This window comes from Pseudomonadales bacterium, from assembly GCA_024234615.1.
Classification (GTDB): domain Bacteria; phylum Pseudomonadota; class Gammaproteobacteria; order Pseudomonadales; family IMCC2047; genus JAJFKB01.
Genome location: JACKNY010000001.1, coordinates 1 through 115343, shown reverse-complemented (window position 1 = coordinate 115343; position 115343 = coordinate 1). Strand labels below are relative to the sequence as shown.

The 115343-nt window shown below is 49.0% G+C and carries 105 protein-coding genes and 1 pseudogene (1 of these 106 running past the window's edge); 55 read left to right on the top strand and 51 right to left on the bottom strand.

Going from position 1 to position 115343, the window contains the following annotated elements:
• From H6995_00530 to rfaP, 3 genes are all read left to right on the top strand, one after another.
• Positions 1 to 749: the 3' portion of a glycosyltransferase family 4 protein gene (locus H6995_00530; GenBank protein ID MCP5213481.1), read on the top strand. Its footprint begins 397 nt before the window's first position; 749 of the gene's 1146 nt are visible here — the last part of the coding sequence; its start codon lies off the left edge, out of view; its stop codon occupies positions 747 to 749.
• 22 nt (positions 750 to 771) lie between these two features.
• Complete coding sequence (locus H6995_00525; protein ID MCP5213480.1) at positions 772 to 2166, top strand: hypothetical protein; 1395 nt, start codon at positions 772 to 774, stop codon at positions 2164 to 2166.
• Between the two features lie 102 nt (positions 2167 to 2268).
• Complete coding sequence (rfaP, locus tag H6995_00520; GenBank protein MCP5213479.1) at positions 2269 to 3093, top strand: lipopolysaccharide core heptose(I) kinase RfaP; 825 nt, start codon at positions 2269 to 2271, stop codon at positions 3091 to 3093.
• Between the two features lie 14 nt (positions 3094 to 3107).
• Here the strand turns inward: rfaP and H6995_00515 are convergent, their stop codons facing one another.
• The 8 genes from H6995_00515 to tkt all read right to left on the bottom strand — a co-directional run bounded on the left by H6995_00515 (position 3108) and on the right by tkt (position 12290).
• Entirely contained in the window at positions 3108 to 3779 is a 672-nt protein-coding gene (locus tag H6995_00515) for a toluene tolerance protein (protein MCP5213478.1), read from the bottom strand.
• Between the two features lie 38 nt (positions 3780 to 3817).
• Positions 3818 to 4465, bottom strand: a complete 648-nt coding sequence (locus H6995_00510) for a class I SAM-dependent methyltransferase (GenBank protein MCP5213477.1) — start codon at positions 4463 to 4465, stop codon at positions 3818 to 3820.
• A gap of 143 nt (positions 4466 to 4608) precedes the next feature.
• Positions 4609 to 5610, bottom strand: coding sequence for an LLM class flavin-dependent oxidoreductase (locus tag H6995_00505; GenBank protein ID MCP5213476.1), 1002 nt, complete (start codon positions 5608 to 5610; stop codon positions 4609 to 4611).
• 334 nt (positions 5611 to 5944) lie between these two features.
• Positions 5945 to 6919: an alpha/beta hydrolase gene (locus H6995_00500; GenBank protein ID MCP5213475.1), complete on the bottom strand. Its 975-nt coding sequence runs from the start codon at positions 6917 to 6919 to the stop codon at positions 5945 to 5947.
• Positions 6912 to 7946, bottom strand: a complete 1035-nt coding sequence (locus H6995_00495; protein ID MCP5213474.1) for a fructose-bisphosphate aldolase class I — start codon at positions 7944 to 7946, stop codon at positions 6912 to 6914. The genes H6995_00500 and H6995_00495 overlap by 8 nt, the downstream gene beginning before the upstream one ends.
• 49 nt (positions 7947 to 7995) lie before the next feature.
• A complete protein-coding gene (locus tag H6995_00490) occupies positions 7996 to 9171 on the bottom strand; it encodes a phosphoglycerate kinase (GenBank protein MCP5213473.1) in 1176 nt (391 codons plus the stop codon).
• A gap of 23 nt (positions 9172 to 9194) precedes the next feature.
• Positions 9195 to 10217: a type I glyceraldehyde-3-phosphate dehydrogenase gene (gene gap, locus H6995_00485; GenBank protein MCP5213472.1), complete on the bottom strand. Its 1023-nt coding sequence runs from the start codon at positions 10215 to 10217 to the stop codon at positions 9195 to 9197.
• A 66-nt stretch (positions 10218 to 10283) separates the two neighbouring features.
• Positions 10284 to 12290 carry a transketolase gene (gene tkt, locus H6995_00480; protein MCP5213471.1) on the bottom strand — a complete coding sequence of 669 codons (2007 nt, stop codon included), beginning with the start codon at positions 12288 to 12290 and terminating at the stop codon, positions 10284 to 10286.
• A 210-nt stretch (positions 12291 to 12500) separates the two neighbouring features.
• On the opposite strand from tkt, the gene H6995_00475 reads away from it, so the two are divergent.
• From H6995_00475 to H6995_00450, 6 genes are read left to right on the top strand one after another with little or no spacing between them, the layout of a single operon-like run.
• Positions 12501 to 13523 carry a metalloregulator ArsR/SmtB family transcription factor gene (locus H6995_00475; GenBank protein ID MCP5213470.1) on the top strand — a complete coding sequence of 341 codons (1023 nt, stop codon included), beginning with the start codon at positions 12501 to 12503 and terminating at the stop codon, positions 13521 to 13523.
• A 16-nt stretch (positions 13524 to 13539) separates the two neighbouring features.
• Positions 13540 to 14694, top strand: coding sequence for a methionine adenosyltransferase (locus tag H6995_00470; GenBank protein ID MCP5213469.1), 1155 nt, complete (start codon positions 13540 to 13542; stop codon positions 14692 to 14694).
• Between the two features lie 57 nt (positions 14695 to 14751).
• Complete coding sequence (locus H6995_00465) at positions 14752 to 16146, top strand: adenosylhomocysteinase (GenBank protein MCP5213468.1); 1395 nt, start codon at positions 14752 to 14754, stop codon at positions 16144 to 16146.
• A gap of 24 nt (positions 16147 to 16170) precedes the next feature.
• Positions 16171 to 17010: a methylenetetrahydrofolate reductase [NAD(P)H] gene (gene metF / locus H6995_00460; GenBank protein MCP5213467.1), complete on the top strand. Its 840-nt coding sequence runs from the start codon at positions 16171 to 16173 to the stop codon at positions 17008 to 17010.
• 31 nt (positions 17011 to 17041) lie between these two features.
• Positions 17042 to 17770: a 16S rRNA (uracil(1498)-N(3))-methyltransferase gene (locus tag H6995_00455; protein ID MCP5213466.1), complete on the top strand. Its 729-nt coding sequence runs from the start codon at positions 17042 to 17044 to the stop codon at positions 17768 to 17770.
• A 26-nt stretch (positions 17771 to 17796) separates the two neighbouring features.
• On the top strand, positions 17797 to 18180 hold the full coding sequence (locus H6995_00450) for a GFA family protein (protein MCP5213465.1): 384 nt from the start codon (positions 17797 to 17799) through the stop codon (positions 18178 to 18180).
• Positions 18181 to 18228: 48 nt separating this feature from the next.
• Here the strand turns inward: H6995_00450 and H6995_00445 are convergent, their stop codons facing one another.
• The 6 genes from H6995_00445 to pilG form a co-directional block, all read right to left on the bottom strand.
• Entirely contained in the window at positions 18229 to 18684 is a 456-nt protein-coding gene (locus tag H6995_00445) for a chemotaxis protein CheW (GenBank protein MCP5213464.1), read from the bottom strand.
• Between the two features lie 39 nt (positions 18685 to 18723).
• Positions 18724 to 25107, bottom strand: coding sequence for an Hpt domain-containing protein (locus tag H6995_00440; GenBank protein ID MCP5213463.1), 6384 nt, complete (start codon positions 25105 to 25107; stop codon positions 18724 to 18726).
• A 132-nt stretch (positions 25108 to 25239) separates the two neighbouring features.
• On the bottom strand, positions 25240 to 27534 hold the full coding sequence (locus tag H6995_00435) for a type IV pili methyl-accepting chemotaxis transducer N-terminal domain-containing protein (GenBank protein MCP5213462.1): 2295 nt from the start codon (positions 27532 to 27534) through the stop codon (positions 25240 to 25242).
• Positions 27535 to 27609: 75 nt separating this feature from the next.
• Positions 27610 to 28152, bottom strand: a complete 543-nt coding sequence (locus H6995_00430) for a purine-binding chemotaxis protein CheW (protein MCP5213461.1) — start codon at positions 28150 to 28152, stop codon at positions 27610 to 27612.
• A 47-nt stretch (positions 28153 to 28199) separates the two neighbouring features.
• A complete protein-coding gene (gene pilH / locus H6995_00425) occupies positions 28200 to 28565 on the bottom strand; it encodes a twitching motility response regulator PilH (GenBank protein ID MCP5213460.1) in 366 nt (121 codons plus the stop codon).
• Between the two features lie 42 nt (positions 28566 to 28607).
• Complete coding sequence (gene pilG, locus H6995_00420; GenBank protein MCP5213459.1) at positions 28608 to 29012, bottom strand: twitching motility response regulator PilG; 405 nt, start codon at positions 29010 to 29012, stop codon at positions 28608 to 28610.
• A gap of 288 nt (positions 29013 to 29300) precedes the next feature.
• Here pilG and gshB point away from each other — a divergent pair, with 288 nt between their 5' ends.
• The 7 genes from gshB (at position 29301) to H6995_00385 (ending at position 35481) form a co-directional block, all read left to right on the top strand.
• Positions 29301 to 30254: a glutathione synthase gene (gshB, locus tag H6995_00415; GenBank protein MCP5213458.1), complete on the top strand. Its 954-nt coding sequence runs from the start codon at positions 29301 to 29303 to the stop codon at positions 30252 to 30254.
• 58 nt (positions 30255 to 30312) lie between these two features.
• Positions 30313 to 31224: an energy transducer TonB gene (locus H6995_00410; protein MCP5213457.1), complete on the top strand. Its 912-nt coding sequence runs from the start codon at positions 30313 to 30315 to the stop codon at positions 31222 to 31224.
• A 258-nt stretch (positions 31225 to 31482) separates the two neighbouring features.
• The gene (locus H6995_00405) at positions 31483 to 32052 is read left to right on the top strand and encodes a YqgE/AlgH family protein (GenBank protein MCP5213456.1); all 570 of its coding nucleotides are present in this window, start codon (positions 31483 to 31485) and stop codon (positions 32050 to 32052) included.
• Between the two features lie 32 nt (positions 32053 to 32084).
• On the top strand, positions 32085 to 32522 hold the full coding sequence (ruvX, locus tag H6995_00400) for a Holliday junction resolvase RuvX (protein MCP5213455.1): 438 nt from the start codon (positions 32085 to 32087) through the stop codon (positions 32520 to 32522).
• Between the two features lies 1 nt (position 32523).
• Entirely contained in the window at positions 32524 to 33051 is a 528-nt protein-coding gene (gene pyrR, locus H6995_00395; GenBank protein MCP5213454.1) for a bifunctional pyr operon transcriptional regulator/uracil phosphoribosyltransferase PyrR, read from the top strand.
• A gap of 103 nt (positions 33052 to 33154) precedes the next feature.
• Entirely contained in the window at positions 33155 to 34204 is a 1050-nt protein-coding gene (locus H6995_00390; GenBank protein MCP5213453.1) for an aspartate carbamoyltransferase catalytic subunit, read from the top strand.
• Entirely contained in the window at positions 34201 to 35481 is a 1281-nt protein-coding gene (locus tag H6995_00385) for a dihydroorotase (protein ID MCP5213452.1), read from the top strand. The genes H6995_00390 and H6995_00385 overlap by 4 nt, the downstream gene beginning before the upstream one ends.
• Here H6995_00385 and H6995_00380 read toward each other — a convergent pair.
• Positions 35472 to 36611, bottom strand: coding sequence for a PilT/PilU family type 4a pilus ATPase (locus H6995_00380; GenBank protein MCP5213451.1), 1140 nt, complete (start codon positions 36609 to 36611; stop codon positions 35472 to 35474). The genes H6995_00385 and H6995_00380 overlap by 10 nt on opposite strands.
• A gap of 52 nt (positions 36612 to 36663) precedes the next feature.
• Positions 36664 to 37704: a type IV pilus twitching motility protein PilT gene (locus H6995_00375; GenBank protein MCP5213450.1), complete on the bottom strand. Its 1041-nt coding sequence runs from the start codon at positions 37702 to 37704 to the stop codon at positions 36664 to 36666.
• A gap of 98 nt (positions 37705 to 37802) precedes the next feature.
• On the opposite strand from H6995_00375, the gene H6995_00370 reads away from it, so the two are divergent.
• The 8 genes from H6995_00370 to H6995_00335 all read left to right on the top strand — a co-directional run bounded on the left by H6995_00370 (position 37803) and on the right by H6995_00335 (position 44099).
• The gene (locus H6995_00370; protein ID MCP5213449.1) at positions 37803 to 38489 is read left to right on the top strand and encodes a YggS family pyridoxal phosphate-dependent enzyme; all 687 of its coding nucleotides are present in this window, start codon (positions 37803 to 37805) and stop codon (positions 38487 to 38489) included.
• Positions 38490 to 38498: 9 nt separating this feature from the next.
• Positions 38499 to 39329: a pyrroline-5-carboxylate reductase gene (locus H6995_00365; GenBank protein MCP5213448.1), complete on the top strand. Its 831-nt coding sequence runs from the start codon at positions 38499 to 38501 to the stop codon at positions 39327 to 39329.
• A 95-nt stretch (positions 39330 to 39424) separates the two neighbouring features.
• Positions 39425 to 40015 carry a YggT family protein gene (locus H6995_00360; protein ID MCP5213447.1) on the top strand — a complete coding sequence of 197 codons (591 nt, stop codon included), beginning with the start codon at positions 39425 to 39427 and terminating at the stop codon, positions 40013 to 40015.
• 69 nt (positions 40016 to 40084) lie between these two features.
• Positions 40085 to 41236, top strand: a complete 1152-nt coding sequence (locus H6995_00355) for a homoserine O-acetyltransferase (GenBank protein MCP5213446.1) — start codon at positions 40085 to 40087, stop codon at positions 41234 to 41236.
• Positions 41233 to 41841 (top strand): methionine biosynthesis protein MetW, encoded by a 609-nt coding sequence (gene metW / locus H6995_00350; GenBank protein MCP5213445.1) that lies wholly within the window; start codon positions 41233 to 41235, stop codon positions 41839 to 41841. Before H6995_00355 ends, metW begins: the two co-directional genes overlap by 4 nt.
• Position 41842: 1 nt before the next feature.
• On the top strand, positions 41843 to 42442 hold the full coding sequence (gene rdgB, locus H6995_00345) for an RdgB/HAM1 family non-canonical purine NTP pyrophosphatase (protein ID MCP5213444.1): 600 nt from the start codon (positions 41843 to 41845) through the stop codon (positions 42440 to 42442).
• Positions 42426 to 43574 carry a radical SAM family heme chaperone HemW gene (gene hemW / locus H6995_00340; GenBank protein MCP5213443.1) on the top strand — a complete coding sequence of 383 codons (1149 nt, stop codon included), beginning with the start codon at positions 42426 to 42428 and terminating at the stop codon, positions 43572 to 43574. Before rdgB ends, hemW begins: the two co-directional genes overlap by 17 nt.
• A 63-nt stretch (positions 43575 to 43637) precedes the next feature.
• Positions 43638 to 44099 carry a ferritin family protein gene (locus H6995_00335; protein ID MCP5213442.1) on the top strand — a complete coding sequence of 154 codons (462 nt, stop codon included), beginning with the start codon at positions 43638 to 43640 and terminating at the stop codon, positions 44097 to 44099.
• Between the two features lie 53 nt (positions 44100 to 44152).
• Here the strand turns inward: H6995_00335 and H6995_00330 are convergent, their stop codons facing one another.
• Together H6995_00330 and H6995_00325 are read right to left on the bottom strand one after the other, a co-directional pair.
• On the bottom strand, positions 44153 to 44740 hold the full coding sequence (locus H6995_00330; GenBank protein ID MCP5213441.1) for a UbiX family flavin prenyltransferase: 588 nt from the start codon (positions 44738 to 44740) through the stop codon (positions 44153 to 44155).
• 62 nt (positions 44741 to 44802) lie between these two features.
• Positions 44803 to 45294, bottom strand: a complete 492-nt coding sequence (locus H6995_00325) for an Lrp/AsnC family transcriptional regulator (GenBank protein ID MCP5213440.1) — start codon at positions 45292 to 45294, stop codon at positions 44803 to 44805.
• 276 nt (positions 45295 to 45570) lie between these two features.
• Here H6995_00325 and H6995_00320 point away from each other — a divergent pair, with 276 nt between their 5' ends.
• The 3 genes from H6995_00320 (at position 45571) to H6995_00310 (ending at position 49667) form a co-directional block, all read left to right on the top strand.
• Complete coding sequence (locus H6995_00320; GenBank protein MCP5213439.1) at positions 45571 to 47034, top strand: NAD-dependent succinate-semialdehyde dehydrogenase; 1464 nt, start codon at positions 45571 to 45573, stop codon at positions 47032 to 47034.
• Positions 47035 to 47073: 39 nt separating this feature from the next.
• Complete coding sequence (gene gabT, locus H6995_00315) at positions 47074 to 48357, top strand: 4-aminobutyrate--2-oxoglutarate transaminase (GenBank protein ID MCP5213438.1); 1284 nt, start codon at positions 47074 to 47076, stop codon at positions 48355 to 48357.
• Positions 48358 to 48464: 107 nt separating this feature from the next.
• Positions 48465 to 49667 carry a CoA transferase gene (locus H6995_00310; GenBank protein MCP5213437.1) on the top strand — a complete coding sequence of 401 codons (1203 nt, stop codon included), beginning with the start codon at positions 48465 to 48467 and terminating at the stop codon, positions 49665 to 49667.
• Between the two features lie 133 nt (positions 49668 to 49800).
• Here H6995_00310 and H6995_00305 read toward each other — a convergent pair whose 3' ends face one another.
• The 4 genes from H6995_00305 to H6995_00290 all read right to left on the bottom strand — a co-directional run bounded on the left by H6995_00305 (position 49801) and on the right by H6995_00290 (position 53205).
• Positions 49801 to 50697, bottom strand: coding sequence for an AEC family transporter (locus H6995_00305; GenBank protein MCP5213436.1), 897 nt, complete (start codon positions 50695 to 50697; stop codon positions 49801 to 49803).
• A gap of 36 nt (positions 50698 to 50733) precedes the next feature.
• Positions 50734 to 51132 carry a hypothetical protein gene (locus tag H6995_00300; GenBank protein ID MCP5213435.1) on the bottom strand — a complete coding sequence of 133 codons (399 nt, stop codon included), beginning with the start codon at positions 51130 to 51132 and terminating at the stop codon, positions 50734 to 50736.
• Positions 51133 to 51288: 156 nt separating this feature from the next.
• Entirely contained in the window at positions 51289 to 52500 is a 1212-nt protein-coding gene (locus tag H6995_00295) for a hypothetical protein (protein MCP5213434.1), read from the bottom strand.
• Positions 52501 to 52914: 414 nt separating this feature from the next.
• Positions 52915 to 53205, bottom strand: coding sequence for a hypothetical protein (locus H6995_00290; protein MCP5213433.1), 291 nt, complete (start codon positions 53203 to 53205; stop codon positions 52915 to 52917).
• 241 nt (positions 53206 to 53446) lie between these two features.
• On the opposite strand from H6995_00290, the gene pstS reads away from it, so the two are divergent.
• The 5 genes from pstS (at position 53447) to phoU (ending at position 60275) form a co-directional block, all read left to right on the top strand.
• The gene (gene pstS, locus H6995_00285) at positions 53447 to 54433 is read left to right on the top strand and encodes a phosphate ABC transporter substrate-binding protein PstS family protein (protein MCP5213432.1); all 987 of its coding nucleotides are present in this window, start codon (positions 53447 to 53449) and stop codon (positions 54431 to 54433) included.
• A 170-nt stretch (positions 54434 to 54603) separates the two neighbouring features.
• Entirely contained in the window at positions 54604 to 56898 is a 2295-nt protein-coding gene (locus H6995_00280; protein ID MCP5213431.1) for an ABC transporter permease subunit, read from the top strand.
• Between the two features lie 41 nt (positions 56899 to 56939).
• A complete protein-coding gene (gene pstA / locus H6995_00275; protein MCP5213430.1) occupies positions 56940 to 58604 on the top strand; it encodes a phosphate ABC transporter permease PstA in 1665 nt (554 codons plus the stop codon).
• A gap of 14 nt (positions 58605 to 58618) precedes the next feature.
• Entirely contained in the window at positions 58619 to 59476 is an 858-nt protein-coding gene (locus tag H6995_00270) for a phosphate ABC transporter ATP-binding protein (GenBank protein MCP5213429.1), read from the top strand.
• A 79-nt stretch (positions 59477 to 59555) separates the two neighbouring features.
• Positions 59556 to 60275, top strand: coding sequence for a phosphate signaling complex protein PhoU (gene phoU / locus H6995_00265; protein ID MCP5213428.1), 720 nt, complete (start codon positions 59556 to 59558; stop codon positions 60273 to 60275).
• 332 nt (positions 60276 to 60607) lie between these two features.
• On the opposite strand, the gene H6995_00260 is transcribed toward phoU, so the two are convergent.
• Genes H6995_00260 through H6995_00250 form a run of 3 tightly spaced genes read right to left on the bottom strand, consistent with a single transcriptional unit; the run spans position 60608 to position 65429 of the window.
• A complete protein-coding gene (locus H6995_00260; protein MCP5213427.1) occupies positions 60608 to 61528 on the bottom strand; it encodes a DUF4340 domain-containing protein in 921 nt (306 codons plus the stop codon).
• A 15-nt stretch (positions 61529 to 61543) separates the two neighbouring features.
• On the bottom strand, positions 61544 to 64459 hold the full coding sequence (locus tag H6995_00255) for a Gldg family protein (protein ID MCP5213426.1): 2916 nt from the start codon (positions 64457 to 64459) through the stop codon (positions 61544 to 61546).
• A complete protein-coding gene (locus H6995_00250) occupies positions 64449 to 65429 on the bottom strand; it encodes an ABC transporter ATP-binding protein (protein ID MCP5213425.1) in 981 nt (326 codons plus the stop codon). The genes H6995_00255 and H6995_00250 overlap by 11 nt, the downstream gene beginning before the upstream one ends.
• Before the next feature lie 409 nt (positions 65430 to 65838).
• Here H6995_00250 and H6995_00245 point away from each other — a divergent pair, with 409 nt between their 5' ends.
• The 3 genes from H6995_00245 (at position 65839) to H6995_00235 (ending at position 68373) form a co-directional block, all read left to right on the top strand.
• Positions 65839 to 66306, top strand: coding sequence for an Hsp20 family protein (locus H6995_00245; GenBank protein MCP5213424.1), 468 nt, complete (start codon positions 65839 to 65841; stop codon positions 66304 to 66306).
• A gap of 38 nt (positions 66307 to 66344) precedes the next feature.
• On the top strand, positions 66345 to 66926 hold the full coding sequence (locus tag H6995_00240) for an Hsp20/alpha crystallin family protein (protein ID MCP5213423.1): 582 nt from the start codon (positions 66345 to 66347) through the stop codon (positions 66924 to 66926).
• Positions 66927 to 67011: 85 nt separating this feature from the next.
• A complete protein-coding gene (locus H6995_00235) occupies positions 67012 to 68373 on the top strand; it encodes a Do family serine endopeptidase (GenBank protein MCP5213422.1) in 1362 nt (453 codons plus the stop codon).
• On the opposite strand, the gene H6995_00230 is transcribed toward H6995_00235, so the two are convergent.
• The 10 genes from H6995_00230 to H6995_00185 form a co-directional block, all read right to left on the bottom strand.
• Positions 68370 to 69008, bottom strand: a complete 639-nt coding sequence (locus tag H6995_00230; protein MCP5213421.1) for a hypothetical protein — start codon at positions 69006 to 69008, stop codon at positions 68370 to 68372. The genes H6995_00235 and H6995_00230 overlap by 4 nt on opposite strands.
• A gap of 106 nt (positions 69009 to 69114) precedes the next feature.
• Complete coding sequence (locus H6995_00225) at positions 69115 to 69900, bottom strand: FTR1 family protein (protein MCP5213420.1); 786 nt, start codon at positions 69898 to 69900, stop codon at positions 69115 to 69117.
• 28 nt (positions 69901 to 69928) lie between these two features.
• The gene (locus H6995_00220) at positions 69929 to 70276 is read right to left on the bottom strand and encodes a cupredoxin domain-containing protein (GenBank protein ID MCP5213419.1); all 348 of its coding nucleotides are present in this window, start codon (positions 70274 to 70276) and stop codon (positions 69929 to 69931) included.
• A complete protein-coding gene (locus tag H6995_00215) occupies positions 70263 to 71582 on the bottom strand; it encodes a two-component sensor histidine kinase (protein ID MCP5213418.1) in 1320 nt (439 codons plus the stop codon). Before H6995_00215 ends, H6995_00220 begins: the two co-directional genes overlap by 14 nt.
• A complete protein-coding gene (locus tag H6995_00210; GenBank protein MCP5213417.1) occupies positions 71579 to 72238 on the bottom strand; it encodes a response regulator in 660 nt (219 codons plus the stop codon). Before H6995_00210 ends, H6995_00215 begins: the two co-directional genes overlap by 4 nt.
• Positions 72239 to 72261: 23 nt before the next feature.
• Complete coding sequence (locus tag H6995_00205) at positions 72262 to 72924, bottom strand: hypothetical protein (protein ID MCP5213416.1); 663 nt, start codon at positions 72922 to 72924, stop codon at positions 72262 to 72264.
• Positions 72925 to 72949: 25 nt separating this feature from the next.
• Positions 72950 to 73738, bottom strand: coding sequence for an SDR family oxidoreductase (locus H6995_00200; GenBank protein MCP5213415.1), 789 nt, complete (start codon positions 73736 to 73738; stop codon positions 72950 to 72952).
• Between the two features lie 9 nt (positions 73739 to 73747).
• On the bottom strand, positions 73748 to 74419 hold the full coding sequence (locus tag H6995_00195) for an iron-containing redox enzyme family protein (protein MCP5213414.1): 672 nt from the start codon (positions 74417 to 74419) through the stop codon (positions 73748 to 73750).
• On the bottom strand, positions 74416 to 75918 hold the full coding sequence (locus H6995_00190; protein ID MCP5213413.1) for an AMP-binding protein: 1503 nt from the start codon (positions 75916 to 75918) through the stop codon (positions 74416 to 74418). Before H6995_00190 ends, H6995_00195 begins: the two co-directional genes overlap by 4 nt.
• On the bottom strand, positions 75893 to 76642 hold the full coding sequence (locus H6995_00185) for a thermostable hemolysin (GenBank protein MCP5213412.1): 750 nt from the start codon (positions 76640 to 76642) through the stop codon (positions 75893 to 75895). Before H6995_00185 ends, H6995_00190 begins: the two co-directional genes overlap by 26 nt.
• A gap of 139 nt (positions 76643 to 76781) precedes the next feature.
• On the opposite strand from H6995_00185, the gene H6995_00180 reads away from it, so the two are divergent.
• Positions 76782 to 76985 carry a hypothetical protein gene (locus H6995_00180; GenBank protein ID MCP5213411.1) on the top strand — a complete coding sequence of 68 codons (204 nt, stop codon included), beginning with the start codon at positions 76782 to 76784 and terminating at the stop codon, positions 76983 to 76985.
• Positions 76986 to 77089: 104 nt separating this feature from the next.
• On the opposite strand, the gene H6995_00175 is transcribed toward H6995_00180, so the two are convergent.
• The 3 genes from H6995_00175 to H6995_00165 are packed head-to-tail and all read right to left on the bottom strand — an operon-like array spanning position 77090 to position 80184.
• Positions 77090 to 78187, bottom strand: coding sequence for a polysaccharide deacetylase family protein (locus H6995_00175; GenBank protein MCP5213410.1), 1098 nt, complete (start codon positions 78185 to 78187; stop codon positions 77090 to 77092).
• On the bottom strand, positions 78171 to 78983 hold the full coding sequence (locus tag H6995_00170; protein ID MCP5213409.1) for a glucosaminidase domain-containing protein: 813 nt from the start codon (positions 78981 to 78983) through the stop codon (positions 78171 to 78173). The genes H6995_00175 and H6995_00170 overlap by 17 nt, the downstream gene beginning before the upstream one ends.
• Before the next feature lies 1 nt (position 78984).
• Complete coding sequence (locus tag H6995_00165; GenBank protein ID MCP5213408.1) at positions 78985 to 80184, bottom strand: lytic murein transglycosylase; 1200 nt, start codon at positions 80182 to 80184, stop codon at positions 78985 to 78987.
• A gap of 528 nt (positions 80185 to 80712) precedes the next feature.
• Between H6995_00165 and rlmKL the strand changes: the two genes are divergently transcribed.
• From rlmKL to sodB, 8 genes are all read left to right on the top strand, one after another.
• Complete coding sequence (gene rlmKL, locus H6995_00160) at positions 80713 to 82899, top strand: bifunctional 23S rRNA (guanine(2069)-N(7))-methyltransferase RlmK/23S rRNA (guanine(2445)-N(2))-methyltransferase RlmL (protein MCP5213407.1); 2187 nt, start codon at positions 80713 to 80715, stop codon at positions 82897 to 82899.
• A 49-nt stretch (positions 82900 to 82948) separates the two neighbouring features.
• Positions 82949 to 83365, top strand: coding sequence for an Rrf2 family transcriptional regulator (locus tag H6995_00155; protein ID MCP5213406.1), 417 nt, complete (start codon positions 82949 to 82951; stop codon positions 83363 to 83365).
• A 147-nt stretch (positions 83366 to 83512) separates the two neighbouring features.
• Positions 83513 to 84469 carry a multicopper oxidase domain-containing protein gene (locus H6995_00150; protein ID MCP5213405.1) on the top strand — a complete coding sequence of 319 codons (957 nt, stop codon included), beginning with the start codon at positions 83513 to 83515 and terminating at the stop codon, positions 84467 to 84469.
• Positions 84470 to 84484: 15 nt separating this feature from the next.
• Positions 84485 to 85207 (top strand): c-type cytochrome, encoded by a 723-nt coding sequence (locus H6995_00145; GenBank protein ID MCP5213404.1) that lies wholly within the window; start codon positions 84485 to 84487, stop codon positions 85205 to 85207.
• Entirely contained in the window at positions 85204 to 85578 is a 375-nt protein-coding gene (locus H6995_00140) for a cytochrome c (protein ID MCP5213403.1), read from the top strand. Before H6995_00145 ends, H6995_00140 begins: the two co-directional genes overlap by 4 nt.
• Positions 85578 to 86639, top strand: a complete 1062-nt coding sequence (locus H6995_00135) for a multicopper oxidase domain-containing protein (protein MCP5213402.1) — start codon at positions 85578 to 85580, stop codon at positions 86637 to 86639. The genes H6995_00140 and H6995_00135 overlap by 1 nt, the downstream gene beginning before the upstream one ends.
• Positions 86640 to 86698: 59 nt before the next feature.
• Entirely contained in the window at positions 86699 to 87709 is a 1011-nt protein-coding gene (locus H6995_00130) for a transporter (GenBank protein ID MCP5213401.1), read from the top strand.
• Between the two features lie 168 nt (positions 87710 to 87877).
• Complete coding sequence (sodB, locus tag H6995_00125; protein MCP5213400.1) at positions 87878 to 88462, top strand: superoxide dismutase [Fe]; 585 nt, start codon at positions 87878 to 87880, stop codon at positions 88460 to 88462.
• 91 nt (positions 88463 to 88553) lie between these two features.
• On the opposite strand, the gene H6995_00120 is transcribed toward sodB, so the two are convergent.
• The 4 genes from H6995_00120 to H6995_00105 all read right to left on the bottom strand — a co-directional run bounded on the left by H6995_00120 (position 88554) and on the right by H6995_00105 (position 94895).
• Positions 88554 to 89921 (bottom strand): MFS transporter, encoded by a 1368-nt coding sequence (locus H6995_00120; GenBank protein ID MCP5213399.1) that lies wholly within the window; start codon positions 89919 to 89921, stop codon positions 88554 to 88556.
• Between the two features lie 213 nt (positions 89922 to 90134).
• Entirely contained in the window at positions 90135 to 91892 is a 1758-nt protein-coding gene (locus H6995_00115; protein ID MCP5213398.1) for a thiamine pyrophosphate-requiring protein, read from the bottom strand.
• Positions 91892 to 92239 carry a RidA family protein gene (locus H6995_00110; GenBank protein MCP5213397.1) on the bottom strand — a complete coding sequence of 116 codons (348 nt, stop codon included), beginning with the start codon at positions 92237 to 92239 and terminating at the stop codon, positions 91892 to 91894. Before H6995_00110 ends, H6995_00115 begins: the two co-directional genes overlap by 1 nt.
• A 43-nt stretch (positions 92240 to 92282) precedes the next feature.
• Positions 92283 to 94895: a TonB-dependent receptor gene (locus tag H6995_00105; GenBank protein ID MCP5213396.1), complete on the bottom strand. Its 2613-nt coding sequence runs from the start codon at positions 94893 to 94895 to the stop codon at positions 92283 to 92285.
• A gap of 255 nt (positions 94896 to 95150) precedes the next feature.
• Between H6995_00105 and H6995_00100 the strand changes: the two genes are divergently transcribed.
• From H6995_00100 to H6995_00090, 3 genes are all read left to right on the top strand, one after another.
• Positions 95151 to 95717, top strand: coding sequence for an RNA polymerase sigma factor (locus tag H6995_00100; GenBank protein MCP5213395.1), 567 nt, complete (start codon positions 95151 to 95153; stop codon positions 95715 to 95717).
• A gap of 15 nt (positions 95718 to 95732) precedes the next feature.
• Complete coding sequence (locus H6995_00095; GenBank protein ID MCP5213394.1) at positions 95733 to 96803, top strand: FecR family protein; 1071 nt, start codon at positions 95733 to 95735, stop codon at positions 96801 to 96803.
• Positions 96804 to 97275: 472 nt separating this feature from the next.
• Positions 97276 to 98607: an MFS transporter gene (locus tag H6995_00090; GenBank protein ID MCP5213393.1), complete on the top strand. Its 1332-nt coding sequence runs from the start codon at positions 97276 to 97278 to the stop codon at positions 98605 to 98607.
• A gap of 143 nt (positions 98608 to 98750) precedes the next feature.
• Here the strand turns inward: H6995_00090 and H6995_00085 are convergent, their stop codons facing one another.
• The 3 genes from H6995_00085 to H6995_00075 all read right to left on the bottom strand — a co-directional run bounded on the left by H6995_00085 (position 98751) and on the right by H6995_00075 (position 104070).
• Entirely contained in the window at positions 98751 to 99680 is a 930-nt protein-coding gene (locus H6995_00085; protein ID MCP5213392.1) for an aldo/keto reductase, read from the bottom strand.
• A 113-nt stretch (positions 99681 to 99793) separates the two neighbouring features.
• Positions 99794 to 102946, bottom strand: coding sequence for an efflux RND transporter permease subunit (locus tag H6995_00080; protein MCP5213391.1), 3153 nt, complete (start codon positions 102944 to 102946; stop codon positions 99794 to 99796).
• 53 nt (positions 102947 to 102999) lie between these two features.
• Positions 103000 to 104070 carry an efflux RND transporter periplasmic adaptor subunit gene (locus H6995_00075; protein ID MCP5213390.1) on the bottom strand — a complete coding sequence of 357 codons (1071 nt, stop codon included), beginning with the start codon at positions 104068 to 104070 and terminating at the stop codon, positions 103000 to 103002.
• Between the two features lie 335 nt (positions 104071 to 104405).
• On the opposite strand from H6995_00075, the pseudogene H6995_00070 reads away from it, so the two are divergent.
• A pseudogene (locus H6995_00070) lies at positions 104406 to 104641 on the top strand (IS6 family transposase).
• A 263-nt stretch (positions 104642 to 104904) separates the two neighbouring features.
• On the opposite strand, the gene H6995_00065 reads toward H6995_00070, so the two are convergent.
• The 6 genes from H6995_00065 to H6995_00040 form a co-directional block, all read right to left on the bottom strand.
• Positions 104905 to 106143 carry a type II toxin-antitoxin system HipA family toxin gene (locus tag H6995_00065; GenBank protein ID MCP5213389.1) on the bottom strand — a complete coding sequence of 413 codons (1239 nt, stop codon included), beginning with the start codon at positions 106141 to 106143 and terminating at the stop codon, positions 104905 to 104907.
• A 36-nt stretch (positions 106144 to 106179) separates the two neighbouring features.
• On the bottom strand, positions 106180 to 106521 hold the full coding sequence (locus H6995_00060) for a helix-turn-helix domain-containing protein (protein MCP5213388.1): 342 nt from the start codon (positions 106519 to 106521) through the stop codon (positions 106180 to 106182).
• Positions 106522 to 106692: 171 nt separating this feature from the next.
• Positions 106693 to 107934, bottom strand: coding sequence for a tyrosine-type recombinase/integrase (locus H6995_00055; GenBank protein ID MCP5213387.1), 1242 nt, complete (start codon positions 107932 to 107934; stop codon positions 106693 to 106695).
• Positions 107895 to 108086, bottom strand: coding sequence for an excisionase (locus tag H6995_00050; protein MCP5213386.1), 192 nt, complete (start codon positions 108084 to 108086; stop codon positions 107895 to 107897). The genes H6995_00055 and H6995_00050 overlap by 40 nt, the downstream gene beginning before the upstream one ends.
• Positions 108087 to 108287: 201 nt before the next feature.
• Entirely contained in the window at positions 108288 to 108521 is a 234-nt protein-coding gene (locus H6995_00045; GenBank protein MCP5213385.1) for an AlpA family phage regulatory protein, read from the bottom strand.
• 27 nt (positions 108522 to 108548) lie between these two features.
• Positions 108549 to 109226 carry a LexA family transcriptional regulator gene (locus H6995_00040; GenBank protein MCP5213384.1) on the bottom strand — a complete coding sequence of 226 codons (678 nt, stop codon included), beginning with the start codon at positions 109224 to 109226 and terminating at the stop codon, positions 108549 to 108551.
• An 83-nt stretch (positions 109227 to 109309) separates the two neighbouring features.
• On the opposite strand from H6995_00040, the gene H6995_00035 reads away from it, so the two are divergent.
• The 7 genes from H6995_00035 to H6995_00005 all read left to right on the top strand — a co-directional run.
• A complete protein-coding gene (locus tag H6995_00035) occupies positions 109310 to 109612 on the top strand; it encodes a hypothetical protein (GenBank protein ID MCP5213383.1) in 303 nt (100 codons plus the stop codon).
• A complete protein-coding gene (locus H6995_00030; GenBank protein MCP5213382.1) occupies positions 109599 to 111059 on the top strand; it encodes a ParB N-terminal domain-containing protein in 1461 nt (486 codons plus the stop codon). Before H6995_00035 ends, H6995_00030 begins: the two co-directional genes overlap by 14 nt.
• Positions 111046 to 111648 carry a DUF2857 domain-containing protein gene (locus H6995_00025; GenBank protein ID MCP5213381.1) on the top strand — a complete coding sequence of 201 codons (603 nt, stop codon included), beginning with the start codon at positions 111046 to 111048 and terminating at the stop codon, positions 111646 to 111648. The genes H6995_00030 and H6995_00025 overlap by 14 nt, the downstream gene beginning before the upstream one ends.
• Positions 111638 to 112906 carry a helix-turn-helix domain-containing protein gene (locus tag H6995_00020; protein ID MCP5213380.1) on the top strand — a complete coding sequence of 423 codons (1269 nt, stop codon included), beginning with the start codon at positions 111638 to 111640 and terminating at the stop codon, positions 112904 to 112906. The genes H6995_00025 and H6995_00020 overlap by 11 nt, the downstream gene beginning before the upstream one ends.
• 190 nt (positions 112907 to 113096) lie before the next feature.
• The gene (locus tag H6995_00015; GenBank protein MCP5213379.1) at positions 113097 to 113837 is read left to right on the top strand and encodes a TIGR03761 family integrating conjugative element protein; all 741 of its coding nucleotides are present in this window, start codon (positions 113097 to 113099) and stop codon (positions 113835 to 113837) included.
• 5 nt (positions 113838 to 113842) lie between these two features.
• A complete protein-coding gene (locus H6995_00010) occupies positions 113843 to 114232 on the top strand; it encodes a hypothetical protein (protein ID MCP5213378.1) in 390 nt (129 codons plus the stop codon).
• 25 nt (positions 114233 to 114257) lie between these two features.
• On the top strand, positions 114258 to 115343 hold a 1086-nt coding region (locus H6995_00005; GenBank protein ID MCP5213377.1), incomplete at its 3' end, for a ParM/StbA family protein.

Below are 115343 nucleotides of genomic sequence, written 5' to 3'. Positions count from 1 at the left end.
AAAAGGGTCAGCAAACCGAAATACTCATGATTTCGAAACTTCAAATCCCCATTTATCAGAAGTTCTATCAAACCGAGTCAGAGCGATTTCACTTGCTGCCACCGGGAGTATCACGTGACCGAATAGCTCCCGACAACGCCGCACAGGAAAGGCAATCCTTCCGCTGTGAATTTGGCATTGAGCAGGATGAGTGGTTGTGGCTCATGGTTGGCTCGGGCTTCAAGACAAAAGGGGTAGACCGTTCATTGCGTGCGCTGCACAGCTTGCCAGCGCAATTACGGAAAAAAACAAAAATCTTTATCGTCGGTCAGGATAATCCTAACCCTTTCAAACGTCTCGCGGCAAAATTAAATATCACCGAAAATATCTGTTTTTTCCCCGGCCGAGATGATATCCCAAAATTTTTACTCGGTGCTGATATACTGGTACATCCTGCTTACCATGAAAATACCGGAACAATTTTACTTGAAGCTCTAGTTGCAGGACTCCCCGTAATAACTACCGATATTTGCGGCTATGCTCATTACATTAACCAGGCCAAAGCGGGCACTCTATTGTCTCACCCATTCAGTCAGTCAGAAATGAATCAAGAGGTGCTGCGGATGATGAACCGCACTCGACAGAATGAGCTTCATCAAAATGCGCTTAATTATGCCCGGGACGCCGACCTCTATAGCATGCCGCAAGCCGCAGCAGATATTATTGAAACACTGTGCCAAAACAAAAACCTAACAAGCGTTTCTGTATAAAACCCCTTGAGTCGCTCGACCTATGACAGAAAATATTATACTAAGGCGCTATGAGGCCCAGGATTTACTAACATCCGGTTTTGACCTACCCGTACCATGCCTGGTTGAAGGCATTTCCCCAAAACCGTTACGCTGTGAAAAGATACTACGTATGCTACCCGGCAAGCGGTTAGTGTTTCTCGCCGATGATTCGAGGGAAAAGTTAATTATTAAGTTAATGGGGCATGGCTCCTATGCCGTGAAACAGCATAATAGGGAAATCGAAGGCTCACAGGCGTTAACCGCTGCAGGATTAACGACACCAACGATAGTTGACCATGGTATTGATTTTACCCGGAAAATCAGTTTTGTTAGTTATCGCTATCTCGCTCAGGGTCTTAATCTTTCCGAGGTTTTTAAGCAGTCTGATAACAGTAAAAAAATAGTATTATTGGAGACTGTTTTTCAAATAATTGCACGTATGCACAATCACGGTATTTTCCAGCAGGATATCCATCTGGAAAATTTTATGCTGCAAAATGAAAAAATTTACACCTTGGACTGCGCCAGCATCGTCAAGCCCACTTCAAAAAAAATAATTAGTAGCGTGGCTATTACCAACCTAGGCTTGTTTGTCGCGCAACTATATCCCCATCTGGATCCAATAATAGAAAAATGCTTCGATCAATATCAGCGGGAAATCAATAATCTCAATTTTAGCTTCCAGCAAGTAAAACTAGCTGCGCTCAGAGCACGCACTAACAGAATGCGCCGCTACCGGAAGAAAGTATTTAAATCCACCAGCGCACATTGTTGTACAAGGAGTTGGCAGCGCTATCTGATTTGTCGGAGAGAAAATTATGATAGCGATATGAACAACTTTTTTAGAAATCCCGATGCAGCAATAAGCCAGGGCAAAACGCTCAAGGCGGGTAATAGCGCCACCGTTTCATTAGTTTCCATTGGGACTCAGAAATATGTCGTCAAACGTTACAATATAAAGGGAATCTGGCATAGCATAAAACGATTATTTCAGACCACACGTGCTTGGCGATCTTGGCGTTCCGCGCATATGCTGGCGCTACTGGATATAGAAACTCCACAGCCAGTTGCACTATTGGAATACCGTTTCGGCCCATTACGGCGCAAAGCGTACCTAGTCACCGAATATCTAGCGACAGAAACAGGTAGCTTTTTGAATGAGTTGATCAATAAAGGCTTAACCGAAGAGCAAGGGGAGAAACTTTTTGCGCCGCTGTTCAACAAGATGCAACATGCCAAGGTCAGCCACGGTGATTTTAAAGCTTCAAACTTTTTCATTAAAGATAATAGTATCTTGGTGATTGACCTTGACGCGATGAGGTTACATAAAACGAAGCGCTCTGCTGAGGCTGCCATTAGCAAAGACAAAGATCGTTTTCATCAAAACTGGAAATAGGATTTTCCTGGGACAACCAAGTGGCCGCAGGGCCGAACAAGCACAACCTATTGATAAATAAAATTATTTTAGCAAAACCATCTCCATAAAAGAGCATGCTCCATGACAGAATATTACCTGCGCGAAGACTTGGCTAGACACTGGGATCGTGATGATCCTTTTAAACATGCCATGGAGCTAGATGGAGAGCTATTTAGAGATATGCCTTCTCGGCGTACGCTACGGTTTTTCTGTAACAAACAGCCTTATTTTGCAAAAATCCATACCGGTGTAGGCTGGCGAGAAATTATTAAAAACCTATTGCAAGGTCGTATGCCTATACTCGACGCCAGCCCCGAGTGGCACGCCATTAAACGTCTGGAGGAAATTGGCGTGGAGACCATGACCATTGCTGGTTATGGTGTTCGACGGTGGAATCCGGCGCAGCGTGAATCTTTTCTAATCACGGAATCGCTTCAAAACACGGAAAGCCTGGAAGACTTTTGTCGAGAGTGGCAAACATCCCCTCCCACCTTTCCATTAAAAAACCACATGATCACAAAGGTAGCTTCTATTTCACGTCAGTTACACCAGAACGGTATTAATCACAGGGATTATTATATTTGCCACTTCCTGCTAGATTTGCAGCAAGGAAAGGAATCGCTGGAAAAGGATAAAATTAAACTTTTTCTAATTGATTTGCACCGCTCTCAAATAAGAAAAAAAGTACCAATTCGTTGGCTGATAAAGGATATCGGGAGCCTGTATTTTTCTGCTATGGATATTGGCCTAACACAGCGTGATATCTTCCGCTTTATAGAGATTTATTCTGGCCAGCCTTGGCGGCAGAGCTTAATACAAGATCGCCGCTTTTGGGAAAAAGTAACGGCGCGAGCAATTACGCTTTACGAAAAAATGCATCACCGCAAGCCGAAATTACTATTTTAAGCCCCGTGGGCTTGTCAGTATGAGTGGAGTTGGTCGTGTGCAGTACGGATTAATCTTTGCTGTTGCGACGCACTTAAACTCTGTGCGACGTTACAATAGCTTTGCCAATAGAGGGGTAAATTCACTTTACTATACATAGCATCCCGATCGGCCGGGTAACGACAGGTATGCTTGAAATTGCGGCACCGAAGTAACAAAGAAAGGGGTTTACGGTAACAACGCAGATCAGCAATATCGATTAATCCGAACTCGTTTTGCTGCGTTAAGATTATATTCCCGAAATGTATAGACCGGAAAAAAACGCCCAGCTCATGTAAGCGACCGATAAAGGCCCCAAATAAATGCACCACCTCTTCCGAAAATCCACCTTGAGCCTCCTGAATTTCACGTAATGAAGGCCCTTCGAGTGGCCTGTAGCAAACAGCCGTTCGTTGGATACTGGGTATTTTTAGCTCTTCAATTTCTGTTATTGTCGGAATCCCACATTTAGCGAGTGTCATCGCATTTCTGGCAAAACGTCTGGAGTAGGGAAGATAAAGGGCGGAAGAGATCAGCCTTTTACGCCTGAACAATTTCATTATTTTGCCAGAGGAAAGCGCTAATACCTTATCGCCATAGCCGTCGGCGGAAAGCACTTCTGCACCAGCCCGTAATTGCTGATATTGCTCACTGGTCAGCGATTTCATAACTGTTTTCTCGTTCCCTTTGATGGCAACAAAAGCGTTTAAGCTGCGGGTTTAGCTAAAATCATAAAGGAATGGGAAAAGTAGCTTTTGAAACGACTGGGCAAAGCCTTAAGCCAATCACTTTTCGGTTGAACCCAATAAATTTCATAGGGATTCAGACCGGACATACGGCACAGGTTACATAGTGTTATCGGGTCAAACCAGCAAGTATGCTCCTCATGCACCTGCGGCCGATTATAGCGCCAGATTTTCCATGCTTGTTTAGAATAAAACGGATTCGGTGTAGTAATGACTAGGGTGCCATTAGCAGCAAGATGTCTGCGCATATTTTCCAGAAACTGCCCCACGTTGGGAAGGTGTTCAATTATTTCACCGGCAACGATGGTGTCAAATTCCTCATCAAGATTCATCGTAACGACATCCGCTGCTTTTACATTAAATCCCTGAGATTTCAGCATCTCAATTCCTTCTTCATCAATATCAACGCCAAGACAATTAGCGTTAAGGTTGCACACCTGACGAAAAAGAAGGTTGGAGTGATGCCGCTCCAGCTGTAGTTCGGTAGCACGCCGACTGCGTCTTGACTCAACCACCCCCAGATCAAGCACTTTTCCAGCTTGTTGTACCAAGGGGGTAATTATTTCCATACGATCATTGATGGATTTAACAAAATTTAGATCACTCAAGCGTGCCGCCTTATTCACAGTTCTGTTGGAAGTCACTAGCCATATAAATCTAGTCATTATGTAGTGGCGAGATCATAACAGATAGGCGTAGACCTGTGCACTTACGCGGATCAAATTGTGCCATTTGCCTGCCAGCGCTAGGCTTACGACTTAAAGTGCGGCAGGACTTCTTTGCCCAACAGATCTAAAGCTTCATTAAAGTCAGGGCCTAGACAGTGCCCAAAGGCGACATGGGTAACACCTGCAGCGGCCATTGTTTCAATTTGTTGGATAACCTCTTCCGGCGTACCGGTCACAGAACACTTTGCTATCGACAGGTCGGAAACGTAGCTCGCCCCTTTTTTAAAATCACCCACCGCAGCGGCTTGGCGTACTTGATTGATTTCTTCTTCGGAAATACCCGCCACATCGGTCATTGGCCGTAGGTAGGGCAAATAGACCGCAAGCACTGCACGTGCTGTCTCTCGTGCCTTTTCTCGGTTGGCTGAAATGGAGCTGAGCGGTCCAGCAATAACCTCAATATCATCCGGGTTACGGCCACTGCGCTTCGCACCAATTTCAATATTTTCACGGATGATACGCACATAATCAGGGTTCCATAGACCATCTGACTTCACACCGGAGGCGATTTCACCGGCCAACTGACACATCTTAGGCCCCCAGGTGCCGATAAAAATAGGCACCTCTTTTCGATAGGGTTGAAAACGGAAAAATAATTCCTCGGTGCAAGTAAAAACCTCACCATGAAAAGCGGTATGATTCCCTTGCAAGAGTCGTCTAATAACCTGGATGGCTTCTCTGACCATGGTAATAGGTTTCTTCTGCTGTTCGATACCCAAAAACTCCCAGAAAGCGCCACGCGCGATGCCACAGACCGCTCGACCTTTGGTAAGCTCATCCAACTCGGCTAAATTTCCGGCATGATAACAGGGATGTACGATTTGTGGGGTGATAATGCCCGGACCAACTTTAATACTGTTGGTATGCTCACCAATCAATGTCAGTAATGGCCAGCTCGGTTTAAACATCAGGTCATCATAAACATGAACTTCATCAAAGCCGTAATTCTCAATACGCTGAGCCATACCAATATATTCGCGTATGGGATAACTGCCTTGCAGACCAATACTAAACTTAAGCGCCATAGCCAACCTCCTGGGTACGTTTAAATCAGTTCAAATTTAACAGCTGCTCGGTATCGGATATAGATATGAAAGCAAGAATCTTTGTTGTTGAATACGGAACAATAATGAGAAAGCCATGATTCAAACTGAACTCATGTGTTGCCATTAAGAACCGATAAAAGAAAGGGGCCTCAAGAGAGGCCCCGGCGGCCTTGAGTATTTCAACTCAAGGGAGGGTATGTTTCGGCTACCATTGTATTGCGCACGATACGCCCTGTGAAATGATCTTTTCCTCTATTAATAGGAGTTTTTAACGGTCATGGTTATAACAGACAATTATTCGCGACGTTATTTACTATTGCTTAAAATAAGTCTCTAACAGGTCAAATAACGGCTCCCGAAACTCATTAGATTCATTCACTAGATGATGTCTTGCCTGAGGCAAAAAATGTATTTTGGGTCGATTAAAATTTTTATCGATGACTCGCAGATTATATTGCCAGTCAATAGTTGTATCTTCACCGCCTTGAATAATAATCGGTGATAGGGGGGATGGTTTTACCCTTTCAAAAGTGGATGCCCAATCTATCAGAGCGGCTACCCAGGAAAGTGGTATGCGCTGGTATTGCAGCGGATCTTTATTGGTCAAAAAATCGATAAAGCCTGCATCGTGGGAACAAGGCATGATCTTGCGTTCCACACTTTTCACCCAATGTTTGGAGGCGGCATAAAGCCACAGCAGCTTTTTCCAACCCACCGGTCTGACTAAAGGTGCCAGAAGGAAAATATTTTTGAAGGGGTTGTTAATTTGATCAAATCGATGCGCCATCAGGTAAGCCATTGCGATGGCACCACCAGTACTCTGCCCCAGTAAATGCCAGGGCTCATCAAAATGCGATTGGCAAACCGTCACGTAATGGTGCAAAACCTCAACGTACTGCTGAAAATTATTGATCCCCGCAGGTTCACCAGTAGACAGCCCATGGCCCGGCAGATCATAGATAAGCACCGAATAATCCTGTTCCAGACAAAAACGTATTATGTGCTGAAACAGACCGGCGTGATCAAAATAACCATGCAGCAATAGCACAGTGCCTTTGGACAAACCGAGGCGCGGGCGAAAGTAATGCGTTGCTAGGCGAAAATCCGCTATTTGGCAATAACCAAAACCATGCATCAAATGAGAAAAATCTTTTTCAAAATGAATACCGTAATAACGACAGTATTCTTGCTCTATTTCGGATAGTGTGCCGGGATAATCAAAATCTATCGGCTTCCATTGTCGTTGAATACTATTTTTGTCCCAACGGAGTGATAGCCCTTTAGTCATGTGATGACACGTGTTCCATATCGGCACGGTAGTCGCCCAATTGTGCAGCGGCGGTTAATCGAGCACGATGATGCAGCGCCGCCTGAGCCTCATCCCAATTTTCCTGCTTCCCACTCCAGACATGCAGCGCCTCCTGCTGCAAAGCTCGTCCATAGGAATAGCTCAACAACCAGGGAGCAGGCTGTTGATTGATCGCATTCAAGTACGCATCTGAATCCGCCGGCGATAAACCGCCCGATAAAAAAGCGATCATCGGTACCGCTGCAGGCACCGTTCTACGCAATACTTTTAGGGTGAGCTCGGCCACCTGTTCCGGTGTAGTTTCAATACCGCTATCCTTACCTGGCACCACCATGTTCGGCTTCAGAATACAGTGCTCCAACACCACCCCTTGCCGGTGCAAGGCATGAAACAACGCTTGTATAGTCACTTCGGTCGCTTCAGCACAATTTTCAATACTATGGGTACCATTAATTAAAACTTCGGGCTCTACGATCGGCACAATACCCTGCTCTTGGCACAGCGCCGCATAACGCGCCAGCATTTCAGCATTAATATTGATGGCGCGACGGCTCGGCGTTCGACTACTGATGTGATAGACATTACGCCACTTGGCAAAACGCGCACCCAGTTTTTTGTATTCAGTCAAACGTTCTCGTAAACCATCCAGACCCTGAGTCACTTGTTCCCCTGGACAGTTGGCAAGGTCGGTCAAACCTTTATCAACCTTAATACCTGGGACTATCTGCTGGATAGCCGCCAGCTGCGGGATGGCGACATTGTTGACGCAAGCAGTTTGCGCCAGAGTTTCTTCGAACAGGATAACGCCACTGATAAAGTCACCCAGATGAGGGGTGGCAAGCAACAGGGAGCGGTAACGACAGCGGGCTTCTTCCGTTGATTCAACGCCGATATCGGCAAAACGTTTGGCGATGGTATTACTACTTTCATCGGCCGCTAGAATACCTTTACCCCGTACCGCCATTGCGGCAATAGTTTGCTGTAACTCCAGTGCAATTGACGTCATAGCTATCTCCCGGTCGCCCGTTAAACAGCCGCTGGCTGAAAATGGCGAATTATTGGTTTGCTGCGCGTTGTTCCAATATTGCCACAGCCGGAAGTATTTTGCCTTCAACATATTCCAAAAAGGCACCTCCACCGGTGGAGATATAGGAAATTTGCTCGGTAATGCCGTATTTATCAACTGCCGCCAGCGTATCACCGCCACCAGCTATCGAAAAAGCGGTGCTTGCGGCAATGGCCTCAGCAATAACTTGCGTACCCTGGCCAAATTGGTCGAACTCAAACACCCCCACCGGACCGTTCCAGATAATTGTTTTTGCCTCACGTAAAATACCAGCCAAAACCGCTGCTGAATTCGGGCCAATATCGAGAATCATCTCATCATCCGCCACATCCATCACCGCCTTGGTGACGGCAACCGCCGACTCGCTAAACTCCTTCGCCACCACCACATCCGTCGGTAAGGGAATTTCTGTTTGCTGCAGCAATGCTTTTGCATCATCGATCAAATCATGCTCGCACAAAGATTTGCCAACTGGAAAACCCGCCGCCGCTAAAAAGGTATTGGCGATGCCGCCGCCGACAATCAATTGATCAACTATTTTTGATAACGACTTCAGCACGGTCAGTTTGGTCGAGACTTTCGCCCCCCCGACAATAGCAACCACCGGCCGTGCTGGGTTGGCAAGTGCCTGCTTCAGCGCACTCAGCTCATTACTCAACAGTGGCCCCGCACAAGCGACAGGGGCAAATTTCGCGACACCGTGGGTGGATGCCTGCGCCCGATGGGCCGTACCGAAAGCATCCATTACAAAAACATCGCAGAGCTGTGCCATTTTTTTTGCCAATGTCTCGTCATCCGCCTTTTCCCCGGTATTAAAACGGACATTTTCCACCAGGACTAATTCACCTGACTGTACTTCGACCCCCTCCAACCAATCCCGCTCAAAACGTACCGGCCTAGCCAGCAGCTCTGCCAAATATTGTGCGATCGGCTGTAACGAAAACTCCTGTTGGTCCTGCCAGCTCACCCCTTCCTTTGGGCGACCGAGATGCGACATCACGATAACACCTGCCCCGGCTTTAAGTGCGAGCTTAATTGTTGGTAAAGCTGCGCGGATACGCGCGTCGCTGGTTACTTTCCCCTCTTTAACCGGCACATTAAGATCCTCTCGAATCAATACGCGCTTGCCGTTCAGATCAAGGTCAGTCATATTCAGTACAGTCATTTATTAATCCTGATTTCCTGAGATTATTTTTTTGTTAAATTTTTCAGCACACCGGCAACATCAAGCATACGATTCGCAAAACCCCACTCATTATCGAACCAAGCCATTACCTTGACCAGGCGATCACCGGTAACGCAGGTTTGTCCGCCATCAACAATGGATGAGCGCACATCATGATTAAAGTCACAGGATGCCAGCAACTCATCGGTATAGCCTAAAATACCAGCGAGTCCTCCTGTTGCTGCATTTTTAAGTAGTTGATTCACTTCCGCGACCGTGGTTGCCCTTTTCATTTGCACGGTCAAATCCATGATCGAAACATTCACCGTCGGTACCCGCATTGCCGAAGCAGTAAAACGCTTTTCAAATTCCGGCAGCACCCGCGCAATACCCTTTGCCAGCTGCGTTTCCACCGGGATAATGGATGCACTAGCACTGCGTGTGCGGCGTAAATCGGTATGATGATAAGCATCGATAACTGGCTGGTCATTCATCGCGGAATGAATAGTAGTGATGTGGCCTAATTCCACACCGATACCATCATCCAGACACTTAATCACTGGCACGATACAGTTAGTCGTGCAGGAAGCATTAGAAATAATCGTATCATCGGCAGTCAGACTTTGATGATTGATGCCGTAAACGATGGTGGCATCGACACAGGGTTCGGCAGGCTGGGAAAAGAGCACCCGTTTTGCGCCACAGCTCAAGTGTTGCTCGGCGGAAACACGATCGGTAAAGCTACCCGAACACTCCAGTACGAGATCAACTTTTTGCGCAGCCCAGGGTAAGTGATCGCGCTGTTTAAAATGCGTTACCGGTATACGGTCGCCGTTAATTACCAGCAGCTCTCCTTCGACACTAATGTCACCGGAAAAACGGCCATGAGTGGAGTCGTATTTGGTAAGATGCGCGATGGTTTCAATATCCGCCAGCTCATTAATGGCGACGATATCCATATCCTGCTTGTGGGCAGACTCATAGAGCGCACGCAACACACAGCGACCGATGCGGCCATAACCGTTAATCGCTAACCGATAGGACATAGTGCTCCCTGAAAATCAATGCCATCGACCAATGTGAACAGATTAGAACCTCTGCCTGACAGGCTGCTAGAGCAGTGCTTCCACTTGCTGCACGATATTATCCGTGGTGAAACCAAAATATTCCATTAATTGCTCACCGGGTGCCGACTCACCAAAGCTCTTCATGCCAATGATGCGCCCATTCAAGCCCGCATACTTATACCAATAATCCTGATGCGACGCTTCCACTACAACACGGGCCGCAATATTCGCAGGCAAGACAGATTCTCGATAGTTCTCATCCTGCGCATCAAACAAGTCTGTAGATGGCATTGATACCAACCTGACCTGTACGCCGCTCCTCTGTAAATCTTCTGTTGCCGCCATTGCTGTACCGATCTCTGAACCAGTGGCGATAATAATTGCTTGCGGCGCCTGTTCACTGTCCTTGAGGATATAACCACCGCGCTTTATATTCGCGAGCTGCTCGGCAGAGCGCGGCATCACTGGCAGGGATTGACGTGAAAAAATCAATGCGCTGGGGCCATCTTGACGTTCAATCGCAGATTGCCAGGCCACCGCTGATTCGACGGTATCACAGGGACGCCATACTGACATATTGGGAGTGCTGCGCAAAGAGGTCAGTTGTTCCACCGCTTGGTGAGTAGGACCGTCTTCACCCAGGCCAATCGAATCATGAGTGTAGACGAAGATACTACGCAGCTTCATTAAAGCCGCCATACGCACGGCATTGCGCGCATACTCCATAAACATCAAGAACGTGCCACCATAAGGAATAAAGCCGCCATGCAAAGCAATACCGTTCATAATGGCCGACATACCAAATTCACGCACACCATAATAAATATAATTACCGTCCGCCTGATTACGCGTTAGCGGTTGACTGCCACTCCAGTTAGTCAAATTGGATCCAGTAAGGTCAGCTGACCCTCCCAGTAACTCCGGCAATCCAGGCCCAAAGGCATTGAGGCAATTTTGCGAGGCCTTACGAGTAGCGATTTTTTCAGCTGCGCCCTGCGCTTTTTGAGCGTATTCTTCTGCAATTTGCGCAAAATCATTTGGTAACTCACCTTTAACGCGGCGCTCGAATTCCGCTGCTTTAACGGGGTGGGCCGAGCCATAAGCCGTAAACAGGGTTTGCCAGTCTGATTCCGCTACGGCACCGCGCTGCTTCGCATTCCAACCGCTATAAATAGCTTCAGGTATATCAAAGGGCGGATGTTGCCAGCCCAGATTTTCACGCGCTGCCTGCACCTCAGCCTCGCCCAAGGCGGCACCATGCACACTCTCTGTACCCTGTTTATTAGGCGCTCCAAACCCTATAATGGTCTGGCAGCAAATCAAGGTAGGCTGTTCTGTGTTGGCGCGCGCGGTTTTTAGTGCAGTCTTAATTTCTGCCGGATCATGGCCGTCTACATGAGCGATCACCTGCCAACCATAGGCTTCAAAGCGTTTTGCCGTATTATCGCTAAACCAACCCTGCACTTCGCCATCAATTGAGATGCCATTATCATCATAAAGCGCGATCAGTTTGCCCAAACCGAGCGTTCCGGCTAATGAGCACACTTCGTGGGAAATACCCTCCATCAAACAGCCATCACCTAAGAATACGTAAGTATGGTGATCGACAATGGGGAAGTTCGGCTCGTTAAATTGAGCCGCTAAGGTTCTCTCTGCTATGGCCATACCCACCGCATTGGCAATACCCTGCCCCAACGGCCCGGTGGTGGTTTCGACGCCGGGGGCATAACCATACTCCGGATGTCCTGGTGTTTTTGAGTGGAGCTGACGAAAATTCTTAAGATCATCGATACTGAGATCATAACCGGCCAAATGTAACAGGGAGTACAGCAACATGGAGCCGTGACCATTGGAGAGTACAAAGCGGTCACGGTTTGGCCACTGCGGATTCGTCGGATTGTGTACCAGGAAATCATTCCATAGCACTTCCGCAATATCAGCCATTCCCATTGGCGCCCCGGGATGCCCGGAGTTAGCTTGTTGGACTGCATCCATACTTAAAGCACGCACGGCATTGGCAAGTTGATTTCGCGGAACGGTCTGCGACGACATAGTTGAACCTCTTGGTTGCATCGAAACTTAGATTTTAAAAAGCCGCCTATTTTCACCTAACTGGCGCGAAGCATCAAATCTAACTTGGGGAAACTGCCCAATTAGTTGCTTAAATGCCAACTATTAAACAATTCCACCAAAAATATCTATATCAAAATATTTTGATATAGATTTGATTAATCCGACACTCAATGCTATAAAGGCACAGTTATGAATACTACCCTGGGCGACAGCTCGACAGAAACCGTACCCGCCAGCATGAGCGAGGCTTTCCTCGCGCGTGCCTGCAAGGCTGCAGCGGATGCGCTGCGGATAAAGATTCTGCGTGTGCTGCGCGCCGAATCTTTTGGCGTACTTGAGCTTTGCCATATACTCGATCTGGCCCAACCCAAGTTGAGCCATCACCTAAAAGTCTTAGCCAACGCCGGACTAGTCGCCACCCGGCGAGAGGGCAATTCAATCTTCTATCGGAGACCTTTGCTGGCGATAGAAAGTCCACTAACAGCGTTTAATCAGGCACTTTTCGCCAGTATTGACCAACTACCCTTGGATACGAAGATGGTTGAGCGCCTACACAAAATTCGCGAGGAACGCGCCCATTCTTCAGTTGAATTTTTTACTAAGAATGCAGCAAAGTTCAAAGAACATCAGGCATTAATTACCGAAAATTCTCAATATGTCGCCAACATTCGCGATCTAGTCAAATTAGCACAGTTACCAAGCAGTGCTACCGCTATTGAAATCGGTCCCGGCGAAGGCGACTATTTAATCGAACTGGCAATTCAGTTCGACCAAGTAATCGCTCTGGATAATTCCACCAGCATGTTGGCCATTGCGCAACAGAAAACCAATAAAGCTCACCTGAATAACATCGAGTTTATTCATGGCGAGCCGTTAGATGCCGTCAAACGCAATATTAAGGTGGATTTATTGGTTAGCAATATGGTGTTACATCATATTGCTTCACCAGCGGAATTTTTCCAACAGGGTAGCCAACTGTTAAAAGCTGGTGGCTATATACTGATTGCAGAGCTCTGCCCACATGACCAATCCTGGGTTAAAGACAGCTGCGGCGATATTTGGCTTGGCTTTGAACCTGAAGAACTTCAACACTGGGCTGAGGCAGCCGACCTCATCTCGAGGCAAAATCTATTTTTAGGGCTGCGCAATGGCTTCCAAGTGCAGCTCCACCTGTTCCAAAAAAGCTTAAATTCCAACCCTATCCATCATTAATCAACGAGTAATACCTATGAGCGATTATTCTATATTTACCTCGGAATCTGTTTCCGAAGGGCATCCCGACAAAATGGCGGACCAAATCTCCGACGCGGTTCTGGATTCTATTATTGCAGAAGACAAAGATGCCCGCGTTGCGGTTGAGACCATGGTCAAAACCGGCATGGCCATTATCGCAGGCGAAGTCCGCACTAATACCTATATCGACCTAGAAGACTTGGTACGAGAGGTCATTTTAGATATTGGCTATAACAGTTCCGATGTGGGTTTTGATGGTGCCTCCTGCGCCGTACTGAATGCCATCGGCAAGCAATCCAGCGATATCGCCATGGGTGTTGATGAGGGCGACAGCAAAGAACAGGGCGCTGGCGACCAGGGTTTAATGTTTGGTTATGCTACCAATGAAACAGCCGTATTGATGCCCGCACCTATCTACTATTCCCATCGCCTAGTGGAGCGCCAAGCTTATTTAAGAAAACGTAATGTGCTTACTTGGTTACGTCCCGATGCTAAAAGCCAGGTCACGCTGCGTTATGAAAATGGTAAGCCTGTGGCGGTGGATGCGGTAGTACTCTCAACCCAACATGATCCAGACGTTAGCCAGAAGGATATTCGTGAAGCGGTAATGGAGGAAATTATCCAGCACGTGCTTCCCGCAGAATGGCTGCATGCTGATACCAAGTACCATATCAACCCAACTGGCCAGTTTATTATTGGCGGGCCCGTTGGTGATTGCGGCTTGACCGGACGAAAAATCATTGTCGATACCTACGGTGGCATGGCACGCCATGGCGGCGGCGCATTCTCCGGCAAAGACCCCTCCAAGGTGGATCGCTCAGCCGCCTACGCCGGGCGTTATGTCGCCAAAAATATTGTTGCAGCAGGTTTGGCTGATCGTTGCGAAATCCAGGTCTCCTACGCCATTGGCGTCGCTGAGCCTACTTCCATCAGCATCAATACCTTCGGTACTGGTAAATTACCCGACGAGCAGATCGTCAATCTAATTTCCGAGCATTTCGATTTACGCCCAGCCGGACTCATTCAGATGCTCGACCTGAAACGCCCCATATACCGCGCAACTGCAGCTTATGGGCACTTTGGCCGCGAGGAAGAAAACTTTACCTGGGAAAAAACTGATAAAGCAGAAGCGCTAAAAGCAGCACTTTAATTAAATTGGCAGACCAACTGGCCAACCAAATAGGAATTTAAACTAGGAATTTAAACTATGTCCAGCACAGCAACCGCGCCCAACCAAACAGCCGACTATAAAGTCGCCGATATTAACTTAGCCAATTGGGGCCGCAAAGAAATTCAAATCGCCGAGAGTGAGATGCCCGCACTGATGGCGCTGCGCGAAAAATATCGTACAGAACAGCCACTCAAAGATGCCAAGATTATTGGCTGTATTCACATGACAATTCAAACGGCTGTACTCATCGAAACCTTGATCGACCTGGGCGCAGAGGTACGTTGGTCTTCCTGTAACATTTTCTCGACACAGGATCATGCTGCCGCCGCCATCGCTGCGCAAGGCATTCCAGTGTTTGCCTGGAAAGGCGAAACCGAGCCTGAATATGAATGGTGTATCGAACAAACCATTCTCAAGGATGGCCAACCTTGGGACGCCAACATGTTGCTAGATGACGGTGGTGATTTAACCGCTATCGTCCATGAGAAATATCCAGCAATGTTAGCCAAAATTCATGGTATCACCGAAGAAACCACCACCGGAGTGCACCGGCTCATCGAAATGTTAGAAAAAGGCACTCTTAAGGTGCCCGCCATCAACGTTAATGATTCGGTGACCAAATCTAAGAACGATAATAAATACGGCTGCCGTCACAGCTTAAATGATGCCATCAAACGTGCAACAGATCATTTACTGTCCGGCAAGAAAGCGCTGGTGGTTGGTTATGGCGATGTCGGCAAAGGTTCTGCACAATCGCTGCGCCAGGAAGGTATGATCGTTCGGGTGACTGAAATCGACCCCATTTGTGCGATGCAGGCCTGTATGGATGGCTTTGAGTTAGTGTCGCCCTATATCAATGGCGATAACGACGGCACACTGGACTGCATCAACAAAGACCTGCTGGGCGGTACCGACCTGATCGTCACCACCACTGGTAACGTCAACGTCTGCGATAAAAACATGTTACAAAATCTGAAGAATGGTGCCGTAGTCTGCAATATCGGCCACTTTGACCATGAAATCGACACCGCCTATATGCGCCAGAACTGGGAGTGGGAAGAGGTCAAACCCCAGGTTCATTTGATTCACCGTAACAAAGAGGCGGGTGATCATTTGATTCTGCTATCGGAAGGGCGCTTGGTCAATCTGGGCAATGCCACCGGACATCCTTCGCGCATTATGGACGGCTCCTTTGCCAACCAGGTGTTGGCGCAAATCCATTTATATCAGCAGGCTTACGCCAGCCAGGATAGCGCCACGCAAGCACAACAGTTACGCGTTGAAGTACTGCCAAAACAGTTGGACGAAGAAGTCGCACGCCATATGGTGGCTGGCTTCGATGGCGTCATTACCAAAATGACTCAAAAACAGTCTGACTATATTAGCGTGCCTATCGATGGCCCCTACAAAACCGACAGCTATCGTTACTAAACTAACGTCAAAGAGAAATGCGTCATGACTCAAAAAATCTATAGCTGCGAGTTTTTCCCGCCCAAAAGTGCCCAGGGCGATGAGAACCTCAAGCTGACCTGGGAAAAACTGAGTAGTAAGCACCCGGCGTTCTTTTCTGTGACCTATGGCGCCGGTGGTTCGACCCGTGACAAAACCTTTGCCACCGTCAAGCGCATCAAGGATGCAGGGCTCGATGTGGCCCCGCACCTTTCCTTTGGCGGCGATAACAAAGAAGCGGTGATCGATTTATTACAGCTTTATCGTGATATGGGGATTAACCGTCTGGTGGCACTCAGAGGCGACCTGCCATCCGGAATGGGTGGCAGCCATTTAGTCTACGCCAGCGAATTGGTAGCCTTTATTCGCAAACATACCGGCGAGCACTTTCATATCGAGGTAGCCGCCTATCCAGAAATCCACCCGCAGGCACAGAGCTACGATAAAGATATTTTTTATCTGAAGAAAAAATTTGATGCCGGGGCCAATAGCGCAATCACTCAGTATTTCTATAATGCCGATGCCTATTTTTACTTTATTGAACGCTGCCAGGCGGCAGGCATTAACAAATCCATTGTGCCTGGCATTATGCCCATCACTAACTTCAGCAATTTGGCACGCTTTTCAGATACCTGCGGTGCAGAAATTCCCCGCTGGATTCGTAAACGCCTGCAATCCTATGCCGATGATTCCGCCAGTATTTTATCTTTTGGCATTGATGTCGTCACAGAGCTGTGCGAAAAGCTATTGGCAGGAGGGGCGCCTGGATTACATTTTTATACGATGAACAAAGCCGAGCAGGTTCTGGCTTTATGGGAAAATCTGCGCTTAGATCAGGCAGATTAACTTCATTCTTTAACTCTGTCAGTTAAACGATATGCGCATCCCTAGAGTTTTCGTTGACCAAACTTTAATCAGCAACGCCCAGATACTGCTTGGCCCTGAAGCGAGTCACTATCTTACACGGGTACTAAGGCTTTCTATCGACGCCAAGATTAGAGTTTTTAACGGCCAAGGTGGAGAGTATGAGGCTAAAATCCTACATTCTGACCGTCAAGGGGTAAATATTAAGCTGCTCACTTTTAGCCCGCCGAATAACAGCTCCCCGCTTGCCATACATCTTGGTATTGCGATATCACGCGGGGAAAGGATGGATTTCGTCGTACAAAAAGCCACTGAGCTTGGAGTTGCCGCTATAACACCCTTATTCAGTGAGCGTTGCGAGGTTAAACTTAAGAACGACAGGTTGGAGAAAAAACTGACACACTGGCAGAAGGTTTCTGCTAGCGCCTGCGAGCAGACTGGATTAAACCTGTTGCCAAAAATTTATCCGCCCAGTTCTTTTTACGATTGGATTAATCTCGCGGATGCAGATTTGAAACTAATTTTACAGCCAGCAAGTGAAAATCCACTTGAAACGACCGTACGACCAGCTTCGATTATTTTGCTCATTGGCCCAGAAGGTGGGTTTAGTAACGCTGAAATAGCACAAGCAATAAACGCACAGTTCTGCCCGTTACAATTGGGACCCCGCGTGCTGCGCACTGAAACCGCCCCCCTTGCTGCGCTGAGCATACTTCAGTACCAGTGGGGAGATCTCGCTTAGCCCACTCGTCTATGTAAGGAACTCTTATGCTGTATACCGGAGGCTGCCACTGTGGCGCCATTAAGTTTGAAGTAAATGCGCCAGCACAAGTGGAGGTCGAAGACTGTAATTGTTCAATCTGTAGTAAATCGGGATTTCTACACCTAATTGTACCCAAATCTGAGTTTCGCTTATTACAGGGTGCAGAGCAGTTGCAAACTTATCAGTTTAATACCGGTATAGCGAAACACTATTTCTGCGCAATTTGCGGCATCAAACCCTTCTATATTCCACGCTCCAACCCCGATGGCGTCGATGTTAACCTTCGCTGTTTGGATCATCAACCAGAGCACGTTACCTTGATTGCCTTTGATGGCCAGAACTGGGAACAGAATGCTGCCCAGCTAGCGCATAAAAGCAAAGAAAAATAGGCACTCACTTCTTCGCTAGCGGGCATAGCATTTAAGACGAATGGGGTATTAGTGTACGGCGCTGGAAGAGATGAGCTGCTCTTCAAGATATTCCAGGTTAGGGATTCGGACCGCATTCTCTTTTACCGAAACAGCCATCAACTCAGAGTCACTGAGCGTCTCATTAATAACCGTAAGATCATGCTCATATACCTTCACTGACTTCGGCTTGTTCTGTAACAACAACCCCCAGAAAGGTAGTTGTTCGTGCGTACCAGAACCTTTAACAACCGCTATGCAGGCATGCTCCGAATGTTTCCTGAGACTGCCGCCAGACAGGGTTTCAAACGAAATTACAGGAATACGCAAATTACGCCAATGCTTACGTCCTAATAACCAACGCTGTTTACTCGATTCCACGATCAATCCTGCCATGGGCGTTATTTCCGCCACCAAGGTATCGGGCAACAACAGGCTGCGATCCTGTAGTGGAAATATCAAACCGGGTACCGAGCTGTCTGTCATGCTTATATCCTTTTTTGTTTTCAGCATTTAACTGTCAATTTAATCAGCCTGAGCCACTTCACGCCGCTCAAAATCTGTTAATTCGGCGATGGCGTCGAGCAACTCCGATTCTTGAAAGGGTTTACCCATAAAACGGTTAACCCCAATTTCTAAGGCCCGCTCACGGTGTTTATCGCCGGTACGCGAGGTAATCATGACGATAGGTACATCCTGCAAACGCTCATCATGACGCATCAGCGAGGCCAATTCAAAACCGTCCATACGCGGCATTTCAATATCCAAAAGCATAATATCCGGCAATATATCCTGCAACTTCGTCATTGCTTCTAACCCATCTTTGGCAATCACCACATCCATGCCATGGCGCTCTAGCAGTCGGGATGCCACTTTTCGCACCGTTACGGAGTCATCAACCACCATGACCTGCAGATTCTCGGATACTGGCGTCAAGGCAGCACCGACAACCGGCATATCTCTGACTTCAGCGGCCATTGATCGTATCATGGCTGCCATATCCAGAATCAATACAACTCGCCCATCACCCAAAATTGTTGCCCCTGACATACCGGGAATAACACCTAACTGCGGCCCAAGCGGTTTCACCACAATTTCTCGGCTGCCGCTGACACTGTCGACCTGAACTGCCGCGGTATGTTCGGCTGTACGAATCAGTACCACCGGCAAGGGCATTGCCTGGTTTTGTAATTGATAACTGTTACCATGTCCTAGATATTCACCTAGATATTTCAGGTCGTAGCGCTGACCGGCGTATTCAAAATCGGGGCCATCCGGACGATAATATTCTTCCAATTCATAGGGCGAAACTCGCACGACGCCTTCAATAGTACTTAATGGCAGTGCGTATACTTCCTCCCCAATTGTCACCATCAAAGCACGATTAATAGAAACCGCAAACGGCACACGCACAAGGAAGCAGGTTCCCTTGTTTTTGGTAGAGTTGATTTCGATTGATCCGCCCATGAGCTTAATTTCATTGCTCACGACATCCATACCAACACCGCGACCAGATATTTGTGTCACTTGTTTTGCTGTACTGAAACCTGCCTGCATAATGAACTGCAGAATCTGATGATCGCTCAGATTGGAGTCCGCCGTCATTAAACCTCGCTCAATCGCTTTGGCTTTTACTGAGTCAACATCAATGCCAGCGCCATCATCTCGCAAGGTTAGCAGTATATCGCCACCATCTCGCGATAACTCCAGGCTGACGCGGCCAATTTCGGGCTTCCCTGCGGCAACCCGCTGACTGGGTAACTCGACACCATGGTCGACCGCATTTCTGAGCATATGTTCTAACGGAGCAGTCATATGTTCAAGCAGCGAACGGTCCATTTCAGTATCAATATTCTTAATCTGTAATTCAACTTTCTTGTTCAGTTCACTACTAACCTGACGTACAACTCGTTGTAACCGTGGCGCCATTCTGGCAAAAGGCACCATGTGCGTTTTCATCAAGCCTTCTTGCAGCTCGGTATTAATGCGCGACTGCTGCAACAGCAGCGTTTCTGTGTAGCGCGAACGATCATGCAAAGTATCCTTCAAATCAAACAAGTCAGACACGGACTCAACTAAGGAACGTGATAACTCCTGGATACGGCTATAGCGATCCATTTCCAGAGGGTCAAAGCCTTCATGCTCGGGACCTTCGCGCTCCTGGCCAAATAAAATTTGCGCTTCCGTTTCAATTTCCATCCGACGCAACTGCTCACGTAACCGCTCAATCGTTGATGCCATTTCCTCAATAGCGTAGCCAAAATTACTGACCTGCTGCTCTACCCGCGACCGAGATACGCTGGTTTCACCCGCCAAATCAACTAAGTGCTCGAGTAAAGCAGATGGTACACGTACCGTTTCATTCTTCGGTTTTTGCACAGCCGCCGACGCTTTATGATCGCTGGCGCTACTTTCTGGATAGGCGGACTCAGTTTTATCCGGGTATTGAGCCTCAATCTCTGCAACTTGAACCTCACCTGCGGCGGCAGACTTAGCCTCCTGATAACTGGACTCAATACGCTCTAACCACTCTGCTAAATCTGTTATGGTGGCTGGAATGGCCAAATCTTGAGGCTCTAAATTACCAACTAACTCGGCAAATAACTGGCATAAATCACCAATTTCATTCACCTCAGACGTATAAGCTGACTCCTGAATCTGTGTTAACAATTCAAAGGTTTTGCTGTGATCCGCATCTGACATTGCACCACGTGTTACTGCTGTCTGGATAGTCTCAGTAAGCAGGGCCAGCCAGTTGTCTGCAGCCATAAAGAACGCGTTTAATTGTTCACCATCCGCTTCAACGGTAGCACCTAAGGATGTATCAAATACAACTTTGCGCGGCTCTGAGCTTTTCGCAGCAGTGGGATCAAGTTGCTGGCGGTGAAATTCTTTAACCTTTTCAATCAATCCTGTTGCATCTCGACAAATAGCTCCTGATCGCAATTCCGAAACCATATCGGCCAAACGATCATCACACTCATGGGCAAGGTCAAACAGTTCAGCGGAGGCATTAATACGCCCAGCAATGACATCCTCATAAACCGACTCAAGCTCATGGCTGAGGTTACCTATGGCCGATACCCCTGCCATACGTGAGCTACCCTTCAGGGTGTGTAAGCCTCTTTGTAACTCATCAACAGCGGTTAAATCTTCAGTATTTTCAATCCAGCGCTGTTTCGCCTCGGCGGTAACCTCCATAATTTCATCTGCTTCGCTGAGGAAAATTTCAATCAATTCCTGATCAATCTCTTCATCCTGAGCAACCGCCACAGTCAGATTCTCAGGCTCCAGCTCGGTTACTTCTGATGCGTCTGAGATAGTATGGTGAGGCTCTATTTCCACCGGTTGAGGAGGTGTATCCTCTGGAGGTTTCTCGGCAAACGCTGCGTCTATTTCAGCTGGCGCTTCATTTGGCTTCATTTCCTGTAATTCGGTGAGCGCATTATCCAACTCTATGGCCCAACTTTCTGATACCACTAACTGCTGGCTGGCAGCAAGCTGATCAACCAAACCTACCAGCCCCTCATGGGCAGAGTTGAGCGCCGATATCATTTGCGGCGCCAGCTGTAATTTTAAACCGTCTATCGTGCGGTAGACATATTCCAGGGTCGCTAGCAACGTTTCAATCTCTGGCTGCTCGCAAACTTGTGCCGCTTCATTCAGACTGGAAACCTGCGCAACCAGTGTTTCGAACAATGTAGACCCTAGCGTCGGCTGCTCACGCCACTGCTCAAACTGCTCAGTAACCTCGCAGATCGGATCAATGTTATCGCGCAAGAATCTCAAGGCAGGTGATAACTCTTCCTCATTACCGGCACCCGATTTTTCTGCCAGATGGATACGTTCGAGCTGAAGATCGGCAATACGCCTAATCAAATCTTCCGCACCTACAATCTCAATTTCCTGTTGCGATGCTAACTGCTCAACAGCTCCCTTCATAAGGTTTTTGGCTTCATCCAGCAAAGTTACTGTTGCTTGGTCTGCCATCAAATGGTAAGCACCCAGTTCTTTCGCCAGCGTTTCACTCGCGGCGGCGATTTCAGCAATGGCATCCAAAGATGCCATGCGCGCACTGCCCTTGAGGGTATGTAACGCTCGGTATAATTCTTCAGTGAAGGTAATCGCTTGCCCTTCGGATTGGCGGTAGGATTCGATAAAGGCTTCAAGCACTGAAAGATGAGTCTTCGCCTCCTGACTAAAGATTTCATTGAGCGAAACCTCCGGTTCTTCTGCCTCGCTGTCATCCTCCATATTTTGAGGTTGCGCTTCCAGTTGCTCTATTTCGGTTGCGTTATCATTGACGTCGATTAACTGAACACCAAACTCAACACTATCCTCAAGGCTTGCTTCCACAGGATATTCGGCAATATCTTCAGAAGCTTCTTTCTCAACCTCAGATGGCGGGGCCACACTCAGCTCATCAGCTAGAACATCTGTAATTTCTTCCCGCTCAACTTCTGGTGTCGGCTCAATAACGGCTTCAACCACCTCTTCGCCAGCCACTAATCTGTCAGCTCTACTCATCAAGCCAGCAACATCGGTTTCCGGGTTTGTTCGCTCAATAAAATGCTGTAACAGGGCGGGCAACTCGGCACGCACGTCATCAACAAGCGTTAGAATGGGCTGATTAATAACCAGCGACTCTTCAATCAGATGATTAAGCAAGTTTTCAACAGACCACGCTAGCTCAGAAATCACCGACGCTTTAACCATACGTCCACTTCCTTTCAGTGTATGGAAAGCTCGACGTACCTCTGATAGTGAACCACTCTGGCTATGGTTGTCCGCATATAACGGCCAATGCTCATTAATGACGCCAATAACTTCTTCCGCTTCTTCTGCGAAAATCTCTAGTATTTCTTCATCAACCAGTTCTTCCTCATTCGCAAAGCCCGATTCAATCGCAACCTCTGGGGCGATGATATCTTCCTCAGGCTCTGTGGATTGCGTAGTAAGAACTGGTTCTGCTATCAGCTCATCATTAACCGGCAATTCGAACTTAATTTCTTCTTCATCACTGTCAAGATCAATGGCCTGTTCTTCATCAGACGAAGGCACCAGTTCACCCAACCCTTCGAGATCATCAAGCGTCGAATCAAGTTCAAATGTTATCTCATCCGAACTCTGGGCAACGGAGTCCTCCGGTGCGGCAGTTTCCAAAACTTCATCTTTGCTATTCGATTCAACAAAAGACTCCGATTGATCCCACTCATCTTCGCTGGTAATACCTTCACTTTGCTCAACGGGGTACCCCAACGATGCAATACGTGATTTTGCCACTTCCAAAATTTTCGCGTTAGAAGGTTTGTCTTCTGCCAACCCCTCCAAATAGTATTCCACTGTCGAGACCACTTCCGCCAAGGTATCCATCACATCGGCTTGCGGCTCTTTCATTAACGCTAATATATCGTCCTCAATATACTGAGCGACTGAGAAAACCAGTTGTGCAGCGGCTGACTGAGCAATCATAGAAAGGCCGCCATAGGCACTACGTAAAATGACCGGAACATTCTCTAATTTTTCAAAATCAGCATTACTGAGGACAAATTCCTGAATGTCATCTTTAGCCTGTTTCATATTAGACAGGCTTTCCAGAATCACTCTTTCTACCGCTTTATCTGCATAGGCGCTAATGCTGTCAACTTGTGAAGAGTTAGTCCTTTCAACGATACCATTCAGCTGAGATTCCACATACAAAAGGGCTTCAGCGATCCTAAGCAATTTTTCACTGGGTATTTCAGCCCCGCCATTAGAATGTTCAGCCAATACGTCCAACTGCTCTTGCACCACAACTTTTGGCTCTTCAAGATTCAGCATAACCAGTGTGCTGGCAATTTGCCGTAAACTTGGTTTTAATCCACCCAGATCAATATTTGTTTTAACTTCATTTCTCACATACAGATCAATGGTATCTTTGATGCGCTGCAACTCTTCCATCAGCGCTAACACTGCTGAATTCAGCGTATCCTTGTCGGGCCCAACAAATAATCTGGCATGGGGGTCCCTATCATCGCTCAGCTGGTAGCGGTCCAGATCATAAGTCTGTTTAATGATTTGAATCTGAGCGCTATCCAAAGTAGTTTTCGCGACATGGTAGAGCATACCCTTTAACAGATTTTCTTTTGGCTGTTGGTCTAATCCATTTTCACCCGCTTCAGCGAGTCGCTTTATTTCTTTATCAGTCGAACGCAGCAGCTCTATCACTTCAGTATTCAGCTCAATGGCACCGCCAATCATAGCTTCAATCATGGCACAGGAAATTTCCCACAACTGATTAATTCGCGAGCCGTTGCATTCTTGCTGTAACCGAGCCAGAACGTTCGACACTCTGACCAAATTGACTTTAACGTCTTCGTTACGAATCAAGCCGATTAATGCAAATTGAAAAATCTGGCGTAATTTGCTGATATTAGCCGCGCTGTGCTCTGCAAAATTCGTCTTTAACTCGGCAGACGCCAGTGGTCGTTGAGCACCCAGTTTGGGATCAAACATTGAGTACTCAAGAATTGGCTGGGTTCCTAAAACCTTATGGATATCATTGATCGCCTTCAACAGGAGTATTGGCGATTCCTCAACATCGGCTTTAACACGCGCCAAGTAAGGAGGCAAATGCACCATTGCCTGCGCGAGAGCGACATAGGCGTCATCACGATTTTTCACGGCGTCATTAAGCATACCGCTTAACAGAGATTCCATTTGCTCGGTCAGTAACACAGCACCAGATAAACCAACCATTTGCAAAGACCCGGCAACCTGATGCACCGCATCAAAGCAGCTTTTAAGCTGGGTTTTATAATCTCCATTACCAGACAGGCAGGCTTCCAAACTTTCCTGCGCCTGGAGCAATGTTTGCTCGATATCTGATTGAACCCATTCGAGATTCATAACATCATGGGACTCACCCATAGTGACTCCGTTCTTTTTAGCCGGGCCTTAGTTGTAAGAATAAGGCACAATTTAGAGATATTGGTGTTTTTTACCAAGATATTCTTGGTCATGCAGCAATAATTACCTTCGCAGCAAATGAAATCCGCGCCTTTAGGCTGCGGAAGCATTGCGACCCTCTTGATCACTTGTTTCCATTGTTTCATCATTTGCCAGCAAACCATCATCAATAGTCACTGCTTCATCTACATCCATTTCAGCTAACTCACCTAACTTAGGGTCGATCTCAAGATCATCATTCTGAGTCGACTCATCCTTGCTTGCCATTTGAGTTTCTGCAACTTCTTTCGTGACGGCAGAACTAGAGTCCTGTACTCGGGACTGGCCCCTTGGCTCATGCTCTTCATGCTGCTCAGTGGCTTCACTGTTAGGCAGTTTAAAGCCTGCAACTGAATCCAGCATTTCCTTAGCCATATCAGCCATATGCCCAATCGATGAGGCTGTCGCCAACGTACCGGATGAGGTTTGAGAAGTAATTTCCTGAATCACGTTCATTGACTTTGATATCTGGTTCGCTGCGGTGGATTGCTGTTTGGCCGCACCGGAAATTTCCTGAATTAATTTTGCCAAATCGTTGGATACTTCTTCGATTTCGCCCAAGGCAACACCGGCATCCTGAGCCAAACGCGCTCCTTGCACCACTTCTGCCGTGGTTTGCTCCATCGAAATAACCGCATCATTAGTATCGGCCTGAATAGTTTTTACCAAGACTTCAATCTGTTTAGTTGCCGCACCGGAACGTTCCGCCAAGCGCTGAACTTCATCCGCAACCACCGCAAATCCACGCCCTGCTTCACCCGCCATCGACGCCTGAATCGCTGCATTCAAAGACAGAATGTTAGTTTGGTCCGCAATGTCATCAATCAGCGAAATGATATCACCAATTTCCTGTGAGCTTTCACCCAACCGTTTGATCTGCTTAGATGTTTTTTGGATTTGCTCACGAATTTTATCCATACCGTTAATGGTGTTTTGCACCGCTGATGCACCTTTATTCGCGATCACAACCGAACGCTCAGCTACTTTAGAAGATTCGTCAGCACTGCCAGACACTGCGTCCATTGAACTGGCAATTTGATTGATAGAACCGGTCGCCGCAGTAATATCACGCGCCTGATTTGCTGAGGTTTCAGACAGATGCTGTGCCGTCGCTCTGGTTTTCTGTGCCGCCGAGGAAACCATTTTTGAGTTTTCGTTAATCGAAACGACCAGGCTACGTAACTGATCAATCGCATAATTGATTGAGTCGGCGATTGCGCCGGTAAAGTCTTCGGTTACCGTGGCGCTAATGGTGAGATCACCATCCGCCAAATCAGCAATTTCATCTAATAGACGTAAAATCGCTGTTTGATTACGCTCATTAGTTTCCGATTGTTCATTCAGTCGTTTACGGGTGTCACGATAGATAATAACCCCTAAAAGGCCAATGATGGCCAAGGCCAATATACCGCAGGCATAACCCATTAACGGCGATACGGTGCGCTCATTCGGTAGCACTTGAAAACGTTCAGCCAATGCCGAGGTTTTATTCAACAATTCTTTTGAGTTAGATGAAATAGTATTTGCCGCTTCGCGCACTTGAAACAATTCCGGTGAGGATTCGATGATACGATCCACACTATCGCGCACGACCTGGAATTGACCGCTGATATTTTCAAAAATCTTTAGTACTTTAGTATTTCTTACACGCTCCACATTTAGCGTTGGATCACCTTTTAACATACCCTCGTAGACACGGCTAAACTCCGTTGCATCCAATTCGAATGCGTCGGCGGCCAGTACTGCATTCTCACCACCTCTAAGAATAATATTTACATTCCGCACAATACGCTCTGCCAGCCATGACTGTCGCTGTGCAATGGCAATCTGGCTCGCTGATGTATTGTTCTCTAAGAGAATGGCAATCGCGTCATCATACTCCGTTTGCAATTGAGGAACGGTTTCACTCAGTGCTTCAGCCACTTGGTGTAGCGCAAGTACGGATTCTTTACTCGCCAGAATTTGTTTGGCATCAACCTGTACCTGCTCCCATACCGCTTGCACAGAACCCATATCGCTTTTAACCTGAACGGGACTGCTGGGCATACCCTCGCTAGGATCACCTTGCTTTAAATACCCCCAGCGCCGCTCAAACTCTTCTGTCGCTTTTGCCAGCCCTGCAAAAGCTTCAGCCTTACCGGAAGCCGCTTCATTGGCATTTTTGGCAATCTCTTGGGAAAGCACGCGCAACTCGCCAGCGTGGCGAATATATTGTTTATCAAAACCACCTTCCGTGCTGGTAATAACCAGAATGGTGATAAAACCAGCAATCGCGAAGACCAATAACACCATGAGGCCTAGTATTAACCGGTTGCTTCCAGCCCCAGTGTTCACATTTGATACTTTCATCCTTTTAAACTCCCAAGCGAAATTGGATATTTAACTCTTTCAATTCAATTTAGTTTCACGCCAGCCTAAAATGGACTATACGGCGACCTGTAAAAACTCCGGCGCTTGAACTAATTTGGATAAACTAAATATAGTCCAATGACGCCCATCTTGCTCAAAACCACCTGCCACATAGGGCTTATAGAGTTCGTTAATTGTGACTTTATCAACCTTGGTCGCCGCATTTAAACTCTGTATACCAAGTACTTCTTCAACAATCACGCCCGTGTATAAATCATTATATTTAATCGTTAAAACACGACATTTCTTTGACGATACACTGGACTTACTACCAAAAAATACACCTAGGTCAATTACCGATAACAAACGGCCCCGCACATTTGCAACCCCTGTCACCCAAGGTTTTACCCCAGGGAAGCGGGTGCAACTCGGCATATAAAGCACCTCATCTACCTCCGCCATTGGCGTGATAAACCGAGTACCTGCTAATTGAAAACCAACTCCCCTCCACTGCCCTTCAGTATCATTTTGAACGGGTAGATCAACCGCTCTTTGTCTTCCCTGTTGCGCCATTTTTTGGAATAGCTGAAACGGCGTCGATATATTCAATTGCGTCATGTTCGTCACTTGCTCCGACATGGATTATTTCGTGAAGCTACCGCAGCTTAGGCCACAATTACATTTTTGATGGTCGTCAACAGCAGCGCTTCGTTAATAGGCTTGACCAAGTACCCCTTAGCGCCTTGACGCGCTCCCCAAACCCGGTCAGTTTCTTGATCTTTAGTGGTCACGATAATAACGGGGATATGCGAGGTGTTATTACCTTTTGATAATTGTCGGGTTGCCTGAAAACCATTCAAGCCGGGCATAACGATGTCCATCAAGACAACATCGGGTTGTTCCTTTTGTGCCATAGCGACACCATCAGCGCCATTTTCAGCCGTTAATACCTCATGTCCGTTTTGCCGCAAAATTGACGCAAAGGCATGGGTTTCGGTGGGAGAATCATCAACAATAAGTACTCGAGTCATAGCTTCACCTTAAATTTATTTTATCCGTTTTTATCTGCGGCTTTAGGCCTGCTGTTCCATCCTGGAAGGCTGTGCGTGCTGACTAATGGCACCGAGCAACTCTTCTTTGCTGAATGGTTTAGTAAGATATTGGTCAGAACCAACAATACGTCCTTTTGCTTTATCGAAAAGGCCGTCTTTACTTGATAACATGATCACCGGCGTTGATTTGTAATGTACGTTGTTCTTAATCAGTGCACAGGCTTGATAACCATCCAAGCGCGGCATCATAATATCGACGAAGATGATATCAGGCTTACCATCCACAATCTTCGCCAACGCATCAAAACCATCAATAGCTGTTATCACCTCACAACCAGCTTTCTTTAGCAAGGTTTCAGCGGTACGCCGAATCGTCTTGCTATCATCCACCACCATGACCGTTAAGCCATCGAATTGCTCGTTCATTTATCCGACCTCAATCAGCTACTATTAATACCTTTCCTCTTATAAGATAGCCAATACTTGCGATCTGTCCAGGTAATAGATCGAGTCATGTCGATTCGCTTCGCCAAAAACCCGTTGCCAATCCGACACCGCTGACCGAAGAGTCTGGCCACATAACGTACATTATGGCGTTCAAGACATATCAACCTAATCGCTCAACTCTTTAAGCCACTTAAACGCATTGATTGTTTCAATCATCTCGCATTAGTCGATACAATGGCTCTTTCAGCGTAATTTTAAGGGCAATGGATGACAATAGAACTAGGCGTAGTGATGGACCCGATTGGAGCCATTAACTACAAAAAAGACAGCACTCTCGCCATGTTATTGGCGGCAAAAAAGCGTGGCTGGAAGATTAACTACATGGAGCAAAAGGATTTATTCCTGGCTGATGGCGTCGCCATGGCAAGAATGTGCGAATTAAAAGTATTCGCCGACCCAAAACATTGGTTTGATCTAGGCGAAGCACAGGATAAACCACTGACGGCACTAAACGTAATCATAATGCGCAAGGATCCCCCCTTTGACAATGAGTTTCTCTATACAACCCAGATGCTTGAATACGCCGAAAAAAATGGCGTTTTAGTGGTTAACCGCCCACAAAGTTTGCGCGACTTTAATGAAAAACTCTTTGCCACCCAATTTCCACAGTGCTGTCCTCCACTTTTAGTCAGTCGAGACACTCAGCGCCTTAAAGCCTTCCACGCCCAACAGCGTGATGTCATTTTTAAGCCTTTGGATGGCATGGGAGGAATGAGCATATTCCGTGTACAGCAAAATGACCCCAATATTAATGTGATCTTGGAAACCCTTACTCAGCATGGCCAACGCCAAATTATGGCGCAGAAATTTATCCCGGAAATAGTCAATGGCGATAAGCGCATTCTGGTTATTGATGGTGAGCCGGTACCTTACGCCTTGGCACGAATACCTCTGGCGGGAGAAAACCGCGGCAACCTGGCAGCAGGAGGTACCGGGCAAGCATTAGCACTCAACGAACGAGACCGCTGGATATGTGCGCAAGTCGCGCCTACACTAAAGGCCACCGGCCTACTTTTTGTTGGTTTAGATGTGATCGGCGATTATTTAACGGAAATTAATGTGACAAGCCCTACCTGCATTCGCGAACTGGATAAGGCTTACTCGCTTGATATTGCTGGAAGCCTGATGGATTGCATCAGCGCAAAACTGGCCGGAGTTTAAGCAATAATCTGTGTTTATTCATCCATGTTTAAGAGATATTTAATTTAGCCCTTTCACTATGACGACGGCTACAGCAAATTCAGCTCCCAACGGCTACTTTAGCCCCAATATTCAGAGCGGCGATCGTCTTTGTTTTACTGTTTTTGTCGCGTTGGCCGTTCATGCTTCTATCATCCTGGGAATTGGCTTCGACTTTTATATTAATCGCAATCAAGCACCCGTGATTGAAGTGACACTAGCCCATAACCCAGACACAAAACCACCGAAGAAAGCCGATTACATGGCGCAGGAAAACCAGCTCGGCGGTGGTGAATTGGAGGAAAAAGCGCTACCGAGTATTCTTGAGCCAACTGAGTACATCGAGCATGAAATTAATGAAGTTTCCGAGCAAACACCTCCTACAGCTGTTTCGGCGGAGGTAAAACAACAAATTACTCAGATTTCGACCATAAACGAATCAACACAAAAAGTGGTTGATCTAGAGCAGCAAGAAGCCAAAACCGAGGCGCTGGAAGACCTAACGCAAGAAATATCGCTATTGGAACGCAGTCTTGAGCTTGCCAGCCTAGATGCGAAATTGGATATCAGAGAACAGCTACAAACTAAAAATACACGCATCCGCCGAGTCAGTTCCGTATCCTCTCTAAAAACCGCCGATGCCTACTATGTGAAGCAATGGATAAAAAAAATTCATCGCGTTGGCCGCCTTAATTATCCAGAAGAAGCCCGTCGCAGAAATATCTACGGTGATTTACGCGTAGCAGTAGCACTATTGCCAAATGGACATATTAAGGATATTCGTGTGCTGCGTTCATCCGGCCATAAAGTTCTTGATGACGCGGCAATTCGTATCGTACGTTTGGCTGAGCCCTTTGCCCCCTTCCCCGATGAGCTCAAGCGTGAATACGATGAACTGGAAATAACCAGAACCTGGTTATTCAGCAAAGACGGCCATACCCCGGTACTCTAGGATATCCCCGATCAATTCACCTACACTCAACGCTCCCGTAAGCATTGTGGGGTTTTAAGTCGTTTTCAACACCATATCCTCCGCCGCACCTTCTTCGATAAGCTTCCAGACAGATACAACCATCAACCGAAAACAGGACGAATGTAGGAGCACCATCGCATTAGTATGTTTTTTATAACTTGGCAAACAAGCAGTATCCTGTAATAGGCTGCTAAATAGGTGCTTGATTTTTACGCTAATCACCCTCATATTTGAAACATGAGAAAAAGTGCCCCACACTCACTGAAGAACCAATTCCTTATCGCAATGCCGCATATGGGTGGGTCTGGCTTTGCCAGCACAGTAACCTATATCTGCGAACATGACGAGCTTGGCGCAATGGGGCTCGTCATCAATCGCCCCACAGGAATTGCCTTGTCTGAAATTTTTAACCAGTTGAATATCAACTCCGATGATAGCCTCCACGCCATCGACCCTATCTACGCGGGCGGCCCTGTGCAAACAGATCGGGGGTTCATCCTACACTCAAGCAATAAAAAATGGGACTCCACTTTATTTATCACCGACGAAATCTGCCTGACAACCTCGAAGGATATTTTGGCTTCGATTGCTAAAGATGATGGCCCTGAAGAATGCTTAGTGGCCTTAGGCTATGCCGGTTGGGGCGCGGGACAACTTGAACAGGAAATTATCAATAATTACTGGCTAACGGCGCCTGCCAATTCTGAAATTATTTTTCACACCCCTTACGAGAAACGATTAGATGCCGCCGCGCATATACTCGGCATCAGTTTAGAACAGATTAGCCCTCAAACCGGGCACGCCTAACAGGAACGCCACCGTCATTGAGTACCGATAAAATCTCACAGCAACCGCGTCGTATTTTGGCCTTTGATTTTGGCACAAAACGGATTGGAGTAGCTATCGGGCAAGAAGTAACTGGCACCGCAACACCATTAGCAGCACTTTCAGCAAAAGATGGCATTCCAGATTGGCAGCTGCTAACCTCACTGATTAAACAATGGCAACCAGATGCCTTTGTCGTCGGTATTCCCTTGAACATGGACGACAGTAGCAGTGAGATGGCTGTGCGCGCCAGAAAATTTTGTCATCGACTACATGGACGTTATCACAAACCAAGCTATGGTATGGACGAACGCCTTTCTACCTTTGCCGCCAAGTCAGAACTCGCGAGCGAGGCTGCAGCAACATATAACATTACCAGTGTCGATAGCTTGGCCGCAAAGCTGATTTTGGAGAGCTGGTTCCAGCAACAAACTATTGTAAAGGAGAGTTGACATGGCGCTCATCCCAGTCAGTCAATTATTGGCAGGTATTCAACAGCAACTACTCGACCATATGTCGGCCAAATCTATTACCAACCCGTTAATCATAGGTATTCATACCGGTGGTGTATGGCTAGCACAACGAATACATGATGCTCTTACCCAAATCCACAAGGTGAACGATCCCCTCGGCACCCTGGATATTTCATTTTATCGCGATGATTTCACTCAGGCGGGTTTGAACCCTAACGTAAAGCCTTCAACATTGCCTGCTTCAACGGAAGGGCGCCATATTATCCTCATCGATGATGTGCTGATGACAGGACGTACTATTCGCGCTGCGTTAAACGTATTATTTGAGTACGGCCGACCAGCTAGCATCACATTAGTGGCATTAGTCGATCTCAACGCACGCGAACTACCTATCAAAGCAGATATTGTTGGGCAAGTCTTAGATTTACCGTCAAATCAACGCGTAAAACTTTATGGTCCTGAGAATTTAAGTCTGAAAATCAAGTCATTGGAGCAGGAAAGCACTTAGGAAAACCTTGATTAATTGGTCTGCAGCAAAGGCTTTTTTAATCACGAAAATATTTATAATATGTTTTCGCAATCCGCTGAAAATTGTTTAAACTACGCGACCTATGGGGCCTATTGCCGAATCACCACAAATTCAGCTTACCGACAGCGGTCAACTCCGCCATTTTCTCACTATTGAAGGCTTACCCGCCTCGCTTCTAACCGAAATTCTTGATACTGCCGATTCCTTTATTAGCATGGAACAGCAGTCTGTCAAAAAGGTACCGTTGCTACGCGGAAAAACCGTTGTTAATTTATTTTTTGAGCCTAGCACCCGCACCCGCACCACCTTTGAACTTGCTGCCAAACGCCTATCTGCGGACGTCCTCAATTTAAACATTAGCACCTCCGCCACCACCAAAGGCGAATCGTTGCTCGACACCCTAAAAAACCTCGAAGCCATGGCAAGCGATATGTTTATCGTTCGCCACGCGCTGAGTGGTGCGCCGCATTTCATTGCGGAACAAGTCACTCCGGAAATAGCTATTATCAACGCTGGCGACGGACGTCATGCACATCCTACTCAAGCAATGCTCGACATGCTCACCATTCGCCGCCACAAAGGTGAGTTTGAGCAACTGAGTGTTGCCATCGTCGGAGATATTCTGCATTCCCGTGTAGCGCGCTCGCAAATACACGCGCTGAACATATTAGGTGTGCCCGACATTCGTGTCATTGCTCCCAACACGCTCTTACCCTTCGATGTTGAATCGCTCGGAGTCAAGCTTTACAGCCGTATGGTCGATGGGCTGGCAGGTGTTGATGTAGTCATTATGCTGCGTTTACAGAATGAGCGCATGCAGGGAGCCCTGTTGCCGAGTCAGCACGAATTTTATCGGCTTTATGGCTTGACCAAGGACAAACTAAAATACGCGCACCCGGAAGCTATCGTCATGCATCCCGGCCCAATTAATCGCGGCGTGGAGATCGAATCGGAAGTTGCGGATAGTGCACAATCCGTCATTCTCAATCAAGTCAGTTACGGCATTGCGGTGAGAATGGCGGTAATGTCGATGGCAATGAGCGGTCAAACCACCCAGAATCAAGCCCGCAATGAAGCGTTGAATGAGCTGCAAAATCTTGCGCCACAGCTCTCAGGCGAGACCTCAAGATGAACCTTCTGATTAAGGGTGGGCATTTAATTGATCCCGCCAATGAAATAGACACCGTCTCCGATATTTATATCGCCGACGGCAAGGTCACCGCGCTGGGGGAAGCAGCTCAATCCTTTACCGCAGACACCCAGATTAACGCGGCTGGTTTAATCGTATGTCCCGGTTTTATTGACCTATTTGCCAGCATACCCGAGCCCGGTTTTGAACATAAAGGAACCATCACAACAGAAACACGAGCCGCCGCCGCAGGAGGGGTTACTACGCTCTGCTGCCCACCAAACACATCGCCAGTCATCGACTCCCCCTCCGTCGCCACGCTGATTCAAGAACTAGCTCGCCAGGTTCGTTGCTGTCGTGTCAAACCCATTGGCGCAATCACCAATGGGCTTAAAGGCACACAGTTAAGCGAAATTTACGCACTCAAGGAAGCAGGCTGTATCGGCATCACCAATATGCGACAGCCCTTCGCGGACAATGCCGTATTATTGCGCTGTTTAGAGTACGCCGCGACCCACCAAATGACTGTATTTTTCAGCTCTACAGATATCGCGCTGGAGCAAGGTGGCTGTGTTCACAGTGGCTCTTATAGTACGCGCTTGGGCTTAGCGGGCATCCCAGAAACGGCGGAGACCGTTGCTCTGGTACGCGATCTATTATTGGTCGAACAATCTGGAGTAAGGGCACACTTTGGCCAGCTTTCAACTGCTCGCTCGGTCGAGCTAATAGCAACCGCTCAGGCTAGAGGCATACCGGTGACGGCAGATGTAAGCATCCAGCATTTAATCGCCACCGAGGAAGATATACATGATTTTAATGCCCTCTATCATGTGCAACCACCGTTCAGAGCGAAATCGGATCGAGATGCACTCAGGCAAGGCGTGAAAGAAGGCGTCATCAGTGCCATTTGCTCCTATCATCAACCCCACGAAATAGCGGCGAAAATGGCTCCGTTCGCGGATACTGCACCTGGCATTTCCACTATTGAAACCCTGCTTCCTTTGGCGTTACAACTGGTTCAGGAAAATCTTCTCGACCTGCCGGAATTAATTCAGAGACTGACGATTGGTCCTGCCACAGCAGCTAATATTGGAAGTGGTAGTTTGGCTGTGGGCGAAACAGCGGATATCTGTATTTTTAATCCAACTGAGCGTTGGCAAGTGCAAGCAAAGACCTTATTTTCACGGGGACACAATACACCGTTGCTGAATAATGAGGTGAGCGGAAGGGTCTGTTTCACCCTTCTTGCTGGGGAAAGAGTGCACCAGGCTCAACGCTGAAACGGCTTGCCTTTCTCCCCTTGAAGCGTAAATTTATCTGCGGCATTCATGGCATCTTGCACGTGGGTTTCTGAATCTAATTTGATCATCAAGCGTAAGTCATTCATTGAGTCAGCATGCTTTAACGCCGCTTCGTAAGTAATATCACCATTCTTAAAGGCTTTGAATAACCCTTGATCAAAGGTTTGCATACCAATTTCCGTTGACCGCCCCATAATTTCTTTCAGTAAATGCACTTCCCCTTTGCGGATGATATCCGCCACGATGGGCGTATTAATCAGCACTTCCACTACCACCGCGCGCCCCTTACCATCTGGTTTGGGAATTAGTTGCTGCGCCACAATTGCTTTCAAGTTTAGGGATAAATCCATCCAAATTTGTGGATGTCGGTCGGCGGGGAAGAAGTTAAGAATACGTCCAAAGGCCTGGTTGGCGTTATTCGCGTGCAGTGTTGCTAAACACAGGTGGCCGGTGTCGGCAAAGATAATAGACTGCTCCATCGTCTCTCGGGTTCGAATTTCACCTACCAGAATCACATCAGGAGCCTGTCGTAAGGTATTGCGCAACGCAACTTCAAAGCTTTCCGTATCAATGCCCACTTCTCGTTGCGTGACAATACAGTTTTTATGCTGATGAACATACTCAATCGGGTCTTCAATACTGATAATATGCCCATTCGCATTATTATTACGGTACCCAACCATGGAAGCTAAAGACGTTGATTTACCAGTACCGGTTGCACCAACAAACAGCACCAAGCCTCGCTTAGTCATTGCCAACTCATCAATTACCTCCGGCAGCCCCAGCTCAGAGGATATTGGAATTCGCGTTTCTATTCGCCGCAACACCATGCCCACCAAGTTACGCTGATAAAAGGCACTGACACGGAAACGGCCTACGCCACGGGCACTAATCGCAAAGTTACATTCATGACTCACCATGAATTCTTTACGTTGCGCTTCATTCATTGCGCCCAGCACTGTTTCACGTGCTTTTTCCGGACTCATCGGTTCGCTACTTAAATGCGAAATCACACCGTCAACCTTAATACTGGCTGGAACACCGGCGGTAATAAAAAGGTCCGATGCCTTTTTATCCACCATTATTTTCAACATCATATTCAGGTCCACAAGGTCACTCCTTTAGCTGCTCGAAGAAGGCTTTTGCTTTCAATAATTTAAATTATCGAGCAAAGCTGTCTGGGTTGGACGCTTTTTCCCGCGCCGACTCCATAGTAATGAGTCCCTTCGCCAGCATCTCTTTTAAGGTCTGATCGAGCGTCACCATACCATGCGCAGAGCCCGTTTGGATTGCCGAATACATTTGCGCAATTTTATCCTCTCGAATGAGGTTTCGGATCGCCGGGGTAGAAATCATAATTTCATGAGCCGCAACCCGTCCGCCGCCACATTTTTTTAACAATGTCTGAGAGATAACACCCTGTAGTGATTCCGACAACATGGAGCGCACCATCGATTTTTCTTCACCGGGAAACACGTCAATAATCCGGTCTATCGTTTTGGCAGCTGAGGTCGTATGTAAGGTACCGAATACCAGGTGTCCCGTTTCAGCGGCAGTTAAGGCTAACCGAATGGTTTCTAAATCCCGCATTTCACCAACCAGTATCACATCAGGGTCTTCCCGCAAGGCAGATCGCAAGGCTTCGCTGAAACCATAGGTATCACGATGCACTTCACGCTGGTTGACGAGACATTTTTTGCTTTCATGGACAAATTCAATTGGATCTTCGATAGTCAGCACGTGGTCATAGCGAACGTTATTGACATGATCAATCATCGCCGCCAGCGTAGTACTTTTACCCGAACCCGTTGGCCCAGTCACTAACACCAGCCCTCTGGGCAAGGTCGCCAGTCGCGTAAAGACCTTACCTAGCCCCAAATCTTCCATCGTCAGCACTTTGGAAGGGATCGTCCGAAATACCGCACCTGCGCCACGGTTATGGTTAAAGGCATTTACCCGAAAACGCGCCACACCCGGCACTTCAAAAGAGAAATCCGTTTCCAGATATTCCTCAAAATCCTTACGCTGTTTATCGTTCATGATATCGTAGATCAGCGCATGCACTTCCTTATGTTCCATCGCAGGGACATTAACCCGACGGACATCCCCATCAACACGAATCATTGGCGGCACACCGGCCGACAAATGTAAGTCAGACGCATTTTGTTTTACGGTAAACGAAAGTAGTTCCGTAATATCCATAGGACTTCATCACCATTCAATTATTTTGTAATTAATGTTAGCCTTTCAAGCCAACTTTATATACGCACTTTGCAGCCAATTTCAGCAAACAGGTCGTCATGCAAAACCCTATTGCCCATAATATCATTCAATTGCGCGCTCGCATCAGCACAGCAGAAAAAAAATTCAACCGTACACCGGGTATAGTACAGCTTATCGCAGTTAGCAAGACGAGAGGCGCAAATGAGCTAAGAAAGGCGGCTCAAACAGGCATCAAAGATTTCGGTGAAAATTATCTACAAGAGGCGCTCGAAAAACAAAAGGCGCTGACGGACCTCGGCATTACTTGGCATTTCATCGGACCAGTCCAATCCAATAAAACAGCGGAAATTGCCGCTCATTTTGACTGGGTTCATAGTGTTGACCGGCTCAAAGTCGCGCGTCGACTTGACGAACAACGACCTCAGCATTTACTCCCACTCAATATCTGCCTGCAAGTTAATATCAGCAACGAAGACACAAAGTCGGGCGTTAAGCTAGAAGACCTTGATCAATTGGCTGCACAAGTTTCGCTTTTACCCCGTTTAAAACTGCGCGGATTAATGGCAATACCTGCTCCGGACCGATCAGAATCAGAGCTGCGAGCCGATTTCTCCGCCATACAAAAAGCGCTGTCTCGGTTAAACAATCAAGGATTTAATCTGGATACTCTATCGATGGGGATGACAAATGATTTAGAATGCGCGATTGCCGAAGGCGCTACTATGGTGCGTATCGGCACTGCTATTTTTGGTTCCCGCAATTAGGATTGTCATATGCCGCTTGCATTGCAGAATGAAACCGCAAAATTAACCTTTATTGGTGCTGGCAATATGGCCAGTTGTATTATCGGTGGACTGATCAGCAATGGTTTTCCAACCAACCTCATTTGCGCTTCAGACCCAAACGAAAGCGCACTAAAAAAGCTCTCAGATCAGCATGGTATCCATATCAGCCGCAACAACGCCACAGCAATTGCCGAGGCCGACGCTATTATCCTGGCGGTCAAACCGCAGATCATGCAGCCAGTGTTAACTAATATCGCGACAGATATTCAAGGCAAACAGCCATTGATTATCTCTATCGCCGCTGGCATCACCATCAATAACATTCAACGCTGGCTGGCATCGAATCTACCCATTGTCCGCACCATGCCAAACACACCGGCATTAGTGCAAACTGGAGCGACGGGCTTATACGCCAATGCCAAGGTGAACAGCATTCAGAAGGCACTTGCGGTAATGATTTTTGAGTCCATCGGCATTGCCGTTTGGTTCGATAATGAAACCGATATGGATCGAGTGGTTGCGCTATCGGGCAGCGGCCCCGCTTACTTTTTTCTCGTCATGGAAGCGATAGAGAAAGCCGGTATTGAGCTTGGATTAACTCCTGAGGTGGCGCGCAAGCTAACGCTACAAACCGCTCTCGGTTCTGCCAAGCTAGCGCTGACGGAAAACCTGGACCCCGCCGAACTTCGACGCCGGGTCACTTCGCCGGGCGGCACTACCGAAGCTGCAATTCATGAATTGCAGGAGGGCGGGATGGTGCAGCTTTTTGCGAAAGCTATTCAAGCCGCAGCCACTCGCAGCAAAGAACTGGCGGGCTGAGTGTTAGCCACTACACTTATGAAACCTGAGGAGAGCAGTCGAGTGGCGACTGACTCAAATTATAAATTTCAATCATTCAACAAGGAATATTCCTAGTGGATTCACTTGTCGGCGCAGCCATTTTTCTTATCAAAACACTATTTAGTCTTTACCTCTTAGCCATTTTGTTACGCTTTTTACTGCAAATTGCGCGTGCGGATTTTTATAATCCGTTGTCTCAAGCCATTGTCAAGATCACCGACCCAGCACTGCGGCCTTTACGTCGAATAATCCCAGGTATTGGCGGAATTGATCTGTCCTCGCTAACCCTTGCGCTAATCGTCCAAGTCGCGGCAATTTGCCTAGTGTTTTTACTGCTTGGTCAAAGCGTACCTAATTTTTTATTAGTACTGTCCTGGGCCTTTGTTGGCCTTGCTGCCACCATTTTGAATATCTACTTCTTTGCGCTGATTATCGTCATCGTTTTAAGCTGGGTTGCGCCGCAGAGCTACAGCCCCGGCGCAGCACTAGTACAACAACTTACTGATCCGATCATGCGCCCCGCGCGCAATCTTATACCGCCAATCGGTGGTTTGGATCTATCGCCCATTTTCATCTTCATTGCCATTAAACTGATCGAACATCTGGTTATTGATCAACTTGCTCTCGTCTTAGGTATTCCGCGACAGCTCATTCTCGGCCTATGACGTTCCCTAAAGATTGAATTTACCGCGCATGCTCATTAGACTGCGCGTTCAGTCCTGATAAAAATACGCATGCCAAAAAACTTTCCCGCCAATTCTGTGGGTCTCGTCAAACCACAAATGATGCAGTTCAACGAAGCACTGACGCTGGCGTGTGGCCGCGAGTTAACTAACTACCAACTGGCCTACGAAACTTATGGCGAACTCAATGCAGATCGTTCTAATGCGGTATTGATATGCCATGCCCTCAGCAGTAACCATCACGCCGCAGGTTATCATGAAGGTGATGAAAAACCCGGCTGGTGGGATGCCTGTATCGGCCCCGGAAAACCCATCGATACGCGTCGTTTTTTCGTGGTTTGCGCCAACAATATTGGCGGCTGTCATGGTAGCACTGGTCCAAGCAGCATCAACCCGGCGACCGGCAAAACCTGGGGGCCGAATTTTCCACCCTTGCGTGCACGCGATTGGGTGCACGCGCAGGCAAGGCTCGGTGACAACTTAGATATCAGTCAATGGGCCGCCATCGTTGGCGGTAGTTTAGGCGGTATGCAGGCGATGCGCTGGTCATTGGAATACCCTGACAAGCTAAGACACTGTGTGGTGATCGCCTCAGCGATGAAACTTTCGGCCCAGAATATTGCCTTCAACGAAATTGCCCGTAACGCCATTCGTTCTGACCCGGACTTTCATGCGGGCAACTATGCCGAGCACAATACTATCCCCAAACGCGGTCTAACACTCGCGCGCATGATTGGCCATGTGACCTATCTATCAGATGATTTGATGGGGAAAAAATTTGGCCGCGAATTACGGAGTGGTGATTTTCAGCAGGGCAGCTACAATGCTGTCGAATTTGAGGTGGAAAGCTATCTGCATTATCAAGGGGATAAGTTTTCCGAAGTATTCGATGCCAATACTTATATTCTGATTACCCGCATTCTCGATTATTTTGACTTGGCACGGGAATACGAAGACGATCCCGTCAAGGCTTTCAGCCAAGCACTTTGTAAATTCCTAGTGGTTTCTTTCACCACGGATTGGCGCTTTGCGCCGGAGCGATCACGCGAGATTACCGACGCGTTGATCGCAGCTGGCAAAGATGTTTGCTATGCGGAAGTCGACGCCCCTCAGGGCCATGACGCCTTCTTGTTGCCCATTGATCGTTACCTCTCTCTACTCGGCGCCTATATGCAACGCGTTGCCGACGAGGTATCCGCATGAGTAACAGGCTACGCAATGATTTAAGTATTATTCAAAACTGGGTATCGCCGGAAAGCCGAGTATTAGACCTTGGCTGTGGCGATGGCGCCTTGCTAAAGCTTTTGATGGAAAACAAAAAGGTTCTAGGTTACGGACTCGAAATCGATGCCGAGCAAATTACCGAATGTATTCGTAAGGGCGTCAATGTGATAGAGCAGGATCTCAACAGCGGCCTCAGCAATTTTAAAAATAATAGTTTTGATACCGTGATTATGACGCAAGCGTTGCAAGCAATGCATCGTCCGGACCTGGTGTTGGACGAGATGCTACGCGTCGGCAAAGAATGTATCGTTACTTTTCCGAATTTTGCCAACTGGCATGCTCGGCTCTATCTGGCGCTGCGCGGTCGTATGCCAGTGACCAAACAGCTTGCCTATCAGTGGTACGACACGCCTAATATTCACTTTTGTACGGTCAAGGATTTTGAGGTTCTGTGTGACGAAAAGAATATCTGCATCCTGGACAGACAGGTGGTTGCTCAGCGATTCCCTGACCGCTTGCTAAAAGACCTCGCCCCCAACAGCTTTGCGGAAACCGCAATCTATCACCTGAGTAAAAACCACTAATATGAAGATTGTGCTGGCCAGCTCTAACCTGGGCAAACTTAAAGAAATTCAGCAAGTATTGGCACCGTTAAACTTGACACTTATCCCTCAGTCAGAATTTGTGCAGGAAGAGGTAGAGGAAACCGGTCTAACCTTTATTGAAAATGCCATTATCAAAGCCCGCCATGCGGCTAAGATGTCAGGGTTACCCGCCCTCGCTGACGATTCAGGCCTTGCCGTGGACGCACTAAATGGTGCGCCTGGAATATACTCTTCACGCTACTCAGGACTCGAGGCCAACGATACAAAGAATAACGAAAAACTATTGCGCGAATTAGAAAAAGTACCCGGCGCCCCAAGAACCGCACAATTTCATTGTGCTTTGGTCTATATGCGTCATGCGCAAGACCCTTCGCCACTGATTGCGCAGGGCGTTTGGAAAGGCGAGATTCTTCAGCAACCGCGGGGCGCCAACGGCTTTGGTTACGACCCTTTATTCTTCTGTCCTAAATTGAAACTAACCTCTGCCGAACTACTCCCAGAAACTAAAAATAAAGTCAGCCATAGAGCGAAGGCTCTCGCTCTGCTAGTTACGCAGTTGCAAAATGCCGCCAACGTTTAAACAGTTACCGCCCTTAAGCCTTTACATACATATCCCCTGGTGTATCAAAAAATGTCCCTACTGCGACTTTAATTCGCACGCAATCACCGGCGATTTACCTGAACAAGCCTATATCGCCGCCTTACTTGCAGACCTTGATCGGGAGATCAAATATGTACAAGGCCGGCCACTAGAATCGATTTTCTTTGGCGGCGGCACGCCCAGCCTGCTTTCGGTGACTGGCATAGATACGATATTACGCGGCGTGGCTCAACGGATTAATTTTTCCGACCGTATTGAAATCACCCTGGAAGCCAACCCTGGCACTTTTGAACGGGATAAATTTGCTGGGTTTCGACAAGCCGGTATTAATCGCCTATCAGTAGGGGTGCAAAGTTTCAACCCAACCCACCTGAAGCAGCTAGGCAGAATTCATAGCGCCGAAGAAGCGATTCAGGCCATTGTCCAAGCCAAGGAAAGTGGCTTTGACAACATTAATATCGACCTGATGCATGGCCTTCCTAGACAAAGCACCGCACAAGCATTGGAAGATTTACAGGCCGCAATCGTACAAAACCCAGCACATATTTCCTGGTATCAGCTGACCATTGAACCCAACACCGAGTTTTACAGCAACCCACCAAGGTTACCGGACGATGATCAGCTTCACCACATCGAACAGCAAGGTCTTCAGCTTTTAGCACAGCATGATTATCAACAATATGAAATATCAGCCTATAGCAAGGCAGGCAGGGAATCACTGCATAATTTAAACTATTGGCGGTTTGGCGATTATCTTGGCATTGGTGCCGGAGCACATGGCAAAATAACCCTACTAGATGAACAACTCATTATCCGCACGCGTAAATCGCGTCAACCCAAAGATTACCTTAACGTGGCAACTCGCCTGGCAATACCACCAAAAACTATCCCGCCTATCTCAATTCCAGGTGAATTTATGATGAATGCGCTGAGGTTAAACCAAGGCTTTGCTCCTGAGCTGTTTGAGCAAAATAGTGGTTTACCTCTGAGCAGCATTTTGCCGCTTCTTAACCAAGCTCAACAAGACGGTTTGCTAGAAGTTAATGACAAAATAATAACCACCAGACAAGGCCGCCTATTTTTGAACAACCTCTTGGAACGATTTATTTAATTGATTTTTTATGTAGTTGTTACTTATAATAGTCAACCCTTACTTTTTTGCAGGAAAGAAACCATGGACTACAGCCTGAATGAATTCCTTGCCCTCGCTATCGGCATGGAAGAAGAAGCCGCTGAAAGATATTTAGAATTAGCGGATATGATGGAAGCTCACGACAATCAAAAAGTTTCTAAATTATTCCGTGACATGAACCGCTATTCTTGTTTGCACCGTGATTCCATAAAAGAAAGAGCAGGTTCTATTGAACTACCAAGCCTCAAATCCTGGCAGTATCGTTGGACCAACCTTCCCTCTGAAGTGGGTGGTGAAGAAGGTTTTGATTACTCAATAACCCCTTACGATGCACTTGAATATGCACGCGAAAATGAAGTCCGCGCGATGCAGTTCTATAAAACTGTCGCAGAGTCCTCTAGCGACGCCGAGATTAAAAAAATGGCGACTGAATTTGCGGCTGAAGAAGAAGAACATACGCAAATGCTGGATGATTTGTTGGCCAACACGAAAAGACGCCATTGATGTAAACACTACCTAAGCAGGTGCGAGCCTGCTTTTGGTTCTAGCCTATTTGCTTACTTCTCGGTCGGGTCTTCCTGCCACCTATTGACTAGTTCCGTATCGATATCAAACAGATCCAAAGTTCGCCCGATAGTGTGGTTAACCATTTCTTCCAGATTTTTTGGATTCGCGTAAAAAGCCGGTACCGGCGGCTGAATGATAGCGCCCATTTCAGCCAACTGCGTCATCGTCCTCAAATGGCCCAAATGCAGAGGCGTCTCGCGCACCATTAACACTAGGCGCCGATGCTCCTTAAGCACCACATCCGCAGCACGGGTTAGTAAATTTGTCGTCGTTCCCGCAGCAATTTCTGACATAGTTTTCACCGAGCAGGGCGCAACGATCATCCCCAACGTGCGATAAGAACCGCTTGAAATAGCCGCGCCAATATCATTGGTGGCATAGTTGACATCCGCCAGCGCCTTGACATCGTTCAGATTCATGTCACTTTCGTAACCCAAGGTAATGCCAACAGCGCGTGACACCACCAGATGGCTTTCGATGGGAGTTTCTTGAAGTGCCTGCAATAGACGAATGCCATAAATAACGCCTGACGCACCGCTAATTCCGACAATTAGGCGCTGTTTTTTGTTACTCGCCATGATGAAGTCAACCCTGTTTTAATGATCAAATTTATTATTTTGATATAGCTAAGCCTAGTCTATCACTGTCGCCACAATTCCTTAACCGGATAATCACGTCGTTGAATCACTGAGCGCATAATAACAAAGCTGTGATACTTAATTATTTTCAGATCAGCATTAAGCATATCCTGAATCACTCGCTGATACTCCTGAATACTGCGGCAGACAAACTTCAGCCAATAGTCGAAACCGCCGCCACTGATTAAATGACACTCCATAATCTGCGGTATCTTAGTGATCTGCCGCTCGAAATGCTGGTGATCGGTGAGTCGGTGCTCGGAAAGCGTCATCTGAGTAAAAATATGGATGGTTTCACCGATCAAATTAATATCTATTTCAGCGGCATAACGCTTAATGAAACCAAGCTTTTCGAGGCGCTTAACCCTTTGTAGACAAGGGCTCGGCGATAGCGCGACCGCCTCGGCTAACTTGACATTACTCATGCGCCCATCGGTTTGTAGGTGGGCGAGAATTTTGATATCGATACGATCTAATTTATGTCCGGTATGCATGGGTCAGTGACCGCCTGTCTCTACGATAGGAATTGAGGTGGCAGAAATTGATAAAGTCAGCAAAATTATATGTTGCCACAAACAATAACAATAACTTACTGTTAAACAATGAGTTATTTTTCATATATCGGCACATTATTCCGAATAAATATCAATATACAGCATAATATGCCGGACTCCCATTCACAATTAATGCTAAATGCTTGGCTACATCTGCCATCATAGATAACCTTATTGGGGAGATAGTTCGATGTCAAAATTGCGCAGGAAATCAAAATGACGATACCACTAAAAAACCCCTCATTATTACGCCACCAGGCCTATATCAATGGTATCTGGGTGGACAGTGATAACGGTGAAAACTTTACTGTGACAAATCCCGCCAATGGCGCGGTGTTAGGGTCGGTGGCGCGCTGCGGTGCTAATGAGACCAAAAAAGCTATCGCGGCAGCAGAAACCGCATTACCACAATGGCGTAACAAAACCGCCAAAGAACGCGCACTGTTACTCCGCAACTGGTTTAACCTGGTCATGGCAAATCAGGACGATCTGGCACAAATCCTCACTGCCGAACAAGGCAAACCCTTGGCTGAAGCACGTGGCGAGATCGTCTATGGCGCGAGCTATATTGAATGGTTTGCCGAGGAAGGCAAGCGTATCTATGGCGACACCATTCCTCATCCCGCCAATGACAAGCGCTTGATCTGTATTAAACAGCCAGTCGGCGTAGTGGCTTGCATCACACCTTGGAATTTTCCCAACGCCATGCTCGCTCGCAAGATCGCCCCGGCTTTGGCGGCGGGATGCACTGTTGTATGCAAACCGGCCAATGAAACACCTTTATCGGCACTGGCATTAGCAGAACTGGCAGAGCAAGCGGGTATTCCTGCGGGTGTTATTAACATAGTAGCCGGGATTACCAAGGAAATCGGCCATGAACTCACGCAAAGCCCAGTAGTACGTAAACTGACTTTTACCGGCTCCACTCAAGTCGGTAAATTGCTCATTCAGCAATGCGCCAACACAGTCAAGAAAACCTCTATGGAGCTGGGCGGCAACGCACCCTTCATCGTATTTGATGACGCCGATCTCGACGCCGCCGTGCAGGGAGCCATCGTCAGCAAATACCGTAACGCCGGACAAACCTGCGTTTGTGCCAACCGCATTCTAGTGCAAGATTCAATCTATGATGCCTTTGCCGCCAAATTTGGTGAAGCCGTGGCTCAGTTAACCATGGGCGAAGGCAATCAGGACGGCGTCACTATCGGCCCGCTAGTGAACGAAGGCGCCGCTGACGGCGTCGATGCCTTGGTACAGGACGCGCTGAGTAAAGGCGCAACAGCCGTGACCGGCGGTAAGCGCGGCAGCCAAGGCGCTTGCTTTTATGAGCCGACCATTCTCACCAATGTATCGCCAGACATGCGTGTATTTCGTGAAGAAATTTTTGGCCCCGTGGCGCCGCTGTTTAAATTCAGCACAGAGGCGGAAGCGATCCAAATGGCCAACGATACCGAATTCGGTCTCGCCTGTTATTTTTACGCGCGCGATATCGGCCGCATCTGGCGCGTTGGCGAAGCCCTGGAATACGGCATTGTCGGTATTAACGAAGGCATTATCTCCAATGAAATGGCACCCTTCGGCGGCGTCAAGGAATCCGGCAACGGTCGTGAAGGCTCTAAGTACGGCCTGGACGATTATTTAGAAATCAAATACATGTGCTTGGGCGGCATCGATAAATAACCACAGTTTCAAGCCGCTCATACAACAGGGATTAAATCTATGACCACCAATGCGAAATGGCAACAACGTAAAGAACTAGCGATAGCACGCGGCCAGGGCAACGCCTCACCGATCTATGTACAGCGAGCAGAAAATGCAGAAATTTGGGATGTAGAGGGCAATCGCTACATTGATTTTGGCGCGGGTATCGCTGTGGTTAACACTGGCCACTCCCATCCCAAGGTAAAGGCCGCCGTGCAAGCGCAGCTGGAAAACTTCAGTCACACTTGCGTGATGGTCACGCCCTATGATTCCGCTGTGATGCTTGCCGAAAAATTAAACGCCCTAGCGCCAGGTAATACGCCAAAAAAATCCATTTTCGTCACTACCGGTGCGGAAGCGGTGGAAAACTGCATCAAGATTGCTCGCGCCCATACTGGCCGTCGTGGCGTCATTGCCTTTTCCGGCGGCTTTCACGGACGCACCAATATGACCATGGGGCTAACAGGCAAGGTAACGCCCTACAAAAACCTGTTCGGCCCCTTCCCCGGCGAAATTTATCACGCCCCCTTTCCAATTAAATATCATGGCGTCAGCGTTGCTGAATCCTTGAAAGCCCTAAACAATCTGTTCAAGGTCGACATAGAACCGCGTGATGTTGCCGCTATCATCATTGAACCCGTGCAGGGGGAAGGCGGATTCTATATCGCCCCGAAAGAGTTCATGCAGGCACTGCGTAAACTCTGCGACGATCACGGCATCGTCCTGATCTGCGACGAAATCCAAACCGGTTTCGGCCGCACCGGCAAGTTTTTCTGCTCGGAATATTCCGCTATCGAAGCGGATTTAATGACTTCGGCAAAAGGTATCGCCGGCGGGTTTCCGCTGGCGGCGGTAGTGGGTAAAGCAGCAATTATGGATGCGCCGCTGCCCGGCGGGTTGGGCGGCACCTATGGCGGATCGCCAATAGGTTGTGCGGCAGCACTGGCCGTACTCGAGGTTATTGAAGAGGAAGGCTTGGTGGAGCGCGCCAACAAAATCGGCGAGCTTTTTATCGAACGTCTCAAGCAATTAAAGCAACAATTTCCCCAGCAGGTCGGCGAAGTACGTAACCTCGGCGCAATGATTGCCATGGAGCTAGTGCAGGATGGCGATGCCGAACAACCTAATCCCGATCTCACCAAAGCAATGGTCAGTGCGGCAGCGAAAAAAGGATTAATCCTTTTGTCCTGTGGTGTTCGCGGCAATGTCATTCGCTTTTTACCGGCACTGACCATCCCCGAGCAACTGATTACTGAGGGTATGGATATTGTGGCTGACTGTTTATCGGAACTCACCCGATAATCGTCCTTCGCAAAAACAGCAAAGCCGTTATTCGATTTCCAGCATGACAACTTGCTTGGCTTCGGTATAGCGGCATAATAGGGGTCTATTTCTAAGGACAAGATCCCATGACAAACACTTCCAAACCACTTGTCGGTATTCGTGTCATCGAACTGGGCCAGCTTCTAGCTGGCCCTTTTACCGGCTGCATGCTTGGTTATTTCGGCGCTGAGGTCATTAAAATCGAGCCTCCAAAGGGTGGCGATCCCATTCGAGGCTGGCGTGTACTGCGAGATAATACCTCACTCTGGTGGCGCAGCTTGGCACGCAATAAAAAATGCGTCACTCTGGATCTCAACTCTGAGCGCGGCAGCGCATTAGCCAAACAATTGATCAACACCGCCGATGTAGTCATCGAAAATTTTCGCCCCGGCGTGATGGAAAAATGGGGTCTCGGCCCCGAACAATTTGAACAATCCAACCCAGGCTTGATTTATACTCGGATTTCCGGCTATGGCCAAACCGGGCCCTACGCGAATAAAGCGGGGTTTGCATCCGTCTGTGAAGGGATCAGCGGGTTTCGCTATGTTAACGGCTTCCCCGGCGAGCCACCGGTGCGCCCTAATTTAAGCATTGGTGACACGATCGCCGGACTGCATGCCGCGCTGGGAATTTGTCTGGCGATTATCGCACGCGACAAAGATGGCAAGCATCAGGGCCAAGTGGTAGACGTGGCACTTTACGAATCCATGTTTAACCTAATGGAGGCGGTGATTCCCGAATACGATGGCGCCGGTATAATCCGTCAACCCTCCGGTACCACCGTAACCGGCATAGTGCCAACCAACACGTATCGCTGCCAGGACGGTAAATACGTGGTTATCGGCGGCAATGGCGATTCTATTTTTCAACGCTTAATGGTTGCAGCAGGCTTTCCTGAATTAGCCACAGATGTACGATTTGCCACCAATGCGGATCGGGTCGCCAATGAAGCAGAGCTAGACGAACTGCTGGAAAACTGGTGCTCACAGCATAATGCCCAACAAATACTCGATGCACTAGAGCAAAACAGGGTACCCGGCGGACCGATTTATTCGGTAGCAGACATGTTCGAGGATCCGCACTTTATTGAGCGCGGTTTATTTGAACAGGTCAGCATCAATGGCGAACCTCTCAAGATTCCGGCGATTATGCCCAGGTTGACCGCAACACCCGGCGGCACCAAATGGCCGGGACCGGAATTAGGCAGCCACAATCAAGCGGTATTTGGTGAGATACTGGGCCTATCAGCGGCAGAACTGGCGGAAATGAAAGAGCTGGGTATCATCTAGCAAAGGTCACTCTATAAAGTTGGTCATGCGTCCATGACTTGATACTAGTTCGATGAAACTGACGCAAATACTAGAATCTGACGTCTAGCGGAAAAAACTCAACAGCCCACAATGCCATCACCTCAGTCCTTCCTCAGCGCTCTAGTGCGAAAGAAATCAGCACTGGCGAGAGGATAAAGCTGAGTAACGTAGATATAACGATCAGACTGGCAACTTCGCTGGGACTGCGCTGGTAACGCAGCGCCAGCAAGTAGTTGAAAATGGCGGCTGGCATGGCCGCCTGGATCAGAGTCACCCCGCGCAGTGTTCCGGTTAGATTAAAAAGATGTACCGCCGCTAAGCCAATACCAAAACCACCTAAGACACGCAGCAGGCTGTACCAAAAATTGCGCTGCCAGACACCGGTTTTCAAGCTCGCCAGCGATACGCCAAGCGTGATCAGCATCAGTGGCACGCTCATTGCGCCCAAGAGTTCTGTCGAATTTGCTAACCACCTGGGCAATGGCCAATCATAAATCACCATAGGTAAAGCCAGTAGCGCCGACCACACCACAGGCTGTAACACCAAGTCTTTTAGACGCACCAATAACCCTTCACTGGTCTGGCTTACCAGCATAATGCCAAAACTAAAATTGACAATTAGCGTCACCAGATAAAAACCAATCGCCAGCGCTAAGCCTTCGTCACCAAAGGCAAAGAAACACAGTGGAAAACCCATGAAGGCATTATTGGGAAACAGCAATGGCGGCAGATAAACGGCCACTTGGTGGCGAAAAAAACGAATCAGCGGATAGCCGATAATCAACATACTCAGCAGGATAAACAACGAAACCCAAAAAATCTGCACCAGTGTGCCAAGATCGGGATCGACTTTGTTCATGCTGGAAAGCACCAGCGCGGGCATACCGAAGTTCATCACCATACGGGTAACGAATTCAGCATCGTAATGCAGCTGCGACCGCGCCCAGGTGTAGCCGATACTCGCGCAAACGATGATCGGGGCGATAATGGCGAAAATATCTGCCATCATAAGCTGATGCCGCCGGACAATGGTCTATTCAAAGGTCTAGTCAAGGCAAGCAAAGGCGTAATGTAGCCGGAATGACGAATCGAACGGGATACCCCATTCTTCCAACTTCAGCCAACCCTGCGGGCAGGTAGTTCTCATTTGTTGGTGTAGACTCGCAATCGCCTGGTGCAAAGAATTACTTTTATCCGCATCGAAACCATAGTCAGCATATATAAAATGCTCAGCCAATCCCTTTGTCTGCGTATCAGAACCCAGTTTTAAATACAGTTTTTTTTCACCGCTATCCGGATCAACCTCAATTAGCGGGATACTAATTTCCGTTTCATCATCCTGGGGTTGGTGAATGGGGGCTGTACGATAATGCCGAGTTTCCGCCAGGCAATACTCGAAACCAATGAGATGGATAAACAGCAGTAGAAAAATCGCGTTGTGCATAAGCCTGAACCAAATGGAGAACTGCCGCTACTTTAATTCTCCTCCGGAAACGAGTCAAACCTCTATGAACCGAAGATTATGACATAAAAAAGCCCCGCACTAGACGGGGCTCAAAGGTTTTCTTCGCTAGGGAAGAAAGGGGGGAGGAAGAAGTAATTAAAAGGCGATCTGTAAGCGTGCGGTTAAAGCGTCACCGTCATCTTCGCCGCTAATCGCAACATCGGTTTCGGCATGCACATAATTAAGCGCGATCTTCACGGCAGAGCTCACGTACCAGTTTACGCCTAAGGTGATGGTTTCCGCTTCTTCACCAGTTAAGTCCACCAGCGGGCTGGCATCGCTGCCCGTCACATCTAAAGAATCATAGCGTGCAAAAATTTCCCAAGCGCCATTGGCACCATTGGGTTTTACGGAATCGAAAGCTGCAATTTCATTTTTATATTTGCGCTTTTCGCCAGTCACAATCCAGCCAGCCTGTAAGTAATAACCATCTGCCGCCAGATCAGGCAGAGCAGACGCCCCGCTGACTTCACCATCAAAGTATTCCGCCATCAGATGTACGGAACCCAGGTTAGCAGCAGCTTCAAAGTTCCAAAATTCCATCTCATCGCCCATCAAGCCTGAATTGTATTCAGTTTTGACCTTATTAGCAGTTTTGTCCTCACCACCGCGCACACCTAGACGTGCGCCGATTTCGTCAAACTCGCCATCGCGCATGCTGTAGCCGACGCCGAAGTGTAATAAGGTATCATCAGTATTCATCGGACGAATAACGAAACGGCCGGTTACTGCTGTGTCCAGTGAGTTATCATCGGCATCGATAGCTGATTTGAATACACCTAGGTTGTAGGTAATGAAGTCGGTAGCGCCGTGAAATTTCACCCCCACGGTATTGCCCGTATCAAAGGCGCTGGCAGGTAAAGAACGTTCCATCGCAGTGGTCCATTTCGAACTGCCGGTATCTTCCAGCCCTATATTTTCCTTCTGTTGGCCAAAGGTCAACAGAGCGGTCTTGCCCCAACCCAAATAGGTGGTATTTAATTGATCAATGGAGCCACTATCGGTCAGGTTATAGGACGCTTCATAGGCCCAATCTTTAACTTTTCCCTTCATTTCGATACGGCCACGACGGAGAAACAGGTCGCTACCGGTTTCACCTTCTTCTTTATTAATGACGCCGTCATAGCTGTTGTAGTCGAGCTGAATACGGCCACCAATTTTGAATTCATAGTCACCATCTGCCGTTTTTGCCTCAAAGCCACCTTTGGTTTTAATAATGATATCCGCGCCATCGCTGGTAACTGTACCAGCCTGTGCCTGAGCCGCGAGTGCAGTGACAAGCGCCAATGGAATTAGCTTAACTTTCATAGTTGTTCCTCAATTGTGAGTTTTACATTAGATAAATTGAAAACGCGCCTATTCTGCGGTTGAAATATTGCAGTTATATGACAGCCAGAATTAAAAATTCACGCTCGCTCTTATCTTTTAGGCAGCGACAATATATTCCTGCTTTCCCTCATTCACACGCACTCTCTCATCCTGCGCTGACTTGAATAGTTTGGGACGCTGTACCGAGCCGGACTGTGACCATAGTGTCTGCACTAGCGGCGAGAGGTTATCAAGGTCGCCCGCGATAATCCATTCGACTATCGCTGTAGTGACATTCGGGTAACAAATTTATAGGCAGTTTCGTGCACTCAGTCATTGGCCGACACTGCTGTATGTCAAGACCCGCGTAAACTGGAATTCGGTCAAAGCTGCGACCTTGCTGAGCTGCTCCATTTACTTCTGGATATTCTGGATAGGAGTAACCAATAGGATTTTGCCTAAGGACAAAGACTCACTGATCAGTTCAACGCCAGCATTACAAACCACACCGGAACAGGCGGCAAAACTGTGCAGAAATCCTTTCCGGCTTTGTCGAAAAACTTCAACATTTCGATAATTGCCCTCAGGATAACCGTTACTATAAAGCGCAAATCGATAGTCAGGGAACTGTTGCAATAAAGCGATCAGCTGAGCCTGATCGTCAAAGAGCAAATAAACCAAAATGGATTGCGGATTAACACTCAAAGGTAGGCATCATACGCCTTTGCTGATTGAAGCAGTTTGTTCGCTTGCATGCGCTGCAATATAGCGAGGAAAGATTTCAACTTGATGTTACTTTTATAACATTTTTGTCATCAGACAACCTGCCTTCAGAAAATTCTCTCAAGCTATTTCCAGTGTCATATTACTGTCATATTGTTCTCTTATAGTGCGCGGGTCTGCCATTGACCTTAAATGGCGTTACTTTTTGCTTAGGAGAAAATTAATGACTGCTGCATTGACCCGAGTTACCACCGCTATCGCGCTTAGCCTCAGTATGACTGTCATCTCACAGGCGGCCATGGCCGCGTCCAAGGTTGACGCTGAGTTGCCTGTTTATCAAAAAGCCAGCGGCGTTTCCGGCAATCTGTCCTCAGTAGGGTCAGACACGCTGGCTAACCTAATGACATTATGGACAGAAGAATTCAAGCGTCTCTACCCAAACGTGAATATTCAAGTGCAGGCGGCTGGCTCTTCGACGGCACCACCGGCTTTGACCGAAAGTACCTCCAATCTGGGCCCCATGAGCCGCAAGATGAAGGACAAGGAGCTGGAAGCATTTGAGAAAAAATTTGGCTATCAGCCAACCGCCATTCCTGTGGCAATCGACGCCCTCGCGGTTTATGTGCACAAAGACAATCCCGTGAAGGGTATGAGCATGGAAGAAGTGGATGCGATCTTTTCTTCCAATCGAAAATGCGGCCGCGCCAATGACATTAATAGCTGGGGCGATTTAGGCATGACTGGCGCTTGGTCAAACCGCGATATTCAACTCTACGGCCGCAACTCAGTCTCCGGCACCTACGGCTACTTCAAAGAAAAAGCCCTGTGTAAAGGCGATTTCAAGAGTAACGTCAATGAGCAACCCGGTTCTGCTTCTGTGGTGCAGTCGGTAAGCGCCTCCATCAACGGTATCGGCTATTCTGGTATCGGCTATAAAACGTCCAGCGTGCGGGCCTTGCCTTTGGCTAAAAAATCAGGCACTGCTTATGTCGAAGCGACACCGGACAACGCAGTATCTGGCGCTTATCCTTTGTCCCGCTTTCTCTATGTCTATGTCAACAAAGCGCCGAATCAAGAACTCTCGCCTCTGGTACGTGAATTCATTAAACTGATGTTGGCTAAACAGGGACAAGAGGTGGTGGTGAAAGACGGCTACATTCCGTTACCAGCTAAAGTGGCCAAGAAAACTTTGGCGAAGTTAGGTTTATAGTGGAATTTCGTTAGTACTTGTTTTGGAACTGGAATATTCACACTCGCCATTCCAATGGAAAAGGAATTTTCCGAAATTGTACTAGCGAACTTTTAATAAATTTCGAGACTAGCAGGCGTCTACCAAGGTGCCTGCTATTTTGTTTTAAGCTGTAGTTTTAAGGGAGAGGCATGGGCGAAATAAACACCGAACTGGGCGAAGCCTTGCAACGCATAGACTTTAGCGAAGCCAAATACATGAGACGGCGACGTTTGCGGGCGTTAAATGACCGCCTCGCCAGCATTGGCATCGGTTTTGGCGGTATTAGCGTGATTATTGCCATTTTGCTGATTTTTGTTTATCTGTTATCGGAAGTACTACCCATGTTTAAGGGCGCTTCCATGCAGCCGCTGGCGCACTATGCAACACCAGCAACCGCAGCGGGAAAAACCCTGTTGCTCGCCATCGAAGAGCAAAATGAAATTGGATTACGACTAACCGACAACGGTCAGGCGGTATTTTTTAATGCCGAAGACGGCACGCTGGTCAAGCAAGTAGCCATCGCGCTGCCAACGAATGTCAGTATCACCAGTATCGCTCGGGACGCAGCGGAAACAGGAAGAATCGCCTACGGTTTAAGCGATGGCCGCGTGGTACTGTTTCGCCATCAATACAAAATAAGCTTCCCCAAGGACAAGCGAGTTATCACGCCTGTCATCGAATATCCGTTTGGTGAACAACCACTCCGTCTGAACACTAAAGGTAGCGCCTTAACCCAATTGGCCATTCGTGATGAGGACCGTCAGCTGGTGGTAGCGGCAGTAGACCAGGAAGGCACCCTACTGGCAACGCGTTTTAATAAAGAAGAGGATTTTCTCAGCGAAGAAATCAGCCTCGAAGCAGAACATATTTCGATGCCGCAGCTCGGTGACGAGATTAATTCCCTGCGGCTTGATCTGTCACAGAGTTGGCTCTACGCGCTGACGGATAGCCATTCCCTCAATATTTACCGATTGTCCGACGTCAAAGCAGTCCTGCATAGCCAAGTCAGCCTGACCGAAGGACAAGAAGTCTCCGATATCGAATTTTTGCTCGGCGGCAACTCGCTGTTGGTGGCAGATACCAACGGAAACATTTCCCAGTGGTTTCTGGTCCGCAATAGCGAAAATACCGGGCAAGCAAGCTGGACGCTGCAACAGATTCGCCGCTTTGAAACAACGGGTCAGCGCATACTCCAGGTAGCAAGCGAGCAACGGCGCAAAGGCTTTCTCACCGCTGACGCGCAAGGTGAGGTGAGAATTTTTAATTCCACCGCACATCGGCAACTCTTGTCCCAACCCGTAGCCGACGGGCCATTACTAGAAGTTGCGCTGGCACCACGCGCCAATGCCCTGCTGTTTGAAACCCACAAGGGTCAAACCGGTTTATGGCGCATCGCTAATGAACACCCTGAAGTCTCCTGGTCTGCACTTTGGCAAAAAGTCTGGTACGAGAGTTATGAAGAGCCTAAATACATCTGGCAGTCCTCTGCGGCAAATAATGATTTTGAGCCAAAACTCAGCATTACACCCTTGGCCTTCGGCACGATTAAAGCCGCATTCTACGCCATGCTGTTGGCGGCACCCTTGGCTATCTGCGGAGCGATCTTCACCGCCCACTTCATGGCTCCCGCACTGCGCCGTAAGGTAAAACCTTTAATTGAATTAATGGAAGCGCTACCGACAGTGATTCTTGGGTTCCTCGCAGGACTTTGGTTGGCGCCCTTTGTTGAAACCCATTTGCCCGGCGTTTTCAGTCTGCTACTGATCATGCCGCTGGCAATTTTATTGATGTCTTTTGTCTGGTTTCAGCTCCCCAAATCCGTGCGCCATAAAGTGCCGGAAGGCTGGCATGCAGCGTTACTTGTACCCTTAATTCTGCTGGTTTCCTGGCTGTGCATCAGCGCCAGCGGATCAATTGAAAGCGCTTTTTTCGGTGGTGATATGCGCAGCTGGTTGAGCCGGGTAGCGGGTGTTAGCTTTGATCAACGTAATGCCTTGGTGGTGGGGTTAGCCATGGGTTTTGCCATCATCCCAACGATTTTTTCAATCACCGAAGATGCAATTTTCAGTGTACCCAAACATTTAACCAACGGCTCGTTGGCGTTAGGCGCGACGCCCTGGCAAACCCTGATGCGCGTGGTATTGCTAACCGCCAGCCCAGGTATTTTTTCCGCCTTAATGATCGGCTTCGGGCGCGCCGTCGGGGAAACCATGATTGTCTTAATGGCGACCGGTAATACGCCCATTATGGACTGGAATATCTTTGAGGGTATGCGTACCTTAGCCGCCAATATCGCGGTCGAGATGCCGGAATCCGAAGTAGGCAGTACCCATTACCGAGTATTATTTTTAGCGGCTTTCGTGTTGTTTATTTTTACCTTTGTCTTTAACACCATGGCGGAAATTGTCCGACAACGTTTAAGAAGGCGATATGGCTCCCTCTAATTCTCGATGTTGGGGTCGTCTACTGTCTATCAGGTGCTGGAATGAAATTAAAATATAAAGCTTGGATTAAAAGCGGTTCACCCTGGATTTGGCTCAATGCCGGTGCTGTTGCGATCTGCGTAATTATGGTGCTGGGTCTGCTCGGATTAATTGCGGTACGTGGTCTCAGCCATTTCTGGCCGGGTGAAATCATGCAGGCCGAACTGATCGGACAGGATGGCTCTCGCCGTCCGGTTGCCGGAGAGATAGTGGAGCAAGAGCTGGTATCGGCCAAGCAAATTCGATCCTCCGGTATCCTCGTGGATCAGGATGTCGAGTTTTTAGAGCGCTATCTGTTAAAGGTGGGTAATCGCGACATCAGCGGTTCCGACTTCAGTTGGGCGCTACGCAACAGCCTGTTGAACGAGCGCTACCCGGGCGACCTGATGGCGGTGGAACGACGCGAATGGGGTAATTTTTATGGCTATTTGCTGAGCGTTAAGGAAGCCGACCGCTTAGTAGCTTCCGGTGCAGACGCCTGGGGTGCTTTGCAGGATCGCATCGCACGCGCTTTGGCTATCCACAAAGATATTATTCGCATCGAAAAAACCGATATCGGCAGCGTTAATTATCAGTTTGAGCGGCTCAGACTGAAACAACGCAAATTGGAATTAAAAGGCGAACTCAGCCCGCAGGCGTTGGCGGATATCGACGCCGCGAAAGCCGAACTCGACATCACTTATCAGCAACAACAGCAACAGCTCGTCGAGCTGTACGGCGAATTCACGCGCGATAGCATTGTCGTCGCCACTGCCGACGCAAAAGAAATTGAGATTAATCTGGGTAAAATAGTACGTGCCTATCAGCCTAACCGCATGGGTCTGTTCGACAAGATAGGCTTCTATTGCGCCAAGTTATGGGAGTTCGTTGCCGACGACCCCCGTGAAGCCAATACCGAAGGCGGTATTTTCCCGGCGATCTACGGCACTGTGCTGATGGTGATTCTGATGTCCATTTTTGTCACCCCCTTCGGCGTAGTGGCTGCAGTCTATTTGCGTGAGTATGCGAAACAGGGGCTGGTTACCCGCATCATCCGTATTGCCGTTAACAACCTCGCCGGCGTGCCATCCATTGTTTATGGTGTATTTGGACTGGGCTTTTTCGTCTATTTTCTCGGCGAAAAGATTGATCACCTGTTTTTTCCCGAAGCCTTCCCTTCGCCCACCTTTGGTACGCCGGGATTACTGTGGGCGTCCATCACCCTGGCATTACTCACCGTGCCGGTGGTAATTGTCGCCACCGAGGAAGGCCTAGCGCGGATTCCGAGAACCGTGCGCGAAGGCAGCCTCGCGCTCGGCGCCACCAAGTTCGAGACGCTGTGGCGCGTCATACTGCCCATGTCGAGCCCGGCAATGATGACCGGCCTGATTCTGGCCGTGGCGCGAGCAGCAGGTGAGGTGGCGCCGCTGATGCTGGTGGGTGTGGTAAAATTAGCGCCGTCGCTGCCCCTGGATGGCAACTACCCCTACCTGCATTTGGATCAGAAATTTATGCACCTAGGCTTTCATATTTATGATGTCGGCTTTCAAAGCCCTAACGTAGAAGCCGCCAGGCCGCTGGTCTACGCTACCGCCTTTTTACTGGTTGCCGTTATTGCCATTTTAAATTTCAGCGCAGTTTCCATCCGCAACCATTTACGTGAAAAATATAAGTCCTTGGAAATGTAATTATGAGTGAACCGATGGTTTCAGAAATCAACAAAACTAATAGCGAACGCGCCAGAACCCACGCTATTGACGTGTCAGCCCTGGATCGACGACCTCAAGTTTTGGATATCGATACCGAGGCCACCGCAATGAGCGTTAGCGACCTAAGCCTGTATTACGGCGCTAAGCAGGCGTTATTTGATATTCGCTTAACGATTCCCAAACAAAGAGTCACTGCGTTTATCGGCCCCAGCGGTTGTGGTAAATCCACGCTGCTGCGCTGTTTTAACCGTATGAATGACTTGGTTGAAGACTGTCGTATTTCAGGGCAAGTGCGCCTGGACGATAGCAATATCTACGATAAAAATGTTGAGGTCGCGGAGTTGCGCCGCCGTGTCGGCATGGTGTTTCAAAAACCCAACCCTTTTCCTAAAAGCATTTACGAGAATGTCGCTTATGGCCTACGCATTCAAGGCATATCCAAAAAACGCATTCTGGATGATACGGTGGAATGGGCACTTAAAGGAGCGGCGCTCTGGGAAGAGGTAAAAGACCGTTTGCATGATAACGCGCTGGGCTTATCCGGCGGGCAACAACAGCGGCTGGTGATTGCACGTACTATTGCGGTCGAGCCGGAAGTATTACTACTGGATGAACCAGCCTCGGCACTGGACCCTATTTCGACCTTAAAGATTGAGGAATTGATCTACGAACTGAAATCCAAATACACCATTGTCATTGTCACCCATAATATGCAACAGGCGGCACGGGTTTCCGACTATACTGCCTTCATGTACATGGGGAAAATGATTGAATTTGGGGATACAGATACGCTTTTTACCAACCCCAAAATTAAGGCGACAGAAGATTATATTACCGGACGCTATGGTTAGGGCCTGTACTATTCCCCTTACCCTAGCCCTCTCCCCAAGGAGAGAGAATTGATTGTCATTACGGAACTTGGAGCGGCACATGGCCCTGAATAAAGACACCTATTCACATCATATTTCACAGCAGTTTAACGATGAATTGGAGGCGGTCAAAAGCCGTCTGTTGGCAATGGGTGGGCAGGCGGAAAAACAACTGAGCGATGCCATTCACGCATTGATTGAAGCAGACAGCGCCTTAGCGGATCAGGTTTGTGAGAAAGATCGCAGCGTAAATCGCATGGAAGTAGATATCGATGAAGAGTGCCGCCGTATCTTGGCGCGACGTCAACCCGCGGCCAGCGACCTGCGTTTGGTCATGGCCATCAGTAAAGCCACTACCGATATCGAAAGAGTCGGTGACGAGTCCAAACGCATTGCGCGCTTAGCGATACAACTTTCGGAAACTGGTGAAGCGCCGAAAGGTTATGTGGAAGTTCGTCATATCAGCGAAAAAGTACGCCAAATGATGCACCAGGCGCTGGATGCCTTTGCCCGCTTTGACGTGGATCTGGCCCTGGAAGTCGCCAAAGCCGACAAAGACGTGGATGTTGAATACGCCACCGCAATTCGCGAACTGATTACCTACATGATGGAAGATCCACGCAGTATCGGCCGCGTTATGCACGTGATATGGGCGTTGCGTTCCTTGGAACGTGTGGGTGACCATGCCCGTAATATCGCGGAACAAATTATTTATCTGGTGAAAGGGACTGATGTTCGCCATATCAGCTACGAGCAAATGGAGGCGAAGGCGCAAAGCTGATAATCAAGCGTACGCAGAAAATCCAATTCTCATTCCGTTTCGGCACTTTCGGTCACAACCGATCACAACGTTTGATTCCAGGCTGCGTGTCATGGTAGCAATGGCTTTAAAGATGGCCGCACCGTCGTTGCTTTCCGTAATTTCGAAAATAATTGAACGATCTATTTTCAGCTAGTATTTGGTAATCTTATTCCACACACTATGGCGCTTGAGGCCGGGGTTGCCCGGCCCGGTGACTACCTGGTTTTGGTGCGAGGATTCAGCGCCGAGGACGCTTTGAATACGCCCTCGGTAACGCTGTTGACGGTTTAGGGTATTATTCCGATGGCCGCCTAGGATGAGCTATCCGGTTGCTCCTGCGTTTGGGTTTTAACGATCAGGTTGTCGCGTTGGATGGCCGTGATCTTTTCAAAGTCCGCTTTGCCCAATTCGAACACGGATTTGATGTCGTCGCGACTGACGTAATAGCGATCCTCCGCCTGGGAAAACCGATAACGCCAGGTTTTTTCACCAGCCTTTACCTCCAGACTGACCGCCTCTTCCGACACGGGTTTATCCGCCACCGATAACACCTGTAACGCGCTGAGCGCACCCGCCAGTTTCTGCGCTTTCTCCCGATCCAGCAGCAAATCAGCCTCTTCATCAGCCTGATCGCTGATGTGCCATTGCCCCTGCTGTTTTTGCAGCAGGTAGTCGTTGCCCTTAATTTGCTCAATATTTTGTGCGCTGAGTAATGACTTATCCAGCCATTCCGAATTTTTTGTCGGCAACTCGTACTGGCTGATTTGCGCACTGTAGACCTGCTCCGCTCCGGCTTTGCGCAGGTGCGTTTGCCGCAATCCGGAAGCCGCGCCGAGATACAGATCGCCCACCAATTGATCGCCTTGATAGAGCTCCACACGCCGTTGGTATTGATCAGGCGCTACCTCAAAGCGTGAATGGCTGGAGTCGCTGGTCGCCACCGGCCAACCGGTTTGGAGTCCCGCGAGCTTATCCAGTACCGACGTCAGTTTTACAGCATTGGCGGGAAGTTCCGCCAAATCCGGCAAACGCCATTGGCCTAGGTGTTTTTGCAATAGCGCACTGGTCTGCTGATCACTGATACGGATACGATCGAGCGCCGATATATCGAGGTTCAACAGCGGCTGCCCCGGAAGTTGACTCTGCGCTATATGGCCCTGTATCAAAAGTCCTGTGCTCACCAACAGTTGCAAGACTAACAGGCCGCTTAACCAAATTGTTCGTTTCTTCATGCTAAGCCTCCAACATTAGCTATTGTTTGTTAGAAGGGTTGCATAGCGCCGCGCCCGCACCTTTGCGACACGCCGCTGCACTAAGGCTACCAGTACCAACGCCAACGCCGCCAACGCATAATTCAAGTACTCCCAGAACAGCTGGCTTTGATGTGTAAGGGGCACGAGAGTGCGATTAAAATGCCCGCGGGAACGGATACTCGACAGCCCCGTATCTTCCAGTGCCCAATCCAGGCTGTTTGCCACCAGCTGCAAACTGTTCAGATATTCGCTGCCGCTGGCGGAACCGGCCAACTGAATCACCTGATCGCTCAGAAAATCATTGGAGCTGAAGAGAATAATGCGTGCCGACTCAGGCGATCTTTCAATCACACCGGAAAAGCTAAAGTCGCTTTCCTCCTTGCTTGCGGTTTGATCGGTTGTTTCAGCACCCTCTGCCTCCGGCGCATCAACATCTGCCAGTATTGGCGATTGTTTTCCGGCAAAATAGGAATCGAAGCGGCCGCTGCTAATCAGCCCCAGCAAATGCGCCTTAGTTTCGCCTTCGGACTGATACGTGCTGACGCCGTTATCGCCGACGCGCGGCATCACATCGGTTGAGTCAGAAAGCCAGGAGCGATCGGAGCTACGCAGCAGTTCGATCACTTCCCGTTGCCCCTGACGCTGTGCATCGAGCGTGATAGGCGAGGCCCAGGCAACCGTCAGCTGCGGCAGCTCGGCGGTAATCGGGCTTTGCGGCGCCAATCCCGGGTGCCTCAGATCAATAAAGTAGGGGTAATCCAGCATGCGCAATTCCTGAATCTGGAAACCGCCGATTTGTCGGGTTACCGGAATCGGGAAAGCGGCATTTTGCGGATCAAGCACCAACTTATTTTCAATCTGTAAACCCTGGAACGCTAACCATTTCTCCAAACCGCTGTTCTGCTGTAGCAAACTTAAACTGCGATTGTTCAGGCTGGCGCGATAGGGCGAAGTTGCCGCGACAACAGTACCGCCCTGCATCAAAAACTGGTCCACCGCGAACAGCGCTTTTTCATTTAAATTTTCCGGCGCCGCCAAGAGCAGAATGTCCGCGTCTCCTGACACCTGCCCATCGTCCAGATCCTCGCGTTGAATATTCAGTTCCGCGCCGAGAAAGGCTTCCAGTCGGTTAAAGCGGGAGCCACTCATGCCGTATTGGGGATACGCCGGTTCCGCTGCGGGCGTCACCAGGGCGACGGTTTTGGTGAAACCGCTGGAAAAACGTTTAACTGCGGCTTTGAGGTTACGCTCAAAGCTATCTTCGCTCAGATCGTCCAGCGGAATTTGCGCCAGCTGATTGCCCTTGGCTAAAGTCAGGTAAAAGTAAAAGCGCTCATTACTGAACAGATTGGTCGCCATGGGTTGAAAGCCATAGTCCGCCGCGATCTGTTGTCCGATCTTGCCGCCGTCGGCATCCGGATCGATAAAATGGGCCTGCAATCGTCCCTGCGCCTGTTGCTGCATATCGCGCACGATCTTTTCTACCTTACCTCTAAACTCAGCCAATTCTTTAGGCAGCGCCTGATCATCGGAAACATAGGCGTTAAAGGTTAATTCGCCCTTCACCGTATCAAACAGATTGCCGCCTGCCTGATAACTATGCAGCACTTTTTTGATTGCCCGAGTGAGGTCGTGCTCGGGGTTACGCAGTTTTACCTCCAGATCCGACTCGCTGCGCGCTTTCACCTCGATCAGATCTCTAAAGCCCAATACCTGATGTTCGTCGCCGTATTGCACCAGCACGTTAAAATAAGAACTGACAATGGCCGACTGGTAACGATCGGCCACCTGGAAGGGTGTTGCCTGAATGCCGTATTTCTGATTGGCCTCTTCCTCACGTTCCGGCTCTTTGATCGGATCGATAAACTCTACCCGCACCTTGCCTTGACCGGCAATTTCATACTCTTTGAGCAAATCCCGCAACTGCGGTACCAGCGGCGCGAGCAACGGATGTGTTTTGCTGCTGAAATAGCCGCGCACTAATAACGGTTCTTGCAGTTGTTGTAGATAACGCGTGGTGGCGCCGGAAAGGGAGTATTGGTTGCCGGCGGTGACATCAACCCGCAGCCCGCTGATCTGGCCTAACCACAGATTTGCGCAGAGTGCATTGGCAACCAGCAGCAGGGTCAATATACGCCACGCGCCGTGATGCGGTGTGCTGTTGCGGGCCGCCCAGCGTTCGCGTTCGAGCACATAGGTGTTGAGTGCCAAAAAGACGGCAATAATGCTCAGGTAATAGTAAAGATCGCGGAGATCAAGCACACCGCGGGTAATGGCGTCGAAGCGCGACCCGGTTCCCAGCGCGCGCAGCCATTCGCCCGCGCGATAGCCGACCAGATCGGTTAGCGTATTCGTACCCAATACAAAAAGTAACAGGCACAGCGCTGTCGCGCTGATCAAGCTAACGATCTGATTATCGCTGCGAGCGGAGACAAACAGGCCGATGCTCATGTAGGCCGCACCCAGCATAAAGGTCGCCAAATAACCTGCAAATACCGGTCCCCAATCCAATTCCCCTAACCAGGCAACGGTAATCGGCAAGGGCAGGGTTATCGCCAGTGCGATGATGATCAGCGTCAGACAACCGACAAATTTTCCCAGTACAAACTGCCAAAGCGGCGCCGGTTGGGTGAGCACATATTCCAGGGTTCCGGTGCGACGCTCTTCGCTCCACAGACGCATGGTCAGGGTGCTGGCTAAAAAGATTAACAGCAAGGGCATCCACTCGAACAGCGGCCGCACATCCGCAATATTACGCGAGAAAAAAGCCTCGCCCCAAAAAAATACAAAGAGCGTTACCACCGCAAAACTCGCCAGGAACAGATAGGCAATCGGCGAGGCAAAAAACAGCGTTATCTCTTTACTGGCAACACGAAAAATTAATGAACAAGCGGATGGGTTAGGCTGCATGGTTCAACTCCTTATCACGTTGTGCCGCCGTATGAACGTTGCTCACCTCACGGAACAAGGTTTCGAGGTCTTTCTTCTCAGTCTGTAGCGAGTAGAGTTCCGCCTCTGCCGCGACGATGGTTTTTGCCAGCATCGCGCTTATCTGTTCGAGCCCCTTCTCCTGCGCTACCCGGATGCGGTAATTGAAATAGCCAGGTTCGGCACCAGCGTTGTCATCGACCCCTTGCAACTCCTCTATACCGGCTATGTTTAGCAGTTTTTCTTTCGCCACGGATTCCGGCATGGAGGTACGCAGACGCAGATGATTGCTTCTGTGCAGGGCTTCCAACCTTGCATCAACCGCTAATTCCCCTCGGTGCAAAATCAGCACCCGATCGCATAGTGCTTCCACCTCCTGCATGATATGGGTAGACAGAATCACAGTTGCCTCGGCGGATAATTCCCGGATTAACTGTCGCATGTGGGTCGTTTGCGTCGGATCCAAACCGTTGGTGGGCTCGTCGAGAATCAACAGCTTTGGACGTCCGAGAATCGCCTGGGCCACGCCCACCCTTTGTTTGTAGCCTCGCGACAACGAGGCAATCGGCGCGAGTAACTTATCGCCGATATCCGTAGCGTTCACCACCCGTGCAATTTCGCGACTCTTGTCCGTTGCCGACAGGCGCTTCAAGGTTGCCGCATAATCCAAATAATCCGCTACCGTCATTTCCGGATAAATGGGTAAATTTTCCGGCAAATAACCCAGCCGTTGTTGCGCCTTTTTAGTTTCCAACACCAAATCCAGACCGTCTATCCGTATCTGCCCTTGATCGGGCTCCAGATAACCGCTCAGCATTTTCATGATCGTCGTTTTACCGGCGCCGTTATGTCCCAGTAGGCCGACAATCTCACCTTTTTCAATATTAAAACTGACTCGGTCGACAGCAATAAAATCGCCATAGCGACGAGACAGCTGACTGACTTCCAGCATCTTGTCCTCCGTATCAAATACGTGTTTAAAAATATTTGTAGAAGATTGAACCCACGCCGATTGCTAGGGGTTTTTTTGACTAGACAACGAGAGGCGGAGGGCGAGGGACGGGGCGATGCGGGTCAGCCGAAATAAACATTGCACTTACATTCCTTATTATCCGGGATGTTGTTAAAACGATGTATCAAACGAATGATCAGGCGATTAGATGGGGACAGATTAATAGAGTTCAACTCTTTTCCAGGTGAAAAGTTAGCCGCTTCCTACGCGATTAATTTTTTCAGGAATGAGGCCTTGAAATTTATTTCTGCGCACCTAAATAAATAGCATCACCGCAGCCGCTCAGCCTGAGTGGTTAGCGGGTAATTAATTGTTTTTATTACGTATTGCTTCAATTGGAGGATGTGTTATGAACACGATTGATTTAACCCCACTGTATCGCAGTAGTATCGGCTTTGATCGCGTTGGCGCCATGCTGGACAAGGCCCTGCGCGGGGAACAAAGCACTCCCGCCGACCCTGCCTACAACATCGAAATCCACGGAGAGAACCACTATGCCATACGTTTAGCGGTGGCCGGGTTTGAACAGTCGGAATTGGAAATACTTGCCGAAAATAATCTGTTGACGGTGCGCGGCACTAAAGCCGATAACAAAACCGAACACCAGTATATTTATCAGGGTATTTCCGGCCGCGCCTTTGAGCGTCAATTTAACTTGGCCGATCATATTGAGGTAACTGGCGCGGAGTTGCGCAATGGTCTGCTTACTATTCATCTGGTGAAAGAAATCCCCGAGGAGATGAAGCCAAAATCAATTGCCATCAACGCCTCGAAACCGCCGCTTGAGCAAAAGTCCGCTAAGACCAAAGTGGCCTGATATCGGTACCTACTCAACTCATTACAGGAGACAAGACGATGGACCTACAAAAATTGAACCCTTGGAATTGGTTTAAACATGAAGAGACACAGGCGCATAGCGGCGGGCAGATTCCCATTAAGCGGACCTCTGGCGAACTCGACCTGACAACGACAAATCAGGGTTTCGGCCCGGTGCAGCAGCTGCATCAGCAAATTGACCGCCTGTTTGATGATGCCTTCCGTGGCTTCGGCCTGCCCTCCGTTCGCTCAGCGCTGTTTGAGCCTGGCGGTGGGTGGGGAACGACCGCTTTTCGCCCCAGCCTGAATGTGTCCAGTGATAACGCCAGCTATCAGATTTCCTTGGAGGCACCGGGGATGACGGAAGCTGACTTATCTATCGAAGTCAAAGACGATATCCTGACGATTCAAGGCCAAAAGCAGGAGGAAAAGGAGAGCAAGGATCGCCACTTTTATCGGGTCGAGCGCAGTTATGGACATTTTCAGCGCACGCTGGCGCTGCCCGATGATGCCGTTGCCGACGAAATTAAGGCGACCATGAAGGACGGTGTGCTCAACCTTCTGATTCCGCGGCGTGAAGCCTCGGACGCTGAGGTTAAAAAAATCACTATCAATCACTAACCATAAACCCGGAGGAATCGTGACGGGCGGGCGGTTTTCCGCCGCCCGCTTTCTTCGATGTTACATTCCTGACAGGAGAACTTTCATGCAGCTGGCGCAACGTACTTGGTTCGCTCTGATATTACTTTTCCAGATAGCTTGGGTCCACGCCGCTTTACCACTAGAGGACAGCGGTGGCGGGAAACTACCCTCGTTAGCGCCGATGTTGAAAGAGGTCAATCCGGCGGTGGTGAATATAGCTACCTTTTCCAACCAGCAAGCATACAACCCGCTCTTGAACGACCCCTTTTTCAGGCGTTTTTTTAATATCCCGGATCAGCAATACCAACAGCCAGTACCGCAAAAACGCCAACAAAGTGCTGGTTCCGGTGTTATTGTCGATGCCAAAAACGGTATCGTCATTACCAATTATCACGTCATCAAAGGCGCCGATGAGGTACAGGTTTCTTTAGTAGACGGAAGATCCTTTACTGCTGAAGTGAAAGGCTCTGACCCTGAATTAGATACTGCAATTCTTGCCATCAAGGCGGATCAATTAAAGCAGGTGGCTCTCGCCGACTCTAACCTACTGGAAGTGGGGGATTTCGTAGTCGCCATTGGCAACCCCTTTGGCTTAGGGCAAACAGTAACCACCGGCATCGTCAGCGCCTTAGGTAGAACCGGTTTAGGGATTGAAGGCTATGAGAATTTTATTCAAACGGATGCCTCTATTAATCCAGGTAACTCAGGCGGCGCATTAGTTAACCTTCGCGGTCAACTAGTGGGTATTAACACCGCCATTATTGCCCCTGCTGGAGGTAATGTCGGTATTGGATTTGCCATTCCTATTAATATGGTAAAAGCCAGCATGCAGCAGATATTGGAGCATGGCGAAGTTAAACGCGGGCAAATAGGCATTGGTATTCAGGATATTACCGCGGAACTACGTGAAGCTTTCGATCTGAAAAATGGTCAACAGGGTGTGCTGGTAACGGGTGTTAACGAGGACTCTCCGGCAGAAGATGCTGGCCTCAAAGCCGGTGATGTCATTGTCGCCGTTGATGGCGTAAGCACTAAAGCTTCCGGCCAACTACGCAGTCAAATTGGTATCAAAGCCATCGGTGATAGACTCAATTTGACCATCATTCGTGACGGTAAATCTATGTCTGTATCGGTTAAAGTGGGCGACCCTCAACAGTTAAGTTCAATGAGCGGCAAACTCCATTCCCTACTAGAGGGTGCTCGATTTGAAAATAATCCAGATGGTGGTGGCGTACTGGTCTCCGGTTTGGCACCCAACTCAGCAGCGTCCTATAGTGGGTTACGCGCCGGTGATGTCATTGTCGGTGCAAACCGGATTCGAGTACGCGACTTAGAGACCTTTAAACAGGCGTTGACCCGTAACAGCCAGTCGGTGCTTTTGCACATTAACCGCAATGGGAGCTCGTTGTATCTGGTCATTCGTTAAAACTCGTATTCAATCAGTAGTCTGAGAGTTTGATTGGGGCTCTTCTCCTCCAGGCCGAAAATGACCCCAGTTTCCCAATGCAACTTACGGCGAATGCCGGTCTTAATATCACCCATTAAGACCGGCCCTATGGCCAGGGTGTCCTCGCCGCTATAGAGTTCCAGCCCAGGTTCGATCCAACGCGAATAGCGATAGCGCAGCTGTAGTCCCAGCGCCGTATCCAATTCATCCTCTATATCTCGCCCCCATTCCTGAGTCACTATAAAATTAGCGGTACCGCTCCATTGGCCCCATTCTCGCTCAAATAAAAGGCCTGTAGAAAACTCCCAAATATTGTTACCCTCCTCTTTTTCTAATTCGAAGAGTAAACCCCAATCAGCCCAAAACTGTCCCTGTTCCGTCAGTTGCCATTTTGCTTCCACCTCATAGGATTGAATCTCAAAACTTTCCTGATTGGACTTTGTTCCGCTCAGATAGATTTCGCCAAACCATCGCTCTCCCAGAGAACGTCCATAGGACAACAGGTACAATTGCAGATTATCATCAACACCCGGCTGATCATCTTGTAGAATCATACGATATTCAATTTCTTGCTCCAGCGCATCGACATAGGGATGGTAGATTTTGTTAACAATAGCCCCATCGGCTATCGCCAAGCGCACTAACAGCAGCCCGCCAACAAGCAAGAAGGTTAGGCTCGTAAATTTAAGTAGCGTTGAATGATGAGAGGTCATAACTATTTCAAAGTGGTGTTGACTGATGCCGCTTAACCGGAATAAAGCCGCAGGCCAAGGTGAATAAAAGAGCGGTCAAATAACCGCCAACTTGCGCTAAAGAAGGCGTCGCCTCGTAACCAATCAGCGCATACAAGAGCCGCCCCATTAAAGAGTATTCGGATAAATACGAGGAACTATCCCAGAGTTCGCGGGTAGGGCCGATCCAATCCGCCTGAGTAAACAGCAACATGGCCTGCGCGCACATATTGCCGCCGATTAAGGCTAGCAACAATGTTCCCACCCATTTTAGCTGTACTTGCGCTAAACTAGACAGCAAATAATAAAACAACACGCCAACACTAACGCCTATGCCAGCACCGATACTGCTACCCGCGAGGGCAGAACTGGCTTGATCGGGATGCGCCATAACGCCTTGCAGATAAACAATGATTTCAGATCCTTCTCTGGTCACGGCAAATGTCACTACGAGAACACAGCTCAGGCTAAGCCATTGTTTAGTTATGCCGACAACACCTTTGTGATTCAACAGGAAAACAATCAGTGCGAGCAATAAGCTGATGCTGAGCTGAATGACCGCATAGCTGACCTCCTGACCAACATAGTCAAACCATTCAGAAATGGCCACGATGTTGCTGCCAAAGGCATCAGCGGTCAGACTACCCAGCAATACTCCCAGCGCAATCCAATACCTCATACCACTCAAACTCTGGGTAACCGCCAGCAAGGCACTGATAATGAGCGCGCCCTCAAGGATTTCTTGCAGTATTAATGTGATAGAGCTTAAAAACATAATACCCGGTTAATCCTTCGCGAATAGCTCATTTTACGATCACTTTGCCCTGCGCCGTTTTTGGGAAAAACTCTCCGAAAAAGGGGTATTCCCCCGGCGGTAAGGGCCCGACAAAAATAACACTCTTGGTATTACCCGCTATGACCTTTTCCCGGTTAAGCTCATAGCTTTCAAACTCTTCAGCGGTTGTGTCCAGATTATTAATTAGGAGTTTAACCTTGGTGTTGGCAGGCACCTCAACTACAGAGGGATAAAAGAGATGGTCTTTTATTGCTATTTCAATGATAGGTGGCCCCGCAATAGCCTGCGTACTGACTATTACCAGCAACAGCTTTAACCACCGCAGACGGTGGTTTATTCTATTAGCTATGCACATCTGTTTTTGCCGCATCAAAGTCAATGATAAACGCGCTGCCCGAATCAAAACTCGACTGCTCCACCCGAATTTTCGCACCCTGTAGTTCAACAATATTTTTCACGATAGTTAAGCCTAAACCGCAGCCGGAAATGTCTTCATCAGAGGCCTGCCCGACACGATAAAAACGTTCAAAAATACGCTCTTCCAATTCCTTCGGAACACCAGGACCAGAGTCTTCGACGGTCAACCGTACTCCCTGCGGAGTAGCCTTCACACTGATGCTAATCTGACCACCCTTAGGGGTATATTTATTGGCGTTGCTCAGCAAATTTTTCAATAGCGTATTCAAAGCAAAGTCATTACCCTCAACCATACAGTGTTCGCCAAGCAGTTCAACAGTCTGCTGCTTCGCTTCAAACAGATAGTATTGCTCCGCTAGCAATTCCTCCGCCAGTACATAGAGGTCTAACTGCTGAATATTTTGAGTAAATTGTTCTGGTGTGGCGCGGTACAAAAATAGTAGCTGCTCCACCAAATGTTGCATCCGGTCAACCCCAGTACCGAGCTGCGCCAAGGCTTCACTCTCCGCAGGGACTTCTTGGGCAATATTATGCAGTTGAATCTTTAACGCACTGATGGGTGTTCTTAGCTCATGCGCCGCATCGGCGGTAAAGCGTTTCTCGCGCTCCAAGGTTAAACGCAGCCGCTCAATCAGACTGTTAACTGAGCGGGTTACTTGAGTTAATTCCTGACGCGAACCCAGGTTCGACACTGGCGTCAAATCATCGGCTTTTTTTTCGCGTAACTCTGCTGAAAGCTGGATCAAAGGTCTCAATCCTTGGTTAATAATGAGCCAAATCAGCAAGCCTACGATAGGAATACCGATTAACAGCGGGAATATAGACTCAAGAATGACATTCTCGGCCAATAGATAACGGGTATCGGATCTTTCTGCCAAGGTTACCCAAATGTCATGACTGCGATCAAAATAAGCCAGAGTGCGCCAGCGATAGCCATCAAAGTTAATAAAATCAAAGCCCGGCTTGAGCTCAGCTATGGCGATAGTCGGAGCGTTTGCAGATGCAAGCATCATTTTATTGTTACGCCACAGCTGAAATGCAATGGTGCTGGAGTGGTTTGAATTTTGAGGCTGTATTTCTATAGGTAGGTTGGCAATGAGTTTCGCCGTTTCCAACATTTGATCGTCAAACAGGCGCTCCGCTTCGGCCATACTGGAGCGGTACCCCTGGATGGCGGCAATGAAGTTAAAAAGGATGATTGTCGCCAACACCGTCAGCACCAGGAAGGTGCGAATCGAAGTCACGAATATTCAACCTTGTAGCCCACGCCACGTATAGTCTTGATAAAATTGGCACCCAGTTTTTTTCGCAATTGATGCACATGTACTTCCAAAGCATTGCTGGCGACCTCCTCATCCCAGCTGTATAAGCGGTTTTCCAGTTTGGTGCGCGCTTGGACTCGCCCAGCATTTTCCATCAACAACTTGAGTAACATATACTCTTTGCGTGGCAGCTCAAGCTCCTCTCCTAGCAAAGAAACATAATGCGTGGTGGTATCCAACACCACATCGCCAATACAAATTTCTGCAGATTTTACCGTGCTAAGACGGCGTTCCAACACTCTCAGCCGCGCCAATAATTCAGCCATCTCGAAAGGTTTGGCGAGATAGTCATCAGCGCCGCCGTCTAATCCGGCGACCTTATCATTGGCCGAATCGCGCGCCGTTAAGAGTAGCACAGGGAGTGATTTCGTATGCTGTCGAATCTGTTTGAGCACCGCTAAGCCATCAATATCCGGTAAGCCCAAATCGAGCACCAGAATATCCGGCGGCTCGGTTTTCACCACATGCAGACAGGCTTGCCCCGTCTCCACATGATTGACTGCGTAACCCTGCTTTTGCAGGGCCTGTTGCAGACCTTTAGCCAAAGGCCGATCATCTTCGACCAATAATATCTGCATGAATAGGACGTCCTTATAGTTGGTTATTTTTTAAGCTTAGCCTCCACCAAAGACAGGCGTTCGTCAATTTCTTTTTGCCGACCCGCATCCGCTAGCGGTCGATCAGGCCGCGCTGGAGCGCCCTTTGCTTTTAACAAATAATTTTTTGCTTCCCGATAACGTTTTTCATGAATCAAATAATCCCCATAAAAATAATTGCTATCAATGCCTATGGGGTTTACCGTCAGGGCTTTTTTTAACAACTGCTCCGCTTTTTCGTCGTCGCCAAAACCGATCGGCCATCCGGGCACATTAAAGTAGAGTGTGCCAAGGCTGGTATAGGCTGAGCCACTGAGCGCATCCGGGTCGATCGACAGGGCTTTTTCCAGATCTTTCTTAGAGGCTTTGGCGTAATTAAGTGCGCCAAGCCCCCCCTTGGCACCGGCGTAGGTAGATTTGATGATGCCACTCCAAATCCAGCCGTCCGCTGACTCCGGGTATTTCACAACGACCTGATCTGCTTCTTTAATCAGCGCCTCAAACGCACTCAGTTGCGCCTTTCCTTGCATTTGGTAATTCACTTCCGCCCAGCGTTCCTGCAAAGCGTGAACATCTGCTGTTAAATCTGCCCAGGCACTGTTAACCAATGGGGTTAAGAGGGCAAAAATACAGACGATTAGTTTTTGTCTGTTAATAGGATATTTCATCTCTAGGGACTCCAATTAATTATTGCTACCGAACATGCTGTTTAACAATGGGTAATTTCTTAACCAATGCGTTATGCACTATGCTCGGAAAGACTGCGTTGAGGGTAACAAAAAGTTTTTCTGGCCAGCCCATAAATGCCTGTTGACGGCCTTTGGATAATAACTTGAGCAATTCATCGGCAACCTGCTGCGGCGGGTCGACTTTATTACCCAGGGCTTGGTTGAGTGCAGTAACCGCTTCAGAATTTAATGCCGTTTCTGTGGCTCTCGGTGCCAGGTAAAATACCTTAATCGCAGTATCGGCCAGTTCTCTGCGCAGGGCTTCGGTAAAGCCTTTTAACCCCGATTTACTAGCGCAATAGCTAGCGAAACCGGGATGGCCGATACTACCAAAGATCGAACCAATATTGATAATAACCGCTTCTTTACGTTGTTTAAGTTCACCGATTAAAGCCTGGCAAAGCAACATCGGCGCCAATAGGTTGGTAAGGATAGTTTGCTCAACGCTACCAAGATCCTGATATTCCAGCAGCTGAAAATCGAGAATACCGGCGGTATTAATTAACAGATCAACCCCTTCCTGCTGACAGCACTCAAGTATCTGCTGCCTACCTTTCGGGGTAGTAATATCGGCAAGGATCATCTGATGTCTGTTCTGCGTGTTTGGCAATGACTGCTGCAGCGTCAGCAGCTTTGTTGCATTACGACCAACCAACAAAAGCCGACAGCCTTTATTGGCAAAAGTGTGAGCGATGGCCTCGCCGATTCCACCAGAAGCGCCGGTAAGTAGCGCCTTTTTATTGGTTAAATCCATGGCGTTTCCTTAAGCTGCCGCTAAATCTGCAGGCGCCGTAGTGAGCGAACGAAAAATATTACCATAAAGCTGATAGAACACTTTGGCGCTATGAATAATGACCCTTTGCTCTTCGGGTTGTCCGATTCGATTCATCAGATTTTCAAAGAACTGCAGATGCTGTTGATCCAATGACCCATGTGAATACAGATAAGAAAAAGCCTCTTTCGGTAACTCCAGGGAGCTCCTGATCCTATCGGCAGCCTGTTCAGCGATAGCGACGCTGGTACCTTCCAGAACCTGCACCATGCCAAAAAACCCCAATGGATTAACCCGGTTAACCATATCATAGGCATAGGCCACCATTAATTCTGTGGCAACATTGGGCGTGCTTTTACGCGCCGCTTCCTTATCAAAACCGCAGCACTCTATGTCATTTAGAATCCATTCCTGGTGTCCGATTTCCTCTTCGATATATTCCGCCACCGCCTCTCTTAGCCATTCTTTCTCTTGCGGTAGCCGCGCCCCCACCGCCATCAGCAATGATACCGTGTGCTTGACATGGTGATAGGCCTGGGTCAAGAAGGCAACATACTCATCCAGACTAATATTGCCCTGTAGTGATTTAACAATAATCGGTGCCGACAGCAACGTTGCACGTGCTGACTCCGTTTGCTTTTGTAGCTGTTGAAAAAAACTCATAGATTACCTACTCGTAAATTGTGGAACAGGTCACGACCGCCATATAACTTAGCTATCGGGTCGCGAAACTGGTTGAAAATAGCCTCGCGTTTAGGCCTGCCGTTTGCCGTTAGAAGATTTGGCTGATCACGCAGCGGTTGCGGTAATAAGTACCAGTCTTTAATTTGTGCATAGTCCGGCAGCGTTGCATTTTTTTGGTCGAGCCATTGTTGGATTTCCGTATTCTCAGTGTCAGTTCTGCGCGGAGAAATCAATGCCACGCAGTAAGGCCTGGTATCACCATAGACCACACAATCAAGTAACAGCGGGTTAGCAAGCAATTCACTCTCAATCCATTCCGGGCTAATATTTCTACCATAGCTGGAGATCAGCAGGTTCTTGCTACGCCCACGGATGTGCAGGAATCCTTTCGCGTCAATATCACCGAGGTCGCCCGATTTTATTTTGTCCTGTCCCCAACTCTCCGGCTCATTTACATAGCCAAGCATGGCGTTACCCCTGATGATAATCTCACCCATTTCCACCGCAACCTGCAAATGTGGTAAAGGACGACCGCTACTTTGATGGTCATGCTGAGAGGGGGTATTCAAACTTACCACGGAAGCACATTCAGACAGGCCGTAGCCTTCATAGGCAGGGATGCCTTTTGCGTGCGCCTGTTGTATCAACTCAGGCGCCACTCGACTACCACCCACAGCAATAAATTGTAATGAGGTGGGCACTCGCCAACCAGCATTAGCGGCAGCAATCAGCGACATCAATAGCTGGGGCGTCAAAATCATACTGTTGGGTTGATAATGGCTGATGGCGGTGGTCAGTTTATTGGCCGCAATGGACGAGCTGCCGGAAAACCCCAGCTCGCTTAAACTAGGCACAATGACCTCACCGCCTGCAAGCAGAGGGACATAAATACCACCCACATTTTCCAGCAGGGTCGTCAATGGCAGTACGCAAAGGTGCTTGGGTTTCGACAGACCAACCACCTCAGCCAGAGCTTGTGCCTGTTGCAATAATTGTTCATTGCTGAGGCACACGCCCTTTGGATTGCCGGTCGAGCCCGAGGTAAAGGTAATCTTTCCTGTGTTCGCAGGCAGCGCACAAGCACTGTCGCCCTGCGCCAATCGATGCATGGTTAAGTCTGTTACAGGCAACACTTTACTATCGCCAAGTGTTAGCGAAGCAATCCGGTCTGCAGAAGCTGTCACTATCGCATCGGGCTTGACACTGGTAAGGGCATGCTGGATTTGCTGCGCGGAAAAGAAAGTCGGTAATGGCAACAGGCGTATTCCCGCTTGCTGACAGGCAAGATCGATAAGCAACCAATCAATACCGTTATCCGCCAGCACCGCCAATGTTTCCAGTTTTTCCTTGGTCAGGAATTCTGTCAACCGATGACAGCGAGCCATCAGCTGATGGCAAGTCAACCCCTGATTGGCATTCCGGACAAGGAGATGCTCAGAACTGTGGCTATGCTCAAGCTGCGATAATAGATCTTTCATTGGCATCACACTGACGATTTAACTGGCTGGACAATCCCTCTACTTGGCTTTGGTATAGCGATAAAGCACTTTGCCATAAAGGGTGTTGTCGCAGTGAATCCATACCACCAGCTAAATTTCCAGCAATGACCCTGGGTTTAGATTGGTAGTATTTGCCCCATTGCTGCCGTTCCGCCAGTGTTAATCTGGTGGGTTCAGCCTCGGCTAAAAAATAGGTTCTAATACCTAGACGATTCAGTATTTTTTGCACTTGAGGAACCGCAGTAAACACCACCCAGCCAAAATCTGCCTGATGTAAAATAGCTGTCAGCAGGATAAAAAGTAGCTGGCTGGAACCTCTGTGCGTTGCCACCAAATTACCGATTTCAATTACACTTTCACGCTTAACCAAGCCCTCACAGCACTCACTTAGCAAATGTTCAATGGGGTGATCGAGATAGCGTTCGAGAAATAACGGATGCTTTTGTGCAGATCGAACGCCAGCAACGGCTGAAAACTTATCTTGGCAACTCAAGCTCAACAGTTTAGGCATAAACTCGGTGATAGTCGCGCCATAGGCGTCGGCAAATTTTTTGGCGACATAGCCTTCCACTATGTGCCGATTCAATGCCTGAGTGTCATGAAGCGCTACCGTTGGCAAAGGTTGCAATAAACGCTGAATAGTCTGGTATAACCTTGCTTCATGTTTTGTCGGTGCTAGTTGGCCCTGGACAACAGTATTCATTTTATCTACCTAAAAACTTCCCCAATTTGTTATCAGGTAGACTAGCGGAGTTAGCTTAACGCAATCTTAATAGCCAATGACAGTCAGCTAATTTTGCTCCAGATATGCGGCTGACTCTTATCTATCCAAATGAGAGTTAGTGACTATTGTATTCCGTGTGAACCCACGCCTGGAAAAGGGAGAGCTGTTGAAAGAAAGGTGGTACCTGACGGTGATGGTTACTGATGATGGTCATATTGCACAAATTTTTGCAGTGCTCCGCTCGGCAGAATCGGGACTCAACGGCTACATGACAGTAAAACGATTACATCAACGACAAGGGCAGTCGATCATCGTGGCCTGATAGAATCTATAAAGACTTAAACCTGTAAAAACTCTTTCTGTCTTTGATAACAGGATAAAAACGGCATGTTAATGTCTTTTGATGCCGACCCCAGCCCTTGGCTGTTACTCCTCATACCAGCTGCCGTCCGCCCGGCGCATCAACCATTGATACGAATACCAATAATATACGCCCGCCTCGTCACTAGCTGGCGCGGTACAATTGATTTTGTTGCGCCCGACAGAGCCCAGACCGGATAAATCCAGGACAAACTGCCGTGGCAGTTCATCACCGGGCGTTAGCGGGATTGGCTTGCCAGATGCGCCGTAGCAAGCCAGTTGCTTAATGTTATAACCACCCTTCGCCAGTACCAACCACAGTTTATTAATGCGTTCATCTTTGGTTTCTCCTTTCTCTACGACTACCGAGTTGACCGGTAATGGTCGTGAATTGATACTGATGATAAAGCGCTGCATATCCGCGTAGCCCGTTGCCATGGGGAAACGTGGCACCGCCAACAGGTCGGAATCCACACCAACAGCTCCCGATTGTTGAGCAACCCCTAAATAGCCCATTGCCCCGACCATTTTTTTAAGCGCTTCTGAATACTCCCCATAGGGATAGGCAAACAGCTCAGTTGTTATGCCCGTTTCTGTTGTCAGCCGAGCACTGGCTTGGCGTATATCGGTACTGATTCGCTGCCGCCATGCTGACTCTGATTCATTCTCTAATTTTCGGATTAAGTGCGCATGACTATGACTGTGGTTACCTATTTCAATGCCTGCTTCAGCGAGCTCACGAATCTGATCCCAGTTTAAATAGTTTTTATAACCTTTATCGATGGCCTCGGTACTGACAAACAGCGTAAAAGGCCAACCTCTTTGTTGAAATCGCGGAAAAGCTTCTGTGTATACCGAAAGATTGGCATCATCAAAGCTAATAGCGATGGTATTTTTCGGTAGCGGTTGCGCCTCGGCTATCGCTTTTAATATTCGCCCCAAGGGCCATACTGAGAAACCATGCTGTTCGAGGTAACTGAGATGTTTTTCCAAAATCGCCGGTGAGACACTGGTGGAAGCTGGCGTGTCATTGCTGACATGATGATAAAGCAGAACCACCGCATGATCATCCGTGGCGAGCGCCGGACTGGCTAGCAACAGTGCGCTAAGGCTCCACGACAGGGCACCGATAAAACCCACTAATGATTTAAGGTGTTTTTTCATTGATCACTACCGCCTGCTGTTGTGTGCGGTACCTTCGCAGCATCTTTTTCACTTCATCCACATAGGCTTGACGACGCTCAGAATAAAATAGCAGACCATCCGCTAATGACAGACCGTCCGGTGTTTTGTCGGCCTCACGCAGCTGCTGTCGAATCATTCGCAAAGGCCGGTATCTTTCATCGGTATTCACATTTTTTAGATAACCCATCACCGAATGGCTGACTGTGGGAAAAGCCTGCACCTCGTGTAGCGCCTTGACTGATCGTTTTTTCGGCACCATACCGCAGCCCGGTTCATAACACCATTGCCCAAACAAACCATTACCATGCACCGCAAATCGAGACCTTCCCCAACCGGATTCTTTAGCCGCCTGCACCAAGGCCAACGAGGTTGGGATGATATCAACCCGTCGTTTGAGTGTGGCTAATGACTCGCTAACCGATTCCGTACTCCATTCAACATTATATTCATTGGCCAATCTTTTCAGCCAAAGCTCATCCCACCAGGATATCTCAGCACTGATATCAAATTTACCCGCAATCGCCAATAGCTTGTTTCGATCCTCTAAAATTTCGTTGTTGTGAAACTCCACAATAGGCCTTAGATAGTTAAAAAACGCGGCTTTCCTTTCCGGTACCGTGCGGTAGGAGTGCATATCAGGAAGGGGGGCGAAATTAGGAGCAGCGGTGCGTACAAGAATAACCGTTAACGCTAGCAAGAGAGCAGCGATCAGCGCCAATCGGATGCGATGTTTAGGCTCAGTCGTATATTTGCGCCAAAGCGCTTGCCACTTCATTTCACTGCGCTGTTCCGTCTAGGCCCAGCGCTAAAAGTGTGGATAAATCGGGAAAACCATCGGCAATTAAACCATTGCTAGATTGGTATTCTCGCAGCGCAGCCCGGGTCGCAGGACCAATCACGCCATCAGCCTCACCCACCGCATAGCCGCGTCCTGCCAGAGCTGTTTGCAGTTGTGTAATCAAACTTCGACTGAGCACCGGTGCTGGCTTGAACACAGATGCCTTCAACCCTTGTCCGCCAGCAATCTGGTCTGCCAGATTGCCAACCGCTAGCGCATAGGACTGGGAGCGATTCCAACGCATGATCACCTGAAAGTTTTGATATGCCACGAATGCCGGACCTGAATGTCCCATCGGCAATATGATAGAGGCAGGCAATGCCATATCAGGCAGAGGCGCTCCGTTTGCCTGCAATACCCCAAGCCGACGCCAATAACTCAGCGGCTGCGGGTTACTGAGTTCGGCCTCCGAGTAGGGAAAAGATGTTGGTAACAAAACCTCCCTACCCCAACGTTCACCCCTACGCCAACCACTCTTATGCAAATAGTTGGCGGCTGAGGAGAGCGCGTCCTGCCTGCTTTGCCAGAGGTCGATCAGGCCGTCATTATCACCATCAACCGCGTACTGTTGGTAAGTCGATGGCATAAATTGCACGTGTCCCATGGCACCGGCCCAGGAGCCACGCAAACGCTCCACCGGCAATTTTTCTCGCACCATTAGTTTTAATGCTATGAGCAGTTCATCAGTAAAAAATTGGCTCCTTCGATCATCACAGGCAAGCGTCGCCAACGAATCAAGCGTAGGCATATTTCCCAAATAAGATCCAAAATTGGTTTCCAAACCCCAAAAAGCTACAAGATATTGGCCGGGAATACCATATTGACGAGTTAACTGCGCTAATAGATTGAGGTGTTCCGCGTACAACTGCCGACCCCGCTGCACCCGCTGGTCAGTCACCCGCGCTTTATAATACTGCTCGAAGGTCTGGATAAATTCCGGCTGCTTGCGATCCAGTTCGATCACGCGGGCCTGATATTCAAACTTTGCTACGACATCTTGCACGATCCACTCAGGGATTTCCTGCTGGCGAGCCAGACCTTGTATACGCCCCAGACATTGACTAAAGGTCTCGTCCTGGGCCATGACACCGTCCGCCAAAAACAGAGCGGTAAGAAGTAACAAAGGGGGGAGTCGCATCAAACACCTGACCTAGTGATTCAGAACAACAAAAGACCAAGCTATCTTGCCAATCATTTTTCATCGCTGCAACAGGATTCTGTCTGGCTGAGAGCATTAGCCTATGGATCAAGCGTTAACTTAGCATGGACTTTCTCAAACCCTGTTTTCGGGCTCGACTCATTACGTTGGCATCTGAGCAAAGATAGGGGTTAACCAGCAACGCCAAAGACGCTATCGCACAACCAACGACGGAAATAATGGAACTGGACCCTGTGGTGTGCGCCTTTGCTGCCAGATATCGGCTAAAAGCAACCATTGCTAAATACTGAAAACATAACTGCGGTCTTACCCGCTAAGTTGGCGTTTTCACCAAAGGTAACATCCTTTCCACTTTGACATTATTTTCTACACAAAAAATAAAAGCACTATATGATATGCACTGTTAGTCAAACGCGTCACCTGCACTCTACTAGACTGAGCGCAGTTGTCAGAAGCCATGCTAGCTACACCCATTTATGACTCCAACCCTATCAAAAGAGCTACCCCATGAACAAAATTAGCGACCAACAATCCTGGCTGGCCACCTGCCCTAAGGGCCTGGAAGACCTGCTCGCTAATGAACTCTGTGCCCTTGGCGCGGAGCAGCTCAAAAAAACCGTTGCTGCGGTGCACTTCAGTGGACCATTGGCTCTTGCCTACCGCACTTGCCTTTGGTCGCGCCTAGCTAACCGCGTGCTACTGCCGCTGACCCAGTTTGCAGTGAATAGCCCTGATGATCTTTATAACCGCTGTGTGGATATTGCCTGGGAAGAACATTTATCCGCAAGCAATACCCTTATGGTTGATTTTATCGGCACATCACGACTAATTGATCACACCACTTTCGGCGCACAGCGGGTGAAAGACTCCCTGGTTGATCGCATTCGCCAAGTCGAAGGCGAGCGCCCCAATGTCGATTTACAAAATCCGGATATCCGCATACAAGCACGCTTGCATAAGGGGGTTGTGACGGTAGCGTTGGATTTATCTGGCGAAAGTCTGCACCGACGTGGTTATTGCGGCGCACAAAGCCGCACTGCAATCAAAGAAAATCTGGCCGCCGCCCTCCTTATCCGATCAGGCTGGCCACAACTCGCCAAAGAGGGTAGCGCACTGCTTGATCCCCTTTGTGGTAACGCAACTCTGCTGATTGAGGCAGCCATACTTGCCGCAGATATAGCTCCGGGCACGCTGCGAACGGATCATCATTATGGTTTTCTTGCTTGGAAACAACACAACAGCATACTCTGGGAATCGTTAATAAACGAAGCACAGCAACGCCGTCAACAAGGTCTCGATCAACTACAGCTGGATATTCGCGGCTATGAAGCCAATCCCCGCATCGTTGAGCAAGCAATGCAAAACGTCCAAAACGCGGGCCTCGACGAGCATATCCGTATCGCCCATAAACCGTTGGAACAGTTTGGTAAGCCCACCGCCGACAGTGGCTTACTGCTGACCAGCCCACCCTACGGCGAACGGCTTGGCGAACAGCAAAACCTCAAACCGCTATATGCCAAGCTGGGGCAGGTGTTACAGAAAAATTTCGGACATTGGCGCGCGGCGGTATTTACTGGCAATACAGAACTAGCACGTGAAATGGATCTCGCACCCAGCAAACAATATAAGTTTTATAACGGGGCAACACCCTGCAAGTTACTTATTTTCGACGATTTACGTTCTAAGTCTGCGCTAATCGAACAGCGGCTGAACACGGCACCACCGCCACAGGAGCTTAGCGAAGGGGCGCAGATGCTACTCAATCGCTTGCAAAAAAATCAGCGGCGTCTCAGTAACTGGCTCAAGCAATCCGGTACTAGCTGTTACCGATTATATGATGCCGACATACCTGAATATGCCGTAGCCGTTGATATTTATGAAGATGCTTTACACGTGCAAGAATATGCAGCTCCGGCAACTATACCTGAGTCCCAAGCGCGCCAACGCTTTAACGAAGTCAAGCAGGCACTCAAAGCGTACCAGCCAAGCGCACAGCTTTTTTTTAAAGAACGCCGCAAACAAAAAGGCAGCAGTCAATACAACAAGCAAGCCACGTTGAAGACTAAGGTTTTCACCGTACATGAAGGTTCGGCGGCGTTAGAGGTCAATTTATCCGATTATCTAGACACCGGCCTTTTTCTCGATCACCGGCCCATGCGTCATATGATTCGCCGTATGGCGAAAGGAAAACGTTTTCTTAACCTATTTTGTTACACCGCTGCCGCATCGATCCATGCCGCCCTAGGCGGTGCCGAAAAAACCCTGAGTATTGATATGTCCAATACCTATCTCGACTGGGCGCGGCGTAATTTTGAACTCAATGGCCTAAGCGAAAAACAAAACCCTCTGATGCGCGCCGACTGTCTGGAATGGTTAAAACGCGGCGTCGGCGAGTTTGATCTAATTTTTCTTGATCCACCCACCTTTTCCAACTCAAAAAAAATGCAATCAGTATTGGATGTTCAGCGCGACCATGCGGAACTAATTCGTGGAGCGATGCAAAAGCTTTCCATTGGTGGCACACTGTTTTTTTCTAATAATTTCCGTAAATTTAAAATGGATACAGATATTGTCGAAGAGTTTGCCGTGAGCAATATTACCAGCACAACCTTAGACCCTGATTTTAAACGCAATCCACGTATTCATAATGTATGGCAAATAGAGCACCAGAGATCGCCAAATACTTGGATTTAGTCAGAAAACCCATATAGGATAGAGTTCTTATGAATAACTTCTTCTCCACATGCAAATAGCAAAATCGACAGACTATGCCTTGCGCGTTCTGATTTATGCCTTTAGCAAGCAACGTGAACTAGTCACGCAACAGGAAATTGCTGACTTCTTTGATATTTCCAGAGAACACCTGCGTAAAATTGTCCACGAACTTGCCAAAGGCGGGTTTTTGGTTACTCGGCGCGGTAAAAATGGCGGTATCGCCCTGGCTCGGCACGCCAGCGAAATCAATGTTGCCGAGGTTGTGATGCTGTTTGAAACGAAAGCAGCATTAATCGATTGTGACGGAATGGCTTGTGTGCTCTCCAGTAATTGTCGTTTAAGATCGGTTTTTAATGAAGCAGACCGGTCCTTCATGCAAACACTCGCTAAGTATTCTCTGGCGGATATTGTCAATGACTCTACCCAGCGTTTGATCTTTGCCTAACTGCATCAAAATTTAACCACTTCATCCTAAGGAACGTCTATTACAGCTATATGCTGATGACTTTTTCTTATAAAGATGTATTTGCAAAACATCTAATAAATGTTATAAATGTATTCGCAAAACATCTTATAAACAAGGAGAAGAATGATGCTGCTAAGAGTTTCCCCCAACCCCCTTCTGCTATTTATCACCACCATTTTATCGTTAGTTGCTTTTGAGTCAGCTTCCGCTCGTACCGTCGAAGTCGAAATGACCGTTAAGGAAGTTGACCTGGCCATCGATAATGCCGGAACCACCCAAAAAATGTGGACCTATGATGGCACCATTCCCGGCCCTGTCGTACGGGTAAAGCAAGGTGATCTGGTAAATTTCACGCTCCATAACGATGAAAAAAATAAACAAAGCCACTCCATGGATTTCCATGCGGCAGTCGTTGATGTATTAGATGAGTTTGCTGAAATCAAACCTGGCGAAAAAAAGAATTTTCAATTTGAAGCCCAATATCCGGGTGTCTTTATGTATCACTGCGGTGCACCCTCGATGGCAGAACACATTTCACGCGGTATGTACGGCATCATAATTGTCGACCCAAAAAATGGCTATGGGCCTGATTATCCGCGGCCTGATCGTGAGTACGTGATTGTTCAGGGTGATTTATTCAAGGACGGCACTAGTGCAGAGGACCGTAAATGGAATAACGACTGGCAAGCGGCATTGATCAACGGCAAAGTATTCCATTACGACCCGGTTCATGATGAAAACGCTACTCTCGCGTTGGAGTCCAAACCCGGCGAAAGGGTACGTATTTTCTATGTAAACGCTCATATTAATGAATCTGTTGCATTGCACCCAATAGCCGGCATTTGGGATCGGGTCTATGAAAATGGCAACCCGAAAAATACGCGCTACGGTATGCAAACCGTTGATATCGCACCAGCCTATGCACTAACCGTGGATCTGATTAGCCCGAAGGATCGGCCCACTAATAACGCCATCGTTGACCATGCGATGAAGCGTGCTCTCAACGGGGCAATCACCATTCTCCTAAACCATGAAGACGCGGACCCCGAAAAAGGTCGCAACAACAATCTAGTGTTACGTTAATCCAGGGGGTAAATCATGCGCTATCCCAGGCTCTTGAGTTTAAGTCAAAAGGTAGTTTTCAGCATTCTAGCGTTAACTGCTTTTGGTATTTCATCTGTGCAGGCGGCCGACGGCGAACAGCTTCTCAAAGAATCTTGTAGCAACTGTCATCAAATTAACACCCCTGACAGGGCATCGTTGACCTTGCAAGAAAAGATGACACGCAAAGGACCGCCTTTATATTTTGCCGGACATAAATATCAACAACCATGGCTGGAGAATTGGCTCCAACACCCAACAAAAATCACGCCCGCAGGAGGTGGTTTTTGGGTAAATGCGGTTGTCGTTACTGATGAGGGCGATGAGATAGATGAGACAAAGCTGACCAGGCATGTAGCAGTTAGCCAGGAACAGGCCAAGGCTATCGCCACATTCTTAATGACGCTCAAACCTTATCCCGAGTTAATCAATGAGGGTGAATATACCGCTAAAAAAATACCACGGATGCTGGCGGCCAAAGATTTCAGAAAATTTAAAGGCTGTGTCGCCTGCCATCGGGACGAAAAGGATTTCGGTGGTGTTACCGGGCCAGAGCTGTATACAGCAATGCAACGTTTAAAACCAGAATATATAGCCTCCTACATTAGGAACCCAACCGCTTGGGAACCCAGGAGCCTGATGCCTAACAACCATCTGAATGATGCACCAATCTACAAACTAATGAACTATCTGAACATAATTGGGGGGGATCTGCCATGAACAGTATCAACCGAATGATCCAGCCATTATTGATAGCGGCCGCCGTATACAGCTTTCCTGGCGTTGCTGCATCTGAAACGGGGATAACCGGTAAAAATCTTTACCAGGCATATTGTTCACAATGTCATGGCTTATACGGCGACGGGTTCGGCGTTAATTCCTATGATATTGACGTCGCGCCAAGAGATCACACCGATGCGAGCGAAATGGCTGCGCGCACGGATGAGGACCTTTTTAAAGCCATCAAGTTCGGGGGCAAGTCAGTCAACAAGTCTCCATTGATGCCGAATTGGGACGAGAACCTGAGCGATCAAGAGATACACCTCATCATTAAACATCTCCGTAAACTCTGCTGTGAAGGAGGCCAATAATGCCCCAATTATCCTATATGCTGCCCACAATATTACTGGCATTTGCTGCCAGTATCGCGCAAGCAGAGCTGAGAAGCTTTGACATGACCATCGAAGAAGTCGATCTCGAAGTGGCTCCAGGCCTTACTGCCAAGGTCTGGGGCTATAACGGTCAAGTGCCAGGCCCGTTGATTCATGTACGCGAGGGTGATGAGGTCGAAGTTAATCTGTTTAACAATACGACCTTATCTCACACGATTCACTGGCATGGTCAGTATATGACTAACAACTGGCGGAATGACGGGGTGCCGGATATCACGCAAAAAGCCATTGAACCTGGCGAAAGTTTTACCTATAAATTTATTGCCGAAAAGCCCGGCAGCCTCTGGTATCACTGCCATGTCAATGTTCCTGAACATCTGGGTGTACGTGGTATGTGGGGGCCAATAGTGGTCGACCCGAAAAAACCAACGGCGCTTGAAAAGAAAGTAACCAAAGATGCCATATTAATGTTTTCCGGATGGAACTCTGAGGTAGCTAACACCTACGGAAAGGGCGGCCATCCTGGCGAAGTACTCGACTATTTTTCGATCAACGGCAAATCATTCCCATTAACCGAACCTCTGCGCGTTAAGAAAGGCGATGTGCTCAGGCTGCGACTTTATGCCGCTGGCAATAACGTAGCCTTCCACACGCATGGACACGATATGCTGGTAACCCATAAGGACGGTTTACCCTTGCCCGAGCCCTATCACGCTGATGTTGTCCCATTACTGCAGGGGGAAAGACTTGATGTCATTATTGAAATGAACAACCCCGGACTATGGATTAATCATGACCATATCGAGCATCACGTCAGTAACTCAGGCAAAGCGCCGGGTGGCGCGGTCTTGATCATCGAGTATGACGAGATCGAAAAGCCTGACTGGTATGTATGGAAAGATAAGCCGGGAAACCCCGATTTTTATTTAACGGAATCTTTAAGCAAAGGTTATGGCCTCTTTAATACAGAAGCATTCAAAGGCAAGGCCCCCGTTGTTGAAGAAAAGCCCAAAAGACGGAAAAAGAAATCACAGAACTGAGCCTTCGGCTTCTGTGATAATCACTTTGCTAAAAAGTGCTAGGATTTTCAGGAAATTGTATGCCTACTTTAAGTAAAATTATGGGGTTGGTTTTTACTTCAGCTCTCTGTGGTCACACCTTCGCTCACGACTGGATTAGTTCGCGGCCGGACGCTCACGCACCGATTTCGGTGATGGGCGATCATACCCATAAAACCGGCGAGTTGATGCTCTCTTACCGCTACATGGAAATGGACATGAATGAGCTCTTGGACGGAAAAGATGAAATCAACCCGAGATCATTATTAAAGAATAGCACCTATAAAATGGCGCCAACGAAAATGACGATGAAGATGCATATGCTCGGGTTGATGTATGCACCCGATGACACCACAACGCTGATGGCCATGCTTCCTTATTTGGAAAATGATATGGATATGCTCATGAATATGGGTAGCTCACTTAGCCCGATGTTGATGAAGTCGTCGATGGAAAGTTCTGGGATTGGGGATATAAGGATAGGTGCATTACACAATATTTATTCTGATTCCAGGCAAAAAATTCACCTCAACCTGCTGCTGAGCCTGCCGACAGGGTCGATTGATGAGAAAAACTCACAAGGAGCGCTGCTACCCTACGCCATGCAATTAGGATCCGGTACCTATGATTTATTACCCGGCATCACTTATGCAGCCCAACAAGAGAGCTTTTCCTGGGGCGTTCAAGCTTCAGCGGTCATTCGTCTGGATGAAAATACGCGCGACTATCGCTTGGGAAACCGTTATAAAGTGCAAAGCTGGGTCCAGAAACCATTAATGAGAAATCTCTCCGCTTCGCTTCGCTTCACCTATGAGGACTGGGGTGAAATTAACGGCAAAGATAAGCGATTAAACCCCATGATGAGCCCATTGTCCGATGCGAATTTACAAGGCGGGAAAATAGTAATTGGGAGTGTCGGTTTTAATTTGACGCTACCCGCCGGCAACAGGTTGGCATTAGAATTTAATACCGAATTGAATCAAGACCTAGACGGTTTACAGATGGCCTACGAAGACTCATTAATGCTTGGCTGGCAATTGAGCTTTAAATAAACCTTTTGATTTAGGGAACCTCTTAAGCATTATGCACACTGAATTACTACCAATACACAATATTTGCATGTTTCAATAGAAACGTGGTGTAATTTTTTATCAGCTGTATAACTGAGAATGTTTCTTAGCTGAATGAAAAAATGATCACGTCGTACTAAAGGATTTATTATGAACTTTGAATTACCCCCATTGCCCTATGCGCAAAATGCCTTACAACCCCATATTTCTTCAGAGACATTGGAGTACCATTACGGTAAACACCACAAAACCTACGTGGCCAAGCTGAATACCTTGGTTGTGGGAACTGAATATGAAAATATGAGCCTGGAAGAGATTATCACCCATGCCAACCCTGGTGGTATTTTCAACAATGCCGCCCAGGTGTGGAATCATACCTTTTACTGGCACTGCCTAAGCCCCGAGGGAGGCGGTGAACCGAGCGGCAAACTAGCGGACGCCATAGATAGCGCCTTCGGCTCCTTTGCGGAATTCAAAAAAGCCTTTACCGACAGTGCTATTAACAATTTCGGTTCCGGTTGGACTTGGCTGGTAAAAAATAAAGACGGCACTCTCAGTATCATCAATACCAGTAATGCAGGATGCCCGTTGACTGAAGGGCAAACACCACTATTGACCGTAGATGTCTGGGAACACGCTTATTACATCGATTATCGTAACGCGCGACCGAGCTACATGGATGCCTTTTGGGCGCTCGTAAACTGGGCTTTTGTGGCCGATAATTTAGCCAAGTAAGCCCTATAAAATAATAAAACACCTTTAACATTTCGGGTTAAAGGTGTTTTATTTCTGAATGACGCCACTTCTGTTACCCAAAATAGTTCGATCAGGACACGCTAGCTCGAAAATATTTCAGCCCGCGACCCAAAACAACTATCTGAACCAACGCGGCTAGTGAACAAACTATGGCTATCGAATAACCCACCGCCCGCTCATCCGCAAAGACGTTATCGGTAATTAAGGCAATTACCGTCGTTCCCAGGCCTAGTCCAAAGATATTGGAAGTAAATAGAAACAATGCCGAAAACTGTGCACGCATCCGATTCGGCACCATTACTTGCAATGCCGTCGCTGACGGGGCAATAGGGAATGAGGCAAAAAAGGATGCTAACGCCATAAAAACTAATGAAAGATATAGATCACTAACTATCGGAAATAGTAATACCGGAAGGAAAAGGCCAACCCCGCCCCACATGCCAGCTCGCATCGCCGCATCTGGATGGCCTCGTCTTTGAAAATAATCCGCGAGCCAGCCGCTGGAAAATGTCCCCAATGTATTGAATATCAGCATGATTATGCCCAGATACAAGCCTGCCATTTCCGCCGACAGACCGAATTTTCGCATATAAAAGGCGGGTGACCATGACATAAGGCCAAATAGCGTTAGGGCTGCAAACGAAAAGCCCACGAAATGTGATGCTACGGTTCTCTTATTGCGTTTGATGTACGCCAAAACATCCTTTGGTTTAATAATGTTATCCTTCTGCTCTCGAGCGCTCAGGCTTTCATTCTTATTAATATTTTTTCTTCTGGGGTCTTTCACCGTCAGGAAGAATATTAACGCTACCAATACTCCAGGCGCGCCGATTACAATAAAAGTAAGTTGCCAAGGACGAAATTCCTGAATAGTCCCGAACAACGGTATTTGGATATCGGCCCAACCGCTTATAGCCGTAATAACAATACCACCAATTGTTAGCGCCAAACCCCCGCCAATAAAAGATCCCATGGCGTAGACGCTTAATGCCCGACCAAGTTTCTCTTTGGGAAAAAGATCCGCAATCATCGAATAGGCGGCAGGCGATAACGAGGCTTCGCCAATACCCACCCCCATACGCATTAAAAATAAATGTAAGAAGCTGCGCGCAAAACCACAACCAGCCGTTGCCAGACTCCAGACAAAAATGCCCACGGAAATAATCAAAGGACGTGATCGGCGGTCAGAAAGAATGGCGATCGGAATTCCCATGGTCGCGTAAAAGAGAGAGAACGCAAAGCCAAGAATTAAACTGAATTGTGTATCTGTCAATGCGAGGTCTGCACGTATTGGATCAATGAGCAGGGCCAGGATTTGACGGTCAACATAAGAAAGAATATAGACCAGCATACAGATGAAAACGACATACCAGGGATAAACCCAGCCATCACTTTTTGAGTCAAGTTCACTTGTTTTTTCGGTACTAATCACGCTCATGGAATTCCTATTAGTCCGCGCTGCTGGAGATCAAATAGCTCTCACGACACTCGCAAGTGACCATTAAGCTACGTACTTAATTGTGCTAGCTCTTATTCTGAATCAAGTTGATTTTTGATTTGAGAAAACATTATTTGACGTTAGCCTAGTGTTGCTACAGGCCCAGAGTTAAGCCACGTGAAACAAAGTACAGCCCAATTTACGCTGATATGCTTATTGGCTGATAACGTTTAAAAGTGCTTGTCGTTTTTCAACTCGAACCGCATGCAGAGCCCTTTCCAGAGCCTCCAACAACTCCGAGGGAGCCTCTACCCGCTCACCATAGCCCCCACTGGCCTCGACAATTTTTTCAAAGGCGGGGGACGGTTTTAGGTCAACAAGCGGCATTGTCTCACCAGACTGAACGGCTCTTCCGTCTGGATAGACTGCCCGGACAGCACGATCGACAGCCTTCCATCCGGCGTTATTGGCAACGATGATAAGAATGGGAAGATCCTGTGCTGCGGAGAGAAAATGGCAGGGTGTCGGATTGCCAAACATGTAGGAACCATCGCCCAGCAATACGATAACCGTTTTGTCAGGCGCACCCATCTTTACGCCCAAGGCAGCACCCAATGACCACCCAAGACCGCCGACAGAAGGCGCAATAAACAAACTTCCCGGAACGCGAAGATTTAATTGTTCGAGACACAATCCGGTTTCATTCACAACAATGGTATTTTCATCTATTAGACTATCTAATACCGAGGCTATCCATACCGGCGAAATGGGTATCTCTTGATTCGCATTTGTCCGTGCGATATCTCTTTGTGCTTTCAACTTTTCGCGGGCTGTGGCGACACGGCTTTTTCTTGCAGCGATATCAGCTTCATAAGGTTTAGTGAGCATTTCATCAAGCGATTCCTGCAACATAGAAAGAGCACTGCTTGATGCACCGGTAATCGCCAAATCATCTTCAAAACAACGTAGCGGATAGGTGCTGTAAATTGGATCGAACCCCAAATGTACAACTCTTGTTGCTAAACCAATCTTGATATCCCGTCGAATCCAGGGAACTTCACAGTCAATCACTATCACCAGATCTGAGGATGCCAAAAGATCGTTTGGCTGGTATCCCATATGCATCGGATGTTCACTTGGCAGATTAAGACAACGCGGGAAATATTGAATGACAGGAATAGCAAAGCCTGCTGCCAAATCTGCAAGTGTCTCTACATTCTGTGGTTGACGACCGGCAACAGACGTAATAATCATCGGCATATCGGCTGCTAAAATCCAACCGGCGAGCTGCCTTATCGCGTCACTGTCCGGCTGAGCATCCACGGCGCCAAAAGATCGCCTGCGCTGCACAATATTCTTGACTCTGGGCATTTCCACCAGAACTTCTCTGGGCATTGTCAGGTACACCGGGCCACGGGGTGCCGACATAGCAATATCTAATGCACGATCGATCACTTCCGTCGTATCCTGCCCTGATTTCAGTTCATAATCCCATTTCACCTGTTCGCGGACCATTCCGGCCTGATCAAAGTTCTCCTGCGCCCAATGCACAACAACCTCTCGGGACGCAATACTGCCGGACTCTGTATAGGGTGTGCGCCCGGCAACCAGTAATGTAGGCACATTGTCTCTGGCGGCATTCATCAAGCCGCAAAGGGCATTTGCCGTACCCACATTATTGTGAACACCAACGGCCTGTGGTCGTCCTGTCACCAAATAATAGCCATGAGCAACTGCCATCGCGGTATTTTCATGCGGAACGGCGATGAGTTCAGGAACAGCACGGCCCTGTTCCCTGGCGATAGTTAAAGCTTCAACAATAGGTGCCCAGTCTGTTCCGGCATTGATAAACAGGTAATCAACCCCTCTATCCTCTAGTGCGGACAAAAATACTGCCGCGTTTGTTGCCAACGCCTGATCTTCATCTGTTGCGACCTGGGTTAGCTTCGTACCGCCCTGTACTGGCTTCATCAGAGCACTCCAATAACAGCAATCTCAACCCGCACATGATGATGTGCTAAGGTCGGGCCCGTAGTGGCTCTAGCGGGTGGATTTTCAGGATCTATCCAGTCCTCCCAGACAGCATTCATCTCATCAAATTCACGGACGTCAGCCAGCCAGATTTGTGCTGACAGCAGTTTGGATTTGTCGCTACCCAATGAATGCAGAATGTTTTCAATCTTGTGTAGGATTTCTTCAGTCTGTTGTTTTATACCTGCCGTCCAGTCATCAGCCACCTGACCAGAAAGATAGATAGTGTCACCATGAACCACTGCCTGGCTCATACGAGAACAAAGACCATAGCGTTTAATCGTCATTTCATTTCTCCTATACTTGCTATTAATTGCCGCGCCAACGATTTCAGAAGTTTCTGCTAATGGATAAAGTCCATTCGCGGCCACGGGAGAAAGCACCATCGGCAACACCCTGCGCTGTGCCCAAGGAGTCAGCACCATTAATCAGGTAAATCTCATCATGCAAATTCTTGCCCGCCAGCATAATTCTCCAATCCTGATTGGGATCTTCAAAAATAATGGCGGCGTTGAGCAGGTTATATGATTGCTGCTCAAGATATGACGCATTATTGGTGGTCTTAAATGCAGAGGATCGATAAATCCAGTCGAGACGCAACGTAAGGCTGCCGAGTTCTCCCACATCTTTGCTATAGGCAGCTCGAAAATTTGTTGACCATTCGGGGGTATTGGTTAGCTCAGACGACTTATTGATGGTGTTGTTATTCAATACTTCCGTGGGGATATTGATATATTTAGCATCAAGGTAGCCAACACCGAACATAAAGTACCAATTTGGCGTCGGGACGATGCTGCCCTCGAGCTCAAAGCCATTAATTCGCGCATCACCGGCATTGATAGTGACTGGCGCAAAGCCTCGGCGCACCACCGTTTGAATATCCGTGTAATCGGTATTGAAGATGGAACCGTTGATACGCAGCCAGTCTTTCGTGTATTTAAAACCCACCTCCCAGACATCGGCAAACTCGGGGCCAAAAGTCGGAACTTCCGGTAAAGGCGCCGGAATCCGTTGGTGGAAGCCGCCGTTTTTGAAGCCCTCCGAATAGCTCACATAGGTCATGAGTTCATCGGTGACATAGTAAGATAGGGTCGCCATTGGCGTTGTTTCAGAGATTTCATTAGTAACCGTATCATGCGGCAGGATGCGGGAACCTCCCTGATCCAGCGGAAGTAGCAATCCTGTTGGACTTAGGTAGGGGGTCAATGCGTATTGATCAGGTAAAAAAGTCTGTTTTTCTTTGGTGTACCGCAGACCGGCCGTTAAGCTCAGTCGCTCAGTCAGATTGTAAGTAGCCTGTGAAAAAACCGCTTTGGTACGACTTTCCACTTCTCCGCCACTCAGAATCGAACCTATTGATAAGTCTACGATATTGGGATTTTCCGCTTCCTCCGTAAAATAATACAACCCGAACATCCAGTTCAAACGATCATCCAATAGAGTTCCTGAAAACTGTAGCTCCTGGCTAAATTGATCCTGCTGCAAAACATCACCCGTATGAGCGATGGTCAATGGTGTGTTATCGCCGTCGCGACGCGATGAACTATCGACTTTGCGGTAGGACGAAATTGATTTGATGTTAAGAAGATCAAGATCCCAATCAACATGCAATGCCGTACCGTAAACATCCAGTTCAGAGACCAAATCGGCGTTAGCTGCCACTTTATGCGGTGCTAATTCCCATTGCGAATTAGCACATGCGCTATTGCCAAGCGGGCTCGATTGCGGTGGCGGGAAACTGACCGGACAACCCGCCGAGGCGGCATTCGCTATTGCGACAAAGGGTGCGCGATCATTGATGCCCACCAGCACGTTGGGCGCGCCATTTTCTCGTTCATGCGTATGATCGGCGGTAAAAAAGAACTCCAGATTATCCGAAGGGGTAAACAGGGCGGCAAACCGAACTCCGCGGCTATCGTCGTCACCCATATCTCGCCCGGTAATGATATTTTTCACATAACCATCACGATTGCGCACAGTACCACTAACCTGTGTCAACAGCTGGTCTGAAATAGGAATATCCAGTGCGAAGGTTCCATTTGTTTGATTATCCGATCCTAATTCAAACTCTACCCGTCCACCAAATTCGTTCGCTGGCTTTTTGGTATGTATAACAACCGCGCCACCAATGGTGTTTTTACCGAATAAAGTACCTTGGGGGCCCCTCAAAACCTCAATTCTTTGTACTTCGATAAAGTCGAATGCGGCCCCAATAGATTGTGCCATATAAACACCATCAATATAGATGCCTACACCTGGCGCCGTGGTAGGAACAAAATCGGTCTGCCCTATACCTCGAATAAAAACGCTGGCGGCGGCATTACTGCCGGATGCGGAAGCATAGCTATCAAACGACAGATTCGGTGTGATATTGCTTAAATCCTGTGAACTGTTAATTTGGCTAAGCGCCAACTCGGTTCCTGAAATAGCTGTTACGGATAACGGCGTATCCTGTAATGATTCTTCACGTTTACGCGCTGTAACTGTGACTTCTTCCAGCACAAAACCTTTAGTTTGTTTTTGATCTGGGGTGCGTGAAGATTTATTCCCGGATGAACTTTCGGGCTCCACCGGGGCCGCTTTTATGACGACGGAGTCTTTACTGGAAAATGAATAAGATAACCCACTTCCAATCAGTAACGATGACAAGGCACTCTCTAGCGCAAAATTGCCAGCTAAAGCGGGGGCCGCTTTGTCAGCAACAAGACTCCGACTATAGATAATTTGAATGTCCGCACGTTCAGCCAATTGCTGTAAAGCATCGCCCAAAGGTTGCGCAGGGATATCCAATTTATAGAGGGCCCCTTCTGCTACTGCTTGATTGATTGCGCCAACAGTGAATAACAAGGCCACCACCAGGCAAATACGTTTTGAAAAAGTCACTCCCCATCGCTTTAAACTATTATCCCGACAATCCGGATATATTCGGTTTAAATCCAACATAGTTTTCTCCCGGTTCCAGCCATTATTACTATTAAAAAATTAACTTGTTTAAAGAGTACGACGAACTCAACCAGAATATCCCCCATTGCTCATAGCTAAATTATTGGCACACCGGCTGACGAATGCAGCTCATCATACAAAGAGGAACTCAAAAAAGTACTCGTCATTAGGATTCTTAGATGGGGGGTTTTCGGGCGCTATACGTCTTATAATGTATGGCAAGATCAATCCCCGAGTCTTGGAATTTTTAATATTGTGATAGATAGCGAAAACAGGACGTTATCCTCCCTATATAGGTTACACCGAACCTCAATATTTCGGTTTATCCGAGGACGCCTGCGTAGCCGGGAAAAAGCAGAGGAATTAACCCAAGACGTTTTCCTCAAGATGATCGGGTTAATGGAGCGTTCTGAGGTAAAAAACCACAAGGCGGCACTATTTACTATCGCTAATAATCTCTTAATTGATACATTTCGGGGTGAGCAAGTACGTAGGAAGATAATTTCTGAATGGGATGATGAAAGCGCGGAAGTGGCAGGAACAAGTAATTCAATGGAATCGAGGCTGGATAACCAGCGTATTGTTAATTGGTTATGCGAAGCTATCCTGGCATTACCGGAACGCTGCCAGGAGGCTTTTATACTGCGTAAGATAGACGGTTTAAGCTATAAAGAAATTGCTGCATCAATGAATTTGTCTGTAAAAACGGTTGAAAAACATTTGGCGCGAGCGCTTCTAGAGTGTAAAAAATACCTGAATGCCAAGGAAAATAATGTGCATTCGCTAGAGCAGGTTCGCAGGAAGAAAATAACACATTACTAGGTTACTTATTAACGCATGAAGACATCTGAACACACTAATGGAATTGACCGTATTAGCGAAGAAGCCGCGTTATGGGTTATTCGTATGGAAGATGAATATGTCAGTGACGAAGATATAAAGCATTTTCGTGATTGGATGTCTATTTCAGAACGGCATCGTTCGATTTTTAAAGAACTCAGTCAGCTTAGCCATGAGTATAATCATCTCGGGGTATTATCGAAGGAGGCAGACATCAACCTTTCAGATAACCTCACCCAGCTACAGTCAACATTGAAAAGGTCTCGTCTCATTACAATTAAACAGTGGTGGTCGGCACCTCGCATCACCGCAGCCGCCATGGTATTTTTGGCCCTCTTGACCGGTCTTTTGTTTTTACCGAATGAGCAAATGCACCTGACTCATATAGGGCAAAGACTAGCCATCCCGTTATCTGACGGATCAACCGTATACCTGAATTCAAACTCGCAAATCAAAGTCAATTACAAACGACAGCAGCGGTTCATCGAACTCGTCTACGGCGAAGCCGTTTTCGAAGTAGCAAAAATGCCAGACCGGCCTTTTGTCGTGCGTTCTGGCTCAGGGACAGCAACAGCCCTGGGAACGGAGTTTAATGTACGTAATCGCCATACCGATGTGACCGTAACCGTTTTATCTGGCACTGTGCTGGTTGAACCCGATGTAACCGATCCCTTTGAGCCTACTGCTGCATTCGAAAACAATGACGCTCACGAACTATTGAAAGTAGGCCAGCAGATCACCTACAACACACAACTTGGCAAAGTACAGGAATTACCAGAAAAAGAACTAGCACGTACCGCATCATGGCGCGAAGGAAGACTCTTTTTTGATGATAAATCTCTTGAAGAAGTGATTCAGGAAATCAGTAACTACACTACCCAAAAAATTATCATTGCTGATGGCAGCCTGCAATCTTTACGAGTCGGTGGTGTCTTTAAAGTAGATGATATAGACAGCATACTTTCCATGCTAGAAGCGGCATTGCCAGTCAGTGCTGTCCAGGTTTCCCCTGACCTCATCATGTTACTTGAACGAAAAAAAACTAACGAAAGTATAGTTTCACAATAGCAAGAAGGTGTTTATTAATTGTTGGCGTAAGTGACTTACATTTTACAGTGGTCCCTATCGGACCCCAGGTGACTCCAGCTTTTCCTGTCCAAGTCTGAAAATAGCCAACAGTCGCTTTATACCATTTCTTATTTTGGCCAAGGTTTGGCACAAACTCTTAACCCCCGTCTGTCACCCCAGCGAAGAGTGTCTTCTACCCCGTCATATGTTACACCTAGTCGGGGTGGGAAAATGCCAGTTCTGTGCAGCCGATGATCTCTACAGAATCACACTTGTTCAAGACAGTGATTCCCTGGAATTCAACGCTACCCTCTAAATTGTTAATATTGGTTTGCATTATGTTCAGGTGCGCAGGATATTAGGGAAAACAAAATAAGGCCTGCCCCTTTTTTTTATCGCCAACGCCTATTGCGCCCGATAAAAATCGGAGCTTTTACTCTGGCCCCAAATGCCCTAATCGACAGGATTCAGAATGTCTAAAGAAAACAAAGACTTTTTTGCTAAACTAATAAAGTCGCTATCGGCGATTGAATCAAACGAGATCAAAGCAACCTTTCTGTCTTTTACCTTTGTCTTCATTCTAATGGCCGCCTATTATTTATTACGCCCAGTGCGCGATGCCATGGCGAGTGACTGGACCGATACCGAATTGAGTATGCTCTGGACACTCAACTTCTTTATAAGTACGGCAATAGTAGCTGTTTGGGGTTTCGTAATAGCACGCATACCATTTAATAAACTGGTTCCCGGCATCTATACATTTTTCGCAACCAGTTTTGTTTTTTTCTTCTTTGCTACCCAATCCCTGGAGGATCGCGTCCTGGTGGACAAGAGTTTCTATATCTGGGTGAGTGTGTTTGCCTTGTTCCACGTTTCGGTATTTTGGAGCTATATGGCCGATATCTTTAACAAAGAGCAGGCCAAAAGACTATTTGCCGTTATTGCTGCCGGTGCCAGTCTAGGCGCCATCTTCGGGCCACTGTTATCTGGTTTTATGGCCAATGCCATAGGCATCTATGCCATGATGCTTATTGCCGCTGTGATGCTGATGATTCCTGTCCCCATTATTCTTTATCTCGCCAGACTTAAACAGACAGAATTAGGCAATGCTGAAGTCGCTATAGATATCGAAAAAGCAAAGATTGGTGGTTATCCACTGAGGGGGTTTCATGACTTTTTTACCAACCCTTACCTGCTGGGTATTGGCATCTTCATAATTCTCTATACAGGTATCGGTTCTTTTGTTTATTTTGAACAAAAGAATCTGTTAGCCGAGTTCACCCTGGAAGAACGAACGTCCATATACGGCTACCGCGATGCAGTGGTCAACACACTTACCTATTTATTGGCGTTCTTTTTAACAGGCCGCCTGGTAACCAAGCTCGGGATGCCCGTTACACTTGCAGTGGTGCCGGTGGTTTTGATATTCGGCATGCTGATTCTCTCCTTCTCTCCTGTTCTGATGGTGGCCGTCACCATGCATGTGGTTCTCCGGGCTGGCAACTATGGGCTGACCCGGCCCGCCAGGGAGATGCTGTTTACACTGGCAAGCCGTGAAGACCGCTTTAAGACAAAACCGGTTATCGACATAGTTGCCTATCGCGGTGGAGATGTGATTATGGGCTGGTTCTTCACTGGGCTGAGTACAGGGCTGGGGCTAGGGCTGGCAGCTATCGCTGCGGTTGGTGCCGGTATCGCAGCTGTTTGGGCGTTTGTCGGTTATCGACTAGGTAGACGCTTTGATCGACAAGAAGCTGAACATCTAGATGAAGTTGAGACAATCGCTGCAAAGACTTCGAAATAAGTATATCGATTAAAAAAGTACTTTAGGTACACCGGAAAGACGTTTGGCTGTTGCTACACTGCCAGAGTTGTTGGCTGAAACGTTACCGCTTCCAATTCACTCTTGCTCACTTATATGGTTGTTTGGGTCGCTAAAGCCGTGCTTCAGCTGCTCATGAAGGCAATCATTCGCTGCCGCTCCCTGGCTTCCGGCAACCGCCCGTAATTAGCGCCCATATTATCGACCATATGTTTGAGCTTGGAGGTGGCGGGAATCACGCAGGTAGTCGCAGGGTGACTCGCCACGAACTTGAGGAAAAACTGTCCCCAGCTCTGGCAGCCAAAGTCGTTTGCCCACCCGGGTACTTCTTTGCCTTTGACCCGGCGGAACAGATCACCGCGAGCAAAAGGGCGGTTGATCAAAGTGGCGATACCTTTGTCGGCGGCCATCGGAAACAGCCGATTTTCAGCCTCGCGATCCATAATATTGTAGCTGAACTGGACGAAGTCCAGCGGCTCCTTGGCCATGATGTCCAGCAAATCATCATGAGAACGGCCGTGGGAGGTAGTGATTCCCAGGTAGCGGATCTTACCCTGATCTTTCCAGTCCCGCAGGGTTTTAAGGTGGTTCCGCCAGTCACGCAGGTTGTGTATCTGCATTAGATCCATCACCTCGACGCCCATCTTATGCATAGAAGCGTGCATCTGATCGATGCCCGACTGCTTGCTATCGGCCCACACTTTGGTGGCGACAAACATCTTCTCTTTTCCGTTGACGTTCTGTAGCAAGTGACCGATCGCAGTCTCAGCAGTGCCATACATAGGTGAAGAATCAATCAACTGACCCTGTTGGTCAAAAAATACCTGAAGAATATTGGTGAGCTCCTTCCCTGTCTGAGGTTCACTGAAATCGTCAAAGGTACGCGAAGAACCCAAACCGATCACGGATAAGGTTTCACCCGATTTAGGGATTGTTTTTTTGATGGCTACGCTCAGTTCTTTGGCAGCCAACCATGGGCAATACAAACTTATCAATGCTGCGACGGAGAGCTTTAGGGCGTCGCGACGGTTTCGCGAAATCAAATCTTCCTTCATCGTACTTCTCCTAGTTATTAATCAAGTTTCGGATATTGGTTAATTCTCTGACTTCTTATTTTTCAAATCGTGCGCATTACCAGTTTTAACTAAAGATAGTTTTAGCAGGCCAGTCAGGCAGGTTTCCCGAAGGTCTTCAGTACGATTAATGTTAGCGCGGGCAACAGGGTCAACGTCACAATCGCCGCACCAATAATGCCGAACATTACGATCGCCCCGACGCCGCGATAAAGCTCTGTACCTGCTCCCGGAATCAGCACCAGTGGCGCCAACCCACAAATGGTGGTAATCGTAGACATCGCAATAGGGCGCAATCGCGCTTCAACAGCTTCTTTGACCGCAGCCGATGCGTCCATGCCGACTTCCTGCATATTAGATACTGCCCGATGCACAATTAAAATCGGATTATTGACGACGGTACCCATGAGTATCAAAAACCCCAGCATGGAAATCATATCAAAGGGCTGGTTGATGGCATTAATGCCCAGCAGTGGCAATGCGCCGCCAATGGCGTTGACCAACCATAAGCCTACAATTCCACCAGCGATCCCCAGTGGTATTGAGGTCATGATCAAGAGGGGGTAACCCCAGTGCTTGAAGATTGCAACCAATAACAGGTAGACCACGACTAATGCCACTAGGTAATTGCTCGTTAATACATCACGGGTTGCATCCAGTTGATCGGCAGCGCCGGAAATCGTGGTTCGAATATTCGACGGAATTTGTCCATTTTTCTGCAGGTATTGCACGACTTCCTCGCGCACCATGCGGACGCCGGTTTCCAGCGCAATACTACGTGGTGGAATGATATTTAGAGTGACGGTACGGCGACCGCCGACACGCCTTATCGTACTGGTATCAACCGTCTCCACAATATCGGCGATTGAGCCCAGCGGCAACACCGAGCCGCTCGGTGTGTATACCGGTAGTTGATCGAGATTATCCAACGATGCATTTTGACCGGCACTGCTATATAGATAGATATCAATTTTATCATCAGCCAGAAAAAACTCGTCAACATAACTGCCGTCCGTTAATGCCGAAACTGTAAATCCCAGCACATCCGCAGTCAGACCCAATTCAGCGGCACGATCCCAGTCAGGACGAATCTCCACCATCGGTTGCGCCAAGGCTAACGAAGACGGGTTGGTCTGAATGCGTGGATTATCGAAAACCGCTTCCGCGCGACGATAAGCTGCCAGGGCAACATCGTAGATAGCCCCCAGATCCGGCCCGGCGATATCCAGGTTAATACTACGGGTACCACCATCGTTGCTGGTAATGATAGAGCCTCGCGCTGCGAATGCTCGCATACCCGGATATTCCTTATATTTTCGGGTGATAGAATCCATTAGCTCATTGATATCACGGGGGTCGACCGGTTCGGCAATGATGCGTATCTGGTCGGGCGCAACGCGCATATTAAAATAGGCGAATGCCGGCGCCTCTGCCTCTCCTCGGTGAAAACGTGCCGGATCATCGCCGACGAAGGGCAGTAAATACCGATCCAGGTCGGCGGCAATCGCCTGCATCGAGGCAAGATTATATCCCGGCGGCGCGTTCATGCTGGCGAAGACTTTGGGTTCCTCGCCTTCCGGCAAATATTCAGCAGGCGGTGTTAATCCGATAAGAATGGCTAAACTAATGACGCAGGTGATCAGGATGCAGCCGAGCCGACGCCGAGAGGTAGCCAGCAACCAACTGACTGCGCGCAGTGTCGATTCACGCAGACGTCCGCTCGGGTTTCCGTCGCCTTCAGGTTTAACTAGACTAGCACGCGGAGCCAATTGCAACCGAGCCGCTGCGGTGGGCAGCACCGTAATTGCCACTAACATTGATGCCAGAATCGCTGCCGATATCGCAATGCCGATATCCGAATAGAGTTGCCCGACCTCTAAATCGACAAATGCCACCGGCAGGAAAACCAGGACCGTGGTGAGCGTGGAGGCAAGCACCGCCGGCCAAACCTGACGCACACCCTCTAGCGCCGCTTCAAACGCGTGCAAGCCGCGTCGACGTGCTAATTCAATGCTTTCCAGCACAACGATACTGTTGTCAAGCGTCATACCAATCGCGAAGGCGATACCGGCTAGCGAAATAACATTGAGGGTGCGCCCACTGACCAGTAATCCAAGAAAAGCTACAATAATACAGATGGGAATCCCAATCACACCTACTGCAGTAGCTTTCAGCGAGCGCAAAAACAAAAACATTACGGCTGTGGCGAGAAGCGAACCCAGAATCAGGTTTTGCCATACATTTCTTACAGAATCCTCGACGTAATGCACGTCATCCGCAAACAGCGTAACGGTCAAACCGACCGGTTCGAGCACCTCGCGATTGATCGCAGCTACCTCTTCCAGCATGGCGCGTTTGATGTCAATGACGTTGGCGCCGGACTCACGCCTCAACGCCAGAAAAATATTGGGCTCGGCGTTAAAATAAGTGGCATCACGTTTTTCGGAATGATCTAACGATACGGTGGCAACGTCCTCCAGACGAATAACCGTATCGCCGCTACGTTTCAAAATCAGCTGGCTCAAAGCGTCAATGTTGTCAAAACGACCGATGGTGCGCAGCAGATACTGACGTTTGCCCGATACAATCTCACCACCGGAACGGTCCCGGTTACGGTTACGAATCGTCTGCCGGATATCGTCATAGGATAATTCGCGCTGCGCCAACCGCGCCGGATCAACCAGAATCTGAATTTGCCGCTCGACGCCGCCACGCACGTACACTTCTGAAATGCCGGGTACGCTGGACATGCGCAACTTAACATTGTCCTCGATAAAATCCAGCATCAAATCCATATCCAATTGCCGTGGATTTCCCGGCAATGGTGTGATGCTATAAAACATAAACGCATTGCTCGAAAACGAATTGGCATAAATTTGCGGTTCATCGACATTTTCCGGATACGATTGAACCTGGCTCAGCGCATTGTTAACGCGAATCAGCATCTCAGTAATATCCGTGCCGAAAGGGAATTCAAGTTCAATTTCAGCCTGTCCGCTACGGGCGGTGGAGACAATACGGGAAAGGCTGGGCAGGTTACGCAAATAATCTTCCTGCTCAATAAGGATTTCCTTTTCCACATCCTGTGGTGTCGCACCGGGCCATATTGTGCGCACGCTGATCACCCTGATATCAAGGTCGGGGATCATCTGCACAGGAATGTTCAATGCCGCCGTAACACCCAGCACGCAGACAATCAATACGGTAACCGTCACCAATATGCCATGCTGAATAATCCGCTCAAACATGAAACTGTTCACCTATCCACATGATCATGATGGATTCCTGCAGCCGGTCAACATCACGGTAGGCTACGACTCACCGGCAGCTGTGGCGTCGCCAAATAGACGCGTTGGCCGTTTTGTAGCGACTCGTTACCCTGAATCACCACCTTGGCGTCCCTGGATAAACCCTCAAGAATCTCAACAAAGCCATCGAAAGACGCTCCCATGCGAATCGAGCGCTCCTCTGCCACCAATCCGTTAGCGCCTGATGCAACGGTCCAGACTATTATACGACCATCGGGATAACGTACGATTGCATCCTTCGGTGCCACCATGCCCTGGCGTTCGGAGGGTATTTGTAACGTCGCATTTACCGACATACCAGGAAGAATTTTGCGATGAATATCGTCGACTGTGACGCGCAGCAAAAAGGTCCGTGCGCTGGAATCCATTACTGGTACGATAGTTCCGATTCGTCCTTGATAAACGGTTTTCGGATCGGCGTTAAGCCGAAAGGTGACCGTAGCATCAGACCCGATTTGCGCCAAATAATCCTCTGCAACAGCAAAATCCAAACGTAAATTGCTGGTGGCAACGAGTTCGAATATACCATCGCCAGGTGAAACCCACTCCCCTATCTCGGCAAGCTTTTTACTCAGGATGCCGTCGAAAGGTGCTTTTAATTTGTGCCTTTTCAATATCTCTTGCTGGTAGTTAGCTTCCGCCGTCATCTGCTGCAGTACCGCTTGGTCTTCCAGAGCCTCCGATTCAAGGCTACGCACGACGCTTTCCGCAATACTGCGCTGTGGGCTCAACGTCCGCGCCTCTTGCAAACGACGTTCAACATCCTGTAATGCACTTCTGGCCTGTTCAACCTTGGCGATGGTGCTTTGCCATTGCAGCTCGGCCAGTACCGAGTCGAGCTCAAGCAACAGGTCACCGGCAGCAATACGAACGCCTTCATCCGCATATATCGCCGTAACCAAGCCACTGGTGGCTGTCGATAAAGTCGCAACGCGCGGCGATGTCACCGTACCTGTTAGCTGCAATGTACGAAAGATGGGTTGCTCCTGAATAGGTGCTATGCTAACCGGAACCCCTTGTTCCAGCGCCGCCATCCCGTGCATTACATAGGTCAACGCTGTCAACGAAAAAAGCAGCCGTACATATCTACCACATAAAAGCTCAGCCCATTTGACCAGCCGGGGACTCCCCCTCTGACTGACAGGCACACCACAAAATGACCGATGCCGGTGCCTGTCCTGAGAATCAAATCTGATTTGGTAGCAATAATTTAAAGCGCGCATTAACCCTCAACCCCATGAACACTAAAGCTTTAGCGCCACTATGATAACAGCAGTATGAAAGTCTGTAATTCAATAACTTATCAACAAATGGGCTCACCAATAGCGTCCCTTCGCTCATATTAAAAATAACCCAGTGAGCTAGCATCCAATATTGGTTGGTATTAGCGGACAATTTTGACGGTGAATACCTACTCACCGAACGGGGGATTGTTGTCAGTTACGAATCCATCCGCCTTTGGTGTATCAAGTTTGGGCCTAAATATCCCAGGCGGCTGAAACGAAAGCACCAGGGCTATGGCGAATCTCCTACATTGATGAAGTCTTCGTAAGAAGCAACGGCAAACGGTATTATTTGTGGCGAGCAGCCGATCAAGATAGCGAGGTGGTTGATATACTTCTTCAGTCACGCAGGGGCAATGCGGGTGGGATGGTATTATCAACCGGGTTTGATGAGTGCCTATCCCCTGTATAATGGGGTAGAGCCCAAAATATTAATCTCGGTATTTGAAAAAATATAGAATTATTTGTAATAAAAACAATAAGTTAGATGGTGCCAGGAGAGGACTTGAACTATTAGATGTTCTAGATAAAACCCTTAAATATCAAATGGATGTATTTTTTTTCGGATTTGCGTTCCACGTTCGTTCCATGGAGCAAAATGACCAAAAATCCGGCTCAAAGATTGAACGCCGGTTCCATCAGATTTTGCTCGCTCCTGCCCAGCCCAACGGCGCTTGCTTGAACCCTCCATTTGCCAACGCTGGCGAGCACTTCATCTTTGATTTTCAAAGCCTGCCCGCGGTCCAGCTGAAAGAATTCGATGACGTCCATGGCCAACTCGTAGTCCAAGCGATTATCGCTGTCGGTGATATTGAGATGCAATCCATGGGCAGGTGTCACCGGATTGATGTCGTAGGCCGGCGATAACAACCAGCCTCCCTGATGGTAGATGAAGCCGTGGTTGCGGAGGTGGTCATCGGTGTTGGAAATGGCGATGTAGAACACGATGCGGCGCCACAATTGCGCGAGATCTTCTTTGGTGTCGGCTCCGTGCTCGGTCAGGAATTGGGCGAGCTCCAGGTAACTGGCTTCATAGTCGCCGTCGTAATAGCCGAGTTGCGTCATCGCCGAGGTGAAGTGAAGGCGACTCTCCGCCGTGCGATCAAAGCGTTTGGTCAGGAAGGTGTGGTGGTGACTGCCGAACTGCTCGATCCGGCTCTCCGGCATGACGACCCCTGCATCCAGCGCCAACTGGTATGCAACGTATTCCCAGGCGGCAATATCGTAATCATCCTGACGGCTTGGAAACTTGGCGATCCACAGGTGACCCTCCTCGTCGGCCACACTGGCTTTCGGTCTGGCGCCACCCAGGGAGGAACCCGGTGCCATCAGCATGGCCAACCACTTCACATAGTCGGGGTCATCGCTATCGGCATTATCTTCAACCTGTCCGACCGCATACTCAAGCTCCCGCAATGATGAGATAGGCGGGGCCGCGAGACGTTCATCGTCGTCGAGAAAAGGGCCACCCATTTCGCGTTTGAAGCGTAGCGCGCCGGCACGGTGCAGGTCATGCACGCCCAGAAGGTAATCGATTTCGGACAGCACGCGTGGACGACGTTGCTCCTGCCGGGCATGGATTGCCTCGCGCCGCTTCATCAGCAAGCGACCCCAGCGGTCGGGACAGGAATCCAGAAACACGCGGAAATTTTTGTCGTCTTCACCGTGCTGTTCGCCGGAATAGAGATTGAGCTCAGGGTCGATTTGCTGCGCGTAAGGAGACTGCAGCCAGTCAGTGTCATAACTGAAGCTGAAATGCTCTTTTTGACGCGCGGGGGAGGACCTAAGTGTGCCAACCAAGGTCGGCTCTTGGAACTCCTCCCAGTCTGCAAAGACGAAGACTTCGGTGCTCATGGCTATTTGCCCCTGCTCAAGGCTTTTTATGACGGCTCAAGGCTGTGTTCCGGATTTCTTGCTCATCAGCTTGATGTCCTGGAGCTTACGCCCCAGCTCATCGTCTGCAGCGACTCTGGCGAAATCTTCCGCCAACCCGAGCACGCTTAGCACGGCCAGGTAATGGCCGATGGACACACTGGGGTCGCCCTTTTCGATCTTGCGAATAGTGAGGCGGCTGAGTCCGGTGCGCTCGGAAATCAATACCTGGGTGTAACCCCGGCGTTTACACGCCAGTTTGATGTTCTCGCCAAACTGTTCCAAAAGGCGTCGATTCTTGGGAAAGACGACCGCGGATCGACCTTTCGCTGATTTATCGCTGGTCACAATGAATACCATAATCTCTAAAAGTGGTAATTATAGTGTTCATGTCAAGCTTTTCAAGTGGAGTGAACACAATACTTACCATAGAGCATGATAATGGTAACTATAGGTGTCAAAACGGTAGATCCCTTGGTGGGTCGACGTTGAGTGTGTAAATCAGCCAGGGGGGGCTGATCTTTAGACGGCTTATGCTGCAGAGGCGCAGCTATCATTGTGCGTATATGCTGGACGTGCCTCCTTGACGCCCTGGCCGAAATCGGAGACGAACACGTGCCGCTGCCGTTGATCACCCTGCTCAACCCAGCGCCCGTAATGGCGCATGATCATCTCGGTGGTCTTGTGTCCCATCTGTTGCGCGACGAACAAGGGATTTTCACCGCCCGAAAGTAACTGACTCGCGTAGGTGTGGCGGGTTTGGTACGGATTGCGATAACGGACCTTGGCCGTTTTCAGTACATGCTTCCAGGGTCGTTCCAAATGTTCATAATCAATGAACGGACCTTTGTCGTCCGGTCGGACAAAAATGTAATCGCTGCCGACAAAGCTGAATTGTTTCTGGTGCTTCAGCGCCTCATAAGCGGAAGGGAGCAGAAGAACCTTCCGGTTGCTGGCTCGTGTTTTGGTTTCCTTTAATTTGCGCTCGACCACCGCCCGTTGAATATGCACTTCACGTTGGTCCCAGTCGACATCACCCCATTGCAGGCCAAACAACTCTGACGTTCTCAGACCGGTGAAGAACGCAAACTTGAGCAGATTCCGAATGCGCGGATCGTAGATGAGGGCGCTTTGCAGCACCTTGTCGATTTCTCGGGTCGTAAAGGGATCGACTTCGTAATCGGTCTTGGCCTGGTTGCGATCTACCAGTTTGCTGACCTTGATCTTGTCCAGCGGATTGCGATCTATGATGTCATCGTTCAACGCCCGATCCAGAACCGCACGAAGCGGGGTCAAATCATTGCGGATGCTTTTCAGGGTCCCGCTGCGCTCCCGAATCCAGGCGCGAATGTGTTGCGGCGTTAGATCGCGCGCACGGATATCGCCGAATTTCGGAAACAGGTGGGCATTGCAGCTCTTCCGGTAACACCGGTAGGTACTGTGTGGATGCGTGCGCTCGATGTCCTGAAGCCACTCTTCAATCAGCTCTCGGATCGTGATTTGGGAGTTCGCGTGCCCGAACAGTCGAGCGCGTTTGGACTCAGGAAAGAATGCTTCGTATTGAAAGGTCTGCCGCTCGATGGCGCCTTCCACTTCGGCCTTCAGGTTGATGGCGTAGCGCTGATCGCCTTTCTTGGATGGATCCAGCGAGGACAGGGTTTCCTTGCATTGCACACCGCGATACTGAAATTGTATCTCGATAGTCTGCGTGCCACTGGCGTAGGTGCGTACCCTTACGCCTTGCGCGAGCTTAACAGACCGTTCTCTACCCATTTCTCAACTGCCTCGACATTGATCCACAACGTGTGATTCCTCACCTGGCAATGAACGCCATCCAACCAAAGCCCTTTTTTGCGGCGGGCATGAACCGCGTTGGCGGTGTCACCGCTCAATTCGCAATACTTGGGTAGCTTTACCCATTTCATGATTCGGGTCCCTATGGTCGTTTACGACCCGGGGCCATCTTCCCGTTGTGCTAATGGTGAAGCTTTGGCCAGCCTGGTCTGGATGATCAAAACATTAGCACTGAGCTAATTATAACTTCAAGGGCGAAGGCTGGCTATCTTTTTATCAGGGAGCTAAATGGTTGCTGGCCGCACAGGTAACCAGTCTGAAACTGGGGGGACTTATCGCATCGGTATGCCAGGTTTACACGCCTGGGCAGACGACTGCTTGCGTGCCTCGATCCATTGCTCGACTTCAGCCAGATCCCAGGCAACATTGCGACTCGTCAGAACGATACGGCGCGGAAAGTCGCCGCGTTTTTCCATGTCGTAGATGGTTCGATCCGCAAGCGGAATCATCGCCAGTAACGTCTTGCGGTTGATCAGGGTAGTTGCTTGCCGGGTATCGTTGGTCATGGGCGCTCTCTTAAGGATGAATCGAATTCACACCACTTCGCCCTTGAACACGATGACGCCGCAAATCGTCGCTTCTTCATCCACCTCGATGATCCGGTTCGGCCAGTCAGGATTGAGCGCCTTCAGGTACTGCTTGCCTTCTTCGATGATGAGCTGCTTGAAGGTCGCTTCGTTGGATTGTTCCAGGCGAACGACCACAAATTTACCGTGATCCGGTATGACACTGGGGTCGACAAAAATCAGGTCACCTTCGTGGAATTTGGGTTCCATGCTGCTCCCGCGAACCCTGAGCACAAAGGATTCCGGGCTGCATCTCACCGGGCAGGGTAAAAGCTCCGCGCCATAGGCGGGCACGAAGCTTTCAGAGATCTCGTACCAATTCCCGGCCTGCACCCAGGAGATCAGCGGGTGGAGGCTCCGTAAATCTGGACCGGCGTGGGCATTGTGTTCCTCAGCCTGCCCCGACTTCTCTGTATGTGGTGTATCCATCCATCCCTGGGGCTTTTTCATTGCCTTTTCCAGCTTTTCAGCCAGTTCGTCTCCAATCGAACGGGGTGTGCCTTTCTTGGTGGGAAGTTGATTCCGCACCTGGCTCAAGTAGGAGCTATTGGTCCCGGCTGCGCGCGCCAGCTTGGCCGCTGACCCAGCTTCGCTAATCAGAATCTCAAGGTTGCGGAGCCGGACCTGGTTAAGTTTTAGCGTCATGCGAAATACATTAGCATAAAATTTAGCAGAAGGATAAACAAAAAGCGGACTTCGCTCGTTGATGGTCTGTTTGCACGGTGCTAATGTTTCTAAGCATGGAGCTAAAGGAATTTCTAAAAATTGCAAGCAAACGGGAACGAGCCGATGTCGCTGCGGCGTGCAACGATTCGGTCTCTTACCTGTATCAGATCGCCGGCCAACATCGTTACGCCAGTCCGCTGATGGCAACCCAGATCGAGCGCTATACCCGCATCGTGGCAGGGCTGTCCGACGGCAGATTGGAGACCGTGCCCCGGGCCACGATGGTTCGTCACCCGGAAATCTTCTACGACGTATCGCCAGCGGATGATGCGCAAGGTGCAGGTGGCGACGATGTCTGCGCTTGAGCAAACACCCACCACCGACAAGGTGGCGCGAGTGGAGGTGAGTCGCATTCATCACTACGCCCGTAATCCGCGTCGCCAGCCAAACCCTGAGTACGCGCGGATCAAAGCATCCATTCAGGCAGAAGGATTGGATCAGCCGCTGGTGTTGTCGCAGAAGCCCGGAGAACCGGAGTACGTCCTCCACAGTGGCGGCAACACGCGACTGAAAATCCTCAAAGAGCTGTGGGAGGAAACCGGGGAGGAGCGGTTCCGTTGGGTGGACTGTGTCGTCAGAACCTGGTCGCAGGAATCCAATGTGTTGTTTGCACACCTTCGCGAAAACGAATTGCGCGGAGGCCTGCCTTTTATCGACAAAGCCCTGGCCGTATTCGAAGCGAAGGCGTTGTTGGAGCAGGAGCTGGCCGTCGACAGCTTGTCCCAGCGACAGTTGGAAGAGCTATTCAAAGAACGTGGTTTCGGTCTCAGCCACAGCATGATTTCCAAAATGGGCTATGCCGTTGAAGTCCTGTGGCCATTGATGCCGAAAGCGTTGGCCGCTGGATTGGGCCGACCCCAGGTGGAAAGAATTCGTGCCCTGCAGCGCGCGGCCCAGACAATCTGGAAGCGACGCGGATTGGGTGACGACGCCGACTTCGAAAGTGTCTTTGCCGAGTTGTGTCGTCGCCACGATGGTGCCGAGTGGGATATCCAGCCGCTGCACGATGCACTGGTCAACGAAATTGCAGTGGAATCCGAACAAAACCGGCAAGTGATTCATCTGGAGATGGATGCCTGCCTGGCCGGTCGGCCCTTCGACTTTCCTGATAACACCCTCGACGACCAGGACGATGGGCGAATGGAGGAAGTCGAGTCTGAGGCTTCCGCTGATAATGAGCAAAAAGCCGGCGAGGACATGCCAGCACAGGCTCCCGCTGCTGCGGACTCAACGGCTACACCTAACCGTACCGGTAAGTTAAAGGATATTGGTGCCCTGCGGGATCAGCTATGCCTTCAGGCTGCGGCATTGGCCGCTGCCCACGGGTTGAGTGCAGCACTCAAACCGCTTCCCGATCAGGGGTTGGGATTTTTGCTGATCGATGTACCACCACAGGAATTGCGTGATGTGCTTGATCCCGATGCCTTGGGCCTGGTGTCTGCACTCTGGTGGCAGCTGGCCGCCAGTTCGGAGTTGACCTCGGCACCGGTCGATTGTGTGCTGGCGCATCTCGATCAGGATTCGACGCTCTACCAGGCGTTGGCATCCCATGACGCCGAGCTTCTCTTTGGTAGCGTCTGGACACCGGATCCGGGCCACCTCAGTAGCCAGTTATGGCAGCAGCTCAATCCGCCGGACTGGCAGAGTCTGCTGCAAATGATGGAAGCCTACCGTTCCCTCAAACGACTCGCCTTCGATACCGGCATCGAGCTATGGGAAAACGCAGAGACTGAATGCGATGTCGTCGAATAAGGAAGCCGACCTCACGACAGCCGTGCTGCTCTACGCCATGCGCTGCCTGGCAGAAGGCGATCAGCAGGCATTGCGTGCCATGAACTTTGGTCCCAAAGAGTTGGACGCCCTCAAGGAAATGAACCTCGCCGATCTGTATCGGGCCGATACGCTCCGAGTGCATTGTCTGAAGATTGCGCTTGATCGAACGGTTTTCTGGCCGATGCTCGATAATTTGCGTCATCAGCGGGAATCCGATGATCTGCAGCGTGAACTGTTGGTCGCCGATGCTCCCCTGGAGATGATGCAACAGTTGTTCGGTTGGAGCTCGCGGGAATACACGCGTTGGCGCCGACTGCTGACGTTGGCACCGTCTGTGGGTAGACCACCTGAGCTGAATGAAACTGATACGCATGCACTCTGGTATGCGTGGCAGGAGCGGATCGAGGCACGAGAACAAAACGCCTTATCTGCTACTGACTATCTCGACCTACAGCAACAGACCGGCATCGGATTACGTTCGATCTGGGCGTTGGTGCAGCGTTGGGAAACCTACGGCGAAGGCCTCAGTGCCACACCGCCCGACCGGGTTGCCGAGCATGGCGCATGAAGAAGATGCGCTACGACCCGAGACGCTGGCGCTAGACGCACTGATCAAAGCGACCGTCGCCAAGGTCCGTGACCAGAGCGATCCATCGCTACCGGATGCCATGTTGTTCATGGGCAACTGGCACCAGGCTGTGCCCGCCCTGGTCATTCAGGACCCGGTGCTGGAACCTGTCGATAAACTGGTGTGGATGGTTATCATGCTCCACGCCAGAGAGACCGGCGGGCGAACGGCGTTTCCCGATTACGACACCATCGCTGCGAAAACCAATGTGGCATCCACCTCCACGATTTCCCGGGCCATTGCGATTCTGCGGCTGACGCGTTGGTTGACCTTGTGCGCGAGAGTCCGGCAGAAAAGCGGCCGCTTTACTGGCAACGTCTACAGCCTTCACGATGAACCCTTGCCGCTGGCCGATGCGCTTTTCCTGGACGAGGGTTACATGGCGTTCGTCACCCAGGCTCAGGACCACCACCATGCTCGCGTGCAGCGCGTGGCGCAGGCCGTACTCGCAAGTTTGGACAAAGACATTCAGGCGGGCGATCTGGGCCGACAGGAATCGATCATCGAGCGCCGCTTACAGGCGGCGCAACATCTGTCAGGGGCCAGCAGAAATCAGAACAGTAGAAATCAAAACAAGGGCGGTCGCTATTTTACGTTTCACGCCGCCAGCCTCGACCAACTGAAAAAGCCGGCAGAAAGCAGGTTGGCTGAACCATCGAGCCAGCACCAAAAATCAAAGGTGGAAGCAGAAGGACACTACAGTAGTGGTTGTAGTAGTGATTATAAAAAAACAACTACAACAACCCCTACAACAAATACCTACGTTGATAAGAAAGCATTTTCAGAATCGAGTTCACCAGGATCGCTGCCAACGGATCAAGCACTGATTTACCCGCCGCGGTTGTCTGACAACCAGAAGCTCTTGGCTGATCGCTATCTGGCGATGATCAACCCTGAAGATCGGCAATTGGTGTTGGATGAGTTGCAGGGGCGCCTGTCCTCTGAGCAGAAGGGCATGAAGCCCGTCTATGACGAGCTGCGGTTCCTGCACTCACTGTGCAAAGCTGCCCAGAAGGGCGAGTTCGTTCCCAACCTGGGGATCAAGGTCGTCGAAGCACGCCAGGAGCGGGCCTCCCATGTCCGGCCGCCGGAAGATGAAGCGCAGAAAGCCAAAACCGCCGAAGAGCGGGAACGCTCACAGGCCTATGGTCGCGAACAGCTGGCCAAGTTGCGGGCCTCGTTGAACCTGGACAAGTAATCCCATCCCCTCGATTGCCATCGTGGCATTCCAGAAACCGCTGCGCTGTTTCCAGTGGAACCACTCGACCGCACTCCCCAGAAAGCGACAGCCAAAACGAAAACAGTGCCCGGCTGGATATTCCGTGGTTCGGTTGGACCGTTTGTGGATTCATAGACTCTGGCAAACAACCTTCAGGGGAGCGATATCCATGCAACCAGCTGCTGAACCCTCTCTTCAATCAGCCGACTCGAATCACCGTGAGAGTGGGCCTGGCGCCCTGCAGGGCGAGGTCTGGTTGACGATTCAAACGTATCAGGCACAGAGCCTCATCCGGGGTCGGCGAGCCGGAGAGGGTAAACCTGCGATCATCGGCCTGATCGGCTTTGCCGATCGTCTGAAGTCGCTTTGGCAGGCCATACGCTTTGACGATCCCTACGCGGACTGGTGGCTGCTCAAAGTGGAAGAGGGTATCGCCGATGTCCGTACTCAGCTACGCGAACTACAGCAAAGGTTGGATGCATTGATGGCGCCGACCAACAGCGCACTGCAATTTTCGGTAGCGCAATCCAGTCGTCCGCAGCGTGTTTCACTGCAGTTCGCCAACCCCTACGCCTTTCGTGCTGCCCAGTTGCTGGGCGAATACGACCAGCTGATGTGCGCCGACTTGACGTTGCATCACCTGGGTCTCGACATCGGCAAGGATCTCACCGAACAGCTATCGGGTAGCGGGCGCTGGGTGCGTCGGGTATTTGCGCTGCCCCAGGGGTATCACAGCCTGGATATTCGTCGCGCTGACATCCGACAAGGATCGCCGGCAGCGCTCAAAGCCATCGAACGGATGGGCGAGATTCCTCCGGATATTCTGACCGGTGACAGGCTACCCTCCTTGCGTCCCGTGGCATTTCAACCGACTGAGGAAAGCGTCCCTGTATTCACAGGTGATGCGTAACCGCCATGGCTGCCAATGCGCTGCAGCAAATCTGCATTTTGCTGGATACGCGTATTCCGCTGGAAGCGATGGTGCTCCAGCGTCTGTACCGGTTACCCAAAGACCGGCAAAGCGAGTGGTTGCGGCAGCTGGTGTTGACTGCGTTTCGCAGCGAATGTCAGGTCCTCAAATCCGAACCACCATTGTCGGCGGGTGCCTCGCTCAGGCGTCCCCCGGATCTGAACAGCCCCCGGCCAGGCAAACGTGCGTCTGACCAGACCAGTCAACAGGCCAGTAAGACCGTTGCCAGCCCGTCCAACGACTCACTCACGCACCGCATGGATCGCAGCTGTTCCACATCGGTCGCCGATCCCGCCAAGCCCTTCACGCACCTGAGGCGAGTGATCGGTGAGTAAAAACACAAACCTGGAATAAAACGACATGACCGAATTGACTGACGAAAAATTTGCCGATACCGATGGGCCTTCCCCGTCGGCCCAAGCCATGGATGTGGGGCAGGCGGGCCTGGATGATGGCTACGCCTATACCAAAGTGGCTTTACCGGACGGACGCCTCGTTGCGGTCCCGTCACGGGCGCGCATGGGGTCGGCTGGCGTCACCTGGATTCGTGACGACGAACAAAAGATTTTCGAGTACGAAACGGGCGGCACCGTCTATTCCGTCGGCGCCGTGGATGGCGAACCCACACAGTTCGATGAATACCCGGGTTCGGCACTGAACCGCGTGATCGTTCAGCATGCATTGCAGCAAGCAGGCTTTTCGGGTCGATCCGTCCATGTGGTGACGGGACTACCGGTCTCTGCGTTTTACCGCAACGATGGTGAGCAGCGTCGACAGGTGATCCAGGCGAAAACGAATAGCCTGAAACTGACGGTCGAACCCGTTGTGTCTCACAAAGCAGCGCATCGAATGCGCAAGGTGAGTATTGCGTTTCATGAGGTCATTCCGGAAGCTCTGGCTGCCTGGTACGACTTCGTCATCGTCATGACTGAAGATGGCGTGACGCTGGATGCTGATCGCGTCAACGCGCCCATTGCGATAGTCGATATCGGCGGGCGCACGACCGATTATGTCGTCGTTCAGGATCAGGGCATCGTTCACGGATCCTCGGGCTCGCTCAATTGTGGCATGTTGAATGTCAAACAAAGCGTGGCCAATGGCATACAGCAACGGTTCGAACTCGGCGAGCTGGGTGAGCAGAGCATCAGTCGCGCGGTCGAGACAAATCGATTGCGGCTGCATGGCAAAGACCACGATGTCTCAACGATGGTGGCGGACGCCAAGCGCGCGTTGGTCGAGCGGCTCTATACCGAAACCCGCCGTAAGCTCGGTCTCGGTGCAGAGCTCGATCGGGTGCTGTTTGTGGGTGGCGGTAGTGCCGCCCTGGCCAGCGATATCGCCAACTGGTTTCCCAACCAAACCATTGCCGACCATGCGGCCTTTGCCAATGCGCGGGGCATGCTCAAGTACCTGCAATTCGTTTGCGACAGCCCGGCAAAGGCGGGT

What these genes read in the sequence shown, in the direction of transcription:
- H6995_00525 (MCP5213480.1), top strand. Translation starts at nt 772, where the DNA reads ATGACAGAAAATATTATACTAAGGCGCTATGAGGCCCAGGATTTACTA.
- rfaP (MCP5213479.1), top strand. Translation starts at nt 2,269, where the DNA reads ATGACAGAATATTACCTGCGCGAAGACTTGGCTAGACACTGGGATCGT.
- H6995_00515 (MCP5213478.1), bottom strand. Translation starts at nt 3,779, where the DNA reads ATGAAATCGCTGACCAGTGAGCAATATCAGCAATTACGGGCTGGTGCA.
- H6995_00505 (MCP5213476.1), bottom strand. Translation starts at nt 5,610, where the DNA reads ATGGCGCTTAAGTTTAGTATTGGTCTGCAAGGCAGTTATCCCATACGC.
- H6995_00500 (MCP5213475.1), bottom strand. Translation starts at nt 6,919, where the DNA reads ATGACTAAAGGGCTATCACTCCGTTGGGACAAAAATAGTATTCAACGA.
- H6995_00495 (MCP5213474.1), bottom strand. Translation starts at nt 7,946, where the DNA reads ATGACGTCAATTGCACTGGAGTTACAGCAAACTATTGCCGCAATGGCG.
- H6995_00490 (MCP5213473.1), bottom strand. Translation starts at nt 9,171, where the DNA reads ATGACTGTACTGAATATGACTGACCTTGATCTGAACGGCAAGCGCGTA.
- gap (MCP5213472.1), bottom strand. Translation starts at nt 10,217, where the DNA reads ATGTCCTATCGGTTAGCGATTAACGGTTATGGCCGCATCGGTCGCTGT.
- tkt (MCP5213471.1), bottom strand. Translation starts at nt 12,290, where the DNA reads ATGTCGTCGCAGACCGTTCCGCGAAATCAACTTGCCAATGCCGTGCGT.
- H6995_00475 (MCP5213470.1), top strand. Translation starts at nt 12,501, where the DNA reads ATGAATACTACCCTGGGCGACAGCTCGACAGAAACCGTACCCGCCAGC.
- H6995_00470 (MCP5213469.1), top strand. Translation starts at nt 13,540, where the DNA reads ATGAGCGATTATTCTATATTTACCTCGGAATCTGTTTCCGAAGGGCAT.
- H6995_00465 (MCP5213468.1), top strand. Translation starts at nt 14,752, where the DNA reads ATGTCCAGCACAGCAACCGCGCCCAACCAAACAGCCGACTATAAAGTC.
- metF (MCP5213467.1), top strand. Translation starts at nt 16,171, where the DNA reads ATGACTCAAAAAATCTATAGCTGCGAGTTTTTCCCGCCCAAAAGTGCC.
- H6995_00455 (MCP5213466.1), top strand. Translation starts at nt 17,042, where the DNA reads ATGCGCATCCCTAGAGTTTTCGTTGACCAAACTTTAATCAGCAACGCC.
- H6995_00450 (MCP5213465.1), top strand. Translation starts at nt 17,797, where the DNA reads ATGCTGTATACCGGAGGCTGCCACTGTGGCGCCATTAAGTTTGAAGTA.
- H6995_00445 (MCP5213464.1), bottom strand. Translation starts at nt 18,684, where the DNA reads ATGACAGACAGCTCGGTACCCGGTTTGATATTTCCACTACAGGATCGC.
- H6995_00440 (MCP5213463.1), bottom strand. Translation starts at nt 25,107, where the DNA reads ATGGGTGAGTCCCATGATGTTATGAATCTCGAATGGGTTCAATCAGAT.
- H6995_00435 (MCP5213462.1), bottom strand. Translation starts at nt 27,534, where the DNA reads ATGAAAGTATCAAATGTGAACACTGGGGCTGGAAGCAACCGGTTAATA.
- H6995_00430 (MCP5213461.1), bottom strand. Translation starts at nt 28,152, where the DNA reads ATGACGCAATTGAATATATCGACGCCGTTTCAGCTATTCCAAAAAATG.
- pilH (MCP5213460.1), bottom strand. Translation starts at nt 28,565, where the DNA reads ATGACTCGAGTACTTATTGTTGATGATTCTCCCACCGAAACCCATGCC.
- pilG (MCP5213459.1), bottom strand. Translation starts at nt 29,012, where the DNA reads ATGAACGAGCAATTCGATGGCTTAACGGTCATGGTGGTGGATGATAGC.
- gshB (MCP5213458.1), top strand. Translation starts at nt 29,301, where the DNA reads ATGACAATAGAACTAGGCGTAGTGATGGACCCGATTGGAGCCATTAAC.
- H6995_00410 (MCP5213457.1), top strand. Translation starts at nt 30,313, where the DNA reads ATGACGACGGCTACAGCAAATTCAGCTCCCAACGGCTACTTTAGCCCC.
- H6995_00405 (MCP5213456.1), top strand. Translation starts at nt 31,483, where the DNA reads ATGAGAAAAAGTGCCCCACACTCACTGAAGAACCAATTCCTTATCGCA.
- pyrR (MCP5213454.1), top strand. Translation starts at nt 32,524, where the DNA reads ATGGCGCTCATCCCAGTCAGTCAATTATTGGCAGGTATTCAACAGCAA.
- H6995_00390 (MCP5213453.1), top strand. Translation starts at nt 33,155, where the DNA reads ATGGGGCCTATTGCCGAATCACCACAAATTCAGCTTACCGACAGCGGT.
- H6995_00385 (MCP5213452.1), top strand. Translation starts at nt 34,201, where the DNA reads ATGAACCTTCTGATTAAGGGTGGGCATTTAATTGATCCCGCCAATGAA.
- H6995_00375 (MCP5213450.1), bottom strand. Translation starts at nt 37,704, where the DNA reads ATGGATATTACGGAACTACTTTCGTTTACCGTAAAACAAAATGCGTCT.
- H6995_00370 (MCP5213449.1), top strand. Translation starts at nt 37,803, where the DNA reads ATGCAAAACCCTATTGCCCATAATATCATTCAATTGCGCGCTCGCATC.
- H6995_00365 (MCP5213448.1), top strand. Translation starts at nt 38,499, where the DNA reads ATGCCGCTTGCATTGCAGAATGAAACCGCAAAATTAACCTTTATTGGT.
- H6995_00355 (MCP5213446.1), top strand. Translation starts at nt 40,085, where the DNA reads ATGCCAAAAAACTTTCCCGCCAATTCTGTGGGTCTCGTCAAACCACAA.
- metW (MCP5213445.1), top strand. Translation starts at nt 41,233, where the DNA reads ATGAGTAACAGGCTACGCAATGATTTAAGTATTATTCAAAACTGGGTA.
- rdgB (MCP5213444.1), top strand. Translation starts at nt 41,843, where the DNA reads ATGAAGATTGTGCTGGCCAGCTCTAACCTGGGCAAACTTAAAGAAATT.
- hemW (MCP5213443.1), top strand. Translation starts at nt 42,426, where the DNA reads ATGCCGCCAACGTTTAAACAGTTACCGCCCTTAAGCCTTTACATACAT.
- H6995_00335 (MCP5213442.1), top strand. Translation starts at nt 43,638, where the DNA reads ATGGACTACAGCCTGAATGAATTCCTTGCCCTCGCTATCGGCATGGAA.
- H6995_00330 (MCP5213441.1), bottom strand. Translation starts at nt 44,740, where the DNA reads ATGGCGAGTAACAAAAAACAGCGCCTAATTGTCGGAATTAGCGGTGCG.
- H6995_00325 (MCP5213440.1), bottom strand. Translation starts at nt 45,294, where the DNA reads ATGCATACCGGACATAAATTAGATCGTATCGATATCAAAATTCTCGCC.
- H6995_00320 (MCP5213439.1), top strand. Translation starts at nt 45,571, where the DNA reads ATGACGATACCACTAAAAAACCCCTCATTATTACGCCACCAGGCCTAT.
- gabT (MCP5213438.1), top strand. Translation starts at nt 47,074, where the DNA reads ATGACCACCAATGCGAAATGGCAACAACGTAAAGAACTAGCGATAGCA.
- H6995_00310 (MCP5213437.1), top strand. Translation starts at nt 48,465, where the DNA reads ATGACAAACACTTCCAAACCACTTGTCGGTATTCGTGTCATCGAACTG.
- H6995_00305 (MCP5213436.1), bottom strand. Translation starts at nt 50,697, where the DNA reads ATGATGGCAGATATTTTCGCCATTATCGCCCCGATCATCGTTTGCGCG.
- H6995_00300 (MCP5213435.1), bottom strand. Translation starts at nt 51,132, where the DNA reads ATGCACAACGCGATTTTTCTACTGCTGTTTATCCATCTCATTGGTTTC.
- H6995_00295 (MCP5213434.1), bottom strand. Translation starts at nt 52,500, where the DNA reads ATGAAAGTTAAGCTAATTCCATTGGCGCTTGTCACTGCACTCGCGGCT.
- pstS (MCP5213432.1), top strand. Translation starts at nt 53,447, where the DNA reads ATGACTGCTGCATTGACCCGAGTTACCACCGCTATCGCGCTTAGCCTC.
- H6995_00280 (MCP5213431.1), top strand. Translation starts at nt 54,604, where the DNA reads ATGGGCGAAATAAACACCGAACTGGGCGAAGCCTTGCAACGCATAGAC.
- pstA (MCP5213430.1), top strand. Translation starts at nt 56,940, where the DNA reads ATGAAATTAAAATATAAAGCTTGGATTAAAAGCGGTTCACCCTGGATT.
- H6995_00270 (MCP5213429.1), top strand. Translation starts at nt 58,619, where the DNA reads ATGGTTTCAGAAATCAACAAAACTAATAGCGAACGCGCCAGAACCCAC.
- phoU (MCP5213428.1), top strand. Translation starts at nt 59,556, where the DNA reads ATGGCCCTGAATAAAGACACCTATTCACATCATATTTCACAGCAGTTT.
- H6995_00260 (MCP5213427.1), bottom strand. Translation starts at nt 61,528, where the DNA reads ATGAAGAAACGAACAATTTGGTTAAGCGGCCTGTTAGTCTTGCAACTG.
- H6995_00255 (MCP5213426.1), bottom strand. Translation starts at nt 64,459, where the DNA reads ATGCAGCCTAACCCATCCGCTTGTTCATTAATTTTTCGTGTTGCCAGT.
- H6995_00250 (MCP5213425.1), bottom strand. Translation starts at nt 65,429, where the DNA reads ATGCTGGAAGTCAGTCAGCTGTCTCGTCGCTATGGCGATTTTATTGCT.
- H6995_00245 (MCP5213424.1), top strand. Translation starts at nt 65,839, where the DNA reads ATGAACACGATTGATTTAACCCCACTGTATCGCAGTAGTATCGGCTTT.
- H6995_00240 (MCP5213423.1), top strand. Translation starts at nt 66,345, where the DNA reads ATGGACCTACAAAAATTGAACCCTTGGAATTGGTTTAAACATGAAGAG.
- H6995_00235 (MCP5213422.1), top strand. Translation starts at nt 67,012, where the DNA reads ATGCAGCTGGCGCAACGTACTTGGTTCGCTCTGATATTACTTTTCCAG.
- H6995_00225 (MCP5213420.1), bottom strand. Translation starts at nt 69,900, where the DNA reads ATGTTTTTAAGCTCTATCACATTAATACTGCAAGAAATCCTTGAGGGC.
- H6995_00220 (MCP5213419.1), bottom strand. Translation starts at nt 70,276, where the DNA reads ATGTGCATAGCTAATAGAATAAACCACCGTCTGCGGTGGTTAAAGCTG.
- H6995_00210 (MCP5213417.1), bottom strand. Translation starts at nt 72,238, where the DNA reads ATGCAGATATTATTGGTCGAAGATGATCGGCCTTTGGCTAAAGGTCTG.
- H6995_00205 (MCP5213416.1), bottom strand. Translation starts at nt 72,924, where the DNA reads ATGAAATATCCTATTAACAGACAAAAACTAATCGTCTGTATTTTTGCC.
- H6995_00200 (MCP5213415.1), bottom strand. Translation starts at nt 73,738, where the DNA reads ATGGATTTAACCAATAAAAAGGCGCTACTTACCGGCGCTTCTGGTGGA.
- H6995_00195 (MCP5213414.1), bottom strand. Translation starts at nt 74,419, where the DNA reads ATGAGTTTTTTTCAACAGCTACAAAAGCAAACGGAGTCAGCACGTGCA.
- H6995_00190 (MCP5213413.1), bottom strand. Translation starts at nt 75,918, where the DNA reads ATGAAAGATCTATTATCGCAGCTTGAGCATAGCCACAGTTCTGAGCAT.
- H6995_00185 (MCP5213412.1), bottom strand. Translation starts at nt 76,642, where the DNA reads ATGAATACTGTTGTCCAGGGCCAACTAGCACCGACAAAACATGAAGCA.
- H6995_00175 (MCP5213410.1), bottom strand. Translation starts at nt 78,187, where the DNA reads ATGAAAAAACACCTTAAATCATTAGTGGGTTTTATCGGTGCCCTGTCG.
- H6995_00170 (MCP5213409.1), bottom strand. Translation starts at nt 78,983, where the DNA reads ATGAAGTGGCAAGCGCTTTGGCGCAAATATACGACTGAGCCTAAACAT.
- H6995_00165 (MCP5213408.1), bottom strand. Translation starts at nt 80,184, where the DNA reads ATGCGACTCCCCCCTTTGTTACTTCTTACCGCTCTGTTTTTGGCGGAC.
- rlmKL (MCP5213407.1), top strand. Translation starts at nt 80,713, where the DNA reads ATGAACAAAATTAGCGACCAACAATCCTGGCTGGCCACCTGCCCTAAG.
- H6995_00155 (MCP5213406.1), top strand. Translation starts at nt 82,949, where the DNA reads ATGCAAATAGCAAAATCGACAGACTATGCCTTGCGCGTTCTGATTTAT.
- H6995_00150 (MCP5213405.1), top strand. Translation starts at nt 83,513, where the DNA reads ATGCTGCTAAGAGTTTCCCCCAACCCCCTTCTGCTATTTATCACCACC.
- H6995_00145 (MCP5213404.1), top strand. Translation starts at nt 84,485, where the DNA reads ATGCGCTATCCCAGGCTCTTGAGTTTAAGTCAAAAGGTAGTTTTCAGC.
- H6995_00140 (MCP5213403.1), top strand. Translation starts at nt 85,204, where the DNA reads ATGAACAGTATCAACCGAATGATCCAGCCATTATTGATAGCGGCCGCC.
- H6995_00135 (MCP5213402.1), top strand. Translation starts at nt 85,578, where the DNA reads ATGCCCCAATTATCCTATATGCTGCCCACAATATTACTGGCATTTGCT.
- H6995_00130 (MCP5213401.1), top strand. Translation starts at nt 86,699, where the DNA reads ATGCCTACTTTAAGTAAAATTATGGGGTTGGTTTTTACTTCAGCTCTC.
- sodB (MCP5213400.1), top strand. Translation starts at nt 87,878, where the DNA reads ATGAACTTTGAATTACCCCCATTGCCCTATGCGCAAAATGCCTTACAA.
- H6995_00120 (MCP5213399.1), bottom strand. Translation starts at nt 89,921, where the DNA reads ATGAGCGTGATTAGTACCGAAAAAACAAGTGAACTTGACTCAAAAAGT.
- H6995_00115 (MCP5213398.1), bottom strand. Translation starts at nt 91,892, where the DNA reads ATGAAGCCAGTACAGGGCGGTACGAAGCTAACCCAGGTCGCAACAGAT.
- H6995_00110 (MCP5213397.1), bottom strand. Translation starts at nt 92,239, where the DNA reads ATGACGATTAAACGCTATGGTCTTTGTTCTCGTATGAGCCAGGCAGTG.
- H6995_00105 (MCP5213396.1), bottom strand. Translation starts at nt 94,895, where the DNA reads ATGTTGGATTTAAACCGAATATATCCGGATTGTCGGGATAATAGTTTA.
- H6995_00095 (MCP5213394.1), top strand. Translation starts at nt 95,733, where the DNA reads ATGAAGACATCTGAACACACTAATGGAATTGACCGTATTAGCGAAGAA.
- H6995_00090 (MCP5213393.1), top strand. Translation starts at nt 97,276, where the DNA reads ATGTCTAAAGAAAACAAAGACTTTTTTGCTAAACTAATAAAGTCGCTA.
- H6995_00085 (MCP5213392.1), bottom strand. Translation starts at nt 99,680, where the DNA reads ATGAAGGAAGATTTGATTTCGCGAAACCGTCGCGACGCCCTAAAGCTC.
- H6995_00080 (MCP5213391.1), bottom strand. Translation starts at nt 102,946, where the DNA reads ATGTTTGAGCGGATTATTCAGCATGGCATATTGGTGACGGTTACCGTA.
- H6995_00065 (MCP5213389.1), bottom strand. Translation starts at nt 106,143, where the DNA reads ATGAGCACCGAAGTCTTCGTCTTTGCAGACTGGGAGGAGTTCCAAGAG.
- H6995_00060 (MCP5213388.1), bottom strand. Translation starts at nt 106,521, where the DNA reads ATGGTATTCATTGTGACCAGCGATAAATCAGCGAAAGGTCGATCCGCG.
- H6995_00055 (MCP5213387.1), bottom strand. Translation starts at nt 107,934, where the DNA reads ATGGGTAGAGAACGGTCTGTTAAGCTCGCGCAAGGCGTAAGGGTACGC.
- H6995_00050 (MCP5213386.1), bottom strand. Translation starts at nt 108,086, where the DNA reads ATGAAATGGGTAAAGCTACCCAAGTATTGCGAATTGAGCGGTGACACC.
- H6995_00045 (MCP5213385.1), bottom strand. Translation starts at nt 108,521, where the DNA reads ATGACCAACGATACCCGGCAAGCAACTACCCTGATCAACCGCAAGACG.
- H6995_00040 (MCP5213384.1), bottom strand. Translation starts at nt 109,226, where the DNA reads ATGACGCTAAAACTTAACCAGGTCCGGCTCCGCAACCTTGAGATTCTG.
- H6995_00035 (MCP5213383.1), top strand. Translation starts at nt 109,310, where the DNA reads ATGTTTCTAAGCATGGAGCTAAAGGAATTTCTAAAAATTGCAAGCAAA.
- H6995_00030 (MCP5213382.1), top strand. Translation starts at nt 109,599, where the DNA reads ATGTCTGCGCTTGAGCAAACACCCACCACCGACAAGGTGGCGCGAGTG.
- H6995_00025 (MCP5213381.1), top strand. Translation starts at nt 111,046, where the DNA reads ATGTCGTCGAATAAGGAAGCCGACCTCACGACAGCCGTGCTGCTCTAC.
- H6995_00020 (MCP5213380.1), top strand. Translation starts at nt 111,638, where the DNA reads ATGGCGCATGAAGAAGATGCGCTACGACCCGAGACGCTGGCGCTAGAC.
- H6995_00015 (MCP5213379.1), top strand. Translation starts at nt 113,097, where the DNA reads ATGCAACCAGCTGCTGAACCCTCTCTTCAATCAGCCGACTCGAATCAC.
- H6995_00010 (MCP5213378.1), top strand. Translation starts at nt 113,843, where the DNA reads ATGGCTGCCAATGCGCTGCAGCAAATCTGCATTTTGCTGGATACGCGT.